This window comes from Streptomyces sp. NPDC015130 (assembly GCF_043080005.1).
Lineage (GTDB): Bacteria > Actinomycetota > Actinomycetes > Streptomycetales > Streptomycetaceae > Streptomyces.
Genome location: NZ_JBIBVC010000020.1, coordinates 56,519 through 169,770 on the forward strand (window position 1 = coordinate 56,519; position 113,252 = coordinate 169,770).

General features: G+C 73.0%; 103 protein-coding genes and 1 tRNA gene (1 of these 104 cut by a window edge). 55 read left to right on the plus strand and 49 right to left on the minus strand.

Annotated elements, in window-relative coordinates:
• Positions 1-4: 4 nt before the first annotated feature.
• Positions 5-820: a phosphatase PAP2 family protein gene (locus tag ACF08F_RS32085; RefSeq protein WP_392302032.1), complete on the minus strand. Its 816-nt coding sequence runs from the start codon at positions 818-820 to the stop codon at positions 5-7.
• Positions 821-1,293: 473 nt separating this feature from the next.
• Between ACF08F_RS32085 and ACF08F_RS32090 the strand changes: the two genes are divergently transcribed.
• The gene (locus ACF08F_RS32090) at positions 1,294-3,087 is read left to right on the plus strand and encodes an MFS transporter (protein WP_392302033.1); all 1,794 of its coding nucleotides are present in this window, start codon (positions 1,294-1,296) and stop codon (positions 3,085-3,087) included.
• 42 nt (positions 3,088-3,129) lie between these two features.
• Here the strand turns inward: ACF08F_RS32090 and ACF08F_RS32095 are convergent, their stop codons facing one another.
• Positions 3,130-3,564: a cell division protein SepF gene (locus ACF08F_RS32095; protein WP_392302034.1), complete on the minus strand. Its 435-nt coding sequence runs from the start codon at positions 3,562-3,564 to the stop codon at positions 3,130-3,132.
• Between the two features lie 311 nt (positions 3,565-3,875).
• On the opposite strand from ACF08F_RS32095, the gene ACF08F_RS32100 reads away from it, so the two are divergent.
• The gene (locus tag ACF08F_RS32100; RefSeq protein WP_392302035.1) at positions 3,876-5,147 is read left to right on the plus strand and encodes a DUF5685 family protein; all 1,272 of its coding nucleotides are present in this window, start codon (positions 3,876-3,878) and stop codon (positions 5,145-5,147) included.
• A 40-nt stretch (positions 5,148-5,187) separates the two neighbouring features.
• Here the strand turns inward: ACF08F_RS32100 and ACF08F_RS32105 are convergent, their stop codons facing one another.
• Positions 5,188-6,165, minus strand: coding sequence for an ABC transporter substrate-binding protein (locus tag ACF08F_RS32105; protein WP_392302036.1), 978 nt, complete (start codon positions 6,163-6,165; stop codon positions 5,188-5,190).
• Positions 6,162-6,641 (minus strand): GNAT family N-acetyltransferase, encoded by a 480-nt coding sequence (locus tag ACF08F_RS32110; RefSeq protein ID WP_392302037.1) that lies wholly within the window; start codon positions 6,639-6,641, stop codon positions 6,162-6,164. Before ACF08F_RS32110 ends, ACF08F_RS32105 begins: the two co-directional genes overlap by 4 nt.
• 404 nt (positions 6,642-7,045) lie before the next feature.
• Here ACF08F_RS32110 and ACF08F_RS32115 point away from each other — a divergent pair, with 404 nt between their 5' ends.
• From ACF08F_RS32115 to ACF08F_RS32150, 8 genes are all read left to right on the plus strand, one after another.
• Positions 7,046-7,894, plus strand: coding sequence for an amino acid ABC transporter permease (locus ACF08F_RS32115; protein WP_392302038.1), 849 nt, complete (start codon positions 7,046-7,048; stop codon positions 7,892-7,894).
• Positions 7,891-9,729 carry an FAD/NAD(P)-binding protein gene (locus tag ACF08F_RS32120; RefSeq protein WP_392302039.1) on the plus strand — a complete coding sequence of 613 codons (1,839 nt, stop codon included), beginning with the start codon at positions 7,891-7,893 and terminating at the stop codon, positions 9,727-9,729. Before ACF08F_RS32115 ends, ACF08F_RS32120 begins: the two co-directional genes overlap by 4 nt.
• 122 nt (positions 9,730-9,851) lie before the next feature.
• Positions 9,852-10,775 carry an amino acid ABC transporter permease gene (locus tag ACF08F_RS32125; RefSeq protein ID WP_392302040.1) on the plus strand — a complete coding sequence of 308 codons (924 nt, stop codon included), beginning with the start codon at positions 9,852-9,854 and terminating at the stop codon, positions 10,773-10,775.
• Positions 10,772-11,593 carry an amino acid ABC transporter ATP-binding protein gene (locus ACF08F_RS32130; protein WP_392302041.1) on the plus strand — a complete coding sequence of 274 codons (822 nt, stop codon included), beginning with the start codon at positions 10,772-10,774 and terminating at the stop codon, positions 11,591-11,593. Before ACF08F_RS32125 ends, ACF08F_RS32130 begins: the two co-directional genes overlap by 4 nt.
• A 62-nt stretch (positions 11,594-11,655) precedes the next feature.
• Positions 11,656-12,630 (plus strand): ABC transporter substrate-binding protein, encoded by a 975-nt coding sequence (locus ACF08F_RS32135; RefSeq protein ID WP_392302042.1) that lies wholly within the window; start codon positions 11,656-11,658, stop codon positions 12,628-12,630.
• Positions 12,631-12,680: 50 nt separating this feature from the next.
• Positions 12,681-13,469, plus strand: coding sequence for a DUF1684 domain-containing protein (locus ACF08F_RS32140; RefSeq protein ID WP_392302043.1), 789 nt, complete (start codon positions 12,681-12,683; stop codon positions 13,467-13,469).
• Between the two features lie 208 nt (positions 13,470-13,677).
• A complete protein-coding gene (locus ACF08F_RS32145) occupies positions 13,678-14,580 on the plus strand; it encodes a S1 family peptidase (RefSeq protein ID WP_392302044.1) in 903 nt (300 codons plus the stop codon).
• A 147-nt stretch (positions 14,581-14,727) separates the two neighbouring features.
• Positions 14,728-15,648 carry a S1 family peptidase gene (locus ACF08F_RS32150; RefSeq protein WP_392302045.1) on the plus strand — a complete coding sequence of 307 codons (921 nt, stop codon included), beginning with the start codon at positions 14,728-14,730 and terminating at the stop codon, positions 15,646-15,648.
• A gap of 93 nt (positions 15,649-15,741) precedes the next feature.
• On the opposite strand, the gene ACF08F_RS32155 is transcribed toward ACF08F_RS32150, so the two are convergent.
• Both ACF08F_RS32155 and ACF08F_RS32160 read right to left on the minus strand, forming a co-directional pair.
• Positions 15,742-16,683, minus strand: coding sequence for a GNAT family N-acetyltransferase (locus tag ACF08F_RS32155; protein WP_392302046.1), 942 nt, complete (start codon positions 16,681-16,683; stop codon positions 15,742-15,744).
• A gap of 94 nt (positions 16,684-16,777) precedes the next feature.
• Positions 16,778-17,827 carry a DUF3533 domain-containing protein gene (locus ACF08F_RS32160; RefSeq protein ID WP_392302047.1) on the minus strand — a complete coding sequence of 350 codons (1,050 nt, stop codon included), beginning with the start codon at positions 17,825-17,827 and terminating at the stop codon, positions 16,778-16,780.
• A 149-nt stretch (positions 17,828-17,976) separates the two neighbouring features.
• Between ACF08F_RS32160 and ACF08F_RS32165 the strand changes: the two genes are divergently transcribed.
• The 4 genes from ACF08F_RS32165 (at position 17,977) to ACF08F_RS32180 (ending at position 24,658) form a co-directional block, all read left to right on the plus strand.
• A complete protein-coding gene (locus ACF08F_RS32165; RefSeq protein ID WP_392302048.1) occupies positions 17,977-21,537 on the plus strand; it encodes a DNA polymerase III subunit alpha in 3,561 nt (1,186 codons plus the stop codon).
• Positions 21,534-22,523, plus strand: a complete 990-nt coding sequence (locus ACF08F_RS32170; RefSeq protein WP_392302049.1) for a hypothetical protein — start codon at positions 21,534-21,536, stop codon at positions 22,521-22,523. The genes ACF08F_RS32165 and ACF08F_RS32170 overlap by 4 nt, the downstream gene beginning before the upstream one ends.
• 180 nt (positions 22,524-22,703) lie before the next feature.
• A complete protein-coding gene (locus tag ACF08F_RS32175) occupies positions 22,704-23,597 on the plus strand; it encodes an esterase/lipase family protein (RefSeq protein ID WP_392302050.1) in 894 nt (297 codons plus the stop codon).
• Between the two features lie 308 nt (positions 23,598-23,905).
• The gene (locus ACF08F_RS32180; protein WP_392302051.1) at positions 23,906-24,658 is read left to right on the plus strand and encodes a D-Ala-D-Ala carboxypeptidase family metallohydrolase; all 753 of its coding nucleotides are present in this window, start codon (positions 23,906-23,908) and stop codon (positions 24,656-24,658) included.
• Positions 24,659-24,715: 57 nt separating this feature from the next.
• On the opposite strand, the gene ACF08F_RS32185 is transcribed toward ACF08F_RS32180, so the two are convergent.
• The 3 genes from ACF08F_RS32185 to ACF08F_RS32195 all read right to left on the minus strand — a co-directional run bounded on the left by ACF08F_RS32185 (position 24,716) and on the right by ACF08F_RS32195 (position 27,142).
• On the minus strand, positions 24,716-25,777 hold the full coding sequence (locus ACF08F_RS32185) for a lytic polysaccharide monooxygenase (RefSeq protein WP_392302052.1): 1,062 nt from the start codon (positions 25,775-25,777) through the stop codon (positions 24,716-24,718).
• A gap of 162 nt (positions 25,778-25,939) precedes the next feature.
• Positions 25,940-26,314: a hypothetical protein gene (locus ACF08F_RS32190; RefSeq protein WP_392302053.1), complete on the minus strand. Its 375-nt coding sequence runs from the start codon at positions 26,312-26,314 to the stop codon at positions 25,940-25,942.
• 159 nt (positions 26,315-26,473) lie between these two features.
• The gene (locus ACF08F_RS32195; protein WP_392302054.1) at positions 26,474-27,142 is read right to left on the minus strand and encodes a response regulator; all 669 of its coding nucleotides are present in this window, start codon (positions 27,140-27,142) and stop codon (positions 26,474-26,476) included.
• Between the two features lie 133 nt (positions 27,143-27,275).
• Between ACF08F_RS32195 and ACF08F_RS32200 the strand changes: the two genes are divergently transcribed.
• From ACF08F_RS32200 to ACF08F_RS32220, 5 genes are all read left to right on the plus strand, one after another.
• Positions 27,276-28,259: a Bug family tripartite tricarboxylate transporter substrate binding protein gene (locus tag ACF08F_RS32200; protein WP_392302055.1), complete on the plus strand. Its 984-nt coding sequence runs from the start codon at positions 27,276-27,278 to the stop codon at positions 28,257-28,259.
• Between the two features lie 125 nt (positions 28,260-28,384).
• Positions 28,385-28,912 (plus strand): tripartite tricarboxylate transporter TctB family protein, encoded by a 528-nt coding sequence (locus tag ACF08F_RS32205; RefSeq protein ID WP_392302126.1) that lies wholly within the window; start codon positions 28,385-28,387, stop codon positions 28,910-28,912.
• 3 nt (positions 28,913-28,915) lie between these two features.
• Entirely contained in the window at positions 28,916-30,412 is a 1,497-nt protein-coding gene (locus ACF08F_RS32210; RefSeq protein WP_392302056.1) for a tripartite tricarboxylate transporter permease, read from the plus strand.
• Complete coding sequence (locus tag ACF08F_RS32215; RefSeq protein WP_392302057.1) at positions 30,409-30,873, plus strand: GNAT family N-acetyltransferase; 465 nt, start codon at positions 30,409-30,411, stop codon at positions 30,871-30,873. Before ACF08F_RS32210 ends, ACF08F_RS32215 begins: the two co-directional genes overlap by 4 nt.
• A gap of 80 nt (positions 30,874-30,953) precedes the next feature.
• Positions 30,954-31,364 (plus strand): DUF6299 family protein, encoded by a 411-nt coding sequence (locus tag ACF08F_RS32220; protein ID WP_392302058.1) that lies wholly within the window; start codon positions 30,954-30,956, stop codon positions 31,362-31,364.
• A gap of 7 nt (positions 31,365-31,371) precedes the next feature.
• Here ACF08F_RS32220 and ACF08F_RS32225 read toward each other — a convergent pair whose 3' ends face one another.
• Entirely contained in the window at positions 31,372-31,854 is a 483-nt protein-coding gene (locus ACF08F_RS32225) for a DUF402 domain-containing protein (RefSeq protein ID WP_392302059.1), read from the minus strand.
• A complete protein-coding gene (locus ACF08F_RS32230) occupies positions 31,835-32,758 on the minus strand; it encodes a GNAT family N-acetyltransferase (RefSeq protein WP_392302060.1) in 924 nt (307 codons plus the stop codon). The genes ACF08F_RS32225 and ACF08F_RS32230 overlap by 20 nt, the downstream gene beginning before the upstream one ends.
• 73 nt (positions 32,759-32,831) lie before the next feature.
• Between ACF08F_RS32230 and ACF08F_RS32235 the strand changes: the two genes are divergently transcribed.
• Positions 32,832-33,206: a GntR family transcriptional regulator gene (locus ACF08F_RS32235; RefSeq protein ID WP_359672425.1), complete on the plus strand. Its 375-nt coding sequence runs from the start codon at positions 32,832-32,834 to the stop codon at positions 33,204-33,206.
• Between the two features lie 24 nt (positions 33,207-33,230).
• Here ACF08F_RS32235 and ACF08F_RS32240 read toward each other — a convergent pair whose 3' ends face one another.
• The 4 genes from ACF08F_RS32240 to ACF08F_RS32255 all read right to left on the minus strand — a co-directional run bounded on the left by ACF08F_RS32240 (position 33,231) and on the right by ACF08F_RS32255 (position 37,196).
• The gene (locus tag ACF08F_RS32240; protein WP_392302061.1) at positions 33,231-34,349 is read right to left on the minus strand and encodes a DUF5925 domain-containing protein; all 1,119 of its coding nucleotides are present in this window, start codon (positions 34,347-34,349) and stop codon (positions 33,231-33,233) included.
• Between the two features lie 86 nt (positions 34,350-34,435).
• Positions 34,436-35,200, minus strand: coding sequence for a polysaccharide deacetylase family protein (locus ACF08F_RS32245; RefSeq protein WP_392302127.1), 765 nt, complete (start codon positions 35,198-35,200; stop codon positions 34,436-34,438).
• A gap of 47 nt (positions 35,201-35,247) precedes the next feature.
• Entirely contained in the window at positions 35,248-36,369 is a 1,122-nt protein-coding gene (locus tag ACF08F_RS32250) for a glycosyltransferase family 2 protein (RefSeq protein ID WP_392302062.1), read from the minus strand.
• The gene (locus ACF08F_RS32255; protein ID WP_189509598.1) at positions 36,366-37,196 is read right to left on the minus strand and encodes a glycosyltransferase family 2 protein; all 831 of its coding nucleotides are present in this window, start codon (positions 37,194-37,196) and stop codon (positions 36,366-36,368) included. The genes ACF08F_RS32250 and ACF08F_RS32255 overlap by 4 nt, the downstream gene beginning before the upstream one ends.
• Positions 37,197-37,865: 669 nt before the next feature.
• Between ACF08F_RS32255 and ACF08F_RS32260 the strand changes: the two genes are divergently transcribed.
• Positions 37,866-38,672: an SGNH/GDSL hydrolase family protein gene (locus tag ACF08F_RS32260; protein WP_392302063.1), complete on the plus strand. Its 807-nt coding sequence runs from the start codon at positions 37,866-37,868 to the stop codon at positions 38,670-38,672.
• On the opposite strand, the gene ACF08F_RS32265 is transcribed toward ACF08F_RS32260, so the two are convergent.
• Positions 38,656-39,687: a serine/threonine-protein kinase gene (locus tag ACF08F_RS32265; RefSeq protein ID WP_392302064.1), complete on the minus strand. Its 1,032-nt coding sequence runs from the start codon at positions 39,685-39,687 to the stop codon at positions 38,656-38,658. The two genes, ACF08F_RS32260 and ACF08F_RS32265, sit on opposite strands and share 17 nt — an antisense overlap.
• 324 nt (positions 39,688-40,011) lie before the next feature.
• Between ACF08F_RS32265 and ACF08F_RS32270 the strand changes: the two genes are divergently transcribed.
• Positions 40,012-40,284, plus strand: a complete 273-nt coding sequence (locus ACF08F_RS32270; RefSeq protein WP_079037679.1) for a hypothetical protein — start codon at positions 40,012-40,014, stop codon at positions 40,282-40,284.
• A 181-nt stretch (positions 40,285-40,465) separates the two neighbouring features.
• Here the strand turns inward: ACF08F_RS32270 and ACF08F_RS32275 are convergent, their stop codons facing one another.
• From ACF08F_RS32275 to ACF08F_RS32285, 3 genes are all read right to left on the minus strand, one after another.
• Positions 40,466-41,662 carry a CaiB/BaiF CoA transferase family protein gene (locus tag ACF08F_RS32275; RefSeq protein WP_392302065.1) on the minus strand — a complete coding sequence of 399 codons (1,197 nt, stop codon included), beginning with the start codon at positions 41,660-41,662 and terminating at the stop codon, positions 40,466-40,468.
• An 83-nt stretch (positions 41,663-41,745) separates the two neighbouring features.
• Positions 41,746-42,522, minus strand: coding sequence for an ABC transporter permease (locus ACF08F_RS32280; RefSeq protein WP_392302066.1), 777 nt, complete (start codon positions 42,520-42,522; stop codon positions 41,746-41,748).
• Complete coding sequence (locus tag ACF08F_RS32285) at positions 42,519-43,457, minus strand: ATP-binding cassette domain-containing protein (RefSeq protein WP_392302067.1); 939 nt, start codon at positions 43,455-43,457, stop codon at positions 42,519-42,521. Before ACF08F_RS32285 ends, ACF08F_RS32280 begins: the two co-directional genes overlap by 4 nt.
• Before the next feature lie 62 nt (positions 43,458-43,519).
• On the opposite strand from ACF08F_RS32285, the gene ACF08F_RS32290 reads away from it, so the two are divergent.
• The gene (locus ACF08F_RS32290) at positions 43,520-44,263 is read left to right on the plus strand and encodes a TetR/AcrR family transcriptional regulator (RefSeq protein WP_390556380.1); all 744 of its coding nucleotides are present in this window, start codon (positions 43,520-43,522) and stop codon (positions 44,261-44,263) included.
• Here the strand turns inward: ACF08F_RS32290 and ACF08F_RS32295 are convergent.
• The 4 genes from ACF08F_RS32295 to hmgA form a co-directional block, all read right to left on the minus strand.
• Positions 44,250-45,476, minus strand: coding sequence for a type ISP restriction/modification enzyme (locus ACF08F_RS32295; RefSeq protein ID WP_392302068.1), 1,227 nt, complete (start codon positions 45,474-45,476; stop codon positions 44,250-44,252). The two genes, ACF08F_RS32290 and ACF08F_RS32295, sit on opposite strands and share 14 nt — an antisense overlap.
• Positions 45,477-45,528: 52 nt before the next feature.
• Positions 45,529-46,524: a hypothetical protein gene (locus tag ACF08F_RS32300; protein ID WP_392302069.1), complete on the minus strand. Its 996-nt coding sequence runs from the start codon at positions 46,522-46,524 to the stop codon at positions 45,529-45,531.
• A 120-nt stretch (positions 46,525-46,644) separates the two neighbouring features.
• The gene (locus ACF08F_RS32305; RefSeq protein WP_392302070.1) at positions 46,645-47,394 is read right to left on the minus strand and encodes a GntR family transcriptional regulator; all 750 of its coding nucleotides are present in this window, start codon (positions 47,392-47,394) and stop codon (positions 46,645-46,647) included.
• A gap of 66 nt (positions 47,395-47,460) precedes the next feature.
• Positions 47,461-48,774: a homogentisate 1,2-dioxygenase gene (gene hmgA / locus ACF08F_RS32310; protein WP_392302071.1), complete on the minus strand. Its 1,314-nt coding sequence runs from the start codon at positions 48,772-48,774 to the stop codon at positions 47,461-47,463.
• A gap of 152 nt (positions 48,775-48,926) precedes the next feature.
• Here hmgA and ACF08F_RS32315 point away from each other — a divergent pair, with 152 nt between their 5' ends.
• The 12 genes from ACF08F_RS32315 to ACF08F_RS32370 all read left to right on the plus strand — a co-directional run bounded on the left by ACF08F_RS32315 (position 48,927) and on the right by ACF08F_RS32370 (position 69,491).
• Positions 48,927-51,086, plus strand: coding sequence for a right-handed parallel beta-helix repeat-containing protein (locus ACF08F_RS32315; protein WP_392302072.1), 2,160 nt, complete (start codon positions 48,927-48,929; stop codon positions 51,084-51,086).
• Entirely contained in the window at positions 51,083-51,940 is an 858-nt protein-coding gene (locus tag ACF08F_RS32320) for a hypothetical protein (RefSeq protein ID WP_392302073.1), read from the plus strand. The genes ACF08F_RS32315 and ACF08F_RS32320 overlap by 4 nt, the downstream gene beginning before the upstream one ends.
• Positions 51,937-53,205, plus strand: coding sequence for a hypothetical protein (locus ACF08F_RS32325; protein ID WP_392302074.1), 1,269 nt, complete (start codon positions 51,937-51,939; stop codon positions 53,203-53,205). Before ACF08F_RS32320 ends, ACF08F_RS32325 begins: the two co-directional genes overlap by 4 nt.
• A 315-nt stretch (positions 53,206-53,520) precedes the next feature.
• Positions 53,521-58,431, plus strand: a complete 4,911-nt coding sequence (locus ACF08F_RS32330; protein ID WP_392302128.1) for an RICIN domain-containing protein — start codon at positions 53,521-53,523, stop codon at positions 58,429-58,431.
• Between the two features lie 154 nt (positions 58,432-58,585).
• Positions 58,586-59,908 carry a hypothetical protein gene (locus ACF08F_RS32335; RefSeq protein ID WP_392302075.1) on the plus strand — a complete coding sequence of 441 codons (1,323 nt, stop codon included), beginning with the start codon at positions 58,586-58,588 and terminating at the stop codon, positions 59,906-59,908.
• Between the two features lie 73 nt (positions 59,909-59,981).
• Positions 59,982-60,611, plus strand: coding sequence for a TetR family transcriptional regulator (locus tag ACF08F_RS32340; protein WP_392302076.1), 630 nt, complete (start codon positions 59,982-59,984; stop codon positions 60,609-60,611).
• Positions 60,612-60,903: 292 nt separating this feature from the next.
• Positions 60,904-63,108, plus strand: coding sequence for a molybdopterin-dependent oxidoreductase (locus ACF08F_RS32345; protein WP_392302077.1), 2,205 nt, complete (start codon positions 60,904-60,906; stop codon positions 63,106-63,108).
• A gap of 119 nt (positions 63,109-63,227) precedes the next feature.
• Positions 63,228-64,661 carry a CitMHS family transporter gene (locus ACF08F_RS32350; RefSeq protein WP_392302078.1) on the plus strand — a complete coding sequence of 478 codons (1,434 nt, stop codon included), beginning with the start codon at positions 63,228-63,230 and terminating at the stop codon, positions 64,659-64,661.
• 325 nt (positions 64,662-64,986) lie between these two features.
• Positions 64,987-65,682 carry a hypothetical protein gene (locus ACF08F_RS32355; protein WP_392302079.1) on the plus strand — a complete coding sequence of 232 codons (696 nt, stop codon included), beginning with the start codon at positions 64,987-64,989 and terminating at the stop codon, positions 65,680-65,682.
• A complete protein-coding gene (locus ACF08F_RS32360) occupies positions 65,669-66,445 on the plus strand; it encodes a class F sortase (protein ID WP_392302080.1) in 777 nt (258 codons plus the stop codon). Before ACF08F_RS32355 ends, ACF08F_RS32360 begins: the two co-directional genes overlap by 14 nt.
• 546 nt (positions 66,446-66,991) lie before the next feature.
• On the plus strand, positions 66,992-68,383 hold the full coding sequence (locus ACF08F_RS32365) for an aldehyde dehydrogenase family protein (RefSeq protein WP_392302081.1): 1,392 nt from the start codon (positions 66,992-66,994) through the stop codon (positions 68,381-68,383).
• Between the two features lie 25 nt (positions 68,384-68,408).
• Positions 68,409-69,491, plus strand: coding sequence for a Zn-dependent alcohol dehydrogenase (locus ACF08F_RS32370; protein WP_392302129.1), 1,083 nt, complete (start codon positions 68,409-68,411; stop codon positions 69,489-69,491).
• A gap of 249 nt (positions 69,492-69,740) precedes the next feature.
• On the opposite strand, the gene ACF08F_RS32375 is transcribed toward ACF08F_RS32370, so the two are convergent.
• The 3 genes from ACF08F_RS32375 to ACF08F_RS32385 all read right to left on the minus strand — a co-directional run bounded on the left by ACF08F_RS32375 (position 69,741) and on the right by ACF08F_RS32385 (position 72,212).
• Positions 69,741-70,685 (minus strand): DMT family transporter, encoded by a 945-nt coding sequence (locus tag ACF08F_RS32375; RefSeq protein ID WP_392302082.1) that lies wholly within the window; start codon positions 70,683-70,685, stop codon positions 69,741-69,743.
• 147 nt (positions 70,686-70,832) lie between these two features.
• On the minus strand, positions 70,833-71,528 hold the full coding sequence (locus ACF08F_RS32380; RefSeq protein WP_392302083.1) for an ArsR/SmtB family transcription factor: 696 nt from the start codon (positions 71,526-71,528) through the stop codon (positions 70,833-70,835).
• Between the two features lie 18 nt (positions 71,529-71,546).
• Entirely contained in the window at positions 71,547-72,212 is a 666-nt protein-coding gene (locus tag ACF08F_RS32385; RefSeq protein ID WP_392302084.1) for a TetR/AcrR family transcriptional regulator, read from the minus strand.
• Positions 72,213-72,287: 75 nt separating this feature from the next.
• Between ACF08F_RS32385 and ACF08F_RS32390 the strand changes: the two genes are divergently transcribed.
• The 3 genes from ACF08F_RS32390 (at position 72,288) to ACF08F_RS32400 (ending at position 74,513) form a co-directional block, all read left to right on the plus strand.
• Positions 72,288-73,439 carry an acyl-CoA dehydrogenase family protein gene (locus ACF08F_RS32390; protein ID WP_392302085.1) on the plus strand — a complete coding sequence of 384 codons (1,152 nt, stop codon included), beginning with the start codon at positions 72,288-72,290 and terminating at the stop codon, positions 73,437-73,439.
• Positions 73,440-73,499: 60 nt separating this feature from the next.
• Positions 73,500-73,787 (plus strand): YiaA/YiaB family inner membrane protein, encoded by a 288-nt coding sequence (locus ACF08F_RS32395; protein WP_392302086.1) that lies wholly within the window; start codon positions 73,500-73,502, stop codon positions 73,785-73,787.
• Positions 73,788-73,862: 75 nt separating this feature from the next.
• Positions 73,863-74,513, plus strand: a complete 651-nt coding sequence (locus ACF08F_RS32400) for a TetR/AcrR family transcriptional regulator (protein WP_392302087.1) — start codon at positions 73,863-73,865, stop codon at positions 74,511-74,513.
• Positions 74,514-74,589: 76 nt separating this feature from the next.
• Here the strand turns inward: ACF08F_RS32400 and ACF08F_RS32405 are convergent, their stop codons facing one another.
• Positions 74,590-75,051 carry a MaoC family dehydratase gene (locus tag ACF08F_RS32405; RefSeq protein ID WP_392302088.1) on the minus strand — a complete coding sequence of 154 codons (462 nt, stop codon included), beginning with the start codon at positions 75,049-75,051 and terminating at the stop codon, positions 74,590-74,592.
• Between the two features lie 137 nt (positions 75,052-75,188).
• Between ACF08F_RS32405 and soxR the strand changes: the two genes are divergently transcribed.
• Positions 75,189-75,662 (plus strand): redox-sensitive transcriptional activator SoxR, encoded by a 474-nt coding sequence (soxR, locus tag ACF08F_RS32410; RefSeq protein WP_392302089.1) that lies wholly within the window; start codon positions 75,189-75,191, stop codon positions 75,660-75,662.
• 31 nt (positions 75,663-75,693) lie between these two features.
• On the opposite strand, the gene ACF08F_RS32415 is transcribed toward soxR, so the two are convergent.
• From ACF08F_RS32415 to ACF08F_RS32430, 4 genes are all read right to left on the minus strand, one after another.
• A complete protein-coding gene (locus ACF08F_RS32415) occupies positions 75,694-76,422 on the minus strand; it encodes a 3-keto-5-aminohexanoate cleavage protein (RefSeq protein ID WP_392302130.1) in 729 nt (242 codons plus the stop codon).
• 95 nt (positions 76,423-76,517) lie between these two features.
• On the minus strand, positions 76,518-77,135 hold the full coding sequence (locus tag ACF08F_RS32420; RefSeq protein ID WP_392302090.1) for a hypothetical protein: 618 nt from the start codon (positions 77,133-77,135) through the stop codon (positions 76,518-76,520).
• 146 nt (positions 77,136-77,281) lie between these two features.
• Positions 77,282-78,502, minus strand: coding sequence for a serine-threonine protein kinase (locus ACF08F_RS32425; RefSeq protein WP_392302131.1), 1,221 nt, complete (start codon positions 78,500-78,502; stop codon positions 77,282-77,284).
• A 183-nt stretch (positions 78,503-78,685) separates the two neighbouring features.
• Complete coding sequence (locus tag ACF08F_RS32430; protein ID WP_392302091.1) at positions 78,686-79,942, minus strand: exo-beta-N-acetylmuramidase NamZ domain-containing protein; 1,257 nt, start codon at positions 79,940-79,942, stop codon at positions 78,686-78,688.
• A 193-nt stretch (positions 79,943-80,135) separates the two neighbouring features.
• Here ACF08F_RS32430 and ACF08F_RS32435 point away from each other — a divergent pair, with 193 nt between their 5' ends.
• Positions 80,136-80,918, plus strand: coding sequence for an SDR family oxidoreductase (locus ACF08F_RS32435; RefSeq protein WP_392302092.1), 783 nt, complete (start codon positions 80,136-80,138; stop codon positions 80,916-80,918).
• An 84-nt stretch (positions 80,919-81,002) separates the two neighbouring features.
• Positions 81,003-81,596, plus strand: coding sequence for a TetR/AcrR family transcriptional regulator (locus ACF08F_RS32440; protein WP_392302093.1), 594 nt, complete (start codon positions 81,003-81,005; stop codon positions 81,594-81,596).
• A gap of 6 nt (positions 81,597-81,602) precedes the next feature.
• Here the strand turns inward: ACF08F_RS32440 and ACF08F_RS32445 are convergent, their stop codons facing one another.
• Positions 81,603-82,835 (minus strand): acyl-CoA dehydrogenase family protein, encoded by a 1,233-nt coding sequence (locus tag ACF08F_RS32445; protein ID WP_392302094.1) that lies wholly within the window; start codon positions 82,833-82,835, stop codon positions 81,603-81,605.
• 6 nt (positions 82,836-82,841) lie between these two features.
• Entirely contained in the window at positions 82,842-83,864 is a 1,023-nt protein-coding gene (locus ACF08F_RS32450; protein WP_392302095.1) for a phosphotransferase family protein, read from the minus strand.
• Positions 83,865-83,995: 131 nt separating this feature from the next.
• Between ACF08F_RS32450 and ACF08F_RS32455 the strand changes: the two genes are divergently transcribed.
• Positions 83,996-85,279 (plus strand): enolase C-terminal domain-like protein, encoded by a 1,284-nt coding sequence (locus tag ACF08F_RS32455; protein WP_392302096.1) that lies wholly within the window; start codon positions 83,996-83,998, stop codon positions 85,277-85,279.
• A 45-nt stretch (positions 85,280-85,324) separates the two neighbouring features.
• On the opposite strand, the gene ACF08F_RS32460 is transcribed toward ACF08F_RS32455, so the two are convergent.
• From ACF08F_RS32460 to ACF08F_RS32490, 7 genes are all read right to left on the minus strand, one after another.
• Positions 85,325-86,236 (minus strand): MBL fold metallo-hydrolase, encoded by a 912-nt coding sequence (locus ACF08F_RS32460; RefSeq protein ID WP_392302097.1) that lies wholly within the window; start codon positions 86,234-86,236, stop codon positions 85,325-85,327.
• 96 nt (positions 86,237-86,332) lie between these two features.
• Entirely contained in the window at positions 86,333-86,629 is a 297-nt protein-coding gene (locus ACF08F_RS32465; protein ID WP_392302098.1) for a hypothetical protein, read from the minus strand.
• A gap of 85 nt (positions 86,630-86,714) precedes the next feature.
• Entirely contained in the window at positions 86,715-87,113 is a 399-nt protein-coding gene (locus tag ACF08F_RS32470) for a DUF202 domain-containing protein (protein ID WP_392302099.1), read from the minus strand.
• Between the two features lie 7 nt (positions 87,114-87,120).
• Complete coding sequence (locus ACF08F_RS32475) at positions 87,121-87,513, minus strand: YidH family protein (protein ID WP_392302100.1); 393 nt, start codon at positions 87,511-87,513, stop codon at positions 87,121-87,123.
• A 127-nt stretch (positions 87,514-87,640) separates the two neighbouring features.
• The gene (locus tag ACF08F_RS32480; RefSeq protein ID WP_392302101.1) at positions 87,641-88,150 is read right to left on the minus strand and encodes an NUDIX hydrolase; all 510 of its coding nucleotides are present in this window, start codon (positions 88,148-88,150) and stop codon (positions 87,641-87,643) included.
• A 29-nt stretch (positions 88,151-88,179) separates the two neighbouring features.
• Positions 88,180-88,944 (minus strand): glucose 1-dehydrogenase, encoded by a 765-nt coding sequence (locus ACF08F_RS32485; RefSeq protein ID WP_392302102.1) that lies wholly within the window; start codon positions 88,942-88,944, stop codon positions 88,180-88,182.
• A gap of 32 nt (positions 88,945-88,976) precedes the next feature.
• Positions 88,977-89,606, minus strand: coding sequence for a TetR/AcrR family transcriptional regulator (locus ACF08F_RS32490; protein WP_392302103.1), 630 nt, complete (start codon positions 89,604-89,606; stop codon positions 88,977-88,979).
• Between the two features lie 118 nt (positions 89,607-89,724).
• On the opposite strand from ACF08F_RS32490, the gene ACF08F_RS32495 reads away from it, so the two are divergent.
• The 3 genes from ACF08F_RS32495 to ACF08F_RS32505 are packed head-to-tail and all read left to right on the plus strand — an operon-like array spanning position 89,725 to position 95,176.
• Entirely contained in the window at positions 89,725-91,380 is a 1,656-nt protein-coding gene (locus ACF08F_RS32495; RefSeq protein ID WP_392302104.1) for an FAD-binding dehydrogenase, read from the plus strand.
• Between the two features lie 32 nt (positions 91,381-91,412).
• Positions 91,413-91,841, plus strand: a complete 429-nt coding sequence (locus ACF08F_RS32500; protein WP_392302105.1) for a hypothetical protein — start codon at positions 91,413-91,415, stop codon at positions 91,839-91,841.
• Positions 91,838-95,176, plus strand: coding sequence for a HEAT repeat domain-containing protein (locus ACF08F_RS32505; RefSeq protein ID WP_392302106.1), 3,339 nt, complete (start codon positions 91,838-91,840; stop codon positions 95,174-95,176). Before ACF08F_RS32500 ends, ACF08F_RS32505 begins: the two co-directional genes overlap by 4 nt.
• On the opposite strand, the gene ACF08F_RS32510 is transcribed toward ACF08F_RS32505, so the two are convergent.
• The 3 genes from ACF08F_RS32510 to ACF08F_RS32520 all read right to left on the minus strand — a co-directional run bounded on the left by ACF08F_RS32510 (position 95,161) and on the right by ACF08F_RS32520 (position 97,741).
• On the minus strand, positions 95,161-95,595 hold the full coding sequence (locus ACF08F_RS32510; protein WP_392302107.1) for an ASCH domain-containing protein: 435 nt from the start codon (positions 95,593-95,595) through the stop codon (positions 95,161-95,163). The two genes, ACF08F_RS32505 and ACF08F_RS32510, sit on opposite strands and share 16 nt — an antisense overlap.
• Before the next feature lie 50 nt (positions 95,596-95,645).
• On the minus strand, positions 95,646-97,043 hold the full coding sequence (locus ACF08F_RS32515) for a gluconate:H+ symporter (protein WP_392302108.1): 1,398 nt from the start codon (positions 97,041-97,043) through the stop codon (positions 95,646-95,648).
• Between the two features lie 170 nt (positions 97,044-97,213).
• Complete coding sequence (locus tag ACF08F_RS32520) at positions 97,214-97,741, minus strand: gluconokinase (RefSeq protein ID WP_392302109.1); 528 nt, start codon at positions 97,739-97,741, stop codon at positions 97,214-97,216.
• A gap of 147 nt (positions 97,742-97,888) precedes the next feature.
• Here ACF08F_RS32520 and ACF08F_RS32525 point away from each other — a divergent pair, with 147 nt between their 5' ends.
• From ACF08F_RS32525 to ACF08F_RS32540, 4 genes are all read left to right on the plus strand, one after another.
• Positions 97,889-98,590, plus strand: coding sequence for a FadR/GntR family transcriptional regulator (locus tag ACF08F_RS32525; RefSeq protein WP_392302110.1), 702 nt, complete (start codon positions 97,889-97,891; stop codon positions 98,588-98,590).
• Between the two features lie 153 nt (positions 98,591-98,743).
• Positions 98,744-100,204 carry an amino acid permease gene (locus ACF08F_RS32530; protein WP_392302111.1) on the plus strand — a complete coding sequence of 487 codons (1,461 nt, stop codon included), beginning with the start codon at positions 98,744-98,746 and terminating at the stop codon, positions 100,202-100,204.
• Positions 100,205-100,324: 120 nt separating this feature from the next.
• Positions 100,325-101,410, plus strand: coding sequence for an S-(hydroxymethyl)mycothiol dehydrogenase (locus ACF08F_RS32535; protein WP_392302112.1), 1,086 nt, complete (start codon positions 100,325-100,327; stop codon positions 101,408-101,410).
• Positions 101,410-102,039, plus strand: coding sequence for an MBL fold metallo-hydrolase (locus tag ACF08F_RS32540; RefSeq protein ID WP_392302113.1), 630 nt, complete (start codon positions 101,410-101,412; stop codon positions 102,037-102,039). The genes ACF08F_RS32535 and ACF08F_RS32540 overlap by 1 nt, the downstream gene beginning before the upstream one ends.
• On the opposite strand, the gene ACF08F_RS32545 is transcribed toward ACF08F_RS32540, so the two are convergent.
• Together ACF08F_RS32545 and ACF08F_RS32550 are read right to left on the minus strand one after the other, a co-directional pair.
• Positions 102,023-102,949: a pseudouridine synthase gene (locus tag ACF08F_RS32545; protein WP_392302114.1), complete on the minus strand. Its 927-nt coding sequence runs from the start codon at positions 102,947-102,949 to the stop codon at positions 102,023-102,025. The two genes, ACF08F_RS32540 and ACF08F_RS32545, sit on opposite strands and share 17 nt — an antisense overlap.
• 71 nt (positions 102,950-103,020) lie before the next feature.
• A tRNA-Leu gene (locus tag ACF08F_RS32550) sits at positions 103,021-103,108 on the minus strand.
• A gap of 209 nt (positions 103,109-103,317) precedes the next feature.
• Between ACF08F_RS32550 and ACF08F_RS32555 the strand changes: the two genes are divergently transcribed.
• The 3 genes from ACF08F_RS32555 to ACF08F_RS32565 all read left to right on the plus strand — a co-directional run bounded on the left by ACF08F_RS32555 (position 103,318) and on the right by ACF08F_RS32565 (position 106,048).
• Positions 103,318-104,652, plus strand: coding sequence for a M20/M25/M40 family metallo-hydrolase (locus tag ACF08F_RS32555; RefSeq protein ID WP_392302115.1), 1,335 nt, complete (start codon positions 103,318-103,320; stop codon positions 104,650-104,652).
• A 128-nt stretch (positions 104,653-104,780) separates the two neighbouring features.
• Positions 104,781-105,014: a chaplin ChpH gene (chpH, locus tag ACF08F_RS32560; RefSeq protein ID WP_015032475.1), complete on the plus strand. Its 234-nt coding sequence runs from the start codon at positions 104,781-104,783 to the stop codon at positions 105,012-105,014.
• Between the two features lie 155 nt (positions 105,015-105,169).
• Positions 105,170-106,048, plus strand: coding sequence for a chaplin (locus ACF08F_RS32565; protein ID WP_392302116.1), 879 nt, complete (start codon positions 105,170-105,172; stop codon positions 106,046-106,048).
• 55 nt (positions 106,049-106,103) lie between these two features.
• Here the strand turns inward: ACF08F_RS32565 and ACF08F_RS32570 are convergent, their stop codons facing one another.
• On the minus strand, positions 106,104-106,292 hold the full coding sequence (locus tag ACF08F_RS32570; RefSeq protein ID WP_017241661.1) for a DUF5703 family protein: 189 nt from the start codon (positions 106,290-106,292) through the stop codon (positions 106,104-106,106).
• A 47-nt stretch (positions 106,293-106,339) separates the two neighbouring features.
• Between ACF08F_RS32570 and ACF08F_RS32575 the strand changes: the two genes are divergently transcribed.
• Entirely contained in the window at positions 106,340-107,044 is a 705-nt protein-coding gene (locus tag ACF08F_RS32575; protein WP_392302117.1) for a hypothetical protein, read from the plus strand.
• Positions 107,045-107,118: 74 nt separating this feature from the next.
• Here ACF08F_RS32575 and ACF08F_RS32580 read toward each other — a convergent pair whose 3' ends face one another.
• Positions 107,119-109,422, minus strand: coding sequence for a helix-hairpin-helix domain-containing protein (locus tag ACF08F_RS32580; protein ID WP_392302118.1), 2,304 nt, complete (start codon positions 109,420-109,422; stop codon positions 107,119-107,121).
• Complete coding sequence (locus ACF08F_RS32585) at positions 109,419-110,396, minus strand: aldo/keto reductase (RefSeq protein WP_392302119.1); 978 nt, start codon at positions 110,394-110,396, stop codon at positions 109,419-109,421. Before ACF08F_RS32585 ends, ACF08F_RS32580 begins: the two co-directional genes overlap by 4 nt.
• Positions 110,397-110,525: 129 nt before the next feature.
• Between ACF08F_RS32585 and ACF08F_RS32590 the strand changes: the two genes are divergently transcribed.
• Complete coding sequence (locus tag ACF08F_RS32590) at positions 110,526-111,575, plus strand: LLM class F420-dependent oxidoreductase (protein ID WP_392302120.1); 1,050 nt, start codon at positions 110,526-110,528, stop codon at positions 111,573-111,575.
• 274 nt (positions 111,576-111,849) lie between these two features.
• A complete protein-coding gene (locus ACF08F_RS32595) occupies positions 111,850-112,635 on the plus strand; it encodes a ferritin-like domain-containing protein (RefSeq protein ID WP_392302121.1) in 786 nt (261 codons plus the stop codon).
• A gap of 13 nt (positions 112,636-112,648) precedes the next feature.
• Here ACF08F_RS32595 and corA read toward each other — a convergent pair whose 3' ends face one another.
• Positions 112,649-113,252, minus strand: partial view of a magnesium/cobalt transporter CorA gene (corA, locus tag ACF08F_RS32600; protein ID WP_392302132.1) — the 3' portion only. The gene runs 389 nt beyond the window's last position; the window shows 604 of its 993 coding nt (coding positions 390-993); its start codon lies off the right edge, out of view — the gene reads right to left on this strand; it ends in the stop codon at positions 112,649-112,651.

The window sequence follows — 113,252 nt, forward strand, 5'->3', positions numbered from 1 at the left end:
GCGGTCAGCCGCGGGTCGCCGGAGCACGGCCGCGGGCCACTCCCACGGTCTCGCGGACCGGCTCCTCGGACCCGGTCGGACGCGGCGGGAAGAAGGCAGGGCGCGGGCCTCCGGAGGCCACGGGCAGGGAGGGCACCAGCCGCCGGCGGTCGCGCAGCCGCTCCAGCAGCCGGTCACGCATCGCGAGGATCCAGGACTCCGCCACCGCGAGGAGCGGCTCGCACCACGGCAGGGCGAGCAGGACCAGGAGCCCGGCGGCCCAGCCGAGCACCACGTCGCTCAGCCAGTGCGTGCCCAGGTAGACGGTGGTGAGGCCGACGCCCAGCGCGACCACCGAGGAGATCGCGGACAGATAGCGCCTGGCCCGTGGCGTGGTCGCCAGATAGGCGAGGATGCCCCAGGTCACGACCGCGTTGGCGGTGTGCCCCGAGGGGAATATGTCGCCGCCCGCGAAGAGCTCGGCCGAGCCGATCTGTGTCGCGTAGTGGGGGCCGAGACGGCCGAGCCCGAGCTTGACCGCGCCGACCGAGACGTTGAGCAGCAGCAGGGCGGCGCCGAGACACAGCAGTGGCCGCAGGGTGTGCTGGCGCCAGGAGCGCCAGCCCAGCCATGCGGCCACCATGACGGCCGTGGGGCCGCGCTGACCGAGGACGACGTAGTAGTCGAGGAAGGCGTGCAGCTCGGGCCACTGCTGGTAGGGCCGGAACAGCATGATCTTCCAGTCGAGGGTCACCAGCCAGGTCGACAGCAGGACCGCCACGACAATGGCCAGATAGAACGCCGACGTCCCGCCGAAGAGCGCGAGACGCGTGCGGGTCATCCGAGGGACCTCTATCTTCGGCGGTTCCGGCTCCCGGTCCAGCCGGGCAAAGATGTCGGTACGCACCCAATCGACGTTACAGGGAGTGAGAAGCTGACCCGGTCGTTCCGGTGCCTTCGTGATGACCATGTGATGTGGAGTAGGTCTCAGTCGTCGCTCCATTCGCGACGTCCGTCGGTAAATCCGATGACCTTCAGCCCTATTGGCCGCACGGCCCTTTGCGGAAGGGTGTTTGGGTGCAGGGGAATTGCCTCAAACAGATATACGTACGGAATTCCATGCGACGCGCGGCCCCCGTCAAGTGGCGTACGCCACACCGGGTGCCCCGCCGGGGTGAGAGCTGCGCCACGCGCTCGGGGCTTGAACTCGCGTACGCTGACGGCTCACTCGCCCGTCGATGTCGGGCCGCCCCAGGGGGCAAACGCCCTGGTCGGCGCCTGCCGAGCGCGAGAGCTTCACTGGGAGGTACGTACATGTCGCGGACGATCACGGCCCGAGCGCGAGAGCGTGCCGCCGACGGCGGAACCAACCGCTGGGTCGTCCTGTTCGTCCTCTGCGTCAGCCTTCTCCTGGTCGCCCTCGACGCCACCATCCTCCACGTCGCCGTCCCCTCGCTCACCGAGGACCTGCGCCCCAGCTCCACCGCGCTGCTCTGGATCGTCGACGCCTACCCCCTGATCTGCGCCTCGCTGCTGATCCTCTTCGGCACCCTCGGCGACCGGATCGGCAGACGGCGGGTCCTCCTCCTCGGTTACGCCCTGTTCGGCGTCGCCTCGGCGGTCGCCGCCCTCGCCACCGAGCCATGGGTCCTCATCGCCGCCCGCGCGCTGCTCGGCGTCGGCGGCGCGATGATCATGCCCGCGACGCTCTCGATCCTCCGGACGGTCTTCCCCGACCGGAGGGAGCGCGCCACCGCGATCGGCATCTGGACCGCCACCGCGGCGATCGGCGCCGCCACCGGACCGGTGCTCGGCGGCTTCCTCGTCGAGAACTACTGGTGGGGCTCCGTCTTCCTCATCAACATCCCGCTGATGGCGCTGATCCTTCCCCTCGGCCGCCGGCTGCTCCCCGAGTCCCGCGGCGCCGCCGACGGACCCTGGGACGTCCTCGGCGCCCTCATGGCCGCCGCCGGAGTCCTCGGCTGCGTCCTCGGGGTCAAGCGCGCCGGAGCCGGCGAGCCGCTGCTCGCCCTCCCGACCGCGGGGCCGCTGCTCCTCGGCGCCGGACTCCTCGTCCTCTTCGTCCGTCGGCAGAAGCGGCGCCCGCACCCGCTGATCGACATGGGGCTCTTCTCCCGCGCCGCCTTCACCACCTCGGTCGGCTGCATCGTCATCGGCATGCTGGCCCTGGTCGGCCTGGAGCTCATCGCCGTCCAGTACCTCCAGCTCGTCCTCGGACTGAGCCCCCTGGAGACCGGGCTGCGGCTCCTGCCGCTCACCTTCGCCGCCATGGCGGCCGGTGCCACCGGCTCGTACACCCTGCGCAGGATCGGCCCGCGCCGGATGGTCGGCTGGGGCTTCGTGCTCACCGCCGGCGCGGTGCTGCTGCTCACGTTCATGGGGCAGGACGACCGGCCGCTGCTGCTCACGGTGGGCTTCGTGCTGCTCGGCTTCGGCCTGCAGACCACGCTCTTCTCGGCGTACGAGTCGATGCTCAGCGAGGCGCCGCAGCGCAGCGCGGGCGGCGCGGCCGCGATCGGCGAGACCTCGTACCAGCTCGGCGCGGGCATGGGCATCGCGCTGCTCGGCAGCGTGATGAACGCGGCGTACGCCCCCGGGCTCGCCTCGGTCCCCGGGGTGCCGGCGGAGGCCAGCAGCGCGGCGTCGAACTCCCTCGGCGAGGCCTACAAGGTCGCCGAGCAGCTCGGCGGCACGGCGGGCGACGCCCTGCACCAGGCCGCCCGGCACGCCTTCGTGGACGGTCTGCACATCACGCTCTGCGTGAGCGCCGTGCTGCTGCTCGTCGGCGCCGTGATGGCCCGGCGGCTGCCCCGGGTCATGGAGTGCCCGGTGGACGAGGACGAGTCGTGCGAGGCCTACGAGGGGTGCGAGCCCGCCGGGGTGCGTGAGCCCGTCGCGGCCCGTGAGTCGGCCGGGGTCCGTGAGCCGGTCGCGGCCTGTGAGGCCGCCGGGGTCCGTGAGCCGGTCGCGGCGTGTGAGTCGGCCGGGGTCCGTGAGCCGGTCGCGGCCTGTGAGGCCGCCGAGCCGCGGGTGCCCGCGACCCGGGAAGCGATCGAGCCCGCCGGCTCCGGACGTCCGGCGCACTGACCCGATCCCTCGGGGGGTGTCCGGTCGGGCCGGCGGGCCCGCTCAGCTCTGGTTGAAGAAACCGTCCTGCGGACGCCGACGGGTCTCTCCGCCGACGATCTGGGTGTCGGCGGGGGTGAGCAGGAAGACCCGCGTCGCCACGCGCTCGATCGAGCCGCGCAGGCCGAAGGCGAGACCGGCGGCGAAGTCGACCACGCGCTTGGCGTCGTTCGGCTCCATCGCGGTCAGGTTCACGATCACCGGAACACCGTCCCGGAAGAGCTCTCCGATGCCCCGGGCGTCCCGGAAGCCGTCGGGGGAGACGGTGGCGATGCGGCGGCCCTGCTCCTGGGCGCTGTCCGAGGCCACCCGGACCCGCGGGTCCGTCACCCAGGCGTCGCCGTTCTCGGCACCCTCGGCGTACTCGTCGTCGTAGTAACGCTCGTCGTTGTCCTCGACGAGTCCCAGCCAGGCACTCGCCTTGCGCACCGATCCCATGGACGCCTCCTTTCAGCGCGGTCACTTGTGGTTCCGCAATCCCTATCGTCGTCCATGATGCGGATCGCGCGCCAAGCGGATACACGCCGCGCAGGGGATTCGTGACGGTACTGGTGCAGAACGTGAGCACCGTTTCCTGGCGATACGTCAGGAATCTTGCGGTATGCGGGGTCTGACGGAGGGGCGTGCAACTTAAAATATGAAAGTCGGGCCAGAAGGGTGACGGTGGGCGCGTACGGGTGAACGGCCCGGCTCGCTACGATGCCGCGAAGCCGCTCGACGGCACTTCGCACGGCTCACGGGGGAAGCTCATGTTCGGCATCGTCAGACCCTGCACGCACCGCCTCACCGACGGACTCAAGACCGAGTGGATGGCCCACCTCTGCGGCCTCTGCCTGGCACTTCGCGCCGACCACGGGCAGTTCGCGCGGGTCGTCACCAACTACGACGGGCTCATCGTCTCGGTTCTGACGGAGGCTCAGACCGGGGTCACGGCGGCCGGCCGCCGCACGGCCGGGCCCTGCGCGCTGCGCGCCATGCGGACCGCTCCCGTGGCCCAGGGCGAGGGAGCGCGCCTCGCGGCCGCCGTCTCGCTCGTCCTCGCCTCCGCGAAGGTGCGGGACCACGTCGCCGACCGGGACGGCCTGTTGGCGCGCAGACCGGTCGCCGCCGCGGCCCGCCGGGTCGCCCGCTCCTGGGACAGGGCCGGGGCCAGGACCGGCCGCGCCCTCGGCTTCGACACCGCCGTCCTCGTCGACGCCGTCGACCGGCAGACCGGGATCGAGACCCTCGCGGGGCTCGGCACCCCGCTGCTCACCGTCACCGAGCCGACCGAGACCGCGACCGCGGCCGCCTTCGCGCACACCGCCGTCCTGGCGGGACGCCCGGAGAACGCCGCCCCGCTCGCCGAGGCCGGCCGGCTCTTCGGCCGCCTCGCCCACCTCCTCGACGCGGTCGAGGACCAGCCGGCCGACGCGGAGGCCGGCGCCTGGAACCCGCTCACCGTGACCGGTACCTCGCGGGAGGAGGCCCGCAGGCTCGCCGACGACGCCCTGCACGGGATCCGGCTCGCGCTGCGGGACGCCGCGTTCGCCGACGACAAGCTCGTCCACGTCCTCCTCGCCCATGAGCTCCGGAACTCGGTCGACCGCGCCTTCGGCACGACGAGCTGCTCGCACGGGGCGGGGCAGGGTGCCCCGCACGCGCACGGCCCGGTCCCGGGGAACCCGTATGCCACCCCCGGCAACCCGTACGCTCCGGGACCCGGCGGCCCGGGGGGACCCGGTGGGCCCTACGCCCCCGGTCCCGGCGGCCCCGGAGGTCCCGGCGGGCCGTTCCCGCCCGAACCGCCCAACCGGCGCGGGCTCATAGCCGGATGCGCCCTCTGGGTGGGCCTGGCCTGCACCTGCCAGATGTGCTGCGGCACCTTCGAGGACCCGTGGAGCCGCCAGCGGCGCGAGGGGCTCTGCCAGCAGTGCGACCCCGGCAGCTGCTGCGACTGCTGTGACTGCTGCAGCAACTGCTCCTCCTGCTGCGAGGGCGACGGCTGCTGCGGGGGCTGCGACTGCGGCTGCAACTGCTGACGCCCGGCAGCCGAAGCCGCCGCCCGGCGCGCGGACGTCCCTACTTCGTCGGCACCGGGATCTCCGGCGGGGTGATCTGCGACCGCTCGATGCCCGACTCCGTCACCCCCCACTTCTTCAGGATCCGGTCGTACGTCCCGTCGGCCTTCAGGCCGTTCACCGCCGCCTGGAAGGCGGGGGCGAGCGGGGTGCCCTTCTTGAAGGCGAAGCCGACGTCCAGCCGCCGGTACTCGTTGAGGAACTTCACGTTCTTCTGCTGTGTCACCGCGTACCGCACGCCGTTGATCGTGCTCATCACGACATCGCTGCGGCCCTGCTGGAGCGACATCCAGACCGCCCCGGTCTCGTTGAAGACGTTCACCTCGTACGCCGGCTTCCCGGCCTCCGCGCACCGGCCCTTGTTCTTCTCCAGGGTCTGCTCGAAGGTGGTGCCGGCGCCCGTCGCGACCTTCAGCCCGCACAGCTGCGTGAGGTCCGTGACCGCCTTCAGCGGGCTGTCGGCCCGGGCGGCGAAGCCCTGGCCGTCGTTGACGTACGTCACGAAGTCGATCGTCCTGCGCCGCTCCTCGGTCACCCCGAAGTTCCCGGTGCCGACGTCGTACTTGCCGCTGCCCAGCGCCGGCAGGATCGCCTCGAAGCCGACGACCTCGCGCTTCGGCTCCAGCCCGAGGGCCTTCGCCACGGCGGCCGTGAAGTCGGCGTCCACCCCGGTCACGGTCTTGCCGTCGGGCAGATAGGCCGAGCTGGGCGGGGTCCCGACCGAGGCGGCGACCGTGAAGGAGCCCCGCTGCCGCACCTCGACGGGGAGCAGCTTCGCCGCGGCCTCGTTCTTCTTCACCGCCGACACCACGTCCTCGGTGGGGAGCGTCCCCTTCGCCGCGCCCGGCGCTCCGGAGGCCCCGGCCGGCGCGGTCGCGGGCTCGCCCCCCGAGCAGGCGGTCAGAGCGAGCGCGGCGGCGGTGATCAGCGCGAAGCCGAGGGTCGTGCGGGCGGTTCCGGAACTCGTACGCGTACTCATGGTTTCGGGTTCTCCAGGAACTTCTCGAACGGCAGGGGGCCGAGTGACTCGAGATCGGCGGACACGTCGAAGAGCGGCCGGTAGCCGGTCGCCAGGTAGAGGCCCCTGGCCTCCGGCTGGCGCGCACCGGTCGTCAGGTAGATGCGGGTGTAGCCACGGGCGGCGGCCTCGCGTTCGAGCACGGTGAGGACGCGGCGGGCGAGCCCGCGCCTGCGGTGCGCCGAATGGGTCCAGATCCTCTTCAGCTCGGCGGTGTGCTCGTCGTAGCGGCGGTACGCGCCTCCGGCGACGGGCCGGCCCTGCTCCAGGAGGAGCAGGAAGGTGCCGTGCGGAGGGGCGAAGTCCTCCGCCGGATAGCGGGTCAGGTCCTCGGCGGTGCCGTAGCGGGTCGTGTACTCGTGCGCCAGATCGTCGAGGAGCGGGCGGGCCAGCGGGTCGGTGGTCGTGGTCCGGCGTACGGACAACGTGAAGGTCATGAAGGTCCTTCAGGGCGAAGGAGGGCAAAAGGGCAGGGTGAGGGGAGGGGAGAGCGCAAGCGGCCGCGAGGGGCCGTGTGTGAAGGCGCCGCGGAAGACAACACGCGGGCAGGGCAGAGCGGGGGGTCAGCTCAACAGGAAGAGGACCACACGCGACCGAAGTCGATGTGGGAGCGCGTGACCAGCTGCTGCTGCGGATGCATGGCCCCAGTGGAACAGGCATCCGTTTCCGCGTCAACCAGGATGAGACGCGCGGCTCAGCTTGTGGACACCCTTGACAGCAGGGCGTGTTGACCGCATAGCCTCGAAGGGCGGAATCGGGCTGAGGGGCCCGGATCCGTGCTCTGTGCGTGTGAAGGCGCACCCCGTGTTCGATCCGCCTCTGGCATCCACGGAGCCTTCGCATGTCCGCGACCCTCGTCAAGACCCCTTCCACGGCGCCGCCCACGGGACCGCCGCCACGCGTCGTCCCCACCCGCCGTGCCGGCCAGTGGACCGCCGCGACCGTCGTCCTCGTCCTCCTCGGCCTCGGCCTCGTCTCGGTCGTCCGCAACAAGGCCTTCCAATGGGACGTCGTCGCCCAGTACTTCACCTCCGCGTCCGTCCTGCGCGGCCTCGGCCTCACCCTGTGGCTGACCGCCCTCGTCATGGCCCTGGGCTTCGCCCTCGGTACCCTGCTCGCGGTCTTCCGGCTGTCCGCCAACCCCGTTCTCCGCGCGGTAAGTTGGGGCTACAAGTGGTTCTTCCGGTCCACGCCGATCCTGGTCCAGCTGCTGTTCTGGTTCAACATCGGCGTGCTCTACCCGACCGTCCTCGGCGTGAACACGGTCAACCTCCTCGGCCCGGTCGCCGTCGCCGTCATCGGCCTCACCCTGCACGAGGCCGCGTACGCCGCCGAGGTCGTGCGCGGCGGCATCCTCTCCGTCGACCGCGGCCAGATCGAGGCCGCCCAGTCCCTCGGCCTCGGCCGTCGGCGCCGGCTCACCCGGATCGTGCTGCCCCAGGCGATGCGCTCGATCGTCCCGCCCGCCGGGAACATGCTGATCGGCACCCTCAAGGGCACCTCGATCGTCTCCGTCATCGCCGTCCAGGACCTGCTCTACTCGACCCAGCTCATCTACCACCGCACGTACGAGGTCGTCCCGCTCCTCCTCGTCGCCACCCTCTGGTACGTCGCCGTCACCTCGGTCCTCAGCCTCGGACAGCACTACGTCGAGCGGTACTACGCCCGCGGCACGGGCGGTGCCCGATGAGCACCCGCCCGACGGGCCCCCGCCCCTCGATCGTCGTCGTGGGCGCCGGGCCGCGCGGCACCGGCTTCCTCGAACGGCTCGCCGCCAGCCTGCCCGAGCTGTACGGCGACGAGCCCCTCGACATCCACCTCGTCGACCCGCACCCGCCCGGCCCCGGCCGGATCTGGCGCACCGAACAGTCCCCGCTGCTCTGGATGAACTCCCAGGCCGAGGACGTCACCATGTTCACCGACGAGACCGTGCGGCTCGACGGGCCCGTCCGGCCGGGACCCACCCTCGCCGACTGGGCCGACATCGAGGGCCGCACCTTCCCCACCCGCCCCCAGCAGGGCGCCTACCTGCGCTGGGTGTACGAGCGGGCCCTCGCCGCCCTGCCCGCCTCCGTCACCGTCCACGAGCACCGCACCAGCGCGCTGCGCGTCGGCGGACCCCGCGAGGGACGCCAGCGGGTCTGGCTGGAGGCCGGTACCGAGCCCCTCCTCGCCGACCTCGTCGTCCTCACCGTCGGCCACCTCGGCGCCGAACCCGACCCGGAACAGCGGGAGCTCGCCGCCTTCGCGGCCCGCCACCGGCTCGTCCACCTCCCGCCCGACTTCACCGCGGACACCGATCTCTCCGCGCTGCCCGCGGGCGAGCCCGTCCTGGTCCGCGGCTTCGGCCTCGCCTTCGTCGACCTGATGGTGCTCCTGACCGAGGGCCGCGGCGGACGGTACGAGGGCGAGGGCGACGACCTCGTCTACGTACCCTCCGGCCGGGAGCCCGTGCTGCACGTCGGATCGCGGCGAGGCGTCCCGTACCACTCGAAGATCGGGTACGTCCTCGACGGCGAACGGCCCCCGCTGCCCCGGTTCTTCGGGGAGGAGCAGACCGACGCCCTGCTCGCCCGGACCGGGCCGCTCGACTTCCGGCGCGACGTGTGGCCGCTCGTCGACAAGGAGCTCGGCTGGGCCCACTACCACCGCCTCTTCTCCACCCACCCCGAACGGACCGCCCTCGCCTGGAGCGACTTCGAGCGCGCCTACGCGGCCGCCCCGCCGCGCGGGGCCGAGATCGCCGCGCTCGTCGCCGCCGCCGTGCCCGACCCCGCCGACCGGCTCGACCTCGACGGCCTCGACCACCCCCTCGACGGGGTCCGCTTCGGCTCGGCCGAGGAGCTCCAGGACGGTCTGCGCGCCTACGTCACCGAGGACCTGGCCCGCCGCCACGACGCCGCCCGCAGCCCCGACGCCGCCGTCTTCGCCGGGCTGCTCTCCGTCTACGCACAGCTCCTCAGGCTCGGCGAGCGCGTCGACACCGGCGGCTGGTGGCACGGCTTCTTCAGCTACCTCGCCTCCGGCCCGCCCGGCCCCCGGCTGCGGCAGCTCCTCGCGCTCTCCCGCACCGGCGTGGTCCGGTTCCTCGGCCCTCAGGTGACCGTCGAGACCGACGAGGAGCGCGGGGTCTTCCGGGCCGCGTCCGCCGCGGTGCCGGGGGAGTGGACCGAGGCGCGCGCCCTCGTCGAGGCCCGGCTGCCCGACCCCACCCTGGAACTCACCGACAGCCCGCTGCTGCGCGCCCTGTACGAGGACGGGGCCCGGGCCACCGCCAGCGGCCTGCTCGTCGTCGACCCCGCCGACGCCAGGATCCTGGAGCACGACGGACGCCCGCACCCGCGCCGCTTCGCGCTCGGCCCGCACACCACCGCCCGGGCCGGCGGGGCCTTCACCCGGCCCCGTACCGGCGGGATCGCCTTCGGGCAGAACGACGTCGCAGCACGGGCCGCCCTGACCTTCCTGCGGGACGAGGGCGACCGGGCCGACCGGAGCTGTCGCCACCCCGCCTCGCTGAGCGCCTGAACGCGCTTCCCCGCCGCAGCCGGGCTCCCGCCGCCGCTTCCGGCCCGGCCTCCGCTGCCGGCCCCGGCCCCCGACCGCCTGCTCCCGCTCCTCGTCTCCCGACCCGTTCCCGAGGTACCGCCATGGCTCTCACCAGCGATCCGCCCTCCGCCGTCCCCCTCACCGAAGAACCGGAAGCCGCCACCGCCACCCCGTCCGCCGCCGCGAGCTCCTCGGCATCCGCCGGCCTCGTGGTCGTCCCCGTCCGCCACCCCTGGCGCTGGGTGGCCGTGGCCGCCACCGCCGTCCTGCTCGTGCAGTTCGCCCACGGGCTCGTCACCAACCCCGGCTGGGAGTGGGACGTCTTCGTCGCGTTCTTCAGCACCGAGACGATCCTGCGGGCCGTCTGGGTCACCCTCCAGCTCACCTTCTACGGCACGGCACTCGGCTTCGCGATCGGCATCGTGCTGGCCTTCATGCGCCTCTCGGCCAACCCGTTCCTGCGGTCGGTCGCCTTCTCCTACATCTGGGCCTTCCGCTCCATCCCGCTCATCGTCCAGCTGCTCTTCTGGTTCAACCTCGCCTATCTCTACAAGGAGTTGAGCATCGGCATCCCCTTCGGGCCGAGCTTCTTCTCCTTCGACACGATGGGCCTCGTCGGTGAGATGAGCGCCGCCGTCCTCGGCCTCGCCCTGCACCAGGCGGCCTATGCCGCGGAGATCGTCCGGGGCGGCGTACTCGCCGTGGACGAGGGCCAGTCGGAGGCGGCGGCCTCCCTCGGCATCCCGCGGCTCCGGCAGCTGCGGCGGATCGTGCTGCCGCAGGCGATGCGCTCGATCCTGCCCAACGCCGCCAACGAGATCATCTCGCTCTTCAAGGGCACCTCGATCGTCTCGGTCATGGCGATCGGCGAACTCTTCTACCAGGTGCAGGTCGTCTACGGCCGCAACGGACGGGTCGTCCCGCTCCTGATGGTCGCCACCGCCTGGTACGTCCTGCTCACCACCGCGCTCTCCGTCGTCCAGCACTACGTCGAACGCCACTACGCGAAGGGGAGCGCCCGATGAGCTCCGCCAGCACCGTCTCCGACCCCGCCACCGACCCCGCAACCGGCCCCGAGGCGGCCACCGCCAAGGTCGAGATCCGTTCCGTCCACAAGAACTTCGGCCCGCTCCAGGTCCTGCGCGGCATCGACCTCGACGTCCGGGCCGGCGAGGTCACCGTCGTCCTCGGCCCCTCGGGCTCCGGCAAGTCGACCCTCCTGCGGACCATCAACCACCTGGAGAAGGTCGACAGCGGCACGGTCAGCGTCGACGGCACCCTCGTCGGCTACCGCCGCTCCGGGAACAAGCTCTACGAGCTGCGGGAGCGCGACATCCTCAAGCAGCGCACCCGGATCGGCTTCGTCTTCCAGAACTTCCACCTCTTCCCGCACCTGACCGTCCTGGAGAACATCGTCGAGGCGCCCGTCTCGGCCCTGAAGCGCCCCCGCAAGGACGCCGAAGCCGCCGCCCGGAAGCTCCTCGACCGCGTCGGACTCGCCGACAAGGCGGAGGCGTACCCCAAGCAGCTCTCCGGCGGACAGCAGCAGCGGGTCGCCATCGCCCGCGCACTCGCCCTGGAGCCGGGGCTGCTGCTCTTCGACGAACCGACCTCCGCGCTCGACCCCGAGCTGGTCGGCGAGGTCCTCGACGTCATCAAGGACCTGGCCGCCTCCGGCACCACCATGATCGTCGTCACCCACGAGATCGGCTTCGCCCGCGAGGTCGCCGACACCGTGGTCTTCATGGACGAGGGCCGGATCGTCGAGCAGGGCCCGCCGGGCGAGGTGCTGGACGCCCCGCGCCACGAGCGCACCCGCGCCTTCCTCTCCAAGGTCCTCTGACCCCCCCCCGCACCCCCGCGCAAGCCCGTACATCCGCACACCCACACGCACAGGAGCACGTCATGAAGTCCCGCCGCACCGTCCTCGCCGCCCTCGCCTCGCTCACCGCCCTCGGGCTCCTCACCGCCTGCGGCTCGGGGGAGGCCGCCACCACCGAGATCAAGCCCGAGGGGCAGAAGGGGAACGGCATCAACATCGGCCCCGACCAGAAGCGCGTCCACACGGCCAAGGTCGACGCCATCGCCGCGCAGCTGCCCGAGGCCGTCCGCAAGAGAGGCACCCTCGTCATCGGCGTCTCGGCGAACAGCAGCCCGCCGCTCGCCTTCCGCGCCACGGACGACAAGACGCTGATCGGGGCCGAGCTCGACCTCGCGACCCTGGTCGCCGACACCCTCGGTCTGAAGCCCGAGTTCGACCCGGTCTCCTGGGAGAACCTCTTCGTCGGCCTCGACAGCGGCAAGTACGACGCCGTCTTCTCCAACGTCACCGTGACCGAGGAGCGCAAGGACAAGTACGACTTCGCCACCTACCGCCTCGACGACCTGGCCTTCGAGGCGAAGAAGGGCTCCGGCTGGACGGTGAAGGGCCCCGAGGACGTGGCGGGGAAGAAGATCGCCGTCGGCTCCGGCACCAACCAGGAGAAGATCCTCGTCGAGTGGTCGGCGCTGAACGAGAAGGCGGGCCGCAAGGGCGTCGACATCACGTACTTCCAGAACACCAGCGACTACTACCTGGCCCTCCAGTCCGGCCGGATCGACGGCTACCTCGGCCCCAACCCCGTCGTCGCCTACCACGTGGCCTCGGCCGGGGAGACCGAGGTCGCGGGGAAGTTCTCCGGCGCGGGCGCCGATCTCCAGGGCAAGATCGCGGCCACCACGAAGAAGGGCAGCGGCCTCGTCGCCGCCTACGCGGCGGCCGTCGACCACATCGTCCAGAACGGCACCTACGCCGAGGTGCTGAAGCGCTGGGGGCTGGGCAGCGAGGCGGTGCAGAAGTCGGAGATCAACCCGCCGGGCCTGCCCCGCACCAAGAACTGACCCACGGCGCGCCACGGGCTTCGTGAGCCCGTATGGAAAGGTGGAACACCATGAGCACGGATCCCCAGCAGGACTGGCAGCACTGGCACGAGCAGCGCGAGGCGGCGGTCTCCTCCTCGTACGGCCCGCTCTCCCTCACGGGCACGCACTGGCTCGCGGATCACCCGGAGGGTCGAATTCCGGCCGTTCCCGGTGTGTGGCGGGAGGACGGCGACGAGGTGGTCCTGACGGCGGACGCGGAGGACGCGGTCACCGTCGACGGGAAGCCCTTCGTCGGCACCGTGCGGCTCACCGCCGACCACCCGCCGATCCACGAGTCCCGGGTCGAGTCGGACGGCCGGCGGCTCGTGGTCCTGCGGCGCGAAGGGCTCTGGGCCGTACGGGACTTCGACCCCGGTTCGGGGGCGCGCGCAGCCTTCGCGGGCATCGAGGCCACCCCGTACGACGAGCGCTGGGTGGTGCCCGGCGTCTTCCGTCCGTACGAGGAGACGCGCAGCGTGCGGGTCGAGAACGCCGACGGGCGGGAGCGCGGTCTCGGGCTCGCCGGGGAGCTGGCCTTCGACCTGCACGGCGGCGAGCACACCCTCCAGGTGGCCGTCGAGGACGACGGCTCGCTGTGGGCGGTCTTCGCCGACGCCACCAGCGGCCGGGACAGCTACCGCTTCCGCTTCCTGCGGCCCGAGGCGCCGGCGGCGGACGGTTCGGTGACGGTGGACTTCAACCGGGCGCTCCTGCCGCCGTGCGCCTTCGCCGACCACTTCATCTGCCCGTTCCCGCCGCCGGGCAACACGCTCGACACCGCGGTACCGGCGGGGGAGCGGCGGCTGAACCCCTCCTGACCCTCCTGACCAGGTCATTCCGCGCGAAGTGCGGTGAGCGGGCGCCCCCGGCCACGACGGCCGGGGGCGCTCCGTGCGTTCCGCGGTCTTGTGCGTCCGCTCCGCGCGCGTCACCATCGCTCACGGTGCATGTCAGGAACACGTCACCTGACGGCGCCTCACGGGCCCGCCATCCACGGGCCCCTCCGCTTTTCCCAGAAGGAGAACTGTGAGGAGCACTGTGAGGAACACCCGCACCCGCACCGACGCCCGCACCCGTACCGGCGTCCGCACCCGGCTGGTCGCCCTCGTCGCCGGCATCGGCGCCGTGACGGCCCTGGGGCTTCCCGGCGCCCAGGCCGCCCCCGCCCCCGGCCCGGCCGGAGCCGCCCAGCTCGCCCGTGCCGACGCGGCCGTCGACGCCGCCGGGGTCGGCGGCACCGCCTGGTACGTGGACAGAGCCTCGGGCCGGGTCGTCGTCACCGCCGACTCCACCGTCACCGAGGCGGGGATCGCGAAGATCCGCGCGGCGGCCGGCGCCGACGCCGGGGCCCTCCGCGTCCAGCGCACCTCCGGCGTCTTCACGCCCCTGCTCGGCGCGGGCGACGCCATCTACGGCAGCGGCTACCGCTGTTCGCTCGGCTTCAACGTGCGCAGCGGCAGCACGTACTACCTCCTCACCGCCGGCCACTGCGGCAACGTCGTGAACACCTGGTACACCAACTCGGCGCAGTCCACCCTGATCGGCGCCACCGTGGGCTCCAGCTTCCCCGGCAACGACTACGCGCTGGTCCGCTACGACAACGCCTCGCTCGGCCACACCGGAGGCTTCACCGCCGCCGACGCCTACGTGGGCGAGCCGGTCAAGCGCTCCGGCTCCACCACGGGCACCCGCAGCGGCACGGTCACGGGCCTCGACGCCACCGTCCGCTACTCCGGCGGCGGCACCGTCCGCGGCATGATCCAGACCAACGTCTGCGCCGAGCCCGGAGACTCCGGCGGCGCCCTCTACGACGGCACCAAGGCGCTCGGCATCACCTCCGGCGGCAGCGGCAACTGCTCCACCGGCGGGACGACCTTCTACCAGCCGGTGCCGGAGGCCCTCGCCAAGTACAAGGTCAGCCTCTACTGAGCCCGTTGAGGTCCGTACGGCCGAAAGGCGCCCTTGCGGCGTGAAGTCGTACGGTCCGAAACTCCCCCACAGCGCAGGCCCCTGGCCGCGCCTCACGGGCCCGGCACCCCACGGCGGGCCCCCGATTCCCCTCTGGAGGAACGAGAAGTGAGGACCACGCGCACCACCCCCACCACCCCCGCCACCCCCGCCGCCCCCAAGAGAACCGTCCGGACGCTCGCCGTCGCGGCCGGTCTCGCCGCCGTCGCGGCGCTGGCCGTCCCCACCGCGAGCGCCGGCACGGCCCAGACCTTCGGAGCCGAACGGCTGACGGCGGCGAGCGACGCCGTGCTCGCCGCCGACGTGGCCGGAACCGCCTGGCACGTCGACAGCGCCTCCGGCGCGGTCGTCGTCACCGCCGACTCCACGGTCTCCGCCGCCGAGATCGCGAGGATCAAGCGGCAGGCCGGGGCGAACGCCGGCGCGATCCGCGTCGAGCGGACCCCCGGCAGGTTCACCAAGCTGATCTCCGGCGGCGACGCGACCTACGCCGACGCCGGCTGGCGCTGCTCCCTGGGCTTCAACGTCCGCGACAGCGCGGGCGCGTACTACTTCCTCACCGCCGGTCACTGCACCGACGGCGCGGGCACCTGGTACTCCAACTCCTCGCGGTCGACCGTCCTCGGCTCCACCGCCGGGTCGAGCTTCCCGGTCAACGACTACGGCATCGTCCGCTACACCAACGGCTCGGTCACCAAGTCCGGCACCGTCGGCAGCGTGGACATCACCAGCGCCGCCAACGCGACGGTCGGCATGTCGGTCACCCGCCGGGGCTCCACGACCGGCACCCACAGCGGCTCGGTGACCGGCCTCAACGCCACCGTGAACTACGGCGGCGGGGACATCGTCTACGGCATGATCCGCACGAACGTCTGCGCCGAGCCGGGCGACTCCGGCGGCCCGCTCTACTCCGGCAGCCGGGCGATCGGCCTCACCTCGGGCGGCAGCGGCAACTGCTCCTCGGGCGGGACGACCTTCTTCCAGCCGGTGACGGAGGCACTGAGCGCGTACGGGGTCAGCGTCTACTAGGCAGCGCGCGGGACACACCCCGGAGTCCCTTTGTGCACGTGTCCACAGAGGGACTCCGGCCCGATGGCCGGGGGCGGCCCGGTTCCGTGCGGCTCAGAGTGTGCGGGCGAACTCCAGCCGGTCGGCGAAGTTCACGTACCCGGCCCGCTCGAAGGCCCTGGCCATCGCCACGTTCGCGGCGTCGCAGTCCCCGCGGATCTCCGTGGCCCCGGCGGCGGTCAGGACGCGCGTGCCCCGGACCACGACGGAGGTGGCGTACCCCTTGCCGCGGTGGGCGGGCGCGACGCCGACGAAACCGATCACCGGAACGCTCGGGTTCTCGGCGGGGAGGCTGATCACGGCGGCGGTGCCGTCCGCGTCGTAGCCGAGCTCCCACCACTCGGGCTCGTGCTTCAGCTCGGCCGTCTCCTCGAAGAGCAGCTCGGCCGCGCGGCGGGCGCCGTGCCGCTGTACGTCGGCCGCGAGCCGGGCGTCGGCGGTGTCGGCGAGCAGCTCGGCGAGGACCGCGACGAAGGGCTCGGGGCCGAGCTCGGCCAGCGAGCGGAAGGTCAGCCGGGGGTCCTCGGCGGGCAGCCCGTCCGGGGTGCCGGGAGTGCGGAGGCCGAAGCGGCGGCCGTCGCGGATGACGCCGAAACCGGACGCCCGCAGCAGCTCGCCCCGGCGCTCCGGGTTCCGCTGGTACTGGGGGGCCTGGGCGGGGGAGTCGACGACGTGTTCGAGCTCCGTCGCGCCCAGCTCCCGGGCCGCGGCGGCCGCCGCGTCGAGCAGGGCGGCCCCGGTCTCCGGCGAGTCCTCCGGCGCCTCGAACAGCACGAAGGCGAGCGGTACCTCGTGCTCCGGTACGGTCCACAGCACCACGCTGCCGGTGAGCCGTCCGTCGCCGTCCTCGGCGACCAGACACCACTCGGGCCGGGTGCACGTGCTGTCGAGGAGCTGGGTGAGGTACGCGCGGGTGGCGGCGTTGCGCTCCGGGTCGTCGGGGTGTTCGACCAGGGCGGGGAGTTCGTCGGGGCGGGCGGGGCGGACGAATGTCACGGAGAACCTTGTCGTTCGGGGACCGGTCGGTGATGCCCCGTGAAGGTAATGGTTCGACGGGCCGGTGGACCAAGGGTTTTGGGCCGCCCGCGGCTCAGCGGGCCCCGGCCCCGCCCGCGGTGTCGAGCTCCGTGGCGATCGGCTCCCCCTCCGGCTCGCGCTTCAGCGAGGACATCACCAGGGTGACGACGGAGCCGACGACCGCCCAGGCCGCGAGGACCAGCATGGAGACGGTCATGTCGTTGCCCTTGAAGTACGCGATCGAGCGCGCCGCCCAGGTGCCCGCGCCCGGCGGCAGCCACGGGCCGATCGCCTGCCAGAACGGCGGCAGCATCGGCAGCGGGAAGGCGCCGCCCGCGCTCGGGTTGCCCGCGACCACGATGAGGAGGATCGCCAGGCCGATGCCGACGATCCCGAAGACGGACTGCAGGGCGAGCGTGGCGGCGCCGACGGCGAAGACGACCAGGGTGCCCAGGCCCCACAGGGCCGCGACGCTGCCGGGCAGCGCGCCCAGGACCGGGCCGACGATGATCGCGCCGCCCAGCCCGCCGAGGGCCGCGTAGAGCGCGAGGACGCCGAGCCGGATGATCGCCCGTTCCCGGTTGGCCGGGCGTGAACCGGCGCTGATCGCCAGGATCGCGGCGCAGATGTAGCCGCCGACGCACCAGCCGATGACCAGGTAGAAGGCGGAGAGTCCGTTGAAGTCCTGGGAGGAGGAGGGGGCCACGTCGACGGTGCGCACGAGACGCTGGTTGTCCGCCTCCAGCTCCGTGATCATCGCCTGCAGGGTCGCGGAGAGCACCTTGCCGCCGCCGGAGGCGACGAGCAGGGTGTCGGTGCGGCCGCGCGGGTCGACGAGGAGGGCCCCGTCGACGTCCCGGTTCATGATCTGGTCCCGCGCCTCGGCCTCGTCCGGGAGCGCACGGGGGTCGAGGGGGTCGCCCGGCAGCTTCTCCAGCCGGTCCGTGAGGACGGTCGCGGCCTGCCCGGGGGCGACCACGCCGAAGGGGACGTCCGTGGGCCTCGGGTTGTGCAGGGCCCCGACGTACGAGGTGATGAACAGCAGCTGGAGGGCGAAGACACCGACGACGAGCAGGGCGGCTCGGGGGGTGACGGCGCTTTTCAGTTCATCGACGAGGCTCATGCCCCCCAGGCTCCGGGGGAGGCGGTGTTTCCGCAGGTGGGGCAGGTCTGAACGAGTTATCGTACGGATGTTCGAAAGTAGGCTACGCTGGGGTTCAGGGGGTGGGAACGTACGTACGAATTCGATGCGGGAAGTGCGGGAGGTGCGCCATGCCGGGATTCACGCACCTGCACGCCGCGTCGGGCTACTCCCTGCGCTACGGTGCCTCGCACCCCGAACGGCTGGCCGCGCGCGCTGCCGAGCGGGGCATGGACGCCCTCGCCCTGACCGACCGCGACACCCTCTCCGGCGCGGTCCGCTTCGCGAAGGCGTGCGCCAAGGAGGGCGTCCGCCCCCTGTTCGGCGTGGACCTCGCCCATGAGGCGCCGGAGCCGGCGGCACACGACACGGGGCAGGGCTCCGCCCGCCGGGTGCCCGTGCGCGGCGGCGCCTTCGTCGACGAGTCCGCCCCCCGCGCCCTCTTCCTCGCCCGCTCCCGCGCCGGCTGGGCCTCCCTCTGCGCCATGATCACCGCCGCCCACGCGGGGAGTGGCGCGGGTGGTGCGGGCGTGGCGAGTGGGAGTGGCGTGGGTGCGGGCGTGACGGGTGGGCAGCCCCTGCTGCCCTGGGCCGCCGGGCACGACGAGGGGCTGTTCGTGCTCCTCGGCCCCGCGTCCGACGTCGGACGCGCCCTCGCCGCGGGCCGCCCCGACCGGGCCGCCCGGCTCCTCGCCCCCTGGCGCGAACGGTACGGCGACGCGCTGCGCCTGGAGGTCGTCCACCACGGCCGCACCGGCACCGGCCCCGGCTCCCTGCGGCTCGCCGCCCGTACCGTCGGCTTCGCCGCCGAACAGGGCGTCCCGCCCGTCCTCACCAACGCCGTCCGCTACGCGGACCCCGGCCTCGGGCCCGTCGCCGACGTCCTCGACTCCGCCCGCCGCCTCGTCCCCGTCGACCCCCGCAAGGAGCTCGACAGCGGAGAGGCCTGGCTCAAGGGCACCGAGGGCACCGGCGGCATGCCGGCCGCCGCCGAGCTGGTCGTCGAGGCGGCCGGCTTCCGCCGGGACGCCGCCCACCGGCTGCTCGACCGGACGGCGGAGGTCGCCGCCGACTGCCTGGTCGACCCCGAGGACGACCTCGGCATCGGCTCCGCGCACTTCCCGGAGCCGTACCTCGTCGGCGCCGAGCACCGCACGGCCCAGCGCGTCCTCGCCTCCCGGGCCGCCGCCGGCATGGTCCTCAAGGGGTACGAGAAGCGCCGCGCCTACTGGGACCGGATGCACCGCGAGCTGGACGTCATCGCCCACCACGGCTTCGCCACCTACTTCCTGACGGTCGCCCAGGTCGTCGACGACGTCCGGGGCATGGGGATCCGGGTCGCCGCCCGAGGCTCCGGCGCCGGCTCCCTCGTCAACCACCTCCTCGGCATCGCCCACGCCGACCCGGTCGAGCACGGCCTGCTCATGGAGCGCTTCCTGTCCAAGCGCCGCACCGTCCTGCCCGACATCGACGTCGACGTCGAGTCCGCCCGCCGTCTGGAGGTCTACCGGGCGATCATCGGCCGCTTCGGCACCGAGCGGGTCGCCACCGTCTCCATGCCCGAGACCTACCGGGTCCGGCACGCGGTACGGGACGTCGGCGCGGCCCTCTCCCTCGATCCGGCCGAGACCGACCGGATCGCCAAGGCCTTCCCGCACATCCGAGCCCGGGACGCGCTCGCCGCCCTCGACGAACTGCCCGAGCTGCGCGAACTCGCGGGGGAGCGCGACAGGTTCGGCAGGCTCTGGGAGCTGGTCGAGGCGCTCGACGCACTGCCGCGCGGCATCGCCATGCACCCCTGCGGGGTACTGCTCTCGGATGCCTCGCTGCTCAGCCGCACCCCCGTGGTGCCGACGAGCGGCGAGGGGTTCCCCATGTCGCAGTTCGACAAGGAGGACGTGGAGGACCTCGGGCTGCTCAAGCTCGACGTCCTCGGTGTGCGCATGCAGTCCGCGATGGCCCACGCCGTCGCCGAGGTCGAGCGCGCCACGGGCGCCCGCCCGGACATCGACGCGATCCCGGAGGGCGACCCCGAGACGTACCGGCTCATCCGCTCCACCGAGACCCTCGGCTGCTTCCAGATCGAGTCCCCGGGCCAGCGCGACCTCGTCGGCCGGCTCCAGCCCGCCACCTTCCACGACCTCGTCGTCGACATCTCGCTCTTCCGCCCCGGGCCGGTCGCCGCCGACATGGTCCGCCCCTTCATCGAGGCCCGGCACGGCCGCGCCCCCGTCCGCTACCCGCATCCCGACCTGGAGGGACCGCTGAAGGAGACGTACGGCGTGGTCGTCTTCCACGAGCAGATCATCGAGATCGTCCGGATCATGACCGGCTGCCGCCGCGACGAGGCCGACCAGGTGCGGCGCGGGCTCTCGGACCCCGGCTCGCAGGGCCGGATCAAGGCCTGGTTCGCCCGGGAGGCCTCGGCGCGCGGATACGAGGACGAGGTCGTCGCCCGTACCTGGGAGATCGTGGAGGCCTTCGGCTCGTACGGCTTCTGCAAGGCGCACGCGGTGGCCTTCGCCGTGCCGACGTACCAGTCGGCCTGGCTCAAGGCGCACCACCCGGCGGCCTTCTACGCGGGGCTGCTCACCCACGACCCCGGCATGTACCCCAAGCGGCTGCTGCTCGCGGACGCGCGGCGGCGCGGGGTTCCGGTGCTGCCGCTGGACGTGAACCGCTCGGCGGTCGCCCACTGTATCGAACTGGTGTCCGAAGACCCGGTGGTGTGGGGCCTCCGGCTCGGACTCGCCGACGTCCACGGCATCGGCGAGACCGAGAGCGCCCGCATCGAGGCCGGACAGCCCTACGCCTCCCTGCTCGACTTCTGGGAGCGGGCCCGACCGCGCACCCCCGTCGCCGAACGCCTCGCCCAGGTCGGCGCGTTGGACGCCTTCGGCGCCAACCGCCGCGACCTGCTGCTCCATCTGACCGAACTCCGGCGCATCCACCGGGGAGCCGCCTCCCACGGCGGCCAGCTCCCGCTCGCCCAGGGCGGGAGGACCGCCCCCGTCGGCCTCCCCGACCTCGACGACACCGAACGCCTCAGCGCCGAGCTCGGCATCCTCGGCATGGACACCTCCCGCCACCTCATGGACGACCACCACGCCTTCCTCCGCGAACTCGGCGTCGTCTCCGCCCAGCGCCTGCGCGACACCCCCCACGGCCGGACCGTCCTGGTCGCGGGCGCCAAGGCCGCCACCCAGACCCCGCCCATCCGCTCCGGGAAACGGGTCATCTTCAGCACGCTCGACGACGGTACGGGCCTGGTCGACCTCGCCTTCTTCGACGACGCCCACGAGCGCTGCGCCCACACCGTCTTCCACTCCTGGCTGCTCCTCGTCCGGGGCGTCGTGCAGCGGCGCGGCCCGCGCAGCCTCAGCGTGGTCGGCTCGGCCGCCTGGAACCTCGCCGAACTCGTCGAACTGCGGGCGTCCGGCGGCCTGGACGCGGTGGGGGCACGGCTCGCCGAACCGGGACCGAACGGCGGGGCCGGCGGAAACGGCGGGAGCGGCGGCAACGGTGGCAACGGCGACTCCGCGCCCGCCGGGGGCCGCGGCGACTCCGGCCGCCGCATCACGATGCCCACCGGCTACGAGATGAACCCCTGGGCCGACCTCCGGCCCGCCGGGGAGGGCGTCGTCGCACCGGCGCGCAAACTCTGGCACAGCAGCCCGGGGAGCGCCGGATGATCCTCTGCGTACGCTTCCGCCTCGAATCGATGGGGGAAGCCCTGCTCCCGCAACTGGTCGAACTCCTCGGCGAGTTCACCCCGACCGTCGAGGCCGCCCCGCCCGCCGAGCTGCTCGCCGACGTGCGCGGCGCGCTGCGCTACTTCGGCTGGAGCCCCGCCGAACTCGCCTCGGTGATCCGGGTCAGGGCGCTCGCCCTGTACGGCGTCGACTGCGTCATCGGCGCCGGGCCCAACCCCATGCTGGCCCGGACGGCGGCCCGCGAGGCCCGCCCCGGCGTCACCCTCGTCGTCGAGGACCCGGCCGCCTTCCTGCGCGACCGGCCGGTCGTCACGCTCGACGGCGTCGGCCGCGCCACCGCCCGTACCCTCTGCGGCTACGGACTCGACTCCGTCGGCCGGGTCGCCGACGCACCGCTCGGCGTGCTCCAGCGGCTCGTCGGCGCGAAGACCGGCCGTGAGCTGTGGGAACGGGCCCGGGGCATCGACCGCACCCCCGTCGTCCCGAACGCGGTCTCCCTCCCCCACAGCTCAACGCGTGGGGGGACCCCCATGGCTGCCGCCGAACGCTCCTTCCCGCACGACGAGATCGACCGTACGGAACACCGCAAGGCCCTCCTCTCGCTCGCCACCGAGCTCGGCGCCCGGCTCCGCGCGGAACGGCAGGTGTGCCGCTCGCTCGCGGTCACCGTGCGGTACGCCGACCGCAGCACCACGACCCGGAGCCGTACCCTGCCCGAACCGACCGCCCACTCGGCGGCGCTCACCGCCCTCGCGTACGCCGTCCACGACTCCTTCGGCCTCCAGCGGGCCAGGGTCCGGGGGATCGCGCTGCGCGCCGAGGGCCTGACGGACGCCGAGGGAGCCGCCCACCAGCTGTCCCTCGACCCGACGGACGAGAAGACCCGGCGGATCGAGGCGGTGGCGGACCGGGCACGGGCGAAGTTCGGCCCGAGAGCGGTGCTGCCGGGCTCACTCGCGGCCTGATCACCCTTTCGTGCGCACTCCTTGACGACACCTCACTTTTTACCGACGCGTAACTTCCCAGTCGAGGCTACCGATGCGTAGCTTGGCTGAAGCGCATCCCCACCGCGCATCCCCACTTGTGGTCCGGGCCGCAGGGCACAGCACCCCCACTTTCCCCTTGAGCCGCAAGGAGAACGCCCGATGCTGCCCTGGAAAACCCGCACGTCGACGCCCTGGAAGCACGCCGTCAGAGCGCTGTCCGTCCTGCTCCTGGCCGCCACCGCCACCCTCGCGCCGACCGCCACCGCCTCGGCCCGGAGCGAGACCGCCACCACCAGCCGTGGCTGGAACGACTACTCCTGCAAGCCCTCCGCCGCCCACCCGCGCCCGGTCGTCCTCGTCCACGGCACCTTCGGGAACTCCGTCGACAACTGGCTCGTCCTCGCGCCCTACCTGGTGAACCGCGGCTACTGCGTCTTCTCGCTCGACTACGGCCAGCTGCCGAACGTGCCGTTCTTCCACGGCCTCGGCCCCATCGCGAAGTCCGCCGAGCAGCTCGACGCGTACGTCGACCGGGTCCTCGCCGCGACCGGCGCCCCCGAGGTGGACCTCGTCGGGCACTCGCAGGGCGGCATGATGCCCCGCTGGTACCTCAAGTTCCTCGGCGGGGCCGAGAAGGTGAACGCGCTTGTCGGGATCGCCCCCGACAACCACGGCACCACCCTCCTCGGCCTCACCAAGCTCCTGCCGTACTTCCCCGGCGCCGAGGACCTGATCAAGGCCAACACCCCGGGCCTCGCCGACCAGATCGCCGGCTCGCCGTTCATCACCCAGCTCAACGAGGGCGGCGACACCGTGCCCGGCGTCCGCTACCACGTCATCGCGACCCGGTACGACGAGGTCGTCACGCCGTACCGCTCGCAGTTCCTGAGCGGCCCGAACGTCACCAACGTCCTGATCCAGGACAAGTGTGCGCTCGACCTGTCCGAGCACGTGGCGATCGGCACGGTGGACCGGGTCACCTTCCACGAGGTCGCCAACGCCCTCGACCCGGCTCGCGCGACCCCGACCACCTGCCTGTCCGTCATCGGCTAGGGCGTGTTGCGAAAGTAGCGCCGGCCGCCCGAAGGGCGGGCCCGACGGCGTCTGGTGCGTGCGATCGCAAGGCGGAGGGTCACCCCGATACTGGATGTATCGGGGTGATCCCGACAACGCGGCGAGCGTGCGTGCCGGGCGCCGTCGGGCAGGCGGGACTTTCGCAACACGCCCTAGCGCAGGTCCCGTCATTGGGCCGACAAATGACGCTCGTCGGATGTGGTTGACGCGCGTCGACGCGGCGGCCAGTCTCGGGGGTGGCCCGACATCACGGGTCACCCCCGGTCCTGTGAGGCAATGGAGGCTCGATGCCCCGACGCACCGCACGCTCCCCGTTCGTCCGCCTTCTTCTCTCGATTGTCATGCTCATGGCTTCCGTGGTGGGCGGGGTGCTGGCCACCGCCGGCACCGCCCACGCGGACGGCTGCTACACCTGGTCGCGCACCCTCTCCGAGGGATCCTCCGGCTCCGATGTGACGGAGCTGCAGATCCGCGTGGCCGGCTACCCCGGTTACGGCGGGGTCCTCGCGATCGACGGAGCCTACGGCCCCGGGACCGCCGCGGCCGTCAAGCGCTTCCAGGCCGCCTACGGACTGGCCGCCGACGGCGTCGCGGGCCCCGCGACCTTCAGCAAGATCTACAGCCTCCAGGACGACGACTGCACGCCGATCCACTTCTCCTACGCCGAGCTGAACGACTGCAACACCACCTGGGCGGGCGGCGCCGTGAGCGCGACCACCGCCAAGGCCAACGCGCTGCGCACCATGTGGAAGCTGGAGGCCCTCCGCCACGCGCTCGGCGACCAGTCGATCCGGGTCACCAGCGGGTTCCGCAGCCAGGCCTGCAACGACGCGGTCGGCGGAGCCTCGTCCAGCCGGCACCTGTACGGCGACGCCGCCGACCTCGGCTCAGGACCCCACTCGCTGTGCCGCCTCGCCCAGCAGGCCCGCAACCACGGCTTCAACGGCATCCTCGGGCCCGGCTATCCCGGACACGGCGACCACACCCACGTCGACCACCGCGCCGGCCGCTTCTGGTCCGCGTCCAGCTGCGGCATCTGACACGACCGGCGCCGGCGCCCGGCCCCGGACCCTGGGCCCTGCGCCGGCGCCCGGCTCCTACCCCTGGGTCCGGCGTCGGCGGGCGGCCCCGAAGAGCACGGACGCGCCGAGCGCGAGCACGGCGGCGCCACCGATCGCGAGGTACGGGGTGGTGGCGTCACCGCCGGTCTCGGCCAGCTCCACCCCCGAACCCGAACCGGCGTCGGGAGCCGGCGCGTTGGGCTCGGTGCTCTCGCCGGCCGGCTTCGTGGCCGCGGCGGTCCCGGCCGGCGCGGCGGCCTCCGTCTCCTCGGCGGCCTCCGTCGGCTCGGCGGCCGGCGCCGTGGTCGGGGCGGCCGTCGCGGGCGCGGGCGCCGTCGCCCCGGCCCCGGTCGACGCGTCGTGGTCCCCGTGCCCGCCGTGCTCGACGGACGACTCGTCCTTGCCGTCCTCGATCTGGTCGTCGGTCGGAGCGGAGGCGGTCGGCGCCGGGGTCGTACCGCCGCCGCTGTCCGCCCCGAACACCACGTCCGAGCAGGTGTAGAACGCCTCGGGGGAGTCGGAACGCTGCCAGATCGAGTAGATCAGATGACGGCCGGACTTCTTCGGCACCGTCCCCTGGAAGACGTAGTCGCCGCTCTCCATCCGCGGGTCGGTCACCGTCGCGAACGGCTTCGCCTCCAGGTCCGCCCAGGTCAGCGGCTTCGACGGGTCGTACCCGTCCTTCGTCACGTACAGCTCGAACGAGCCCCGGTGCGGCGCCGTCCCCTTGTAGCGGAACGTGTGCGCCCCGGACTCCAGCTTGCTCGCGGGCCAGTCGCTCCGCGCCAGGTCGAGCCCCCGGTACTTGTCGTTGCCCGCGCTGCACAGCTTGCCGTCCGGGATCAGCTCCCGGTGCTTCCCGGCGGCGTTGGCGATGTTCACCGCGTTCCAGTCGTAGAACGCCTGCGTCCCGCTCGCCGCCACCGCCGCCTTGCACGCCGCCGACCGGGGCGACTCGGGCCCCTCCGCGTAACAGGCCGACACCCGGCTCACCGGATCCGTCATCGACCCGTGCGCGAACGCGGACCCGGAGGCCAGCCCGGAGAGTGCCAGCACAGCGGAGGCGGCCACGGCCGCGGTCGTACGGCGAGAGGTCATGGGGGGACAGCTCCTTCACGAGGGTGTGGGGGGTCGGCTAGGAAACTAGCCCCCCGGAACCGCGAAAAAGCCCGTGGAGAGCGGCAGATGACGATCCTTAGGATCGCTTTAAGGCAGGCGTAAGAGGCGGCTGAGGAACCGCCCCCGGTTGCGCGCCGGGGCTCAGAGGGTTCCTGCCACGTCGCAGCTCGTCCAGTCGCCCGACTGGCTCGGGGGCACGTAGCACTGCGCGGCCCGGGTCACGTACGTGCGGCTGGGGGTGTCGTACTGGACGCCGTAGATGACGACGGTCCCCTTCCACCACCAACCACCCACGGAGGTCCAGTAGTTGGGGCTGTTGATCAAATCGGTGCAGACCCAGGAGTCGCCCTGGTTGTAGCCGCACACCCTGATCTGGTCGGAATAGCGCGTCGAAACGGAGACCTGCTGGCCGTTGGTGCCGGCGGCGGCGGGTCCGGCGGCGGTGATCAGTGCGGCTCCGGACAGAACCGCGGCGGCGGCGACGGTTCCGGCGCGGCCGACGAGCGTCTTCAGCATGGAGTGAACGGCCTTTCGTGACAGGGGCGCCGGGGCTGGTCCGCGACCGGCAGTCGGAACCCTAGGGGGGATGGCCGCCGCGCGGCCGTCCCAGCCCTCCCAGGGACGTCCCGTCCGTGTCCCGACACCTCCTGCCTCCGAAATCTCTGACTCAGGCCACTACGGCAGCCGTCGGTAGCGCCGCTCCGGGCGGCCCGTCCCCCCGTAGCGCAGGGTGATCTCCGCGCGGCCCGTCTGGGCGAAGTACTCCAGGTAGCGGCGGGCGCTCACCCGGGACAGGGCGCCGGCCTCCGCGCATTCCGTCGCCGAGAGGCCGTCCGGGTGGGCGCGGAGGATCGAGTCGACCAGGTCGGCCGTGTGGGCGGCGAGGCCCTTCGGGAGTTCGCGGGAGCCCCGGGGGCGGGTGCCGAAGATCTGGTCCACGTCCTCCTGGCGGGCCTCGTCGAGGTCGTCGAGGCGGGTCCGCAGCGAGGCCACGTGGCGGAGCTGCTCGTGCAGGGCCGCCTGGCTGAACGGCTTGATCAGGTAGTGCAGCGCACCGGCGCGGAGCGCCGAGCGGATCGTGCCGACGTCCCGGGCGGCGGTGATGAAGAGCGCGTCCATGCCCAGCCCCGCCGCCCGCAGCTCCCGCAGCACGCGGATGCCGTCCATGTCCGGCAGGAAGACGTCGAGGAGCACGAGGTCGGGGCGGAGCCGCTCGGCCGCGCGCAGCGCCTCGGCGCCGCTGTGCGCGACCCCGGACACGGTGAAGCCCTCCACCGCCGACACATAGCGGCAGTGCAGCTTGGCGACCATGAAGTCGTCGTCCACCACCAGCACATTCGTCACGCCGACACGCTAGGTCGCGACCACAACGACCACAACGTCCATTGATTGCGGAAGAGAGACAGCTTCTTCACGTACGTGCAACATGTGGGCCACCTCACACCCCCATTTCCCTCCTACCTGAGAGGCGGCACACGTGCGTCTGCGCACCCCCCTCGCTCTCCTCGGGTCTGCGCTGCTGGTCCTCGTGGGTCCGCCGCTGCTCACCACGGGCAGCGGCTCCGACACCGGCACGCAGATACCGGGACTGCGCTTCATGGTCCCCAACACCCCGGGCGGCGGATACGACATCACCGCCCGCACCGCCGCGAAGAACGCCGAGGAAGCCGGCCTCACCGGCGACATCGAGGTCTTCAACCTGCCCGGCGCGGGCGGCACCGTCGGCCTCACCCGGCTCGTCGGCGAACGCGGCAACGGCCGCCTCGCCATGTCCATGGGTCTCGGCGTCGTCGGCGCCGTCCACACCAACAAGACCCCGCGGACCCTCGCCGACACCACCCCGATCGCCCGGCTCACCGAGGAGCAGGACATCGTGGTGGTCGGCAAGGACTCCCCGTACAAGACCATCCAGGAGCTGCTCACCGCCTGGAAGAAGGACCCCGGCAAGCTCCCCGTGGGCGGTGGCTCCTCGCCCGGCGGGCCCGACCACCTCGCCCCGATGCTCATGGCCCAGGCCGCCGGGATCGCGCCCAAGGACGTCAACTACGTCCCCTTCGACGGCGGCGGCGAACTCCTCGCCTCCATCCTCGGAAACAAGGTCGGCTTCGGCGTCTCCGGCGTCGGCGAGTACCTCGACCAGATCAAGGCGGGCGAGCTGCGCCTCCTCGCCGTCACCGGCCCGAAGCGGGTCCCCGGTCTCGACGCCCCCACGCTCCGCGAGGCCGGCCTCGACACCGAGTTCACCAACTGGCGCGGCATCGTCGCCCCGCCCGGCCTCTCCGACGCCGAGCGCGAGAAGCTCGTCGGGCTCGTGACGAGGCTCCACGACTCGCCGCAGTGGCGCGAGTCCCTGAAGACCCACGGCTGGAACGACGCCTTCCTGCCCGGCGAGGAGTTCGGCGCCTTCCTGAACGCGCAGGACGAGCGGGTCGGCACCGTCCTCAAGGAGCTCGGCCTGTGAACGCGAACCCGAACCCGAACCCGAAGCCGGACACGAACCCGAAGCCGGACACGAACCCGAAGCCGGATGCGGAGCCGGCGGCGGACCCGAAGGCCGATGTGAAGACGGCGTCCGCCCCGAGGCCGGTGGTGAAGCCGACGTCCGACCCGAAGCCGTCCGTGCGGAGCTGGCTGCGCGAGCGCTCCGAGCTCGGCGTCGGCGTCCTCCTCTTCCTCCTCGGCGTCCTCGTCCTCACCGACGCCCTCACCCTCGACACCGACGTCACCGGCCGCGGCCCCGTCGGCCCCGCCACCGTCCCCCTCGTCGTCGGCTGCGGCCTGCTCGTCGTCGCCGTCCTCCTCACCGTCGACGTCCTGCGCGGCGGCCGAGGCGAGGCCGAGGGCGGCGAGGACGTCGACCTGACCGAGCCCGCCGACTGGCGGACGGTCCTGCTCCTCGCCGGGGTCTTCCTCTCCTTCGCCGTGCTCATCGGCCCCCTCGGCTTCCCCGTCGCCGGCGCCCTCCTCTTCTGGGGAGCGGCCTACGCCCTCGGCAGCCGCCACCTCCACCGCGACCCGCTGATCGCGGCCGCCCTCTCCCTGTTCACCTACGCGGTCTTCGACAAGCTGCTCGGCGTCCCGCTGCCCGGCGGCCCGCTGATGGGAGTGATCTGAACCATGGATTCCCTGTACTCCCTCATCGACGGTTTCGGGACCGCCCTCACCCCGATGAACCTGCTGTGGGCCGCCGTCGGCGTGCTCCTCGGCACCGCCATCGGCGTCCTGCCCGGCATCGGCCCCGCCATGGCCGTCGCCCTGCTGCTCCCGGTGACGTACGGACTCGAACCGACCGGCGCCTTCATCATGTTCGCCGGCATCTACTACGGCGCCATGTTCGGCGGCTCCACGACCTCGATCCTGCTCAACACCCCCGGCGAGAGCGCCGCCGTCGTCGCCGCCATCGAAGGCAACCCGATGGCCAAGACCGGCCGGGGCGCGCAGGCGCTCGCCGCCGCCGCCATCGGCCACTTCGCCGGCGGCATGATCGGCACGGTCCTCCTCGTCGTCCTCGCCCCGACCGTCGCCGCGCTCGCCGTCGACATCGGCGCCCCGGACTACTTCGCGCTCATGGTCCTCGCCTTCATCGCGGTGACCTCCGTCCTGGGCTCCTCCCGCATCCGCGGCCTCGCCTCCCTCCTCATCGGCCTCACGATCGGCCTCGTCGGGCTCGACCAGATGACCGGCCAGCAGCGCCTCACCTTCGGCTCGCTCCAGCTCGCCGACGGCGTCGACGTCGTCATCGTCGCGGTCGGCCTCTTCGCGATCGGCGAGGCCCTGTGGGTCGCCGCGCACCTGCGCCGCACGACGGGCGAGGCCATCCCCGTGGGCCGGCCCTGGCTCGGCCGGGACGATGTGCGCCGGACCTGGAAGTCCTGGCTGCGCGGTCCGTTCATCGGCTTCCCGTTCGGCGCGATCCCGGCCGGCGGCGCCGAGATCCCGACCTTCCTCTCGTACGTCACGGAGAAGCGGCTCTCGAAGCACAGGGAGCAGTTCGGCAAGGGGGCCATCGAAGGCGTCGCCGGACCCGAGTCGGCGGCCTCCGCCTCCGCGGCGGGCACGCTGGTCTCGATGCTCACCCTGGGCCTGCCCACGACCGCCGTCGCCGCCGTGATGCTCGCCGCCTTCCAGCAGTACGGCATCCAGCCCGGCCCGCTGCTCTTCGAGCGGGAGCCCGACCTGGTCTGGGGCCTGATCGCCTCGCTCTTCGTCGGCATGGTGCTGCTGCTCGCCCTCAACCTGCCGCTCGCGCCCGTCTGGGCCAAGCTGCTGCGGATCCCGCGCCCGTACCTCTACGCCGGCATCCTCTTCTTCGCCGCCGTCGGCGCGTACGCGGTGGGCGGCGAGGCGCTCGACCTGGTCATCCTGCTCGTCGTCGGCCTCATCGGCCTCGGCATGCGGCGCTACGGACTGCCCGTGCTCCCGGCCGTGATCGGTGTCATCCTCGGCCCGGCCGCCGAACAGCAGCTCCGCCGCGCCCTCCAGATCAGCGACGGCTCACTGACGGGCCTGGTGAACACCCCGTTCTCGGTCACCGTCTACACGGTCGTCGTGATCCTGCTCGCCTGGCCCCTGTTGAAGAAGGTGATCATCCGCCGCCGTAACGTGTCGGCATGATCCACGAGACACCCCGCCCCGCAGTCCCCTCCGACGTGCCCGCGGTGAAGGCCGTGACCGATGCGGCCTTCCACCACTACATCGAGCGGATCGGCCTCGTACCGGCGCCGATGGAGAGCGACCACGCCGCGAACGTGGCCGCGGGGCTGGTGTTCGTCGTCGGCGACCCGGTGGTCGGCCTCGTCGTGGTGATCCCCGAGGCCGACCACCTCTACCTGGACGAGGTCGCCGTCCACCCCGAAGCCCAGGGCACGGGCCTCGGGCGCGTCCTCATGGAGTGGGTGGAGCAGCGGGCGCGGCAGCTCGGGCTGCCCGAGGTGCGGCTGCTGACCAACGCGATGATGTGGGAGAACCAGAAGCTGTACGAGCGGTACGGCTACGAGGTCGTCGAGCGGCGCGTGGACGGACCGTACGATCGTATCCACTACCGAAAAGTGCTCAACTCGCCCCTGATGGGGTGAGTTTCGGACATGGAACGGCTTGATCCGGTATCCCTGGCGGGCAGCACCACTCACCCCCCACCCCCGAAGGGACCCCGCTCATGCGCGTCCGTACCGCCCTCGCCGCAGGCGCCCTGATCGCCGTCGCCGTCGCCCCTCTCGCCCAAGCGCGAGGGGCCGACGGCGTGTCCGTCCACGGGCACGGCACCGTCGCCGAGGACAGCACCGTCACCCTCTCCGGCACCTACCGCTGCACCGACGACACCGCCGGGCCCGTCTTCGTCAGCGCCACCCTCCGTCAGGGGAACCGTTCCGCCGGGATCGGCGGCACCCGGGCGATCTGTGACGGCCACCTCCGCGAGTGGGTCAACACCTCCGTCGTGAAGGACCCCGCCTACCGCCCAGGCGCCGCCCACGTCGAGGCCCGCCTCGTGCAGCTCACGACCGGTGGGACGGGCCTGCCGACGCCCGGCTTCCTCGCGACGGCGGAGTCGGACGTCGAGCTGCACTGACCGCCGGTCAGCGACCCAGCAGGTCGATCAGGCCCTCACGGCCGAGCAGTTCGAGCTCGTCGAGGGCCACGACGGCGCGGGCCGCCGCCTCCGGGTCGGAGGCGGCGAGGCCGCTCGCCTCGAACTCGTCCTCGTCGAGCCGCAGCACCTCGCTGCCGTCCGCCGACACCCACAGGTCCAGGTCCAGGTCCTCGATCACGACCCCCGAGCCGTCGATCTCGGCCGGCCGGGTGATGTCGCAGTACCAGCCCTTGAGGGTGCCGTCCCCGGACCACACCTCCTTGACCGTGTACCAGCGGTCCCGCCAGTAGTGCTCCACGAAGACGTCGCCCGGCTCGAACCGGACGAAGCCGAAGTCCCGTACCCCTTCGGCGGCCCACGGGGCGCGGACCGAGAGCCGGCCGCCCTCCTCCGTGAGGACCTCCGCCGGGTAGCGGATCTTCGTCCGCCCCGCCTTCACCAGGGTGATCTCAAGCGACCGTCCGGACATGCCGTACCTCCACCGCGCCGATCTCGTAGCCGAACCACTTGTTGATCGCCAGCATCGGTCCGTTGCCGGCGTCGTTCCCCGTGAACGCCTCCACGCAGCCCGCGGCCCGGGCCCGGTGCAGGGAGTCGTTCTTGACGAGCTTCGCGAGACCGCGGCCCCGGAAGGCGGGCGCCGTGCCGGTCATCCCCGTGGCGTACCGGCCCCGTCCGTCCGTCCGCGCCGCGCTGAACGCGGCGGGCACCCCGTCCACCACCGCGACCGTCGTCAGCACCCGGTCGAAGAGGGGATGGTTCCAGGTCGTCTCCAGCCAGTGCGCGTAGTCGTCCAGCTCCGCACCCACGTCACCCGGCTCGTCGGCGGTCGTCACCGCGTCCAGCTCGAAGAGCACCCGAGGATCGGAAGCGAAGTCCTCGGCCGTCCGCAGCTCGACACCGGTCGGCGGCGCCTGCAGCGGCGGCAGCTCGGCCGCGGCCAGGTCCAGGCGGAGGAAGTACGCGGAACGGCTCGGCGCGTAGCCCCGCCGCTCGGCCCACGCGCGGTTCCGCGGCTCGTCCATGGCCCAGCTGTACAGGGTGTGCGCGCCGCGCTCCGTGAGGTGCTCCTCGGCGGCGCGCAGCAGCAGCGTGCCGGCGCCGAGCCCCGTGTGCGCCGGGTCCACGTACACGTTGGCGTAGCCGATGCCGGGCTCCGGCGCGTCGTGCGCGATCCCGACCTGGGCCGTCCCGATGACCGTGCCGTCCCCCGTCACGGCGACCAGCGGACGGTAGTGGCCGTCGGGGTGCGCGTGCGCCCAGTCGAAGACGAGCTGCTCGGCGGTGGCCAGCATGAAGGGAACCGCTGCGCGGCGCACGCGGGCGAAGCCCTCGGCGTCCTCGGTTCGTACGTCACGGACGATCACAGTCATGTGGCCGCACGCTACGTGTGGATGGTGGCCTCCGCCTCCCATTTTCCCGTGGGGTGAGGGCAGAATCGGAGGGGTGACACTCACCATCGCCGTGGACCACGAATCCACCACCGCTCCGTACGAACAGCTGCGTGCCCAGATCTCGGAGCGAGCCCGCTCGGGCAGACTGCCGGTCGGGTACAAGCTGCCGACGGTACGCGGGCTCGCGGAGCAGCTCGGCCTCGCCGCGAACACGGTCGCCAAGGCGTACAAGGCACTGGAGTCGGACGGGGTGATCGAGACCCGTGGCCGTCACGGGACCTTCGTCGCGGCGGCCGGCGACGCGGCGACCCGCCGCGCCGCCACCGCCGCCGCCCAGTACGCCGAAGAGGCCCATCGCCTCGGCCTCAGCCGCGCGGCAGCGGAGGCCGCCGTGAGCGAGGCCCTGCGCGCGGCGTACGACAGCTGACCGGCCCCTGACCGCCGTTCGGCTCTACAGGTAGAGCCCCGCCCCCGCCGTACGGGGCTCGGGGAGGTCCGCCGGGGGCGTGCCGCGGCGGAGCGCGAACAGCTCCGCCAGCGTCGCGCCCTCGCGTGGCACGCCCTCCTCGCGTCCGAGCCAGGAGACCGACTCCGCCCTGGTCATCGGCCCGACCTCGATCCGGGCCAGACAGCGGCCGGGCCGTACGACCGCGGGGTGGAGCCGCTCCAGGTCCTCGTTCGTGGTGACCCCGACCAGGACGTTGCGCCCCTGCCCGAGCAGCCCGTCCGTGAGGTTGAGCAGCCGCGACAGGGCCTGCCCCGCCGTGTGCTTCGCCTCGCCGCGGATCAGCTCGTCGCAGTCCTCCAGGAGCAGCAGCCGCCAGCGGCCCTTCGCCGTCCCCTCGTCCTCACCGATGGCGATGTCCATCAGATAGCCGACGTCGTTGAACAGCCGCTCCGGGTCCAGGACGCAGTCCACCTGGCACCAGTCCCGCCAGGACCGGGCCAGGGTCCGCAGCGCGGAGGTCTTTCCCGTGCCCGGCGGACCGTGCAGCAGCAGGAGCCGGCCCGCGATCGACTCGGGGGTCACCTTCATCAGCCGGTCCATGGACTCGGCCACCGGCGCCGAGTAGTTGGGCCGGACCTCGTCCCAGGTCCCGGCGCTGATCTGCCGGGTCGTGCGGTGCGGGCCGCGCCGGGGCGACACGTACCAGAAGCCCATGGTCACGTTCTCCGGCTGCGGCTCCGGCTCGTCCTTCGCCCCGTCGGTCGCCTCCTTCAGGACGCGCTCCGCGAGCTCCGCGTCCGCCGCCGTGACGGTGACGTCCGCGCCCCGGTTCCAGCGGGAGACGAGCAGCGTCCAGCCCTCGCCCTCGGCGAGCACGGCGCTGCGGTCGTCGTCCTTCGCGGCCCGCAGCACCCGGGCGCCCGCCGGGAGCAGCGTCGCCTCCGGCTTGACCCGGTCCACGGTGGTGCTGTGCGAGTGCGGCTGCTCGCCGGTCGCGAAGCGGCCGAGGAAGAGCGCGTCGACGACGTCCGACGGCGAGTCGCTGTCGTCGAGGTTGAGTCTGATGGGCAGCGACCGCTGCGGCTCGGACGGTACCGGTGGGGTGTCAGCCATGGCGCCCATGATCCGGCAACCGGGCATTCCGTGCACCGTGTTTTGAACGGGACGTTACCCCCGGTCGCCGGTCCTTCCGCCGGTCCGGCGGTACGTCAGATCCAATGGCCCCGCGTGGCGCCCCGGGCGCGTCGCACGAGCGCGTACCCCTTCGTCATGGCCCGGTCCGCCGCGAAGTTCCAGCTGATCGCCCGGCCTTCCACGAGCCGGACGAACTCCTTGAGGTCCGTCGACCGTCGCACGGTGACCCGCTCCAGGGCGTACGGCCCCTGGGATCGGCAGGCCAGCGCGTTCCCGACGGCGAGCGCCTGGGTGAACCCGGCCTCCCGGACCGTGTGCCGGACCCGCCTGCTGGAGTATCCGTACGGGTACGCGAAGGAGGCCGGGGCGCTCCCGAGCTCCTCGCCGACGATCTCCCGGCAGCGCAGTGTCTCGAAGCGCAGACTTCGCGCGTCGAGCTGGTCGAGCTGCGGATGGGTGTGGCTGTGGCCGCCGATCTCCGTGCCGGCGTCGGCCAGTTCGCGGACCTGCGCCCAGTCGAGCATGGTGTCGAGCGCGCCGCCCTCCTCGTGCTTGCCGCGCAGCCAGCCGGTGGAGACGAAGACGGTGCTCGCGAAGGAGTGCCGGGCGAGCTCCGGGAGGGCGTGCCGGTGGACGCCCTCGTAGCCGTCGTCGAAGGTGATGAGGAGCGGCCGGTCGGGCAGCGGTCCGCCGGTGCGCCAGGCGGCGGCGAGCGCGGCGGTCGTCAGCGGGGTGAACCCGCGCTCGGCGACCACCTCCATCTGCGCGGCGAAGGCCTCGGGGGTGACGGAGAGCCCCAGGGTGGCCGGAGCGGGATCGCGGTCGACGGCGTGGTACATGAGGACGGGCACGCCCCGGGTGTACGGGGTCCCGCACCCGGCGGCGCTCACGAGGCGCCCTCGTCGACGAGGGCGGCCCCGGCCGAACCGGCCTCCACCGCGCCGTCCTCGGCAGCCGTGCCCTTGACCGTACGGTCGTGGGCCGTGCGACCGTCGGCCGCGCCGTCCTCGGCGCGCTCGATCGGCCCCCAGGAGAAGGTCGGTCCGCCGCGCCGGTTCCGCAGCGTGCCGAGGGCGTAGCCGCCGGCCGCGACCGTCACCCCGGTCACGATCGCCCCGGCGCGGCCCGCACCGCCGGACCGGCCGCGCAGCGCGTCACGCACCCCGCGCAGCACGCCTGCCGGCAACACCCGTGTGGTGTAGCGCCGTTCGGACTCCAGGCCCTTCTGTGCGCCGACGCTCCGCGCGACGAGCGCCTTGGAGAGCCCCTCGGCGTACACCCGGGTGCGGAAGTAGCCGAAGCGCTCGCGGGCCGCGGGCACCTTGTGGTGGATGACCGCGCGGTCGTCGATCAGCAGGATCGCCCTGGGCATCGCCTTGGCGAGCCGGATGCACAGCTCGGTCTCCTCGCAGCCGAGGGGCCGTCGGTCGCCGTCCCGGCCGATGCCGGTGGCGAAGCCGCCGGCCGCGTCGAAGGCGGTGCGGCGGAAGGAGGCGTTTCCGCCGAGGACGTTGCGCACGCGGGCCCGGCCCGGGGGCAGGCCCCGGTAGGTACAGCCGACGACCCAGTCGAACTCCTCGGGGAACCAGGCCGGGCGGCGGCCGGAGGCCCAGGCGGGCAGGGTCCGGCCGCCGACGGCCATGACCTCGGGCCCGTCGTAGGCGGCGGCGAAGTGGTGGAGCCAGTCCGGTTCGGCGACGGCGTCGTCGTCGAGGAAGGCCACGAACTCGCCGCGGGCGGCGGCGATTCCGGTGTTGCGGCCGGAGGAGAGGCCGCGGGGGCCCGCGTTGGCGAGCACCCGCACCTCCTCGTGGAGCCGCTCGTCCGCGTACTCCTCGGTGAGCCGTTCCCGGAGCCGCTCGTTGTGGTCGACGACGAGCAGGATCTCCAGCGGCGGAAGGGACTGCTTCCGTACGGAGTCGACGGCGGCGAGGATGTCCTCCCACCGCTCCTCCGTGTAGACGCAGATCACCACCGAGAAGCCGTGCGGGGACGTGCGGTCGCTCAAGACGCCTCTCCCCGGGGAACGTTGACGGAGAACGCGGCGGGGCGGCGGCGGGCGGCCTTCCGGACGCCCTTCTCCTTGAGGATGACCTTGAGGACCCGGATCCCGTCGCGCACGGCGTTGAGGTTGCTGACGCCGTGGATGCGCAGGTACTCGTGGCTGGGGACTTCCTGGACCTTGAGGCCGGCCTTGACGACCCGGATGTTGATGAGGGTCTCGATCTCGAATCCGGTGCAGTCCAGCGTGACCTTGTCGAGGCAGTGCCGCCAGAAGGCGTTGTAGCCGTAGCAGAGGTCGGTGTAGCGGGCGCCGAACTTGCGGTTGACGAGTGTGCAGAGTGCCCAGTTGCCGAGGCGGCGAATGGTCGTCATGTCGTCGGTGCCGCCGCCGTTGGCGAATCGCGAGCCCTTGGCGAAATCCGCACCGCCGACGAGGGCGGAGACGTAGGAGACGATCTCCTGGCCGTCGGCCGAGCCGTCGGCGTCGACCATGACGATGATGTCGCCGGTGCAGGCGGCGAAGCCGCTGATCAGGGCGTCGCCCTTGCCCTTGCCGACCTGCTTGACCACCTTGACGTCCGGCCGGAGTTCACGGGCGACGTTCACGGTGTCGTCGGTGGAATTTCCGTCGACGAGGACGACTTCGTGGATCCATTCCGGCAGCGTCTTGAAGACGTACGGAAGATTTTCGGCCTCGTTCATCGCGGGAATGACGACGCTCACCGGCGGAGTGATCGCCAAATGCGAGGTGATGGCGCGGTACTGGGCCGCTATTCGACTCGGCTCGGTCATTTCTTGGCCCGTAGTGGCCGGGCGCAGGAACGAGCTCATGGGTCCTGATTCCCTCTCGTCCGGTGGGCCGCCCACCCCTTGGGCGGTCCGATGGTGTGTCCGGTTCGAAAGGGGGGTGCTCGCTTCGCCCGCGCGGGATCGACACATGGTCGATCGCCTGTGCGGGATCGGCGAGTTGGCATGACTGGCCGCGCGGTACCCGCGACCCGGCGCACGTTCGAACACCGAGCACGGCACCCCCCTACCGCGCCCCGCACCGGAGCCATCGCGACGCTAGAGCCCTCCCCTGAGCCGCTTTGCTTGATGGTCCTGTGCGGGTGAGATGTACGACGGTATTGATGAATGGGACTGTATGGCAAGTCCCGGATCGGTGGCCCGCTTTTCCGCAGTTTGGTGAAGCTTCGTTGCTCAGATGTGCGACTGTCCCGGTCGGATTCGGTCAATCCGTTTGCATGCAGGGAACAGTGATGCGCGATCACATCTCTGTGCTTTGTTGTACGGATGTGTCGCGAAAGTTTCGCGGTCGCGCTCGATCAATTTTTGGGAGCGGAAGTTCCGCTTCCTGTATGGCCGGATCTCGACTGTCCTCACTGGAGGTTCGCCTGAGAGGCACTGGAGGTCGGTCCCAGTTTTGACATGAACACTTCCGGTCGGCCGGATCCGATGCTACTACCTGGTAGCGCAGAGATCCTGCTACAGGGAGGTTCCATGAGACTGTCCCGCTTCGCGGCCCTTTCGTCCTCGCTCCTGCTCGGCGCCGTCCTCGCCCTCACCGGGGCGAGCGCGGCTCAGGCGGCCGAAACCGCCGCCCTCGACTACGTGGCACTGGGAGACTCGTACTCCTCCGGCGTCGGCGCCGGCAGCTACGACAGCGCCAGTGGCGACTGCAAGCGCTCCACGAAGGCGTTTCCGGTGCTCTGGAAGAACGCCAACGCCCCCTCGTCCTTTGCCTTCACCGCCTGCTCGGGCGCCCGAACGGGTGATGTGACCGCCAATCAGCTCGGTCCCCTCTCGGCCGCCACGGACCTGGTCTCCATCACGATCGGGGGAAATGACGCCGGTTTCGCCGACGTTATGACGACCTGTGTGCTGCAGTCCGAGTCCACCTGTATCAACCGCGTGAATCAGGCCAAGGCCTACGTGGACTCCACGCTGCCCGGCAAGCTCGACTCCGTCTACACGGCCATCCGCAACAAGGCGCCCGCCGCCGAGGTCGTCGTCCTCGGCTACCCGCGCTTCTACAAGCTGAGCGGCAGCTGTGTCGCCGGTCTGAGCGAGGGCGAGCGCAGCGCGATCAACGGTGCGTCGGACTACCTCAACGCCGCCGTCGCCAAGCGCGCGGCCGACCACGGCTACACCTTCGCGAGCGTCGTCCCCGCCTTCACCGGCCACGAGATCTGCTCCGGCTCCGCGTGGCTGCACAGCGTCAACTGGCTCAACATCGGGGAGTCCTACCACCCGACCGCGTCCGGACAGTCCGGCGGCTACCTGCCGTCCTTCAACGGGGCGGTGTAGCGGATCCGTCCCCCGTACCCGTCGGGCCGGGACCGGCCGGAGCGGTGCTCGTGACCCCGCCCGGACCGGGACCGGTGCCCGGTTCCCCGTCCCGTACGAGGTGGTACGTCAACGCCCCGGCGATCAGCAGGGCCCCGATCAGCCCGGCCGCCAGGACCGGGCCGCGGCGGGGCCGTGCCGGTCGCCGGGGCGGCCGCGCTCCGGCCGGCGCCGGCGCGGGTGCCGGGCCCCCGCCGCGCGGCCCCTCGTGACCACCACCCCCACTCTTCGGGCGGGCAGGGGCGCCGGACCCCGCGCGCGCGGATGCCCCGGCTGCCCGGGGCGTGCCTCCCGGGGCCGCCCGCCGCAGCTCCCGCTCGGCCTGATCCGTCGTCAGGGCCGCCCCGGCCTGCTCGTCGAGGAGCCGTCCGATCACCGAGGCCAGCGCTCCCCGCCGACCTCCCACCGCCGCGTCGAGAAGCGTGCCGACGGTCCGGAGCTCCGCCGCCTCGTCCGGCCGGCCTTCCCCCGGAGTCACGGCCCCCGCGCCGAAGCCCGTCCCGGCCCCCGTGCCGAAGCCGGTGACCACGACCCGGCCGTCATTGGCGAGCAGGACGTGCCCCGGGTCCACGCCCGCGTGGGGCACGCCCGCCCCGCGCGCCGCCCGGAGCGCGGAGAGGACCTCCGCTCCGACGCGCGCGGCCTCCGGGGGCGGCAGCGGGCCACCGGCCTCCAGCGTCTCGGCGAGGCTGAGGCCGCGGACCAGCTCCATCACGACCCACGGCCGGCCGTCCTCGGTGGCGACGCCGTGCACCCGTACCACCGAGGGGTGGGAGATCCGGGCGGCCGCCCGCGCCCCGCGCTCCAGGCGCGCGTACAGCAGGGGAGCCTCGTCGGCCGGGAGTCCGGCCGGGGCGCGGAGCTCCTTGAGGGCCACCTCGTGGGCGAGCGTCTCGTCGAGGGCGCGCCAGACCGTGCCCGTCGCCCCTTCCGCGAGGACGTCCAGCAGCCGGTAACGACCCGCGATCACCGTCATGGCTCCACGGTAACCGAGCGGTGACCTTCCGACTCCGGTCCGTACGGGACCGCGTGGGCCGGCCGCAGGGGAACGATCTTGGTGGCGGAGATCACACCCGGCCACGTGGCCGGAGAGCGCCGCCCTCGGTGCAGGATGGTTCGTGACGGTTCGACAGGTGTTCGAGGCCTGTCCAACTCACCCTGGAATCAGATGGATTCGCACAGTGACCGTCAACCCTCGTACGGGGGCGGTGAATCCCGTCGGCGGGATACACGGGTGTGACGGTGGAGCGATAGGGTTAACCTGCCCGGGCCGGGTGCCCTTGTACGGGTGGGGAGTGACATGGAACAGATAGCAATGCGCAGCAGGCCGCGAGTGCCTGCCATCACCTGCGGGAGCAGCGCGACGAGTTCGCGCCTCGACCGCCATCTCGCGGTGCTCGGCGGCCCCGCCGTGCCCCAGCGTGAGGTGGCGGAGGCGACGCTGCTGATGCGGGAACTGACGTCGCGTATGCCGGAGGCGCCGGTGCACAGCCACCGTGGCCGCAGCGCGCGCGTCTCGCTCTTCGCCCCGCTCCGCCGCCTGCGCCGCTCGCTCTTCGGCGCGCGCCACTAGGAGGCCCGGAGGCCGGGCCGCGTACCCCGAGGTCGCCCGCCCGCTTCCGCCCGGTCTCCCGTACGACCCCGCTCGCGACAACGCCGGACGCGTCCCCGCCCGTCCGGCGTTTCGTCGTGTCCGGGCCGGTCCGCCGCCCGGGAGTGTCGGGCGGCAGCCTCCGCCCGCGCGCCGGCAGCTTTCAGGCGATCACGCCCGCGCTCCTGAGCTCCTTCCGCTCCGTCTCGGACACCCCGAGTTCCCCGAGGACCCCGTCCGTGTCCTGGCCGAGTGCGGGGATCCGGTCCATGCGCGGCTCCGGCCCGTCCGGGAAGACGATCGGCGGCAGCAGCGAACGCAGCGGCCCGACCGGGGACTCCACCGGCCGCCAGCGGTCCCGGGCCGTCAGCTGGGGATGGTCCGCGAGCTCCGCGACCGAGTTGAGCCGGGCGCAGGCGACGCCCGCCGCGTCGAGCCGCGCCAGCGCCTCCGGGGCCGTGAGCGGGGCCAGCGCCGCCGCCACCACCGCGTCCGTCGCCGCGCGCCCGGCGACCCGCGCCGTGTTCGTCGCGAAGGCCGGGTCCTCGGCGAGCTCCGGGCGGCCGACGACCTGCTCGGCGAGCCGCCGCCACTCGCGGTCGTTCTGCACGGAGAGCAGCACCAGGCCCCCGTCGGCCGTCGGATAGGCGTCGTACGGGGCGATCACCGCGTGCGCGAGCCCCGTTCGCGCCGGGCTCGTGCCTCCGTGCGACCCGTGGTGCAGCGGATGCCCCATCCACTCGGCCAGCGAGTCGAGCAGGGAGACCTCCACCGGGCCGCCGCGCCCGGTCGTGCCGCGCCGGACGAGCGCGGCGAGGACGCCCGAGAACGCGTACATCCCGGCGGCGATGTCGGCCGCCGGGATCCCCGACTTGACCGGCTGCTCAGGGGTGCCGGTCACCGAGACGAGCCCCGCCTCGCACTGCACGAGCATGTCGTACGCCCGCTTGTGCGCGTACGGACCCGCCGCCCCGTACCCCGAGACGTCCACGGCGATCAGCCGCGGGTGCGCGGCGCACAGCGTCGCGGCGTCGAGGCCGAGCCGGGCCGCGGCGCCCTGCGCCAGGTTCTGCACGAAGACGTCGGCGCCGGCCACCAGGCGCCGGGCGAGCGCCAGGCCCCGGGGGTCCTTGAGGTCGACCGCCACCGACTCCTTGCCGCGGTTGCACCACACGAAGTGCGAGGCGAGGCCGCGGGCGGCCGTGTCGTACCCCCGGGCGAAGTCCCCGCCGTCGGGGCGCTCGATCTTGACGACCCGGGCGCCGAGGTCCGCGAGCTGCCGGGTGGCGAAGGGGGCGGCGACGGCCTGCTCGACGGCGACGACCGTGATCCCTTCGAGGGGGAGTGGCTGAGTGCTCATGACAGCCCTGCCTACCCTGCCGGGGCGCCCCTGTCATCAGGGGATGCGTCACCCCGGGGGCACCCACCCCCGCATCAGGGAGGTCAGCGGCGGGCGTAGCGGCGGACCGCGAGCGGGGCGAAGACCGCGATCAGGACGAGCGACCAGAGCAGCGCCCCGGCCACCGGGTGCGCCACCGGCCAGGCCGCGTCCGCCGGCACGGGCGCGTTGCCGAAGAGCTTCCGTACCGCCGTCGTGACCGCCGAGATCGGGTTCCACTCGGCTACCGTCCGCAGCCAGCCGGGCATGCCGTCCGTCGGGATGTACGCGTTGGAGAGCAGCGGCAGCATGAAGGTGGCGCTGCCCAGCTGGCCGGCCGCCTCCTCGCTCTGCGAGGCCAGGCCGAGCAGGATGCCGATCCAGGTCGTCGCGAAGCGGAAGAGGAGCAGCAGACCGAAGGCGCCCAGGGCCTCCAGGGCGGTGCCCTCGATCCGCCAGCCCATGGCGAGTCCGACGAGGATCAGCGGGACGGTGCCGACCGCGCTCGCCAGCAGATCGGCGAGGGCCTGTCCGAGGGGGACGGCGGCCCGGCTCACGGGCAGGGTCCGGAAGCGGTCCATGACGCCTCGGTGGGAGTCCTGCGCGGCCTGGAACATGCCGGTCATCAGGCCGCCGGACGCGGTCGCCACGAGGATGCCGGGGACCAGGAACGCCCGGTACTCGGCGCCCGGCACGGCGAGCGCGCTGCCGAAGACGTACCCGAAGAAGAGGAGGAAGACGATCGGCATCGTCTGGGTCATGACGGTGAGGGCGGGGGCGTGCCGGATCCGCTGGAGATGGCGGCCGAGGACGGCGGTCCCGTCGTGCACGAGCGCGCTCACGCGGCGGGCTCCTTCCGGGCGGTGAGGCGCAGGAACACCTCGTCGAGGGTGGGCGGACGCAGGGAGGCGTCGACGATGTGGACCCCGGCGGCGTCGACCTCGCGGACGAGCCGGGGGAGGGTGAGGGTGGTGTCCGGGGTCACCACGCCGACCGTGCGCCGCTCGGCGTCCAGGACCGGGGCCGCGCCGGTGAGCCGGTCGAGGACGGCCGCGGCCGCCTCCAGGAGCGCGGGGTCGGCGACGACGACCTCGGCGTGGTGGCCGATGAGCGCCTTGAGTTCGGCGGGTGTGCCGCGCTGGGCGACCCGTCCCTCGTCGATCAGGACGATGTCGTCGGCGAGCTGGTCGGCCTCCTCCAGGTACTGGGTGGTCAGCAGGACGGTGGTGCCCTCGGCCGCCAGGTCCCGTACGGCGTCCCAGATGCCGTTCCGGCTGTGCGGGTCGAGGCCGGTCGTCGGCTCGTCGAGGAAGAGGACCTCGGGGCGGACGAGGAGGCTCGCGGCCAGGTCGAGGCGGCGCCGCATCCCGCCCGAGTAGGTGCGCGCGGGCCGGTCGGCCGCGGCGGTCAGGTCGAACCGCTCCAGGAGCTCGGCGGCGCGGGAGCGCGGGGCGCGCAGCAGCCGGGCGAAGAGCCGGAGGTTCTCCGCGCCGGTCAGGTCGCCGTCGACGGAGGCGTGCTGGCCGGTGACAGCGATCTTGCCGCGGACGCCCGCCGGGTCGCGCACCACGTCGTGCCCGGCGACCCGCGCGCTGCCCGCGTCGGGCGCGACCAGGGTCGTCAGGACCCGGACGGCGGTGGTCTTGCCGGCGCCGTTGGGTCCGAGGACGCCGCAGACCGTGCCCGCGGGGACGGCCAGGTCGAGCCCGCGCAGGGCGTGGACCTCGCCGTAGCGCTTCCGCAGACCCTCACTAAGTACAGCGTACGTAGTCGTCATGGCGCGACCCTACCTCACTACGTACGGTGTACGTAACTACGATGGGGGCGAGGTGATGATCCATGGCGGGCCGAGCGGCCGAACCGGAAGTGATCTGGGCACGGCCCGAGCGCACGGGCCGCGGCCCGAAGCCGGCGTACAGCCGGCGGGACGTCGTGGACGCGGCCGTCCGCATCGCCGACGCCGACGGCATCGACGGGGTCTCCATGCGCCGCGTCGCCGCCGAACTCGGCTGCGGCACCATGTCGCTCTACAACTACGTCCCCCGGAAGGAGGACCTGTACGAGCTGATGGTCGACGCGGTCAGCGGCGAGTACGAGCTCCCCGAGGAGCCCAGCGGCGACTGGCGCGCCGACATGACCGCGATCGCCCACCAGAGCCGCGCGATCATGTACCGGCACCCCTGGCTGCCGCGCGTGATGACCACCGCCTACGGCTTCAGTCCCAACGCCCTGCGCTTCCTGGAGTGGTGCCTCGGCTGCCTCACGCCCCTGGACGCCCCCGCCGGGCTCAAGATGCAGCTGATCGCCATGGTCAACGGCACGGTCATGGCGACCGTCGCCAACGAGCAGGCCATCGCCGAACGTGCCCGCGGACTTCCCTGGTCCGAGGCGGAGGAGCAGGCCGTCCGCGGCGCCTACCTCATGGGACAGGTGGCGAGCGGACGCTACCCGCACCTTGCCGGACTGCTCGCCGAGGCCCCCGCCGCGCCCGTCGACCCCGACGAGATCTTCGCGATGACCATCGCCCGCCTCCTCGACTCGTTCGCGCCCCCGGCCGCGGGAACGAGCGTCACAGGAGCATGAACTGCCCCTCCGGACCCTCCTCCTGGTGGTCGAGGACGGACGCCGGGCGGCGCGCCCGGTCCGGCGGCGGCAGCACTCCCGCAGCCCGCAGGTCCGCCCCGCCGAGACCCTCGGCGGCGAACGCGGCCCGCTCCGGCTCGCGCGCGCCGAGCAACGCCAGCACGGTGATCAGGTCGAGCAGCTCCGAGGTCCACTCCTGCGGCCAGTCGCCCGGCCCCATGGCCTCCAGGGACCCCGGCTCCGCCGGCGCGGTCCGGTGCGCGAACCACTGTTCGAGCACCCGCACCCCGCCGACCCGGTACTCCCACGCCTCCACCGGCACGGGAGAGATCCGGCCCCCGCCGAGACTCAGCACCTCGTCCCCGGCGTCGTACGCGATCGCCGTCGGCCGCGCCGGCACCGCCGCCCGCACATAGGGCCGGCGCCCGCCCGGCAGCCGCGGCTTCGTCCCGCTCAACGCGCCGCGCGCCTGCACGTCCACGAGCTCCCGGCCGAGCGCCACGCCCGCCGCCCACACCTCCCGGTCCCCGGGCAGCGGCACCCGGCACCCGGCGGGGGACGGGAGCGCCGCCGCCACGGTCCACGCCAGCCACTCCCGGGCGTCGACCTCGCGCCCGTACCGCTCCCCGAGGAAGTCGAGCAGACCGGGGGCGAGGTTCGGCTCCAGCCCCCCGGGGCGCCGGAACAGCGGCCGGATACGGCCCGGGCGGCCCGCCGGGGAACGCCCCTCGGGGAGCGCGGCGGTCACCAGGAGCGCCGGACCCCGCGTCCCCGGCACGTACCCCTGCTCCACGGCGAAGAGCTGCGGCCTCCCGGCCACCCGCCACAGCTCCGGGCGCGCTGTGTCGATCAGGCGGTGGTCGGGGAGCAGCCACTGCTCGTCGAACGGCCCGTGCGCCACCCGCACCGGCGCCGGGCACGGCCCCGGCTCGCGCGCGAACCGCGCCGTCCCGGTCCGTTGACCCGGCAACGCCGCCACCGCGCTCCACGGCGTACGCGCTCGACTCGGCCGGAACAACGCCTCCCGCTCCGCCTCCTCGGCCGCCGCCAGCCTGTCCCAGCGGGCCCTCAGCGTGCGGGCATCGGGAGCCACGACCCACGCCCGCCCGAACCGCAGCGGCGCCACGGCCCACGGCATCAGCTCGTCGAGGAGGGGCGGCTCGTCGTCGGCGCGGGGGGCTTCCGTCCGGGGGGCTTCCGTCACGCCCGGCATGCTAACGAGCGCCGTCCGTACGGGGCCAGGCCCGCCGCGCCGGGGCGACCCGTCAGCGGCGCCACCGGCGGTGGCGCGGGGGTTTCGGCCGGGCCGCCGGTTCGAGCGGGGCGAGGTCCTCCAGGAGGCGGCGGTACGCCTCGGGGGCCTGCTCGAAGTCCGCCCCGGCCGCGAGGGCGGCCCGGTCGCCGTCCTGTCCCCGGAGCAGGTCGACCGAGGTCTGTACGAACCGCTCCCGCCGGCCGTCCCGTTCCGCGTCGGCCAGCAGCCGACGCAGTTCGGCGACTGCGGCCGCGGCGTCTGCGCGGGCAGCCGGTCCTGCTTGGAGTCTGTTGCCCAGCCCGGCGGCGGGGGCCGCCTTCTCCAGCAGCGGGCGCAGCCGGTCCGCAAGCTCCCGGGCGGTCGCCGCCGCCGCGCGCGCCTGCGGTCCGGCCTCCCGCAGCACCCACAGGGCGCGGACCAGTTCGGGGTCGGGCACCGCGCCGAGATCCCCCCGCCGCCCGGCGTCCCGCACCGCGTCCACCGCCCGCGCGTAGTCCTCGGACGCCCACCCGGCGGCCTCGGCCAGCCGGATCGCGCGGCGCACGAGCCGCGCCTCCACGCCGAGGACCCGGGGGAGGGCCCGGAGGTTCCCCCCGACCAGTCCGGTCATGATGAGCAGCACCCCCGGCAGCAGGAGGGCGTCCGCGGTGGAGAGGTCCTCCTCCGCGTCGGCTGCGACGTCGTACAGGTCCCCCCGGTCCGGTCCTTCCGTGAGCATGAACCCGGACTCCCAGCCGTAGCCCCGGCTGTCTCCGTAGTTCGGCGCCTTGAGGCTGTCGCTCCGGCCGGCGTCGCAGTGGTACGGCCCCTCACGCGTCTTGTTCGCGTACGGATCGCTCCACCGGACCCGGCAGGTGCCGTCGGCCTTCTCGTGGACCACCGCCAGGTCGATCTGGCGCGACGCGGGCAGCCCCGCGTCCGGCTCGATCGTGTACAACCCGACCGAACACGCGAAGAGCGTGAAGCCGGCCGTCAGAACCCAGCGGAAGAAAGGTACGTGCCTCATGTGGTCAACCCCCCCGCCGTCAGCCTGGCACGGTGCGGACAGGAGGGCGAGAGGCCGGTTCCGGCAGCGTGTCGCCGCCGCCTCTGCCAGGGTCCGGCAGGCGCCGCCGCCCCGCAGCCGTCAGTGCGCCTCCACCGTGACGGTGAAGGAGAAGCGGTCGCCGCGGTAGCGGATGCGGGCCACGTCGACGACCCTGCCGTCCTCGTCGTAGGTCACACCCGTGTAGTGGAGGATCGGCGAGAGCAGCGGGACCTGGAGCAGGCCCGCCGTCTCCGGGTCGGCGAGGCGGGCCTCGACCGTGTCCGTGATGCGGCTGATCCGCACCCCGACCACGTCCCGCAGCACCTTCGTCATCGGCCAGCGCTCCAGGTCGGCCGGGTCGATCGCGGCGGCGAGCTCGGGCCGTACCGCGTTCTCCGCCCAGTTCGTCGGCTCGCCGCTCTCCCCGTCGCGGCGCAGCCGCCGGTACGCCACGACCTCCGGCACGTCGGGGAAGTACTCGGCGAGCTCGCCCGGCACCGGCTCCGCCCCGTGGCCGAGTACCGTCGTCCGCTCGCCCGACTGCTGGGCCACGATCGCGTCGATCGAGCCGAGCAGCCGGCGCGGGGTGGAGCGGCGGGCGCCCGGCTCGATGAAGGTGCCGCGCCGCCGGTGCCGGCTGATCAGGCCCTCCTCCTCCAGCTCCTTGAGGGCCTGGCGCATGGTCAGCACGCTCACGCCGTAGTGGGCGGCGAGCTGCTCCTCGGTGGGCAGCCGCAGCGAGGCGTCGGGCGTACGGCCCAGTATCGAGGCGCGCAACGACTGCGAGACCTGATACCAGAGCGGCAGCTTGCGGTTCAGGACCAGCGAGTCGGGGGCGAAGGCGGTCACGTGTTCTCCGTACGACGGCTGGGGCCTGCTCGGCGGATCAGGCCCCAAGGGCTTACGGCCGGGACACTACGGCCGGAAGTGGCGCTCCAGACCCTGCCATACGTCGTCGTACCCCTTCTGCAGATGGTCGGCGTTCGCGGCCTGCGCGGTCGCGGTCACCGGCCAGCGGGTCTCGAACATGAAGGCGAGGCCGTCGTCGATCCTCTGCGGCTTCAGCTCGGCGGCGCTGGCCTTGTCGAAGGTCTCCCGGTCGGGGCCGTGCGCGGACATCATGTTGTGCAGCGAGCCGCCGCCCGGCACGAAGCCCTCGGCCTTGGCGTCGTAGGCGCCCTCGATCAGGCCCATGTACTCGCTCATCACGTTCCGGTGGAAGTACGGCGGCCGGAAGGTGTCCTCGCCGACGAGCCAGCGCGGGGCGAAGACGACGAAGTCGACGCCCGCGAGCCCCGGGGTGTCCGAGGGAGCGGTGAGGACCGTGAAGATCGACGGGTCGGGGTGGTCGTAGGAGATCGTCCCGATGACGTTGAAGCGGTGCAGGTCGTAGACGTACGGGGTGTGGTTGCCGTGCCAGGCGACGACGTCCAGCGGGGAGTGGCCGTAGGTCGCCGACCAGAGGTGGCCGCAGTACTTGTTGACCACCTCGACCGGTCCCTCGACGTCCTCGTAGGCGGCGACGGGGGCGCGGAAGTCGCGGGCGTTTGCCAGGCCGTTGGCGCCGATCGGGCCGAGGTCGGGGAGCTGGAAGGGCGCCCCGTAGTTCTCGCAGACATAACCCCGGGCGGTCTCGTCCAGCAGCTCGACGCGGAAACGGACGCCCCGGGGGATCAGCGCGACCTCGCCGGGGTGGGCGGCGAGCAGGCCCAGCTCCGTGCGGAGCAGGAGGCCGCCGCGCTCCGGGACGATCAGCAGCTCGCCGTCGGAGTCGCCGAAGACCCGCTCCATGGAGGCGTTGGCGTGGTAGAGGTGCACGGCCATGCCGGTGCGCTGGGTCACGTCGCCGTTCCCGCCGAGGGTCCACAGGCCGGCCAGCCAGTCGGTGCCGGGAGCCGGCTCGGGCAGCGGGTTCCAGCGGAGCCGGTTGGGGTCGGGCACGGTCTCGGTGAAGGGGGCCCCGCGCAGCGTGCCGTCGTCGATCCGGGTGAACGGCGGGTGCGCGGCCGAGGGGCGGATCCGGTAGAGCCAGGAGCGGCGGTTGTGCGCCCGCGGCTCGGTGAAGGCGCTGCCGCTGAGCTGCTCGGCGTAGAGGCCGAGGGGTGCGCGCTGCGGCGAGTTGCGGCCGTGCGGCAGTGCGCCGGGGACCGCCTCCGAGCTGTGCTCGTTGCCGAAACCAGTGCTGTAGGTGAGCGCCTCGGCCGTCTTCCTGGCCTGCTCCGTGGTCATCGCCCGCTCCTGTCCTGAGCCCGCAAGGGAATCCTATGGATGACCGTAGGATTCCGCGGCGCTCCCGTCAACGGGGGTGTGGCGGGAGCTGTTCCGGATTGGTGCCGTACGAGGGGGTCAGAAAAGATGAACAATGCTCTACTCTCACGCGCATGTCCTGGACCCGAAGACTCGTCCTCGTCCTCTCGGTCGTGCTCGCGGCCCTCGCCGGAGCCCTGCTCGCCGCCCCCGGGGCCCAGGCCCACGAGGAGCGGCCCGTCACCTTCCCCGACGGCTCCGGCACCGTCCCGCAGCCCCGCTCGGGCGAACCCGACCTCCTCGTCTGCAAGACCGACCGCGCCGACTTCGCGCGCCGGACAGCCGCCTTCCCCGCCCCGCTCAAGGCCCGCAACCTCGCGCTCCTCGACCGCTGCGCGCGCGAGGGGTACCGCCACCTCCAGGAGGCCGTCGACGCCGTCGACCGGCCCGGGATGACCATCGCGGTCCTCCCCGGCCTGTACGAGGAGGAGCCCTCGCTGCCCAAGCCCACCGGCGCGTGCGCCGCGCTCAAGGCCCCGAAGTCCTCGTTCGGCTACCAGATCCTCAGCTTCGAGCAGCAGCGGCAGTGCCCGCACAACCAGAACCTGGTCGCGATCCTCGGCAAGAAGAACCTCCAGATCGAGGGCACCGGCGCCTCCCGCCTCGACGTCGTCTTCGACGCCAAGTACCAGAAGCTCAACGCCATCCGGGCCGACCGGTCCGACGGCGTCTACTTCCGCAACTTCACCGCCCAGCGCACCACCTTCAACTCGCTGTACGTGCTCGCCGCCGACGGCTTCGTCATCGACGACGTCCTCACCCGCTGGAACGACGAGTACGGCTTCCTCACGTTCGCCTCCGACCACGGCCTCTACAAGAACTGCGAGTCCTACGGAAACGGCGACTCCGGCATCTACCCCGGCTCGGCCTCGAACATCAACGACGGCCGCGGCTACGACGTGCCCCGCTACTCCATCGAGATCACCGGCTGCCGCAGCCACCACAACATGGTCGGCTACTCCGGCACCGCCGGGGACTCCGTCTGGGTCCACGACAACGAGTTCGACCACAACATGGGCGGCGCCTCCATGGACTCCGCCTTCCCCGGCCACCCCGGACTTCCCCAGAACCACGCCCGCTTCGAGCGCAACCTGATCCACGACAACAACCAGAACTACTACCGGTACGTCGCCGACGGCACCTGCGCCAAGCCGCCCGTCGACCGCGGCTACGAACAGGGCGTCGTCTGCCCCCAGATCTCCATGCCCCCCGGTACCGGCATCATCACCGCCGGCGGCAACTGGAACCTCTACGAGAACAACTGGGTGTACGGCCACCAGCGCACCGCCTTCTACCTCAACGCCGTGCCCGCCTTCATCCGCGGCGAGTCCGCCTGGGCCAAGCAGTTCGACACCTCCCACCACAACCGCTACGCCGGCAACCACCTCGGCGTCGACAAGGCCGGCAACCCCCGCCCCAACCGCACCGACGTCTGGTGGGACGGCCAGGGCAGCGGCAACTGCTGGCAGGGCGACGCCGACGCCGCCAGCCCCGGCGCCCTGCCCGACTGCGGAGAACGCCGCGGCGACGTCTCCGGAGACACCGACCGCCTCGTCGGCGAACCCGTCAAGCTCGCCCAGCTCCTCGTCTGCGCCGACTACAACGTCCAGGCCCGCCGCCTCCCGGCCGGCTGCGACTGGTACGGCGCCCGCGGCCTCCAGCGCGTCGAGACCCAACTCGCCCTCGGCAGTGCCCTCGTCCTCGCCCTGACCGGCACCGCCCTGTGGTGGCGCCGCCTGCGCGGCAACCGGCTCGCGGGCGTGGCCACCCTCACCGGCCTCCTGGGCCTGGCCCTGGACGTGGCCGGCTCGACCCTCGCCCTCACCCCGACCGTGCTCCCCGCCCTCGCGCTGCTCCTCATGGGCGCGTGGTGGACCCTCGTCGGCCTCGCCCTGCGGCCCACCCGCCCCGTCTTCGCCTGGACCACGGTCGCCCTCGGGGCCCTCACCCTGCTCGACGCCTTCGACAAGGCGGTCCTGATGGTCCCGGGCATCCCCCTCAGCCCCGCCTGGTTCCGGCTGCTCCTCGGCGTCGTCTGGGTCCTCTGGGCGGTGATCGCGGCGGGCACCCGCACCCCGCCGACCACCCCCGCCCCCGAGCCCGACGGCTCCACCCCCACCCCCACCCCCATCCCCACCCCCGGCGCCGACTCCGACACCGCCCCCGAGCCGGCACCGGACACCGCCCCCGCCCCGGCCGGCGAGCCCCGGCCCCGCCAGGAGGGGACGGCGTGACGCACCCGCGCGGGGCGGCGACGCCCCTCCTCTCCCTGGTGCTGTCCCTGGCCGCCGCGGTGTCCCTCGCGGGCTGCGGCGGCCCGGCCACCACACACCACAAGCCCGGCACCACCCACGAGGAGGCCTCCGGGAGCAGCGGCACCCTCCTCCCCGCCCGCGACGAGACCGGCCACCGGCTGCGGGAGGTCCCCGCGGCGACCGCGCCCACCGTCCGGGTCGAGGCCAGGCCCGACACGGAGGGCGGCTGGAACGTCCACCTCACGGTGGAGAGGTTCCGCTTCACCCCGGACAGCACCGGCGGAGCCGCCCTCCCCGGCCGCGGCCACGCCCGCCTCCTGACCGACGGCAAGGAGACCGCCCGGCTGTACGGCGCCTGGGGACACGTACCGCCCGGAGCCCGCACCCTGACCGTCCGCCTCCACGCGGACGACCACACGGTCTGGGCCGTCGACGGCGCCCCCGTCCAGGCCACCGTCCGCCTGGACGCCGCCCCCGCCGCCCCGACCCCACCGAGCCCCCGCCCCTCCGGCACGGCCACGGCGCCCGCCACCGCCCCCGCCGCGCCGCCGAGCCCCTGGCCGACCGAGACCGGCCGGACCGTCACCCTCACCATCACGGGCAGGACCGTCGAACCACCCCCTTCCCGCATCGAGCTGAAGAAGGGCGAACGCCTCACCCTCCGCGTCACCGGCGACCGCGCCGACACCGTCCACGTACACGGCTACGACCGCGAAGCCGCCCTCTCGCCCGGCGTCCCCGCCACCCTCACCCTCACCGTCGACCGCACCGGTCTCTTCGAGGTCGAGACCCACGGGTCCGGACTCCTCCTGACCCAACTCGTCGTCCGGTGACCGGCGTCCCGCTGGCCCACGGCGTCGGCTCCCGGCACGACCTCCCCCTCTCGCCCTTCTACGCCTACGCCGGCGCCTTCAGCGCGCTCCTCGTCTCCTTCCTCGCCCTCGGGCTGCTCTGGTCCACCTCCCGCTTCCGCGGCGAGCAGGCCGGGCGCCCCCTCCCCGCCGCCGTCCAGCGGGTGGCCGACGCACCGGCCACCCGCACCACCCTCCGGCTCCTGGGCGCCGCCCTCGCCCTGCTGTTCCTCGGCCACCTCCTCCTCGGCCCCGACGACCCGGACCACAACCCCGCGCCCGGCGCCCTCTACGTCCTCCTCTGGGTCGGACTCGTCCCCGCCTCCCTCCTCCTCGGCCCCGTCTGGCGCCTCCTCAACCCGCTCCGCACCCTCCACGCCCTCCGGCCGCCACGGGACCCGCGCCCGGTACCCGCCGCCGTCGGCATCCGCCCCGCCGCCGTCGGACTCCTCCTCTTCACCTGGCTCGAACTCGTCGCCCCCGACAACACCTCCACCACCACCCTCCTCGTCGCCCTCGCCGTCCACACCGTCGTCCAACTCCTCGGCGCCGCCCGCCACGGCCACCACTGGTTCGCCCACGCCGACCCCTTCGAGGTCTACTCCTCCCTCCTCGCCCGCCTCTCACCGCTCGGCCGCCGCGCCGACGGCCGACTGGTCCTGCGCTCCCCCTTCCACGGCCTCGACTCCACCCCGCAGACCCCCGGTCTCGTCGCCACCGTCTGCGTCCTCCTCGGCTCCACCGCCTACGACGGCCTCTCCGACAACCCCCGCTGGATCACCACCCTCCAGACCTCCTCCCTCGGCCCCACCGTCACCGCCTCCCTCGGCCTCCTCGCCGCCGTCGCCCTCGCCGCCGCCTGCTACGGACTCTGCGCCGGCGCCCTCCGCCTCATGGACCGGTCCCTCACCACGCCCCTCACCTCCTTCGCCCACTCGCTCCTGCCCATCGCCCTCGGCTACCTCGTCGCCCACTACTTCTCACTTCTCGTCACCGAAGGGCCACGCACAGTCATCATGGCAGCAGGCACTGACAACGCCCTCGCGCCCGATCCGCCCCTGGGTCCCGGCGGCCTCGCGACCCTCCAGGTCGCCGCGATCGTCACCGGTCACGTCCTCGGTGTCGTCGCCGCCCACGACCGCTCCGTCCGGCTGTTCCCGCCCGCCCGGGCCGTCGCGGGCCAACTGCCGCTGTTCCTGCTGATGATCGCGTACACCCTCGGCGGCATCGGACTGCTCATCGCCTGACCCTCCGACGTCGAAGAACCGTCAGTAACCCTCTTGAACAAGGGGGTTGGGCTGAGGTTATGGTGATCCCCGCGCGCCCGGCGGAGCCTGACCACTCCACGACGGCGCGCACATCACCGGCGGCCGGGGGGACAGTGCCGCCACGGGGAGGAACGGACCCGCCGTGCCGCGACACCGGCTCGTCGTACCCGGATCACCGGGACGCCGATCCGTCGCGCCCGCCTGATCCGCGCGCAGAGTTCCGGACTCTCCTGAAGGACGTCCCTGCCGTCCTCGTTCCACACGAAGGATCCACTCTTGCGTTTCAGACCAGGAATGCTCATACCCGGATCACGGTTGTCCGCGATCCTCACTCCGCTCACCACCTCCGTCGTCGGGCTCGCCGTGCTCGGCGGCATGGCCGTCCAGCCCGGCTCCGTCGCCCCGCGCATGGCCACGGTCGGCAACGACTACGACTGGTACGACGACACCGCGGCCGAGCAACTGCGCCAGGACCAGTGCCTGATGGCCGAGGTCCTGCGCATGGGCGGACCCGCCATGGGGGCCGTCGCCAAGGGCGGGCTCGATCTGCCGCCCGAGGGCCTCCACACCGCGGCCGACCGCAAGTACTGGCAGGACACGCCGCTCGCCACAGCGTTCGAGAAGGACAAGGCCGCCGCCGACAAGGAGCTGGCGGACATCTACGCCCTCCGCGAGAGTTGGAAGAAGCCCGTGTACGGGCTGACCACTCCGGCGGGCATCAACGACGCCACCTTCCACTGGCCGCCCGGCATCAGCGAGGGCGAGGACTTCCACACCCAGACCGGCCTGACCAAGTGGATCGCCGACCGGTACTGGAAGGACGAGGGCGACTTCTACGTCGATCCCACGCCGAAGGCCGACGAGAAGACCCGCAAGGCCGTCACCGACCTCGGCACCCCTCTCTACGGCACCCCTCCCGACCCGCAGACCAGCACCGACTGGTACCGCGACGGAGCCGAGCACGAGGGCTTCAAGTGGCTGAAGGAAGCCACCTTCGAGCCCACCGGCGCCGACAACGCCCGGCTCTTCCTCGCCGCCGGAGGCTTCCCGCGCAAGGCCCCCACCCCGGGGACCGCGGAGTTCCGCATCGCCGTCGAGGACATGAAGACCCGCTACTCGACCTGCGCCTGGCGCGACGCGATCGACCCGAACAAGGTCCTCGGCCCCGTCGCCGAGACGGCCGCCGCCGAGTGGCAGCAGGAGATCACCGCCCAGGCCGCCCAACGGAACAAGGTCGTCAGCGCGAGCGTGAGCGCCACCAAGGCGCTCGCCACCGGCTCCCGGGCACTCGGCCAGATGCTCGGCCACTCGTGGGTCGCCGACCACCTCACCCGCTGGCAGGACTACTGGTCCGCGGGTGGCGTCGGCTGGATCGGTGACGCCGAGTCGACGATCGAGCTCAAGGCCGCACCGGGCAAGTGCCTGGAGTCCCAGGGCGGCGGAACCGCCAACGGCACCCCCGTCCAGGTCTACACCTGCAACGGCGGGGCCGGGCAGAAGTGGCGGATGGAGGGCGACGACCACGGCCTGCACCTGCGCAACGTCAAGTCCATGACCTGCCTCGACGTCGCGGGCGGCGGCACGGCCGTCGGCACGAAGATCCAGCTCTACACCTGCAACAGCTCCCCGGCGCAGACCTGGGCCTACACCCCCCGCGCCACCACCGCGCTGAAGGGCGTCGGCTCGGGCAAGTGCCTGAACTTCCCGACGTACGACCTCGGCAAGGACGCGCTCCTCGCCACCTGCAACAGCACCGGCCCGCAGCAGCTCACCGTCAAGCCCTCCGGCAACAAGGGCGAGGTGCAACCCAAGGCCCACTTCGACCAGGCCACGAAGGGCATCACGGACGCCCGGGCGGGCGCGAAGGCCCAGCTGCTCGTCATCAAGCAGCAGGCCGCGGCCGTGGCGGCGGCCGTGGCCGCCTCCGACGCCGCCGAGCAGGCCGCGTACGACATCGCCGACACCCAGGGCGTTCCGCGCGGCCGCGGCATGCTGGTGGGTCTGCAGAAGGCCCAGGTCACCAAGGGCATCTCCGCCGCGCTCAACGCGATGGTGAAGGCCGGCGAGACCGCCGAGGCCGCCACCAGGGCCGCCGCCGCGGACAGCGAGACCATCGCACAGCGCGCGCTCGCCCAGGCCTCCCTGTCGAAGGCCGAGTTCCGCAAGGAGGCGGCCCGCGCCGCCGAGCTCCAGGCCAAGGCCGCCGCGGACGGGGCCAAGCTCCAGCGCGACACGGCCAAGAAGGAGAAGGAGACCGCCGAGGCCAAGCTCGCCGTCGCCCTGAAGGCGGAGGCCGACGCGAAGGCCGCAGCGGCCGACGCCCACGCCCGCAGGCTGTCGGCGGAGGCGGAGGAGAAGACCGCCGAGAAGGAGAAGCTGACCGCCGTCGCCAAACAGGGCGAGGCGGCCCAGCACCGTAAGAACGCCGAGGCGGAGGCGGTGAAGGCGCGGGACGCCAAGACCCTCGCCGAGTCCGCCGAGGGCACCGCGGTCGAGAAGAAGAACGCCGCGGTGAAGGCCAAGGACAAGGCCCGCGAGCTGCGGGACGACGCCTGGGCCGCCGAGCAGCGGGCCGACGCCGCCCGCGCCAAGGCCGACGCCAAGGAGGCCTACGCCCAGGCGCACAAGGCCGACGAGCACGCCCAGGCGTCCCGCGAGGCCGCCGACACCGCGGACACCCACGCCGACGCCGCCGAGGCGGCGGCGGGCCGGGCCCGCGGCGAGGCCGACGCCGCGACGGATGCCGCCGCCGAGGCGGACGCCGCCGCCACCCGTGCCGAGGCCGCCGCGAGCCGGGCCCGCGCCGACGCGGACGCGGCCCAGGCCGCCAAGCTCCGGTCCGAGGCCGCCGTGGCCACCGCGACCAGCGCCGTGGCCGACGCCCTGGAGGCCTCGAAGCGTGCCGCCGACGCGGCGAAGACCGCGCTGCAGCTCGCCGACGAGGCGGAGGCCAAGGCCAAGGAGGCCAAGACCCACGCGGACGAGGCGAACAAGGAGGCCGGCAAGGCCCTGGCAGCAGCCGCCGAGGCCGCCGGCTTCGCCCACGTCACGGCCCAGGCCGCGGTCGACGCGGGGAACTCCGCCGCGCAGGTCGCCCAGCCCGCCAACGACGCGATCCAGCTCGGTTCCCCGTACGTCACGACCGACGCGGCCGCCGGCCTCGTCGTCTTGACCGGCCAGGCGACGAAGACCATCGCCGAGCAGCAGAAGGCCGTCGCCGACGCCCACGCCGCGAACGCGAAGGACGAGGCCGCCGCCGCCAAGGCCATCGCGGACGCGGCCACCGGCGAGGCCAAGCAGGCCTACGTGCACGCCGCCGACGCCGCCGCCCACGCGGCCGACGCGCGCACCTACGCCAAGGAGGCCCTCGGCTACGCGGCCGACGCCGCCCGGGCCGCGGCCAAGGCGGCCGAGTCCCTGACCCGTACGGTCGAGTGGGACCGCCAGGCCGGCGTGGACGCCGAGGCCGCCGACAAGGCGGCCGGACGCGCCGAGGGGCACGCCAAGTCCGCCCGCGAGTCCGCCGACCAGGCCGCACTGGACGCCGAGGGCGCCCGCGCCGCCGCGACCGCGGCGGAGCAGGCGGCCACGGACGCCCGAGCGGCGGCCCAGCGGGCCGATGCCGCCGCGACCCAGGCCGAGGAAGCGGCCAAGGACGCGCTGCGGTACGCCAAGGAGGCACAGCAGGCGGCCGACTCCGCCGCCCGGAAGCAGGCCAACCAGCAGATCGCGGACGGCGCGGGCACGGGTGGGGTCGGCGGCACGTTCTTCGTCGTCGACGAGAGCACCCTCACTGTGACCGACTCCAAGCAGCAGGCCCCCTGCGTCCTGGAGCCCGGCTGGATCGGCTGCACCGTCACCTTCGACGTGACGTTCGACGTCGAGGTCGACTTCTTCATGTGCACCAACCCGAACGTGCCGGCCACGGCCGCGGGTTGCCCCTCCGAGGACACCCTGCCGCTCAACCGGCAGGCGTTCAAGGGACTGAAGAAGGAGGTCACCCGCTACTTCAGCAAGTGGGACCTCATCCAGGAGACGATCGTCTACAAGGTCCTCAAGGCCGCCCTGCTGCAGGACTTCATCGACTGCTGGAAGCGCAGTGCCAGCGGCTGTGCCTGGGCCGCGAGCAACTTCATCCCCGGCAAGGCGTTCACCAAGGTCGGCGAGGCGATCACCGCCCTCCACGCCGCGCTGAACACCGGCATCGGTGTCCGGGACGCGTTCAACACGCTCAAGGCGCTCGACGGGCTGGACCCGGCGACCCTCGCGCGGCTCGAGAACACGGTCAACCTCTACGAGGACCTGCTGACGTCCTGCAAGCTCAACAGCTTCCCGGGAACCACCCGGGTGCTGATGGCGGACGGCAGCCACAAGCCGATCGCCGACGTGCGCGTCGGCGACCGCGTCCTCGCGGCGGACCCGGACAGCGGTGAGCGACGCTCCCAGACGGTCTCCGCGACCTACGCGCACGACACCGACCGGCTCGTCGACATCACCTTCGCCGACGGTTCCGTCCTGACGAGCACCGCCGGACACCGGGTGTACGTCGAGGGACGCGACTGGAGGCTCGTCTCCGAGCTGCGCACGGGCGACGCCCTGCGCGCGCCCGACGGCTCCCTGCTCGCCGTCACCGGGCTGCGGGACCGCACGGGCCTCGCTCCGCGCGAGGTCCACGACCTGACGGTCGAGGGCCTGCACACGTTCTACGTGCGCGCCGAGGGGCAGCGGGCGAAGGACCTCCTGGTCCACAACTGCGCGAAGCTCACGGACGAGCTGGACTTCCCCAACAGTGGGGCGCACACGCTCAGCCGCCACGTCGACCCGACGCCCGCGGAGGCCAAGGCCCTCGCGATCCAGAACCGGGAGAAGGGCCTGGCGCCGGTCAGCAGCGTCTGGACCAGCCAGGACGTCGCGCAGGACGCGGTCGACGCCGTCATCCAGTACTACTTCTTCCCGCGAGGCCAAAGGCGGGACGCCAGCTTCACGGCCTTCGACAACTTCCTGCACAAGCGGGGTCAGTGGCGGAACAAGGACGAGTTCCCCATCTTCGGCAGGTACGACGGACACTCGGGCCCGCTCGGGAAGGTGTACGACGACCAGGGCGGTTGGACCGAGGCCAGCAACCAGGTCAAGGTGGTGCTGAAGAGGTTCCCGAAGCAGGACGGCCACGAGGGGTTCATCGTCTTCACGGCGCATCCGCTCTGACGGGTCCCCTCGGCGCTGGCAGGCCGAGGGCCGAGGCCGGTGACCTGATCACGGGAACCACCGGCCGAGCATGACGACGGGCCCGCTCCGGTCACGGAGCGGGCCCGTACGGCGTGGAACGCCGAGGCGAGAGGAAACGAGAGGAAGGCTGGGCATGGCAGGACAACGCGAGGCGTACGGAGCCTTCTACGAGGGGGACTTCGGCCTCAGCGCGCTCGCCGCGCGCCTCCACGCCTCCTCCGGGCCCGTCGACCCCCCGACGGCGCTCGGCCTCGCCGCGGACGTGGCCGGGCTCGGCGCGGGGGAGGGTGCCGTCGAACTCGGGAGGGACGTACGGCTCCTGCTGGACTCCGCCGTCCCCGACGAGGCGCTGCGCACGGTGTGGCGGGCGGCCACGGGCGGGCGCTTCGACCCGGCCGAGCACGGCACGGACGTCCGCGGCTGGCTGCGCCTCCTCGCGGAGCGGTACCCGGCGCGCGTACGGGAGGCGGCGCCCCGGCACTGGTCCCTCCTGCCACCGCCCGTGATCGACGAGGCGGAGCTGCGTGCGGACGTCGCCGCCGAGATCCGGGCCTCGGCCGCCGAGGGGGGCGCCTTCACGGACCCGCCGTTCGCCGGCCTTCCGGGCGCGCTGGAGACGATCGCCGTCGAAGCCGACGCGGACCTCGCCCTCCGGCTGTACCTCCGGGTCCTCAAGACCCGGCGCGTCACCGTCGGCAAGCCGCAGTTCGACCGGCTGGCGGCGCTCGACGAGCGCCTCGCCTACCCCGGTCCGCTCCTGTACGAGGACCTCGCCGTGCGGTGGCCGCCCGTGGACCCCGCCCGCCGGGACGCCGAGGGCGACTTCGGCCTCACCGAGCTCGCCTCCCGCTTCGCCGGGCCGTGGCACGAGTACGTGCCGCGCCAGGTCCTGGAGCGGGCCGTCGCCGCCGACGAGGCCGGACAGACCCCGGGCTCCGCCGCGGCCGCACTCCTCCAGGACGCCCTCCGGCTCCTGGAGTCCCCGGTGCCCTCCGGCACGATCGCCACGGTGTGGGGCGCCGCGTCGGAACAGGGGTACGACATCGAGCGGGCGGGGCTCGACGGGAGGACGTGGCTCCGGGCGGTCGCCGCGGCCTGCCGAGACCACCTCGCCCTGGTCGCCCCCGGCTACGAGCCCCGTACGGTCCCGGTCAGGGCCGAACTCGCCGAAGCCGTCCTGGACGCACTGCGGGAGTCGGAGCCCGGGCTCGCGGGCCGGACCGTGAGCCCGCACGCACACCCGCTGCACGGTCCGGTCGTGGCCGAGGCCGTCGCCCGGGTCGTCACCGAGGCCGACCCGGACCTGGGCTTCCGGCTGCTCGTCCGCCTCCTCGCGGTCCTCGCCGTGCCGCTCACCGAGGAGCGGTACGCCCGCCTCCGCGCCCTCGCCGAGCGCTTCGGCCACAGCACCTGGCACGTCTCCGAAGCCCTGGAGCTCCTCGTACGGCAGGAATGAGCGCACCGTCCGGGACGCCCGGGACCCGGTCCGGGCCGCCCGGGCCGGTCCCTCCCGTCCGATGGGCGGCATCATGGACCCCGTGCCCCAGACCCATGCCCACACCCCGTCCACGCTCCGCCGCACGCCCGTGCAGCAGCGGAGCGCCGAGCGGCTCGCCCGGATCCTCGACACCTGCGCCGAACTCCTCGACGAGACCGGCTACGAGCAGCTCAGCACCCGTGCCGTCGCCGCCCGCGCGGGCGTCCCCATCGGCTCCGTCTACCGCTTCTTCGACAACAAGCGGGCCATGGTCTCCGCGCTCGCCCACCGCAATCTCGACCGGTACGCCGAGCGGATCGCCGCCCACCTCGACGCCATCGACGACCCGGACCCGCACGCCGCCATCGACGGCGTCCTCGACGCGTTCATCGCCATGAAGCGGACCGTCCCCGGCTTCGCGCTCGTGGACTTCGGGGTGCCCTCCGCCGAGGAGACCGGCGAGGACCCCAACGCCGTCGTCGCGGAGCGGATCTGCGACCTGCTCGCCACCCACCTCGGGCGCCCCGCCGACGAATCGCTGCGCCGCAAGGTCCGTGTCGGTGTCGAGACCGCCGACACCCTGGTCCGGCTCGCCTTCCGCACCGACCCCGAGGGCGATCCCGCCGTCATCGACGAGACCCGGCAACTCCTGCACGCCTATCTCGCGCCGTCCCTGTCGTAACACCCCGCCGCAGCCGCCTCCCGTCGCGGCCCCGCTGCCCCGACCTCCCGTCGCGGCGCCCCCTGCCCCGACCTCCCGTCGCGGCCCTTCCTGTCGCGAAATCCCCGCCGCGGCCGCCTTCCCGTCAGGCATTCCTCCTGCCGCAACAGCTCCCCGCAGCGGCCGCCTTCCCGCCAGGGCTCCCTCCTGCCGCAACAGCTCCCCGCCGCGACCTTCCCGGCATGCCTACCGGTCGGTATGCTCGCGGGCGGGTCGACGCCCGGCCCCGACCGCCGGCCTCCCGGGAGACGCCATGTCCACCGCCCCGCGCATCTGCCCCCTCTGCGAAGCGACCTGCGGACTGACCCTGACGCTCGACGGAACCCGGATCACCGGCGCCCGCGGCGACCGGGACGACGTCTTCAGCCAGGGGTTCATCTGCCCCAAGGGCGCCGCCTTCCCGGAGGTCGACGCTGATCCGGACCGGCTGCGCGGACCCCTGGTGCGCAGGGACGGTGTGCTCCAGGAGGCCACCTGGGAGGAGGCGTTCGACACGATCGCCGCCCGGATGCGGCCGCTCGTCGAGGAGTACGGGCCGGACTCCGTGGGTATCGTCCTGGGCAACCCCAACGTGCACACCGTCGCCGGCGCCCTCTACCCACCCCTCCTCATCGGCGCCCTGCGCACGCGGAACCTCTTCACCGCGTCGACGCTCGACCAGATGCCCAAGCACGTCTCCAGCGGCCTGCTGTTCGGCGACCCCTTCGCCGTGCCCGTCCCCGACCTGGACCGCACCCACCACCTGCTGATCCTCGGCGCCAACCCGCTGGACTCCAACGGAAGCCTGTGCACCGCCCCCGACTTCCCCGGCCGGCTCAAGGCGCTCCGGCGGCGCGGCGGCACCCTCACCGTCGTCGACCCCCGCCGCACCCGCACCGCACGTCTCGCCGACCGACACGTCGCCGTCCGCCCCGGCACCGACGCGCTCCTCCTCGCCGCCCTCGTCCACACCCTCTTCGAGGAGGACCTCACCGACCTCGGCCCGCTCGCCGCGCACGTCGAGGGCGTCGAGGAGGTACGGGCCGCGGTCGCGGAGTTCAGACCCGAGGCCGTCGCCGCCGCCTGCGACGTGGACGCCGCCACCCTCCGCACCCTCGCCCGCGAACTGGCCGCCGCCCCCTCGGCCGCCGTCTACGGACGGATGGGCAGCTCCACCGTCGAGTACGGCACCCTCGGCAACTGGCTCGTCGACGTCCTCAACGTCCTCACCGGCAACCTCGACCGGCCCGGCGGCGCGCTCTTCCCGCTCTCCGCCACCGCACCCGCCCCCCGCCCGGCGGGCCCTGGCAGGGGCTTCGCCCTCGGCCGGCGCCACAGCCGGGTCTCGCACCACCCCGAGGTCAAGGGGGAGTTGCCGCTGGTCGCGCTCGCCGAGGAGATCGAGACCCCCGGCGACGGGCGCATCCGGGCGGTGATCACCATCGCCGCCAACCCCGTCCTCTCCGCCCCCGACGGGAACCGCCTCGACGCGGCCCTCGGCTCCCTCGACCTCATGGTCGCGGTCGACCCGTACCTCAACGAGACGACCCGTCACGCCGACGTCCTCCTGCCCCCGCCGCCGCCCTCCCGGAGCGCCCACTTCGACTTCGCCTTCAACGGCTTCGCCGTCCGCGACCAGGCCCGCTACACCCCGGCGGCCGTCCCGCTCGAAGCGGGCAGCATGGACGAGTGCGAGATCCACGCCCGGCTGATCCTCGCCGTCTCCGGCATGCACGGCGCCCCGCCCTCCGCCGTCGACGAGCTCGCCGTCGAGACCACCCTCGCCAAGGCCGTCACCCAGGAACACTCACCCGCCTACGGCGCGGACCCCAAGGAGTTCGCGGGCCGGCTCACCGGGACCACCGGACCCGAGCGGCGGCTCGACCTCATGCTCCGCCTCGGCCCGTACGGACTCACCCTCGACGAGCTCCGGGCGCACCCGCACGGCATCGACCTCGGCCCGCTCAAGCCGCGCCTCGGCCAGGTCCTCAGGACCCGCAGCGGCCGGATCGAACTCCTTCCCGCGCCCCTCGCCGCCGACCTGCCCCGGCTGCGCGCCGCGCTGCACGTTGTACCGGCCCCGGGCACCCTCCAGCTCGTCGGCCGCAGGCACCTGCGCTCGAACAACAGCTGGCTGCACAACACCCCCGCCCTGGGCGGCGGCTCCAACCGCTGCACCCTCCAGGTGCACCCCGAGGACGCGGCCCGGCTGCGGCTCGCCGACGGCGCCCTCGCCAGGGTCACCGGCGAGGGCGGCGCCCTCGACGTGCCCGTGGAGGTCACCGACGGGGTGCGCCCCGGTGTCGTGAGCCTCCCGCACGGCTGGGGCCACGACCGGCCCGGCACCCGGCTCGGGGTGGCCGCCGCCCGCCCCGGCGTCAACGTCAACCAGCTCCTCGACGGCTCCCGGATCGATCCCCTCTCCGGCACCGCCGTCCTCAACGGCTTCCCCGTCGATGTGGCACCCACCCCGTCGTGACCTGGGGTTTTGCTCGTATTGCTCACGCGTCAACGTCTTGTTAACGGCAGAAGAGGACACCTACGGTCATCCGGACCGCCGCTCGGCGGCAGTTCAAGGGTGAACGTGAGGTGTCCTCCATGCTGACCGTCCTCGGCTTCGCCATGATCGCGACCTTCCTGGTCCTGATCATGATGAAGAAGATGTCGCCGATCGCGGCGCTCGTGCTGATCCCCGCGCTCTTCTGCGTCGCGGTGGGGCAGGGGGCCCAGCTCGGCGACTACGTCATCGAGGGGGTCGGCAAGCTGGCGCCGACCGCCGCGATGCTGATGTTCGCGATCGTCTACTTCGGCGTCATGATCGACGTCGGCCTCTTCGACCCGATCGTCCGGGGCATCCTGCGCTTCTGCAAGGCCGATCCGGTGCGCGTCGTCGTGGGCACGGCGGTGCTCGCCGCCATCGTCTCCCTGGACGGCGACGGCTCCACCACCTTCATGATCACCGTCTCGGCGATGTATCCGCTCTACAAGCGGCTCGGCATGAGCCTGGTCGTCTTGACCGGAGTCGCCGCCACCGCGAACGGCGTCATGAACACCCTGCCCTGGGGCGGCCCCACGGCCCGCGCCGCGACCGCCCTGAAGCTGGACGCCGCCGACATCTTCGTACCGATGATCCCCGCGCTCGGGGTGGGCCTGCTCTTCGTCTTCGCCCTCGCCTACGTCCTCGGGCGCCGCGAGCGCAAGCGCATCGGCTACCTCACGCTCGACGAGGCCCTGGCGCCGGAGACCGAGACCGTGCTGGTCGCGGCGGGCGGCGCCGGTACGGACTCGCCGAAGAAGGCGGCCGGCGGCTCCGCCGAGAGCACGGACGGCGTGGGTACGGGTACGGGCGCCGCCGGCGGCGAGGACGCCGGTGCGGCGGGCGACGAGGGCTTCCAGGGACTGGACCCGAACCGCCCGACCCTCCGCCCCGGGCTGTACTGGTTCAACGCCGGCCTCACGATCGTGCTGCTCACCGCGATGATCCTCGAACTGCTGCCGATCCCGGTCCTGTTCCTCCTCGGCGCCGCGCTCGCGCTCACCGTGAACTACCCGAACATGGCCGAGCAGAAGGCCCGGATCGCCGCCCACGCGGAGAACGTCCTCAACGTCTCGGGCATGGTCTTCGCCGCCGCCGTCTTCACGGGCGTCCTCACCGGTACGGGCATGGTCAAGCACATGGCCGACTGGCTCGTCGGCGCCATCCCCGAGGGCATGGGCCCGCACATGGCCGTGGTCACCGGCGTGCTGAGCCTCCCGCTCACCTACTTCATGTCGAACGACGGCTTCTACTTCGGCGTGCTGCCGGTCCTCGCGGAGGCCGGGGCGGCCCACGGCGTGTCGCCCCTGGAGATCGCCCGGGCGTCGCTGGTCGGCCAGGCGCTGCACATGTCCAGCCCGCTGGTCCCCGCCGTGTACGTCCTCGTCGGCATGGCGAAGGTGGAGTTCGGCGACCACACCCGGTTCACGGTGAAGTGGGCGGCGCTGACCTCGCTGGTCGTGCTGGCGGCGGGGATCCTCTTCGGGATCATCTGAGCCGGGTGGGCCGGGCCGAGCCGATGTGAGCCGAGCCGGGCCGCGCCGATGTGAGCCGGGCCGAGCCGATGTGAGCCGGGCCGAGCCGATGTGAGCCGAGCCGGGCCGATGTGAGCCGAGCCGGGCCGAGCCGATGTGAGCCGAGTCGAGCCACCCCGGCCTCGGCCCGGCCTCGGTCCCGTGGGGTGACGGGGAGTGGGCCGGACGGGTGGAGACGGAGATCGGTGCGGTCGAGTCGACACCCTCTGTGTCCCCTTCGTGACAGATAGTCGGATTATCGCACTACTCGTCCACTGTGCTCACCCCCGACTGGAGGACCTCCCCCATGACGACTCCCCCCACCCGCACTCTGCTCCGCGCGGCGCTCGCCACCCTGGCACTCGGCGGTGTGACCCTCGCCGGCGCCCCGGCGGCCTTCGCGGCGCCCGGCGACAACGGTGACGTCAAGGTCCACCGACAGAACACCCCCGACACCAGCGAGGTCAACGAGCCCCAGGTCGGATGCACCTTCCGCTTCGCGGCCTTCAACTTCGACGGACTGCAGAGCATTCAGTGGGACATCTATGAGCAGCCCGGCCAGCCAGGCAACCAGGACCCGTCGCTGAAGAACGGCAGCATCGCGGTCGACAGCAACGGGAACGGACACACGGACGACATCACCGGCCTGTCGTCCGGCATGTACAAGGTCGAATGGACGTGGGTGGGTCAGAACGGCGCGGCGAAGTCGAAGGTCTTCCGGGTCAACTGCCCCATCATCACCAACCCGACGCCGACGCCGACGTCCACCAACGGTAACGGGGGCCCCGGCGGCGGCCCCGGCGGGAACGGCGACAACGGCGGCAACGGCCACCACAAGCCCCCGCACGGCCCGGTCGGCGCGGGCGGCGGCGGCGCCGCACCGATCGCCGCCGAGGACTCCTCGGCCTTCGGTATCGGGGCGGCCGTCGCGGCGGGCCTCGCCGGCACGGCCGGGCTGGTCCTGATCCGTCGCTCGCGCCGCCGCGACAATGGCGCCGCGTAGGTCCCGCCCCACGCGCCGACCCCGCCTCACCCGCCGGCAACGGCGACTCGTCCGGCTCACCAGGACCGTCACGGTGACGTGCGTCCTGGTGGCCGGGGGCGCCTGGTGGGCCGGGGACGGGGAACCGGCCGACCCGCCGCTCGCCGCGAGCCCGGCCGCACCCGGCCCGGCCGCGGCGGGAGCGGCCGCGGCCGGAGCGGCGGCGGGCGCCCCGGCCGCCCTCGACCACAAGGCGAAGCCCAGGGCGCTCCCCAAGACCACGCCCCCGCCCCGGCCGGCGCCGCCCCCGGCGCCGCTGGCCCGCTCGCGCCCCACGGCGCTCGCCGTCCCGGCCATCACCATCGAGGCCCCGGTCATCGACCTCGGGATCGACAGGGCCGGACGGCTCGACACCCCACCCGTCGACAACCCCCGGGTCGTCGGCTGGTACGCGAAGGGCGTCACCCCGGGCGAGAAGGGCACCGCCGTCGTCGTCGGCCACCGCGACACCCGCAGCGGGCCCGCGGTCTTCCTCAACCTCGACTCGCTCAGCCCGGGCAACACCGTCCGGGTCGCCCGCGCCGACGGCAAGGTGGCCGTCTTCACGGTCGACCGCGTCAAGACGTACGCCAAGGCCGACTTCCCCGACAAGGAGGTGTACGGGCCCACGGGACGGCCCGAACTCCGGCTGCTCACCTGCGGCGGAGCGTTCGACAAGGGCACGGGCTACGAGGCGAACATCGTCGTCTTCGCCCACCTCACCGACATCGCCCGGACGATCTGACACCGAGCCGAAAGACCTGAGCGACGGACCCCAGCCGCGTCCGTCGCTCCGTTCTTTCCCGTATGCCCGCCGCCCGTCCGCCCGCCGCCATGCCGCCCATACACCCGCGGCCCGTACACCCGCGGCCCGTACGCCTGCCGCCCGTACACCTGCGGCCCGTAGACCCACCGCCCGTACGTACTCGTCCGCAGCCGTACGCACCCGGCCGCCGCCGTCCCCGCTCGGTCGCACTCCCGCCACCCGGCGGCCTCCCGTCACCCCGCGGGCGCCCGCCGGGTGCGGTCGTTTCTCCGCGGGGGCGGCCGTGGCCTCCGCCTCCGGCCTCGTCGGCCCGCGGGCCTTCGGGGCCCCGCCGCAAGGAGGCTTCCGCCGTGACGGGAGACGTACGGCTGTGCGGGAGGCCGTGGACAGGGCCCGCGCGGGGGCGGCACGATCGGCGGGGAACTGAGACCGGAGGCACTCCGATCGACCCTGGCGCCGGAAAACTAACAGCGCTAGTTTGGGTGCGGCCGGAAGCGCCCGGCCGGCGACCTGAGGAGAGAGCGGATGAAGGCCCACGACGCGATGTACATCGGCGGGGAGTGGCGCCCCGCCTCCTCGACGGAGACCTTCCCGGTGGTCGACCCGGCGGACGAGCAGGTCATCGCCCACGTCCCGGCGGGCACCGCCGAGGACGTCGACGCCGCCGTCCGCGCCGCCCGCGCCGCGCTTTCCGGCTGGGCCGCCACCCCGCCCGCCGAACGCGCCGCCCGCATCGCCGCCCTGCGCGACGCGCTCGCCGCCCGCGCGGAGGAGATCGCCGCCACCGTCACCGCCGAGCTCGGCGCCCCGCCGCAGCTCGCCGCCGCCGTCCACGCGGGCCTGCCGATCGCGGTCGCCGGCTCGTACGCCGAGCTGGCCGCCACGCACTCCTTCGAGGAGAAGGTCGGCAACTCCACCGTCTACGCCGAGCCGGTCGGCGTCGTCGCCGCGATCACCCCCTGGAACTACCCGCTCCACCAGATCGTCGCCAAGGTCGCCCCCGCGCTCGCCGCGGGCTGCACGACCGTCCTCAAGCCCGCCGAGGACACCCCGCTCACCGCCCAGCTGTTCGCCGAGGCCGCGCACGAGGCGGGCCTGCCCGCCGGCGTCTTCAACCTGGTCACCGGCCTCGGCCCGGTCGCCGGACAGGCCCTCGCCGAACACCCGGACGTGGACCTCGTCTCCTTCACCGGCTCCACCGCCGTCGGCCGCCGCATCGGCGCCCTCGCGGGCGGCGCCGTCAAGCGGGTCGCCCTCGAACTGGGCGGCAAGTCCGCCAACGTGATCCTCCCGAGCGCCGACCTCCCCAAGGCCGTCGCCGTCGGCATCGCCAACGTCATGTCCAACTCCGGCCAGACGTGCAGTGCCTGGACCCGGATGCTCGTCCCCGCCGAGCGGTACGAGGAGGCGGTGGCGCTCGCCGCCGAGGCCGTCGCCAAGTACGTCCCCGGCGAGCGCGTCGGCCCGCTCGTCAGCGCCAGGCAGCGGGACCGCGTCCGCGGCTACATCGAGAAGGGCGTCGAGGAGGGCGCCCGGCTCGTCGCCGGCGGCCCCGAGGCCCCGCGCGAGACCGGCTACTACGTCTCCCCGACCGTCTTCGCCGACGTCACCCCCGACATGACCATCGCCCAGGAGGAGATCTTCGGCCCGGTCGTCTCGATCATCCGGTACGAGGACGAGGCCGACGCCCTGGCCATCGCCAACGGCACCGAGTACGGCCTCGCGGGAGCCGTCTGGGGCGAGCCCGAGGCGGCCGTCGCCTTCGCGCGCCGCATGGAGACCGGCCAGGTCGACATCAACGGCGGCCGGTTCAACCCGCTGGCCCCCTTCGGCGGATGGAAGCAGTCCGGCGTCGGCCGCGAGCTCGGCGCACACGGCCTCGCCGAGTACCTCCAGACCAAGTCCCTCCAGTTCTGAGTCACGAGGAGCACCGCACGTGAGTCTGATCCGCGCCGCCGTCCTGCCCGCCGTCGGCTCCCCCCTGGAGATCACCGGCATCGAACTGCCCGAGCCCGGCCCCGGCCAGGTCCGGGTCCGGCTCGCCGCCGCCGGGGTCTGCCACTCGGACCTGTCCCTCTCCAACGGCACCATGCGCGTGCCGGTCCCCGCCGTCCTCGGCCACGAGGGCGCCGGCACCGTCGTCTCCGTCGGCGAGGGCGTCACGCACGTCGCCCCCGGTGACGGCGTCGTCCTCAACTGGGCGCCGTCCTGCGGTCACTGCCACCCCTGTTCGCTCGGCGAGGTCTGGCTCTGCGCCAACGCCCTCACCGGCTCCGCGAACGTCCACGCCCGCACCGAGGACGGCACCGAGCTCCACCCCGGACTCAACGTCGCCGCCTTCGCCGAGGAGACGGTCGTCGCCGCGAACTGCGTCCTGCCCGCCCCCGAGGGCGTACCGCTCACCGACGCGGCCCTGCTCGGCTGCGCCGTCCTCACCGGCTGGGGCGCCGTCCACCACTCCGCCCGGGTCCGGGCGGGCGAGACGGTCGCGGTGTTCGGCGTCGGCGGCGTCGGCCTCGCCACCCTCCAGGCCGCCCGGATCGCGGGCGCGTCCACGATCGTCGCGGTCGACGTCTCCCCGGAGAAGGAGGCCCTGGCGCGGGCGGCGGGCGCCACCGAGTACGTCGTCGCCTCCGGGACGACGGCGAAGGACATCCGGAAGCTGACGGGCGGCCACGGCGTCGACGTGGCCGTCGAGTGCGTCGGCCGCGCCGTCACCATCCGCACCGCCTGGGACTCCACGCGCCGCGGCGGCCGCACCACGGTCGTCGGCATCGGCGGCAAGGACCAGCAGGTCACCTTCCACGCCCTGGAGCTCTTCCACTGGGGCCGCACCCTGGCCGGCTGTGTCTACGGCGACTCGAACCCGGCCGTCGACCTGCCGGTCCTCGCCGAGCACATCAGGGCCGGCCGGTTCGACCTGGGCGCCCTCGTCACCGAGCGGATCACGCTGGAGGGCATCCCGGCGGCCTTCGACAACATGCTCGCGGGCAAGGGGGGCCGGGCCCTCGTGGTCTTCCCCTGACCCGAGCCCTCCGGCACAGGCCGGGCCCCCGTCGAACGAGGGCGCACCGAGCGGCCCGGCACCAAACGGTCCAGCACCGAGCGGCCCGGCACCAAACGGTCCAGCACCGAACCGCCCCGCGCCGCGCGTCACGCGCGGCGCGGGGCCGTGTCCGTCACTCGGTGGCGGCCCGCAGCAGCCTTCGCCCGCCACCTGCTGCGCTCCGGGTAAGAGGACTGATGGTGCGACGGGCCGCGGCGCCGCGTGCCGTCAGGAGGATCCGGCCGTTCCGGGAGCGGCGGCGGCCGCCCGCGGGCGTGAACGGGACACGGCCACGCCCGCCAGGCAGAGCGCGCCCCCGGCGAGCGTGAGCGGACCCGGCAGCTCGCCGAGGAAGAGCCAGGCGAGGAGGACGACGAGGGCGGGCACGGCGTACGTCGTCGCGCCCATCCGGCCGGCGGTCGTACGGGCCAGGGCGTACGCCCAGGTCGTGAACGCGAGTGCGGTCGGGAACACCCCCAGGTAGAGCATGTTCAGGGTCGCCGACAGCGGGGCGCGGCCCGCCTCCTCGACCAGCTGCCCGGCGAACGGCAGGCAGGCCACCGCGCCCACCAGGCAGCCGAAGGTCGTCACCTGGAGGGCGCTGCCGTGCGCGAGCGCCGGCTTCTGGGCGACGACCCCGCCCGCGTACGCCGCCGCCGCGACCAGGCAGAGCACCACCCCGAGCACCGAGGCGTGCGCGCCGGACGACCCGCCGGAGCCCTCGGACCCGCCGGAGCCGGCGGACATGGAGAGGCCCACGGCCACCGCGCCCGCGAAGGAGACCAGCAGGCCCGCGACCAGCCGGGGCGGCAGCGACTCCTTCAGGAACCTCGCGCCGAGCAGCGCGATCAGGATCGGCCCGACGTTCACCACCATCGCCGCCGTCCCCGCGTCGACCTCCTGCTCGCCCCAGTTGAGGACGACCATGTAGACGCCGAACCAGAGCAGCCCCGAGACCAGGATGCCCCGCCAGGCCGCCCGGGGAGGCAGCCCCTCGCGCCGGACCAGGAGGACGCAGCCGAGGACCAGGGCCCCGGCGAGCAGCCGCCCGAGGGCGAGGGCGCCGGGGGAGTAGGCCTCCCCGGCGCTGCGGATGGAGACGAAGGCCGAGGCCCACAGGACGACGGTGACACCGGCGGCGCCGAGAGCGAGGCGCGAGGTTCGCTTCTGCATGACCCGACCGTAGGGCGCGGACGGTTCGGCGCTCGCCGCAATATCGGCGGCCGACCGACCGGCGGCCCGGTGACCGGCGGCCGACCGACCGGCGCCCCGCTGGCCGCCGACCCGGTGACCGGGGACTGCCGACCGCCGCCGGTCCGCTCAGCGCAGCGAGTCCGCTTCGATGCCCAGCGTCCCGTACAGCGCGCCCTCACCCTCCGTCGTGACCTTCACGGCCCGTTCGGTCCCGATCCGCACGCACCACCCGCTGTCCAGCGCGTGGCGGCAGAGCGCGGCGCCCGCGATCCCCGCGAGGTGCGGTCTGCGCTCGGTCCGGTCGAGGCAGCCGCGCGCGACGGGCCGCCGCCCCGCCCGTACGAGGGGGACGCCCAGCTCCTCGAACCACGCCACGCCGCGGTCCGTGAGGGCGAACCCGGTGTCCTGGCGCAGCAGTCCGCGCACCGTCATCGCCTCGGTGATCGTGGTCCCGAGCCGCCCGGCGAGGTGGTCGTAGCAGGTGCGCCCCCGGGTCATCGCCCGGCCGACGCTCGCGGCGCGCAGCGAGCGGGGCGGGGTGGCCGGGCCCGGCTCCGAGCGGGCGGCCAGGTCCTCGACGAGGTGCGCGATCCCCGGGTCGGCCAGCCGCACGTACCGGTGCCTGCCCTGCCGCTCCTCCGAGAGGACCCCGCCCGCGACGAGCTTTCCCAGGTGCTCGCTGGCGGTGGACGGCGCCAGGCCCGCATGGCGCGCGAGCTCCCCGGCGGTCCAGGCCCGCCCGTCGAGCAGGGCGAGCAGGAACGTGGCGCGGCTCTCGTCCGCGAAGAGCGCCGCGAGCGCGGCGAGATCACTGGCTGCCATGCCCCCAGGGTCCCGCACTCACCGTTCGGCGGGCGCCGAACCGTCGGCCGTCGAGCTCTCGTACTGGATCAGCAGTCCGTCGAGCAGCGCCCGCAGGCCCGTGTCGAAGGCCCGCTCGTCGACCTTCTGGCGGTGCTCGGCGAGGAGGTGGGCCTGGCCGAGATGGGGGTAGTCCGCCGGGTCGTAGGCGTTCTCGTCGTCGACGAAGCCGCGGGCGAAGGAGCCGAGGGCGGAGCCGGTGACGAAGTACCGCATCAGCGCGCCGATGGAGGTGGCCTGGGCGGGCGGCCAGCCCGCCCGGACCATCGCCCCGAAGACCGCGTCGGCGACCCGCAGGCCCGCCGGACGGCGGCCGGGGCCCTGGGCGAGGACGGGGACGATGTGCGGGTGGTCGGCGAGGGCCGCGCGGTAGGAGACCGCCCAGTCGTGCAGGGCCGTGCGCCAGTCGCGGCCGTCGGCCTCCGCGAACATCGACAGGTCGATCTTCGCGCTCACCGCGTCCGCGACGGCGTCGAGGATCTCGTCCTTGGTGCGGAAGTGGTTGTAGAGCGAGGGGCCGCTCACCCCGAGTTCGGCCGCGAGCCGCCGGGTGGAGAGCGCGGCGAGCCCCTCCGCGTCCACGAGCGCACCCGCCGTCTCCACGATGCGGTCTCGGCTGAGCAGGGGCTTGCGCGGTCGGGCCATGGCGCACATAGTAGGCCTGCACAGAAAAACTAGCAGTGGTAATTAAATGGTCGGCGAGACGGGTGGGGTGGCACGGTGGATCTGGCGCTGAGTGAGGAGCAGGAAGCCGTGCGGCGGCTCGCCGAGGACTTCGTCGCCCGCGAGGTCACCCCGCACGCCACCGCGTGGGACCGCGCCGAGGAGGTGGACCGGGCGATCGTGAAGAAGCTCGGCGCCGTCGGCTTCCTCGGGCTCACGATCCCGGAGGAGTACGGGGGTTCGGGCGGCGACCACCTCGCGTACTGCCTCGTCACCGAGGAGCTCGGCCGGGGCGACTCCTCCGTCCGCGGCATCGTCTCGGTCTCCCTCGGTCTGGTCGCCAAGACGCTCGCCGCCTGGGGCACCGAGGAGCAGAAGCGGACCTGGCTGCCCCGGCTCGCCTCCGGCGAGGCCCTCGGCTGCTTCGGCCTCACCGAGCCCGGCACCGGCTCCGACGCCGGGAACCTGACCACCCGCGCGGTGCGCGACGGCGACGACTACGTCGTGAGCGGCACCAAGATGTTCATCACCAACGGCACCTGGGCCGACCTGGTCCTGCTCTTCGCCCGGACCGGAGACGCCCCGGGTCACCGCGGCGTCTCCGCCTTCCTCGTCCCGGCGGACACCCCCGGCCTCACCCGCCGCGCGGTCCACGGCAAGCTCGGTCTGCGCGGCCAGGCCACGGCCGAACTGGTCCTGGAGGACGTCCGCGTCCCGGCCGCCGCCATGCTCGGCCCCGAGGGCAAGGGCTTCACCGTCGCCATGTCCGCCCTCGCCAAGGGCCGCATGTCCGTCGCCGCGGGCTGTGTCGGCATCGCCCAGGCCGCGCTCGACGCCGCCGTGCGCCACGCGGGGGAACGCGAGCAGTTCGGGAAGCCCATCGCCTCGTACCAGCTCGTGCAGGAGCTGATCAGCGACATCGCCGTCGACGTGGACGCCGCCCGGCTCCTCACCTGGCGGGTCGCCGACCTGATCGACCGCGGCCAGGACTTCGCCACCGCCGCCTCCAAGGCCAAGCTGTACGCCTCCGAGGCCGCCGTCCGCGCCGCGAACAACGCCCTCCAGGTCTTCGGCGGTTACGGCTACATCGACGAGTACCCCGTCGGCAAGCTGGTCCGGGACGCGCGCGTCATGACCCTGTACGAGGGCACCAGCCAGATCCAGAAGCTCATCATCGGACGAGCGCTGACAGGGATCTCGGCCTTCTGAGTACGTCGCTGAGTACCTGGACGGATGTGGCGCCGGCCACATCCGTCCGATGCTGTTCTCATGAGCGACACACCGGTCAAGCAGCAGAACACCGCCGCCTACTACATGCAGGCCGTCATCTCCTTCGGGGTCGCCGGCGCGGCCGTGGCCATCGGCGTCTACCAGCTGGAGGCCAGCGCCTGGGTGCGTGCCTTCCTCGCCGTCTCGGTCCTGTACCTCGTCACCTCGGCCTTCACCCTCGCCAAGGTCATCCGCGACCGCCAGGAGGCCGGGCAGATCCACAGCCGGGTCGACCAGGCCCGACTCGAGAAGATCCTCGCCGAGCACGACCCCTTCCAGAAGCTCTGACCCTCCGATCTCTAAGCGCTTGCTCACCCTCGTTGTATGGTGTTCGTCCTGACGGGGTCCGAGAAGGAGTGTGGGATGAGCGCGGCGGAGGAGACGCCCGGGGGCGAGGACATGCCCTGGGGCGAGGTCACGCCCGAGGCGGCCCGGCGGCTGCTGGTGGCCGCCGTCGAGGCGTTCGCCGAGCGCGGCTACCACGCCACCACCACCCGGGACATCGCCGGCCGCGCCGGCATGAGCCCGGCCGCGCTCTACATCCACTACAAGACCAAGGAAGAGCTGCTCCACCGGATCAGCCGCATCGGTCACGACAAGGCCCTGGAGATCCTCCGGGCCGCCGCCGACCGCGAGGGCACGGCCGCCGAGCGCCTCGCCGACGCCGTGCACTCCTTCGTCCGCTGGCACGCCGAGCGCCACACCACCGCGCGCGTCGTCCAGTACGAGCTCGACGCCCTGGGCCCCGAGCACCGCGCCGAGATCGTGGAACTGCGCAAGCAGTCCGACGGGGCGGTGCGCCGGATCATCGACGAGGGTGTCGCGGCGGGCGAGTTCGTGGTGCCGGACGTGCCCGGCACCACGGTCGCGGTGCTCTCCCTCTGCATCGACGTCTCGCGCTGGTTCAACACGCAGGGCCGCCGGTCGCCCGACGAGGTCGGCGCGCTCTACGCCGACCTCGTGCTGAGGATGGTCGGCGTCCAGAAGCAGGGCCCAGGAACAGGGGCCCAGTAGAAGGGGCCCTGGAACAGGGGCTCGGTAGAAGGGGCCCTGGAACAGGGTCTCAGTGGCAGGGGCCCGCGAACAGGGCTCAGAAGTAGTAGCGGGAGACCGACTCGGCGAAGCACGCCGGCTTGTCGGAGCCCTCGCGCTCCACGGTCACCGCCGCCGTCACCTGCACGCCGCCGCCCGCCTCCTCGACCTTCGTCAGGACCGCCGTGGCGCGCAGCCGTGAGCCGACGGGCACGGGGGAGGGGAACCGCACCTTCTCCGTACCGTAGTTGAGGCCCATCTTCATGCCCTCGACCCGCAGCACCTGCGGGACGAACAGCGGCAGCAGCGACAGCGTCAGGTAGCCGTGCGCGATCGTCGCGCCGAAGGGGCCGTCGGCGGCGCGCTCCGGGTCGACGTGGATCCACTGGTGGTCACCCGTGGCCTCGGCGAAGAGGTCGATGCGCTTCTGGTCGATCTCCAGCCAGTCGCTGTACCCCAGCTGCTCGCCGACCCCCGCGCGCAGCTCCTCGGCGGAGGTGAAGATCCTCGGCTCGGCCATGTTCCTCGTCCCTTCTCGTACGGCACGCCGACGGTACGCCGGCGACATACCGCTCGGTATCTAAGCGCTTGCTCAGCATGTGGGGTACGAGGGCCGCTGTCAACGGCCCTCCCTGACGCACCAGTAGGGTTCGTGGAGTGCCGCAGATTCCAGAGAAGATCCACGAGCTCACCGTCGGCCAGCTCTCCGCCCGTAGCGGTGCCGCCGTCTCCGCCCTGCACTTCTACGAGGCGAAGGGGCTCATCAGCAGCCGTCGCACGGCGGGCAACCAGCGCCGCTACGGCCGTGACGCCCTGCGCCGGGTCGCCTTCGTCCGCGCCGCGCAGCGCGTCGGCATCCCGCTCGCCACGATCCGCGACGCGCTCGCCCGGCTCCCCGAGGAGCGCACGCCCACGAACGAGGACTGGGCACTGCTCTCGGCGGCCTGGCGCACGGAGCTCGACGAGCGCATCAAGCAACTGGGCCGTCTGCGCGACCACCTGACGGACTGCATCGGCTGCGGCTGCCTGTCCCTGGAGACCTGTGTCCTCTCCAACCCCGACGACGTCTTCGGCGAGCGGATGTCCGGCTCCCGCCTGATGCCGGTCCGCCGGACCTCCGCGGAGGACTGACGGGCGCTGAGGTACGGGGGGCCCACGGGCGTCACGAGGGGTACGCGAGGGCCGCCGCGACCAGCTCGGCGCTGGAGCGGGCCCGGGTGCCGTCCGGCAGGAGCAGGGTGTCGGCGAGGCCCGTCCGGGCGCCGAGCCCGAGCCGGCGGGCGAGGCGCAGCACCGGCCAGGCGCCGCCGTCCACACCGTGCAGCAGGACCGGCACCCCGTCCGGGACGTCGAGGCTCCCGAGCAGCGCCCGGGCCGAGCCGCCCGCCGTCACCGGGTCCGGGTCCGCGACCTCCGCGCGGACCCGCAGCACACGGGACGCCAGCGGCGAGCGCGCGAACCGCGCCGGACCGTCCGTGCCCGACCGCAGCCCGGCCTCGACACCGATCCCGAGCTCCAGGAGCGCCGCCGCGACCTCCTCCGCGCCCGGCTCGTGCCAGTCGACCGCGGCGTGGTCCGGAAGGCCCGGCCCGCCCAGGAGGGCGGCCCAGGACCGCACCCGTTCCACCCGGTGCCCGGGGCCGGACTCGGCGGGCGTGCCGGCCGGCACCCCCACCGGTACGGCGACGGCGGCCCTGACCGCCGCCAGGACCGGGCCGATCACCCGCGGCGAGAGCGACTCGCCGCCGCAGGGCGTGCGCGGATGGACGCGCACCTCCCGCGCACCGGCCGCGACCGCGAGGGCCGCGGCCCCGGCGATCGACCCCGGCGACATCGGCACCGCCGCGGAGTCCCCGGGCCCTCGCGCCCCGTTGAGACACACCTGGAGCACCGCAGGCACGGGCGGCGCCGACGGGGCCACCACCGCAGGCACCGACGGCACCGGTGCCGCCGCCGGGACCGCGGCCGCGCCGGACGTCTCGTGTCTCACGCCGCCGGCGCCAGCGGCCGGCGCGCGTCCCCCCGGGCGCGGGCCAGCGCGCCCGACGTGAGCACCGCGCGCGGGACGCCCACACCGCAGTCCCCGCACACCGGGCCGAGCCACGGCTCGTACGCCTCCCCCGCCCCCGACCGCCACTCGATGCGGGGCCCCGCGCACACCGGACACCGCTCGCCCGGGCCGTCCTCCAGGGCGGTGATCAGCCGGCGCAGCACCTCCGGCAGCGGGTCCGACGGGTGCACGGCCGGATCGCCGCACCGCACCACCCCGTTGCCACCCCAGACGCGCCGGTGCCAGTCGTCGACCGCGCCGAGCCCGCGCAGGCCGTCGTGCTTCTCGCGCCTGCGCCGCGCGGCGAACTGCTCCTCGTACGCGAGCCACACCGCCCGCGCCTCCTCCAGCTCGTCGAGGGCGGCCACCAGCCGCCCCGGATCGAGCTCCCGGTCCTCGGGACCGAACCTGTGCCGTCGGCACAGATGGTCCCAGGTCGCCCTGTGTCCGTACGGCGCGAACCGCTCCAGGCACTTGCGCAGCGAGTACCTGCGCAGCGCCGTGTCGCACCCGGGATCACGCACCTGTCTCGCGAGACTCCGGAATCCGGCCATCTCTCGCCACCTCCGTCGCTGGTCCTACCGCGGTATCAGAGGGACGAACGAGTGGCCCGTCGTGTTCCATCGAAATCCGGATGGCAGCCATCAACGGGGCGGGAGAGATCACCGGAGCACAGCGGAACCCAAGCGTCCGATGGGGTTCAGGGGCGGCCCGCCCGGGCCGCCGACACCACCACCCGGGCCAGCTCGGGACGGCGTATGTCGCTGTGGGAGCGGACCACCTCCGCCGTGTCCACGTTCACGCACCCCGAGCCCGGCACGCCCTCGCGCGGCACGTCCGCCACGGTCCGCGCCGCCGTCCCCGGCACCCCCTGGACGCCGTCGTGCCCCACCGCGCCCCAGCGCGGGTCCCCGGTGCCGGGCAGGGCGGTCAGCGAGGCGGAGTCGCCCGCGAGCCGGGACGCCAGCGGGTACATCACCCCGAGCGCCGTGTCGTGCCGCGAGTAGCAGGCCACCACCGGCCCGCGCACCCGGCGCTGCAGGTCCCGCAGCGCGCCGGACCGCCGCGGGTCGTGCGGCAGCCGGGCGGCGAAGGCGTAGTGCGAGAAGGCCCCCTGGAGAAGGGTCACGGACGCCACCGGCCTGGCTCCGTCCGGCAGGCCGCGCAGTGCGTACGCGACGAGCCGGGCGCCCATGCTGTGCCCCACGAGATGGACCCGCAGCCCCGGGGCCGTCCGGGCCACCTCGCCGAGCAGCGGCCCGAGCCCGGACTCGCCGACCCGCCCGGCCCGCCGCTTCATCACGTAGTACGTGGCCTGCCGCAGCGCCTCCCTGGCCCCCTTCCAGTACCGCTTGAGCCCCTCCCCGAACTCCGCGGCCCCGACGGACCCCGCGTCCCCGACCGCCGGACCGCCCGCCAGGGCCGCCGTGAACAGGGCGCACACCGCCACCGGATCCGCGACCAGGAACTCCGGCACGGGCTCCGGGAAGCCGGCGGCCCCCGCCACGTCCCCGGGTATGTCGGCCAGCTCCCTCAGGAGCGCGCCGAACTCCGCGAACGCGGCCTCGTGCGGCGGCGCCAGCGCCAGCAGCTCCGCGAGCCGCCCGAGGACCGGCTCCTTCTCCGGCAGGACCGTCACCAGCGCCCGGTAGTCGGGCACCGGCTCGTCCGTGAACATCATCGAGGGCCAGATCAGCCCCGCGTACCCGGCCTCGACCCCTGGCCCGAACAGCCCGGGGAAGGGTGCGAAGAAGTCCGAGCAGAGGCGGGTGGCACCGGACGGGGAGCTGTTCCATCCGTGGGCGAGCAGCACGAGGTCCGTCACCCCCTGCCGGGCCAGTGCCGCGAGGGCCGCGGACTGTCCCGCCGGCCCGTCGCCGTCCTTGTCGAAGGTGATCTCCCGGTACGGTTCCACGCTCATCCCGGTCACGGCCCGACCGTCCCTCCACGTCGAGGTGGCCGCCGCGCCGAGGGCGCGCGGGTGCGCGGGCAGCGGCTCCACGGCCAGCATGCCCGCGCGCGGCCCGGTCCAGACGTGGCGCGACCGCCCACCTGGGGGGTGTCCTGCCGGTCAGGCCGGACCCGGACCCGGGGCCAACCCCCGTCAACGGTAGAGCAGATGCTCCCTCCGCACCGCCCGGAAGGCCGCCAGGTCCGCCTCCCACGCCCCGACGACCTCGTCGGTGTCCGCGCCCGCGTCGATCAGGGTCCGCACCCGGGCCGAACCGGTCAGCTTGTCGATCCAGTGGTCCGCCCGCCAGGCGAAGCCGGACCACGAGCGCCGGGCGGTGACCAGGAGCCCGACCCCGGTGCGTACCGGGTCGAAGGCCTCGCGGTCGTCGACGTGCAGCTGCACCCCGCCCACGGTCTTCCCCTGGTACTTGGAGAAGGTCGGGGCGAAGTAGGCCTCGCGGAAGCGGACTCCGGGCAGGCCGAGCGCGTTCGCCGCCTCGGCCCACCGCCGGTCGACCCCCTCGGCGCCGAGCAGTTCGAAGGGGCGGGTCGTGCCCCGGCCCTCGGAGAGGTTCGTCCCCTCGAAGAGGCAGGTGCCGGAGTAGACGAGCGCGGTGTCGGGCGTCGGCATGTTCGGGCTCGGCGGGACCCACGGCAGCCCGGTCGCGTCGAAGAAGTCGGTGCGCCGCCACCCCGTCATGCGGACGGTCTCCAGCGCCACGGGCGCGGTCAGGAACTCCGCGTTGAAGAGCAGGGCGAGCTCGGCCACCGTCATGCCGTGCGCCTGCGCGATCGGCTCGCGCCCGACGAAGGTCGCGAAGGCCCGGTCGAGGACGGGCCCGAGCGCCGCCCGTCCGGTCACCGGGTTCGGCCGGTCGAGGACGACGAACCGCTTCCCGGCGAGCGCGGCGGCCGCCATGCAGTCGTACAGCGTCCAGATGTACGTGTAGAAGCGCGCGCCGACGTCCTGGATGTCGAAGACGACGGTGTCCACCCCGGAGGCCGTGAAGACGTCCGCCAGCGGCTGCCCGCTCTTCAGGTACGTGTCGTAGACGGGCAGCCCGGTCGCCGGGTCGTCGTACCGCCCCTCGGAGCCGCCCGCCTGGGCGGTGCCCCGGAAGCCGTGCTCGGGGCCGAAGACGGCCACCAGGTCGACCCGTTCGTCCGCGTGCATCACGTCCACGAGGTGCCGGGCGTCGGCGGTGACCCCGGTCGGGTTGGTGACGACCCCGACCCGCTCGCCGGCCAGGAGGGCGTACCCGTCCGCCGCGAGCCGCTCGAAGCCGGTACGGACGCGGTGGCGCCCGGCGTCGGGGGCGGCCGAGGCGGCGGGCACGACGGCCGCGCCCGCACCCACCGCGCCCAGGGCACCCCCGGCCGCCAGCAGACTCCGTCGCGACAGGCTCATGCGGAAACCTCCTCGATCGCCGTCCCCGGGCGGGAGCCGGGGTCGCGTGACATGGGCACGCACGCTAGCGCTCCTGACGGCCCCGGGGAACGAGGCGTGCGGGCCGACTCTTCCCTCGCTACATACCGACCGGTTAGTCTGCCGGTACAACGGCATCACGGTGCCGGCAGACTGCGGAGAGGCGGGTCCATCCATGAGCGCGGACACGAGTGGCCTTCAGGGCGCCGGCGTGGTCGTCACCGGCGCGGGCGGCGGGATCGGTGCCGCGCTCGCCCGCCGCTTCGCCGCCGAAGGGGCCCGGGTCGTCGTCAACGACCTCGACCCCGTCCGCACCAAGGCCGTCGCCGAGGAGATCGGCGCCGTCGCCGTCCCGGGCGACGCCTCCGCCGTCGTCGACGAGGCCCGCGAGGCCCTCGGCGGCCCCGGCTCCGTCGACATCTGGTGCGCCAACGCCGGACTCTCCTCGCCCGGCGACGCCTTCGCCGACGAGGACGTCTGGGCCGCCGCCTGGGACGTCAACGTCATGGCCCACGTCCGCGCGGCCCGCTCCCTGCTCCCGGAGTGGCTGGAGCGGGGCAGCGGCCGCTTCGTCTCCACCGTCTCCGCGGCCGGACTGCTCACCATGATCGGCGCGGCCCCGTACAGCGTGTCGAAGCACGGCGCGTACGCGTTCTCCGAGTGGCTCTCCCTCACCTACCGCCACCGCGGCCTCAAGGTCCACGCGATCTGCCCGCAGGGCGTCCGTACGGACATGCTCACCGCCGCCGGGACGGCCGGTGACCTGGTCCTCGCCCCCACCGCCATCGAGCCCGAGGACGTCGCCGACGCCCTCCTCGACGCCATCGCCGCGGACCGCTTCCTCGTGCTGCCCCACCCCGAGGTCGCCGGCTACTACCGCAACCGCGCCACCGACCCGGAGCGCTGGCTCGGCACCATGAACCACGTCCAGCGCACCTGGGAGACGGGCACCCGGTAGCAGGCGCCCCGGCGGATGGGAAGATCTACGGACGGGAACGGCGTTCCCCCCACCAGGAACGATCACGAGGGAAGGCGGCGGAGCATGGCCAGGACGACGGACGAGAGCGGGGCACCGGTCCCCCAGAGGCTCCTCGCCGCCGCCACCCGGCTCTTCGCGGAGCAGGGCTACGACCGCACCTCCGTCCAGGAGATCGTCGAGGCCGCCGGGGTCACCAAGGGTGCCCTCTACCACTACTTCGGCTCCAAGGAGGACCTCCTCCAGGAGGTCTACGCCCGGGTCCTGCGCCTCCAGCAGGAGCGGCTCGACGCCTACGCGGAGGCCGACGCGCCCGTCGAGGACCGGCTGCGCGGCGCCGCCGCCGACGTCGTCGTCACCACCATCGAGAACCTCGACGACGCCGCCATCTTCTTCCGCTCCATGCACCACCTGAGCCCCGAGAAGAACAAGCAGGTCAGGGGGGAGCGGCGGCGCTACCACGAGCGGTTCAGGGCGCTCATCGAGGAGGGCCAGCGGTCCGGCGTCTTCTCCGCGGCGACCCCCGCCGACCTGGTCGTCGACTACCACTTCGGCTCGGTGCACCACCTGTCGACGTGGTACCGCCCGGACGGCCCGCTCACCCCGCAGCAGGTGGCCGACCACCTGGCCGACCTCCTGCTGCGGGCCCTGCGCCCGTAGCGGGGCTCAGAGGTACCGCTTCAGCTCCCGTCGCGCCAGCGACCGCTGGTGCACCTCGTCCGGCCCGTCCGCGAGCTTCAGCGTCCGCGCCGCCGCCCACAGTTCGGCCAGCGGGAAGTCCTGCGAGACCCCGCCCGCCCCGTGCGCCTGCACGGCCTTGTCGATGATGTCGACCACCGCGCGCGGGGTCGCGATCTTGATGGCCTGGATCTCGGTGTGCGCGCCCCGGTTGCCGACGGTGTCCATGAGCCAGGCCGTCTTCAGGACGAGCAGCCGCAGCTGCTCGATCGTCACGCGGGCGTCCGCGATCCAGTTCTGGACGACGCCCTGCTGGGCGAGCGGCTTGCCGAAGGCGGTACGGGAGACCGCGCGCCGGCACATCAGCTCCACGGCCCGCTCGGCCATGCCGATGAGCCGCATGCAGTGGTGGATCCGGCCGGGCCCGAGCCGGGCCTGCGCGATGGCGAAGCCGCCGCCCTCCTCGCCGACCAGGTTCGCGGCCGGGACACGGACGCCGTCGAACACCACCTCGGCGTGCCCGCCGTGGGAGTGGTCCTCGTAGCCGTACACCTGCATCGCGCGCCGCACCTCGACGCCGGGGGTGTCGCGCGGCACGAGGATCATCGACTGCTGGCGGCGGAGGTCGGCCCCGTCGGGGTCGGTCTTGCCCATGACGATGAAGACCTTGCAGTCGGGGTTCATCGCCCCGGAGATGTACCACTTGCGGCCGTCGACGACGTACGAGTCGCCGTCCCGCCGGATCCGGGTCTCGATGTTCGTCGCGTCGGAGGACGCGACCTCGGGCTCGGTCATCGCGAAGGCCGAGCGGATCTCGCCCGCGAGGAGCGGCTCCAGCCACTGCTTCTTCTGCGCCTCGTCGCCGAACTGGGCGAGCAGCTCCATGTTCCCGGTGTCCGGGGCCGCGCAGTTGAGGGCGGTCGGGGCCAGGTGCGGGCTGCGGCCGGTGATCTCGGCGAGCGGCGCGTACTGGAGGTTGGTGAGCCCGGCCCCGTACTCCGCGTCCGGAAGGCTGTGCCGGTCCACGAGGAACAGGTTCCACAGGCCCTGCCGCCTGGCCTCGGCCTTGAGCTCCTCGACGACCGCCGGGGTGTCCCAGGGGGAGGCGAGCCGGGCCCGCTGCTCCTCGGCGACGGCCTCGGCCGGGTACACGTGCTCGTCCATGAAGGCGAGGAGCCTGGCCCGCAGTTCCTCGGTGCGGGCGTCGTACGCGAAGTCCATGGCGGATCAGCCTTCCTGGAGGGTGGTGAGACCGTGCTCGATGAAGACGGGGACCAGTTCGCCGATGCGGTCGAAGCCGGCGCCGACGGTCTGGCCGAGCGTCCAGCGGTAGTGGATGCCCTCCAGGATCACGGCGAGCTTGAACCAGGCGAAGGCCGTGTACCAGGCGAGGGCGGAGGTGTCGCGGCCCGAGCGGGCCGCGTAGCGCTCGACCAGCTCGGCGGCGCTCGGGTGCCCGGGGGCCGTGGCCGTCGTCGAGATGGGGGAGTCCGGCAGGTCGAGCGGCGTGCTGTACATGACGAGCAGGCCGAGGTCGGTGAGCGGGTCGCCGAGGGTGGACATCTCCCAGTCGAGGACGGCGCGGATGCGGTCGTCGCCGTCGACGAGGACGTTGTCGAGCCGGTAGTCGCCGTGGATCACGGTGGGTGGCGGCGAGTCGGGCAGCGTGCGGCCGAGCGCGGCGTGCAGCTCGTCGATCCCCGCGAGGTCCCGGCCGCGGGAGGCGGCGAGCTGCTTGCCCCAGCGGCGCAGCTGCCGGTCGAGGAAGCCCTCGGGGCGGCCGAAGTCGCCGAGCCCGACGGCCGCCGGGTCGACGGCGTGCAGGTCGACGAGCGTGTCGACCAGGCCGAGGACGGCGGCGCGGGTGCGCTGGGGGCCGAGCGGCGCGAGCTCCTGGGCCGAGCGGTACGGCGTCCCCTCGACGAACTCCATGACGTAGAAGGGCGCGCCGAGCACCGACTCGTCCTCGCAGAGGAGCACGGTCCGGGGGACGGGCACGCCGGTCCCGGCCAGGGCGCTGATGACGCGGTGCTCGCGCCGCATGTCGTGGGCGGTGGCGAGGACGTGGCCGAGCGGCGGCCGGCGGACGACCCAGCGGCCGGTGCCGTCGGTGACGACGTACGTCAGGTTCGACCGGCCGCCCTCGATCAGCCGGGCTTCGAGGGGGCCGGACACCAGGCCGGGCCGCTCACGGTCGAGGAACCGGCGCAGGTCCTCGGGGTCGAGGCCTGGTGGCGGGGCGGAACTCATGGCGCGTACCTCCGGATCGGCTTCGGTCGTCGCTCATGATGACCGACCAGTCGGTATGTCGTCCAGGGGCGGGCCGGGAAACCCCGTGCCGCACTCTGGCCCTGGATCTCATCCCTGAATAGGGTTCACATATGGATGCACTGATGCTGCTCGTCGACGAAGTCCGGCTGACCCCGATCCTCATCTCCGACCCGCCCCTCCTCAACGTCCAGGGCGTGCACCAGCCCTACACCCCGCGACTCGTGGTCGAGGTGATCACCAGGGGCGGGGTGAGCGGCCTCGGGGAGACGTACGGCGACGGCGTCTACCTGGACCTGGCCCGGCCGCTGGCCGAGGCCCTGCCCGGCCACTCGGTCACGGATGTGAATGCGCTCTTCACTCTGGCCGCCACCGCCGGACCCGCCCTGCCGGTGGTGGCGGAAGGCGTCGACGCGGCGGGCCTGCGCGGCGTCAGGACCGCCGACAAGCTCCGCCTCTCCGTCGTCTCCGCCTTCGAGACCGCCTGCCTCGACGCCCTCGGCAGGACCCTCGGCCTGCCCGTCCACGCCCTCCTCGGCGGCAGGGTCCGCGACACCGTCGAGTACAGCGCCTACCTCTTCCACCGCTGGGCCGCCCACCCCGGCGCCGGCCCCACGGACGACTGGGGCGAGGCCCTCGACCCCGCAGGGATCGTCGCCCAGGCCCGCCGCTTCGACCGCCTCCACGGCTTCCGCTCCTTCAAGCTGAAGGGCGGGGTGTTCGAGCCCGAGCGGGAGATCGCCGCGATCCGCGCGCTCGCCGAGGCCTTCCCCGGCCGCCCGCTCCGCCTCGACCCCAACGGCGCCTGGACGGTGGAGACCTCGCTGGCCGTCGCGCGCGAACTGAAGGACGTGCTGGAGTACCTGGAGGACCCGGCGAGCGGCACCGACGCCATGGCCGAGATCGCCGCCCGCACGGACGTGCCGCTCGCGACCAACATGTGTGTGACCACCTTCGAGGAGGTCCCGGAGGCCTTCGCGAAGGGGGCGGTACGGATCGTCCTCTGCGACCACCACTACTGGGGCGGCCTCCACCGCACCCGCGAACTGGCCGCGCTCTGCCGCACGTACGGCGTCGGGCTCTCCATGCACTCCAACACCCACCTGGGCATCAGCCTCGCCGCCATGACCCAGGTCGCCGCCACCCTGCCCGGGCTCCACCACGCCTGCGACACCCACTACCCCTGGCAGACCGAGGACGTCGTCACCACCCGCCCCGTCTTCCGCGCCGGCCGCCTCGCCGTCTCCGACGCCCCCGGCCTCGGCGTCGAACTCGACCGCCCCGCACTCGCCGCCCTCCACCGCCGCTGGCTGGACGACGACGGCAGCCACCGCGACCGCGACGACGCGGCGGCGATGCGCGCGGCGGACCCGGGATGGCGCCCGCGCACCTGGTAGCACCACCGCGCGCCTGCGCCACCCCGGGTCCGCCCCGGGCGGCGGCTACGCGTGACAGGCCACCGGCACCCCGCCGTTCATGGCCGCCATGTCACCGAAGACCGCCGCCGGGTCCAGCGGCGACCCCTCCGGCAGGCCGGCCAGCTCCGCGTACGCCCGGTGCAGGTTCGCGACGAGCCGCTCGCTCTCCCGCCACGCGGCGAACTCCCCGAGCTCCGCGCCCCGCGCCGTCTCCAGCGGCATCGCCCCCTTCGCGTACCCTGCGGCGGCCAGCTCCCGCACCCACAACAGGTACCGCTCCGTCGCGTCGTACGCCGAGGGGTCGGTCACCCGCCCGTGTCCCGGCACCACCGTCGGCGCGTCGAGCGAGCGCAGCAGGTCGAGCGCGCGCAGCGACCCCGCGAGCGACCCCATCGGCAGGAAGGGCGTGCCGCCGTGGAAGACGAGGTCGCCCGTGAAGACCACGCCCTGCTCGGGGAGGTGCACGATCGAGTCGCCGGTGGTGTGCGCGGGGCCCGGGTGGATCACCCGTACCTCGATGTCGCCGACGTACAGCGTGAGCCGCTCGCGGTAGGTGAGGGACGGCGGCAGGATGTCGACCCGCCCGAAGTCGGTCTGCGGCCACAGCAGATGGAGCTGGTGCCCGGCGGCGAGCTGCTCGGTCCGGCAGTTCTCGTGGCCGACGATCCGCGCCTCCGGCAGGAACACCCCGTTGCCGTAGGTGTGGTCGCCGTGGTGGTGCGTGGACACGACGGTCCGGGGGAGCGGCAGCCCCTCCGCGAGGACCGCCTCGCGCAGCAGCAGGGCCCGCCGCTCGGTGGCCGCGGTGTCGACGAGGAGGGACTCGCCCGCGTCGCCGAGGAAGCCGGCGTTGTTCAGGCACCAGCCGCCGTCGGGCTGGACGAAGGCGTGGACGTTCGGCGCGAGCGTGACCACATAGGGATCGGTGGCAGACAAGAGGGTTCCCCCGGCTGTGAGCTCAACTGGACAGGGGAAGAGTGCCAGTTGGCCGCAGCGGGGGGAAACCGGAACGGAAAGGACCGGGGTCGGGCGTCAGTGGTCGTCCCAGTGGTTGCCGTGCGCCGCGTGCCGGTGCCCGTCGTGCGCGTAGTCGAGGTGGTCGCCGTGCTCGACGGCGGTGTGCCCGCACTCCGGTCCGTGCGTGTGGTCCGGGTGGGTGTGCGCGACGTGCGCGGTGGTCTCGCACTCGTCCCAGTGCCCGGCGTGCTCGCGGTGCAGATGCCCGTTGTGGGCGTAGTCGACGTGGTCCCCGTGCGGGACGGAGGTGTGCCCGCAGGCGGGGCTGTGGGAGTGCGCGTGGGTGGCGTGCTCGTGGTGGAGGACGGTCATGACGTGGCCTCTGGGGAAGGAACGGCTGACCCTTCCAGGCTAGTCCCGTACGCCCTTTTCCTCCTGGTTCACGCCGTCGCCCCGGTCACCAGATCATGGCCGCCCCGAAGGCGGCCAGGGCGATCGTGCAGCCGGTGGCGAGCAGCGCGCCCCGGTGGGAGAGCGGGCGCGGCCGGGCGGTGCTCAGGGAGCGGATCCGCCGGTGGGCGACGGCCAGGAAGCCGACCCAGACGAGCGCCGAGAGCGCGAGCGCGGTCAGCCCCCTCGCCGTGGTGTCGTCGTGCAGGGCCAGCTTGACCGCGAGGACGGCCACCACCGTCCACGACAGGGTCGTCCGCCGCCACGCGAGCCGGGTCCGCTCCGGCTGGAGCCCGGGGTCGCGGACCTCCGGATCGGGGGCCCCGGATCCGTGCCCCGCCGCGCCGTGGCCCTCTGCGCCGCCGGCCCCCGTGCTGCCACCCCCCGCGCCGCCGGCCTCCGTCACCGCCCGGTCACCCCGTCCAGCCGAAGACCACGACCACCACCATCGCGAGCGCCACCACGGCCACCACGAGGCTCAGCACCGCGGGGAACCGCGACGCCGGCAGGTCCTCGCCGCGCCGCATCGCCCGCTCGCAGCGCATCCAGTGGTTGACCGCCCGCAGCGCGCACAGCACCCCGGCCGCGAGCAGGGCGAGAGCGAGCCCGACGCGGACGCCCCAGCGCAGGTCCGGCAGGAACTGGTCGACGGCGAAACCGCCGCCGACCAGGGCGAGAGAGGTCCGGATCCAGGCCAGGAAGGTCCGCTCGTTGGCGAGGGAGAAGCGGTAGTCCGGCGTCTCCCCCTCGTCCCGGATCCGCTGCGGCGCGAACCACAGCCGCAGGCTCTGCACGAAATCGCTCACACGTGCAGACTAACGGTCGGATGATCGGCCTGCCCGGTGCTCGCCACCGGCTCCCGTCGGCCCTCACCGACCTCCCCACGGCCTCACGGCAGCCCCACGTCCGCCCGTGACCGTCCCCGTCCGGCCCTCACCCGCCCCCGTGCTCCCGCAGCCGCTCGTACGCGGCCATGCCGTCGGGCACCCACTCCCAGCCGCCGAGCCGCTCGGTCAGCTCCTCGTCCGTCAGGAAGGCGTGCCAGGCGACCTCCTCCACCTGCGGGTCGACCGGCAGGTCCCAGCGGACCTCGTAGACCGCCGACCACCACTTCCCCTCCGCGCCCCCGTCGAACAGGAACGTCAGGACCGGCTCGGGCCGGGGCAGTCCGGAGACCCCGAGCTCCTCCTCGGCCTCGCGCAGCGCGGCCTCGTCGTAGGACTCGCCCGCGCCGACGACGCCACCGACGAACATGTCGTACAGGGAGGGGTACGAGAGCTTCGTCGCCGTCCTGCGGTGGACGAAGGTCCGCCCCTCGGCGTCCCGGACCCGGATGAAGACGCAGCGATGGATCAGGCCCCGCGCGTACACCTCACCGCGCGGGGCCTGCCCGATCACCCGGTCGTTCTCGTCGACGACGTCAAGGATCTCTTCAGCGCTCATGCGCCCATGAAATCACCGCCGTACGGGCCTCACTGCCCCATGACGTACTTGACCGTCGGACCGGTGGTCCAGCCGCCGTCCACCGCGAGCTCCGCGCCCGTCACGTACGAGGCGGCGTCCGAGAGCAGGAAGACGACCGCGCCCGCGATCTCGTCGGCCTCGCCGACCCGGCCCATCGGCGTGTTCGGGTACCTGCCCTCACCGCGCTCGATGCCGACCGAGGCCGTCATCGGGGTGTACGTCATGCCCGGGTGGACGGAGTTGACCCGGATCTTCGCCGTGCCGAGCTCCACCGCACCGATCTTCGTCAGCCCGCGCACGCCCCACTTGGAGGCGCCGTAGCCCGCGGTCAGGGCCAGGCCCATCAGGCCGGCGGCCGAGGAGATGTTGACGATCGAGCCGCCGCCGGCCTCCTTCATCGCCGGGATCGCGGCCTTCATGCCGATGAAGACACCGGTCAGGTTGATGTCGAGGACCTTGCGGAAGTGCTCGACGGACTCCGTCTCCAGGAAGGCGCCGGTCGATATGCCCGCGTTGTTGACCAGGCCGTGCAGCCCGCCGAACTCCGCCACGGCGTACGCGACGGCGTCCGCCCAGCCCTCCTCGGAGGTCACGTCGTGGTGGAGGAAGCGCGCCCGCTCGCCGAGCGCCTCGGCGGTCGCCTTGCCGTCCTCGTCCAGGACGTCGGTGACGACGACGTTGGCGCCGGCCGCCACGGCCTGCCGGGCGGCCTCGGCACCCAGGCCGCGGGCGCCGCCGGTGATGAGCACGGTCTTGCCGGTGAGGTCGTTCATGAAGGGTCCCTTCGCGGTGATGCCGGGTGGATTCAGACGCTCCGGGGCTGTGCGGCCCGGAGAAGCGCGGTGGTCGTCTCGACCAGGTCGGCGAGGAAGAGCGCCTCGCCGGTGAGCGGCTCGGTGCCGTCGAGGTACTGCCGGGCCCGGTCCGCCAGGGCCGCGCCCACCACGGTCAGCGCCAGGTCGAGGCGCTCCAGGAGCAGGGCCTCGGGCAGCCCGGAGGCGGCGAGCCGGTCGGCCATCCGCTCGATGAGGTCCCAGTAGACGGTGCCGTCGAGCGTGGGGTGCGGGGTGCGGGTGCGGATCCCGCTCTCATGGCTGAGCTGGGCGGAGATCCGCAGGCAGCGGCGGCCCCGGTCGGTGCGCAGCTCGCTGGCCTCGGCCGTGACGAGGGCGGCGACGAGCTCCTTCAGGTCCTCGCCGGCGGCGTCGAGCAGCGGTGCGAGCACCTGGCGCGTACGGGCCTGGCGCCCGGCCATGACCGCGTCGAGGAGCCCGGCGCGCGAGCCGAAGTGGTACTGCACGGCGGAGGGGTTCGCCTGTCCGGCCAGGGCCACGACGTCCCGCAGCTGGGCGCCGTCGACCCCCCGGTCGGCGAAGAGCTCCTCCGCCGCGCGGATCAGTTTCTCCCGGGTCTCGGGTCCCGATGTTCTCGCCATACGAACATATTAATGCTCGGCATTAGAAAACGGGAGGGTCGAGGGCGGGAGAGAGAAGCGGCAGCGGAGACGGACGAAACAGTTGACTCGATACATCCGTGTATCCAAGATGCGATCCATGTCCTACGACGCTGATGTGATCGTGATCGGGGCCGGCCTCGCCGGCCTCGTCGCCACCGCCGAGCTGGTCGAAGCCGGCCGCACCGTGATCCTCCTCGACCAGGAACCCGAGCAGTCCCTCGGCGGCCAGGCCCACTGGTCCTTCGGCGGCCTCTTCCTCGTCGACTCGCCCGAGCAGCGCAGGATGCGCGTCAAGGACAGCCACGCCCTCGCCCTCCAGGACTGGTACGGCACGGCCGGCTTCGACCGGACCGAGGACCGCTGGCCGCGGAAATGGGCCGAGGCGTACGTCGACTTCGCCGCCGGCGAGAAGCGCTCCTGGCTCCACGCGCGCGGGGTGCGGTTCTTCCCCGTCGTCGGCTGGGCCGAGCGCGGCGGCTACGACGCCAACGGCCACGGCAACTCCGTACCCCGCTTCCACATCACCTGGGGTACGGGCCCCGGCCTCGTCGCCCCCTTCGAACGCAAGGTCCGCGAAGGCGCCGCCCGCGGCCTCGTCGACCTCCGCTTCCGGCACCGCGTCACCGGCCTCGGCCGCACGGCCGGCACCGTCGACACCGTCACCGGCGAGATCCTGGAACCCTCCTCCGCCGCCCGCGGCGAGGCCAGCACCCGCACGCCCACCGGCACCTTCGAGCTCCGCGCCCAGGCCGTGATCGTCACCTCCGGAGGCATCGGCGGCAACCACGACCTCGTCCGCGAGCAGTGGCCCGCCCGGCTGGGCACCCCGCCCGCGAAGCTGCTCTCCGGCGTCCCCGCCCACGTCGACGGCCTCATGCTCGGCATCGCCGAGAAGGCCGGTGCCAGCCACATCAACCGCGACCGGATGTGGCACTACACCGAGGGCATCGAGAACTGGAACCCCATCTGGGCCAAGCACGGCATCCGCATCCTCCCCGGCCCGTCCTCGCTCTGGCTGGACGCGACCGGCAAGCGGCTCCCCGTCCCGCTCTTCCCCGGCTTCGACACCCTCGGCACCCTCGAACACATCATGCGGACCGGCCACGACCACACCTGGTTCGTCCTCGACAAGCGGATCATCGGCAAGGAGTTCGCCCTCTCCGGCTCGGAGCAGAACCCCGACCTGACCGGCAAGTCGATCCGCGACGTCATCGGCCGGGCCCGCGCCGACGTCCCCGGCCCCGTCCAGGCGTTCATGGACAAGGGCGTCGACTTCGTCGTCGAGGACGACCTCGCGGCCCTCGTCCGCGGCATGAACCGGATCACCGGCGAGGACCTGATCGACGAGACGGCCCTGCGCCGCGAGATCACCGCCCGCGACCGCGAGATCGCCAACCCCTTCACCAAGGACCTCCAGGTCACGGCGATCCACGGCGCCCGCAAGTACCTCGGCGACAAGCTCATCCGCACGGCCGCCCCGCACCGCATCCTCGACCCGAAGGCGGGCCCGCTGATCGCCGTCCGCCTCAACATCCTCACCCGCAAGTCCCTGGGCGGCCTGGAGACCGACCTGTCCTCCCGCGTCCTCACGGAGACCGGCGAACCCCTGCCGGGCGTGTACGCGGCGGGCGAGGCCGCCGGCTTCGGAGGCGGCGGGGTCCACGGCTACCGCTCGCTCGAAGGCACGTTCCTCGGCGGCTGCATCTTCTCGGGCCGGGCGGCGGGCCGGGCGGCGGCTCAGGCGGTGAGCTGACGGGGGCCCGGCGGCCGGGGCAAGATGACGGAGTGACAAAACGTGTGGTCTTCATGTCCGTTGGCGCGCTCCTGGCCCTGGGAGGCCTGGCGGCCTTCCTCGTCCTCCAGGGCCTGGACGCGGCGGACAAGTGGAGCAGTGTCCTGAGCCTGTTCTTCACGGTGGCGGGCTTCGCCCTGGCCGTGGCGGGGTTCGTCGCCCGAGGCACCACCCAGTCGGCGGACCGGACCGTCACGGGTGGATCGCTGCACCAGATCAGAAACGTCACGGGCGACGTCGTCATCACCGCCGGCGGCGGCAGCGGCACGGCCACCCCCGCCCCGCCCGCCACTCCGGCCGAGGGCCAGGGCGGCGGCGGTACGCAGTCGGCACACGGCGCGCGGACGGCGGGGGACCTGCACCAGATCGACGGGGTGGGCGGCTCGGTCCGCATCGAGCCGCCGACGTCCTCGACGCCATGAGGGGATTCTTCAAGCGCAGGAAGGCGGCGCAGACCGCGGACGGAAACACCGTCCAGGGCCCCCTCACGCAGATCAGCGGCGTGGAGGGCGACGTCTACCTCACCCTCGGAGCCGTGCCGGACCAGCCCGGCCCGCCGGAGCTGGAATCGGCCCGCGAGGCCTACGCCACCCGCGTCCGCCAGCGCTACGGCCGCCTGGACCTGGAGGTCCTCACCCCGCTCCGGGAACAGGACGAGCACCCGGCACTGCAGTTGAGGGACGTCTTCGTTCCCCAGTCCGTACGGGCCGACCCGCCGCCCGTCGAACTGCCCCAGGAGTTCCTGCGCCGTCTCAAGGGCCCGGCCGAGGCCGAGCTCCACGACCTGCCGCCCGGCATCGACCGCGATACGGTCGACCGCGTCCGCCGCGCCTACCAGGAGCGGCCACCGCTCCCCGTACTCGACGTCCTGACGACGCCCGAGCACGACCGTGTGGTCCTGCTCGGCCACCCGGGCTCCGGCAAGTCCAGCCTGGCCCGCTATCTGGCGCTCGTCCTCACGTCTCCCGAGCCCCCTCGGTCTCTCGACGCACTGCACGACAGCCTCCCGCTGATCGTCGAGCTCCGGGAGTACGCGCAACCCGCCTGGCGCGAGCGGACCTTCGAGGACTTCCTGGCCCACCAGTACGTGGCGGAGGGCCTCGGACTGCCGCCCGAGACGATGACCGGGCTTCTGGCGGGGGAGAGCCCGTACAAGGCCCTCGTGATCTTCGACGGCCTGGACGAGCTCTTCGAGAAGGACGTCCGGGACGCGGTCACGCGCCGCATCGCGGGCTTCGCGGCCCGCCACGCCCGGGCCAGGATCGTCGTCACCTCACGCGACTACGGCTATCAGCGGGCCGTCCTGGACGGTGCGGGCTTCACCAACTTCATGCTCCAGGACCTCGACCGGGAGCAGGTCGGCGCGTTCGCGAGGCAGTGGTTCGCGCTGGCGTGCCCGGACGACCCGGACCAGGCCCGGAAACTGACCGAACGCGTCACGACGGCCGTCGACGCGTCCGCCTCGGTCCGCGAACTCGCCGGCAATCCCCTGATCCTCACGATCCTGGCGATCATCGGCCGCCGCCGCGAACTCCCGCGCGACCGGCGCACGGTGTACGAGCACGCCGTCGACGTCCTCGTGGAGCACTGGGACCCCAGCAAGTACCTCAAGGACAGCCGTGTCGAGGAGCACCTTCCCTATCTGGCCGCCGAGGACAAGCGCGAACTCCTGCGCTTGATCGCGCGCCAGATGCAGGAGGGCCACGGAGGTATCGCAGGCAACCACATCGCGGGCCCGGACCTCCTGAAGAGCTTCGAGGAGTACCTCAGGGACCGCTACGCCCTCCCACCGGACCGCGCGGCGACGGCGGCCCGCGTGATGCTGGACCAGTTCCGTCACCGCAACTTCATCCTCAGCCGCTACGGCGGCGAGATCTACGGCTTCGTCCACCGCACGTTCCTGGAGTACCTGGCGGCGACGGACCTTGCCCACCGCTTCAACCGCGAACGGAGCCTTTCGGAGGAGGACCTCCAAGAGCTCTTCGCGGTCAAGGTCCACGACCCGACGTGGCACGAGATCCTGCTGTTGCTGGCGGGGTTGCTCGACGAGCGGTTCGTGGCGGGGGTGATCGACCGGTTGCTGGCACCGCGCGCGATCGCGGTGCCCGTGGGAGGGAAGGGCGACCGCGCATTCGCCGAAGCGGCCTTCGCGGCCCGCTGCCTTGCCGAGGTACGTCGACTGGGGGCACTGGCCCCGCAGACCGCGGCCCTTGTGGAGACGATCACCCGTCTGTTCGGTGTGGCCCGTGCGCTGGGCACCAGCTTCTTCTACCCCTGCCGGCACGTCGAGTCCCTGGGGCCGTCCCTGGCGGCTCTGGGACGCCACTGGGCAGGCAGGGAGACCTATCTGCGCTGGTACGAGCGGTGGACCCTCGACGACGTGGGCAGCGACCACATGTCGGTGAACACGACGGAGCAGCTCACCGCGGACGTCTTCCTCGCTTTGCGAGGCGAAGACGACGCACCCGATGAAGCGCACCTCATGGAGACGGCCCTGAGCAGTGACAGTTCCGTCGCGAGAGTCGCCGCCGTCCGATTGCTGGTGCGCAGGGCGGGCGATGAGTCGGGGACGCGGGACCTGGTGGAGCGGTGCCTGCGGGAGGAATCGAACGGCGAGGTGCGGGCCGTACTCCTCTCCCACCTCGCGTACGACGACGGGGGTGACCCGGCCTGGGTGGCTCGGCTCGCCGTCGAGCGGCTGAGCGAGGACCCGCACTGGGACGTGCGATACGTGGCGATCGAGTGTCTGCGACGCTTCCGGATCGACACCCCTGACGCACGGGCCGCAGTTCACCGAGCTCTCGGCGATCCCCACGTTCGCCGGTACGCCATGGACCTCGTCGTCGCCCATGCCGAGAACGGGGCGCAAGCGGCGGAGCTGTTGCGGGAGGAACTGGAGGACGACAACCCCAGAGTCCGCGCGGCGGCATTGACCACCGTCGTGGCGCGCACGCGCGACGAACCCGTGGTCCGCGCGCTCGTCCAGCGGTGCCTGAACAGAGACGAGGTCCCCGTTCTCCTGGCCGCCGCGATCGAGGCCGTCCGGGAGATCGGCTCCGACGACCCGGGCACGGCCGGCCTCCTGCGCGAGTTTCTGGATCACCCCGTCGCCGAGATCCGAGGCGCCGCCCTCCGTTGTCTGGCCGAGGTCGGCACACCGGTCGGCACGCTGTCGGAGCTGCTGTCGCACCGGCTGGTTCATGATGAGGACGGTGGGGTCCGGGCTTCCGCTCTCCACCTGGTCGTGGAACACGTGGGCGACGAATCGGTCGTGTGGGACGCCCTTCTCGACCGGGCGCGGAACGACCCGAGCAAGTGGGTCCAGGAGGAGGCCCTGCAAGGCCTCATGAAGCTCGATGCCGAGGCAGCGCGGGACGTGGTCGTCGAACTCGCCCACCTTGAGACATGGGTCTATTCCCACCTGCTCACCACGTACCGGCACGACACGGAGGCGATACGACTCGTCTTCGATCACGCCCTGGACGACGAGAGCACCGACAGACGGTGCACCGCCCTCCTCCGTCTGCTCCAACACCGCAGCGGCCCCGAACTGGCTGCTCTCGCGCAGGACCGCTTCGACAACGACCACGCCCCGGAGGTCAGGCGAACCGCCTTTCGCGTTCTCGCCGACCTCCGCCGCGATACCCAGGAGCTGCTTCCACTCCTTCGCCGAGCAGCTGAGACCGACGACATCCGGGAGATCCGCGACGCCGCCGCCGCCCTCCTCACCGTCCTCGCCCCTCAACCCCCCACCTGAATCACCTCAACCACCCGGAACCGCTCCGCCACCACCATCGTCGAGTCGTCCACCACGAAGTGCGGGTCGCCCAGCGCCTCCCGCATCTCCTCGCCGTGCCAGAAGCGCTCGTGGGCCGAGCGCCACTCGGCCACCGACGTGTACCCCTCGCCCTCGTCCAGCGCGTGCCGGAGGCCCACCTCGCCCAGCGGCAGGACCCGGACCTCCGTCACCTCCAGGACCGCGACCTCGCGGCCGTCCGAGTCGACGAGGGCCGAGCGCTCGCCGACCTCGGGGAGTTCCTCGTTCTCGATCTGCCACTCCACGAGGAGCCCCGTCGTGGAGACCTTCTCGCCGGCGAGCACCGCCGCGACGAGCTGGTCCCGCAGGGGTCCGGGGAAGGCGAGGAGGTAGGGCTTGAGCGCGTCAGGGCCGGTCATGGCCGACAGTCTGTCAGCCACGACCGGCCCTCAGCGCCGATTCCGCCGCGCTACAACACCAGCGACAGCAGCAGCACGAACCCGATGCCCACGACGGAGATGATCGTCTCCATCACGGACCAGGTCTTGACCGTCTGGCCCACGGTCATCCCGAAGTACTCCTTCACCAGCCAGAACCCGGCGTCGTTGACGTGGCTGAAGAAGAGCGAGCCCGCACCGATCGCGAGCACGAGCAGCGCCGTCTCGGTCGAGGACATGCCCTCCGCGAGCGGAGCCACGAGCCCCGCCGCCGAGATCGTCGCCACCGTCGCGGACCCGGTCGCGAGCCGGATCGCGACGGCGATCAGCCAGGCGAGCAGCAGCACCGGGATGGACCAGCTCTCGGAGAACTCCAGGATCATCTGGCCGACGCCGATGTCGATCAGGGTCTGCTTGAAGCCGCCGCCCGCGCCGACGATCAGGAGGACGCCCGCGATCGGGGCGAGGGACTTCTCGACGGTCGAGGACAGCCGCTCCTTGGTGAAGCCGGCGGCCCGGCCCAGGGTGAACATGCCGACTATGACGGCGGCGAGCAGCGCGATGAGCGGCGAGCCGATGACGTCGGTGACCTTCTGCAGGCCGTTGTCCGGGTTGTCGACGACGATGTCGACGAGCGCCTTGACCAGCATCAGGACGACGGGCAGCAGTACCGTCGCGACGGTGGCGCCGAAGCCGGGGCGCTTGTCCAGGTCCTCGGAGGGCCGCGTGGGGATCATGTTCTCGGGTGCCGGGATGTCCACCCAGCGGGCGGCGTACCGGGAGAACAGCGGTCCGGCGATGATCACGGTCGGGATGGCGACGACCAGACCGAGCGCGAGCGTGACGCCCAGGTTGGCGCCGAGCGCGTCGATGGCGACGAGCGGCCCCGGGTGCGGCGGGATCAGGCCGTGCATCACGGAGAGGCCGGCGAGGGCCGGGATGCCGATCCGCATCAGGGAGTAGTTGCCGCGCTTGGCGACGAGCAGCACGACCGGGATCAGCAGCACGATGCCGACCTCGAAGAAGAGCGGAAGACCGATCACGGAGGCGATGAGGACCATCGCCCAGGGCATGGCCCGGCCGCTCGCCCTGGCCAGGATCGTGTCGACGATCTGGTCGGCGCCGCCCGAGTCGGCGAGGAGCTTGCCGAGGATCGCGCCGAGCGCGATCAGCACACCGACGCCCGCGACGGTGTTGCCGAGGCCGGTGGTGAAGGACTTGATGGTGTCGGCGAGCGGCGCACCCGCGAACGCGCCGAGCGCGAGCGACCCGATGGTCAGCGCCAGGAACGCGTGCAGCTTGAACTTGGTGATGAGCAGGACGATGAGGGCGATGCCGGCGAGCACGGCGATACCGAGCTGGGCGTTGCCTGCCGAGGTGATGGGTTCGGCGGCATCCGCTGCCAGGATCTCGACACTGAGACTGGTCACGGGGGTGTCCTTCGTACGAACGGGGGGACGGGGCGGGGAACGGGGGCGGAGCGGGGAACGGGCCACGGGCCGGGAGAGCCGGCGACGGGGAGGGGAACGGGAGCCGGGAGGTAGCCGGCGAAGGCAAGGGGGCCGGGAGGTGAGCCGGCGAAGGCAACGGGACCCGGAGGTCAGCCGTCGAGGCCGCGCAGCGCGGTGACGGCCCGGGCGGCGATCTCCTCGGGGGTGCCCGAGACGTCGACGGCGACGCCGGCCTCGTCCTCCTCCAGCGGCTGGAGGGTGGCGAACTGGGAGTCGAGGAGCGCGGTGGGCATGAAGTGGCCCTTGCGTGCGGCCATCCGCCCCTCGATCAGCTCCCGGTCACCGGTCAGATGGAGGAAGACCACGCCGGGGGCCGCGGCGCGCAGCCGGTCCCGGTAGGCCCGCTTCAGCGCGGAGCTGCTCACCACACCGCCGAGCCCGGCCCGGTCGTGCGCCCACGCCCCGATGGCGTCGAGCCAGGGCGCGCGGTCGGTGTCGTCCAGGGGGACGCCGGCCGACATCTTGGCCACGTTCGCCGGGGGGTGGAAGTCGTCGCCCTCCGCGTAGGGGAGGGCCATGGCCTCGGCGACCAGCGGTCCGATGGTGGTCTTGCCGGTACCGGCGACGCCCATCACGACGACGACCGTCGTCGCCTCGGGCTGGGGGGTGGTGCTCATGGGTGGTGCCTCGCTGTCTTCTTCGACATCGATCCGTCGCGCCCATGAAACCCATTGGGTACGACGTATTCAAGAGGCTGTGACGTAAAAGTAGTACTTTTAATTCCCGAGGTGATCATCCACGCGCGCCCGCATAGGCTTGCGACCATGACGACACCGGCTCAGGGGCTTCATTCGCACGTCCTCGCCACCCTGGGTCTCGCGATCACCGCGGGGGAGTACCCGCCGGGCACGGTCCTGCGCACCGACGAGCTCGCCCAGCGCTTCGACGTCTCCCGGACCGTGGTCCGCGAGGTCGTGCGCGTCCTGGAGTCCATGCACCTCGTCGAGTCCCGCCGCCGCGTCGGCGTGACCGTGCTCCCCACCACGAGCTGGAACGTGTACGACCCCCAGGTCATCCGCTGGCGCCTCGCCGGCGCCGACCGCCCCCGCCAGCTCCGCTCCCTCACCGTGCTCCGCTCGGCCGTCGAACCCGTCGCCGCGGGCCTCGCCGCCACGCACGCCACCCCCGAGCAGTGCCGCGAGCTCACCGAGCAGGCACTCGGCATGGTCGCCACCTCCCGCGGCCGGCGCCTGGAGGAGTACCTCGTCCACGACATCGCCTTCCACCGGGTCGTCCTCAACGCCTCGGGGAACGAGATGTTCGCCCGCCTCGGCGACGTCGTCGCCGAGGTCCTCACCGGCCGCACCCACCACCACGTGATGTTCGAGGACCCCGACCCCGCCGCCGTCACCCTCCACGTCCAGGTCGCCGAGGCCGTACGGGAACGGGACGCGGCCCGGGCCGAGGAGCTCACCCGCCAGATCGCGATCGGCGCCCTCCAGGAACTGGACGTACTGGCTCCGTAAGCTCTGAACTAGCTCAAATATGGGCGTTCAGTGACATGCGCCACAGTCATCCGCCCCTCCTGACGTGAGGATGTGCGCTGGCCGTGCCGGGGACACCCCCCTACGAGGCACGGCCGGGTACCGCACGACCCCCTCACGAAGGCGAACAACTCCATGACTGACCGCGTCATCGCGGCCGAGCCGCTGTCCGCCGCTCCGGCGAGCCCGGCCGCAACCCCCCACGTCGACGCAGGCGACGCCGGTTACCGCAAGGACCTCAAGTCCCGGCACATCAACATGATCGCCATCGGCGGCGCCATCGGCACCGGCCTCTTCCTCGGCGCCGGCGGCCGGATGTCCCAGGCGGGACCCTCCCTCTTCATCGCCTACGCCGTCTGCGGCGTCTTCGCCTTCTTCGTGGTGCGGGCCCTCGGCGAGCTCGTGCTCTACCGCCCCTCGTCCGGCGCCTTCGTCTCCTACGCCCGTGAGTTCATGGGCGAGAAGGGCGCGTACACGGCCGGCTGGCTGTACTTCCTCAACTGGTCGACCACCGCCGTCGCCGACATCACCGCGGCCGCGACCTACGCCCACTTCTGGTCGATGTTCAGCGACGTCCCGCAGTGGATCCTCGCCCTGATCGCCCTCGCGGTCGTCCTCGCCGCCAACCTCATCTCCGTGAAGTACTTCGGCGAGATGGAGTTCTGGTTCGCGATCATCAAGGTCGGCGCCCTCGTCGCCTTCATGCTGATCGGCATCTTCCTCGTCGTGACCTCGCACGACGTCGGCGGCCACACCCCCGGCCTCGGCAACATCACCGACAACGGCGGCATCTTCCCCAACGGCATGATGCCGATGCTGCTGCTCATCCAGGGCGTCGTCTTCGCCTACGCCTCCGTCGAGCTGTGCGGCGTCGCCGCCGGCGAGACCGAGAACCCAGAGAAGATCATGCCGAAGGCGATCAACTCGATCATGTGGCGCGTGGGCCTCTTCTACGTCGGCTCCGTCGTCCTGCTCGCGCTGATCCTCCCGTACACCGCGTACTCGGGCGACCAGAGCCCCTTCGTCACCGTCTTCGACAAGCTGGGCATCCCCGGCGCCGCCGGCGTGATGAACCTCGTCGTCCTCACCGCCGCCCTCTCCAGCCTCAACTCGGGCCTCTACTCCACCGGCCGCATCCTGCGCTCCATGTCGCTCTCCGGCTCCGCGCCGAAGTTCACCGGCGTCATGAACAAGGGCGGCGTCCCCTACGGCGGCATCCTCCTCACGGCCGCCTTCGGCGTCATGGGCGTCGGCCTCAACTACGTCATGCCCGGCGAGGCCTTCGAGCTCGTCCTCAACTTCGCCTCGATCGGCATCATCGGCACCTGGGCCATGATCATGGTCTGCTCGCTGCTCTTCTGGCGCAGCGCCAAGGAGGGCAAGCTGACCCGCCCCGGCTACAACCTGCCCTGGGCCCCGTACACCCAGATCGTGACGCTCGTCTTCCTCGGCTCCGTCCTCGTCCTCATGTGGATGGACGGCGGGATCAGCCGCACCACCGTGAACTGTCTGCCGCTCATCGCGGCGGCCCTCGTCGGCGGCTGGTTCCTGGTCCGCGGCCGGGTCCGCGCGACCGCCGGTACGCAGCAGAGCTGACCGTCCCCACGGGAACGGCGGGACCCTCGCAGGCACGGCCTGCGGGGGTCTCGCCTTTTGTCAGGAGATAGTGGTACGCAGGAGCCTTACAAGATCCGTTCGGAGAAAAGGAAGTTCGCGATGCCGCAGCACGTCCAGGGAGTCATCGCCCCCGGCAGGAACGAACCGGTACGGGTCGAGACCATCGTCATCCCCGACCCCGGCCCCGGCGAGGCCGTCGTGAAGATCCAGGCCTGCGGCGTCTGCCACACCGATCTCCACTACAAGCAGGGCGCGATCAACGACGAGTTCCCCTTCCTGCTCGGCCACGAGGCCGCCGGGATCGTGGAGTCGGTCGGCGAGGGCGTCACCGACGTGACCCCCGGCGACTTCGTCGTCCTCAACTGGCGCGCCGTCTGCGGCGCCTGTCGCGCCTGCGAGCGCGGCCGCCCCTGGTACTGCTTCGCCACGCACAACGCCAAGCAGAAGATGACCCTCCTCGACGGCACGGAGCTCTCCCCGGCCCTCGGCATCGGCGCCTTCGCCGAGAAGACCCTCGTCGCCGCCGGCCAGTGCACCAAGGTCGACCCCGCCGTCGCCCCCGAGGTCGCGGGCCTCCTCGGCTGCGGCGTCATGGCCGGCATCGGCGCCGCCATCAACACCGGGAACGTCGGCCGCGGCGACTCCGTCGCCGTCATCGGCTGCGGCGGCGTCGGCGACGCGGCGATCGTCGGCTCCCGCCTCGCCGGAGCCGCGAAGATCATCGCCGTCGACATCGACGACCGCAAGCTGGACAAGGCCCGCGAGATGGGCGCCACCCACACGGTCAACTCCCGCACCGCCGACGCGGTCGAGGCGATCCGCGAGCTCACCGGCGGCTTCGGCGCCGACGTCGTCATCGAGGCCGTCGGCCGCCCCGAGACGTACGAGCAGGCCTTCTACGCCCGCGACCTCGCCGGCACCGTCGTCCTCGTCGGCGTCCCCAGCCCCGAGATGAAGCTCGAACTCCCCCTCCTCGACGTCTTCGGCCGCGGCGGCGCCCTCAAGTCGTCCTGGTACGGGGACTGCCTGCCCTCCCGCGACTTCCCGATGCTGATCGACCTGCACCAGCAGGGCCGCATCGACCTCGCCGCCTTCGTCACCGAGACCGTCGGCCTCGGCGACGTCGAGAAGGCCTTCGCCCGCATGCACGAGGGCGACGTCCTCCGCTCGGTGGTGGTGCTGTGATGACCGCCCGCGTGGACCACCTCGTCACCTCCGGCACCTTCAGCCTCGACGGCGGCACCTGGGACGTCGACAACAACGTCTGGATCGTCGGCGACGACACCGAGGCCATCGTCATCGACGCCGCCCACGACGCCGAGGCGATCCTCGCCGCCCTCGACGGCCGTGCCCTGCGCGCCATCGTCTGCACCCACGCCCACAACGACCACGTCGACGCTGCCCCCGCGCTCGCGGCCGCCACCGGCGCCCGCGTCCTGCTCCACCCCGCCGACCAGCCGCTGTGGAAGCTGACCCACCCCGATCACACCCCGGACGGCGAACTGGCCGACGGCCAGGTCCTCACGATCGCCGGCACCGACCTCGTGGTCCTCCACACCCCGGGCCACGCCCCCGGCGCGGTCTCCCTGTACGCCCCCGACCTGGGCACGGTCTTCACCGGCGACACCCTCTTCCAGGGCGGCCCCGGCGCCACGGGCCGGTCCTTCTCGGACTTCCCGACGATCGTCGACTCGATCCGCGAGAAGCTCCTCGCCCTGCCCCCGGAGACGGTCGTCCGCACCGGCCACGGTGACCCGACGACCATCGGCGCCGAGGCCCCGCACCTCCAGGAATGGATCAACCGCGGCCACTGAGCGCCAGCCGGCTCTCCCACCGCACCGCGCGACCCGTGAACGGGTCGGTGAACTCCAGCGTCCGCGCCAGCAGTTGCAGCGGACGCGAGAAGTCCTCCGGCCCGTCCTCGCGCACCACCGGATAGACCGGGTCGTGCAGGATCGGCAGCCCCAGCGCGTTCATGTGCACCCGCAGCTGATGCGTCCGCCCGGTGACGGGCACGAGCCGGTACCACCCGAGACCGCCCGCGTGCCGGAGCAGCTCGATCCGGCTCTCGCTGTTCGGCTCGCCCGGCACCTCCCGGGCGGCCATCACCCCGCGCTCCTTCTCGATCCGGCTCCGCACGGTCACCGGCAGCTCCACCGCCGGGTCGTACGGCGCCACCGCCTCGTACTCCTTGCGCACCAGCCGGTCCCGGAACAGCGTCTGGTACGCCCCCCGGTCCTCCTCCCGTACGACGAAGAGCACGAGCCCCGCCGTCAGCCGGTCCAGCCGGTGCGCGGGCTGGAGCCGCGGCAGCCCGAGGTCCCGCCGCAGCCGCGCCGTCGCGGTCTCCGTGACGTGCCGCCCGCGGGGCATGGTCGCCAGGAAGTGCGGCTTGTCCACGACCAGGATCCGCTCGTCCCGGTGGACGATCCCGATGTCGAAGGGGACCGGCACCTCGGCGGGGAAGTCCCGGTGGAACCACAGGTACCGCCCGACGGCGTACGGCTCGTCCCCGGTCACCGGCCCGTCGACCCCGACGAACCGTCCCTGCCGCAGCATCTCCTCGACCCGCCCGACCCCGACGGCCGCCCCGTACCGGTCGAGCAGATGCTCCCGCACGGTCGCCCACTCCCCGCCCGGATCCTCCGGCAGCCGCACCCGCACCGGGTCGATCCCGTCCCGCTGGGGGAGCGGCGCGGCCGGCGCCTTCGCTCTCCGTCTCACCGCTCCGCCTCGTGCCGCGCGTACTCAACGCAAGAAGTCCCGGTCGAGATGATCTCGACCGGGACTCCGTGTGGTGTCCGAGGGGGGACTTGAACCCCCACGCCCGATAAAGGGCACTAGCACCTCAAGCTAGCGCGTCTGCCATTCCGCCACCCGGACAAGGTGTTTTGTCTTCCGGGCCGCTCGGCCCTTCCGACGTGGAAAACAATAGCAAACATTCGAGGGGGTCGATCACCACCCTCCCGGGGCCCCAGTCGTGTGACGGGCACATGTCGGCCGACGGGCGCCCTTGGGTGGCGAGGGGGCCGCGCGGGAGGATGGGGGAGACCACCAGCAACCACGTGGGGCACGTAGTGGGAGGAAGCAGAGTGAGCGAGTCGAACACGGCGCGGGGCAACACCGGCGGGACCGGGGAGAACGAAGTCGTCGACCTCTGTCGTGACCTCATCCGCATCGACACCAGCAACTACGGCGACCACTCCGGCCCGGGCGAGCGGGCGGCGGCCGAGTACGTCGCCGAGAAGCTCGCGGAGGTCGGACTCGAGCCGAAGATCATCGAGTCGCACAAGGGCCGGGCCTCGACCGTCGCCCGGATCGAGGGCGAGGACCCGTCCCGCCCGGCGCTGCTCATCCACGGCCACACCGACGTCGTCCCGGCCAACGCCGAGGACTGGACCCACCACCCCTTCTCGGGCGAGATCGCCGACGGCTGCGTCTGGGGCCGCGGCGCCGTCGACATGAAGGACATGGACGCGATGACCCTCGCGGTCGTCCGCGACCGGATGCGCAGCGGCCGCAAGCCCCCGCGCGACGTCGTCCTCGCGTTCCTGGCCGACGAGGAGGCCGGCGGCACGTACGGCGCCCGGCACCTGGTCGACAAGCACCGGGACCTCTTCGACGGGGTCACGGAGGCGATCGGCGAGGTCGGCGGCTTCTCCTTCACCGTCAACGAGAACCTGCGGCTCTACCTCGTCGAGACGGCCCAGAAGGGCATGCACTGGATGCGGCTCACCGTCGAGGGCACGGCCGGCCACGGCTCGATGACGAACAACGACAACGCCATCACGGAGCTCTGCGAGGCCGTGGGCCGTCTCGGCCGCCACGAGTGGCCGGTGAGGGTCACCAAGACCGTACGGAGCTTCCTCGACGAGCTCTCGGACGCGCTGGGCACCCCGCTCGACCCCGAGGACATGGAGGGCACCCTCGCCAAGCTGGGCGGCATCGCCAAGATGGTCGGCGCCACCCTCCGCAACTCGGCCGCCCCGACCATGCTCGGCGCCGGCTACAAGGTGAACGTGATCCCCGGCCAGGCCACGGCGCACGTCGACGGCCGCTTCCTGCCCGGGTACGAGCAGGAGTTCCTGGCCGACCTGGACCGGATCCTCGGACCCAAGGTGAAGCGCGAGGACGTGCACGGCGACAAGGCCCTGGAGACGAGCTTCGACGGCGCCCTGGTCGACGCCATGCAGCTGGCCCTGCGCGCCGAGGACCCGATCGCCCGCGCCGTGCCGTACATGCTGTCCGGCGGCACCGACGCGAAGTCCTTCGACGACCTCGGCATCCGCTGCTTCGGCTTCGCGCCGCTCCAGCTGCCGCCGGAGCTCGACTTCGCGGGCATGTTCCACGGCGTCGACGAGCGTGTGCCGGTCGACGGCCTGAAGTTCGGCGTCCGTGTCCTGGACCGTTTCCTCGACGCCTGCTGAATTCGACCGCCCTTTCGTATGTGACCGGAAAGAGTGAATGAACTCGGGGGCTCGTAGCCCCCTCCATTCCCCCTCGTTACAGGTGGTGCGGTCCGCGGCTGGGATCGCATTGGCAACTAGGAGGAATAATGATCAAGAAGGTCGTCGCTGCTGCGGCTGCCACTGGCGGTCTCGTTCTCGCGGGTGCGGGCATGGCCGTTGCCGACGCGGGTGCTCAGGGTGCCGCCATCGGTTCCCCCGGCGTGCTCTCGGGCAACGTCGTCCAGGTTCCCGTTCACGTCCCGGTGAACGTGTGCGGCAACACGGTCTCCGTGATCGGCCTGCTGAACCCCGCCTTCGGCAACACCTGCGTCAACGCCTGACGTTGTGCCTCGCCCCGTGAGGGTGTGAGCCGGTCCGGCCCCGGAGTGCGTGCCATGCACTCCGGGGCCGGTGGCCATTTCCGCCCCGGGTTCTCCACCCGGTGGCGCTCTTTCGAAGCCGAGAAGGCGAGAGCCGAAAAGGCAGGGAACAAGCTATGCGACAGGTCACGCGCAAAGGTCTCATCACCGTAGCGGCCGCGGGCGGCGTCTTCGCCGCTGTCGGTGGCGGTTACGCTCACGCCGATTCCGGTGCGGCCGGTACGGCGAAGAATTCCCCGGGCGTCGCGTCCGGAAACACCGTCCAGGTGCCGGTACACGTACCGGTGAACGCCTGCGGCAACACCGTCAACGTCGTCGGACTGCTGAATCCGGCGATGGGCAACAAGTGCGCCAACACCTCCAAGCCCGGCAAGCCGGGCGGCGGCTCCTCCGCCGGCGGGCACACGAGCGACTCTCCCGGCGTGGGCTCGGGCAACACGGTGCAGGTGCCGGTCGACGCCCCGGTGAACGTGTGCGGCAACAGCGTCACGGGCATCGGCCTGGGCAACGCCGCGGCGGGCAACGGCTGCGGCAACGGCATCGAGCCTACGCACCCGGGCAACCCCGGGAATCCGGGTAACCCGGGCAACCCCGGTAACCCGGGCAACCCGGGTAACCCTGGGAATCCTGGTAACCCCGGCAACCCGGGTAACCCCGGCAACCCTGGGAATCCGGGCAACCCCGGTAACCCGGGCAACCCCGGCAACCCTGGGAATCCGGGCAACCCCGGTAACCCGGGCACGCCCGGTAACCCCGGCAACCCGGGCACGCCCGGGAACCCCGGTACTCCGGGCACGCCCGGGAACCCGGGTGACGGGGGTGGCTCGCACACTCCCGGTGCGAACACGCCCGACACCCACGGCCTCACGCAGCCGGGGGCCGTCGAGGAACTCGCCGAGACCGGGTCCGGCCCGCTCGGCGCGGTCATCCCCGCCGGCGCCGGTCTGCTGCTCGCCGGCGCGCTGATCTACCGTCGCGCCCGCAGCGCGGCCTGATCGGACCGCACCACGCACGGGGGCCCCGCACACGGCGGGGCCCCTTCTCGTTCTCCTACCAGGTCGCCCGGATCTGGCGGATGATCCTCCGCTTCAACCGCACTCTGCGGCTCCCGTCCCGGTGCAGGCTCAGACGGTCCAACTCCCAGTGTCCGTACTCGGCATGGTCGGTCAGCAGCCGCGTCGCCTCCTTGCGGGAGACACCGCGGGGCACGTACACGTCGACAAATTCGTATTCCGGCATCGCATCTATTGTGCGGGCACCGGCCCGCTACGGATAGCGTGCGTCCCATGTCTGATGCTGCGCAGCCCACCGCTGCCGAGGTACGCGCCGCCGCCGAGGCGGTGAAAGCCGCACTGGACCGTCACCTCGCGGCGGTCGAACGCCGCACGGGGGACGACGACAAGGCCGTCTACGAGGCCTTCAACGCCCTCGCGGCGGCGGCCGAGGAGTACGACGAACTGCTCTACGACCGCTACGACGAGGTCACCCCCTTCGAGATCCCCGGAGCGGACGGCGCGCTGCCGCCCTACGCCGGACCTGACGAACCTCACGCCCTCAGCCTGCTGATTCGGCGCGATTACGCCGTGGCGGAACCGCAGCGTCTGTTCGCCCAGGCGCGGCGCGTGGCCGAGCTCGACGGGGAGGGCGACCCGACCGGGACGGCGGGCAGGGCCGGCGTCTCTCCGCTCGCCGCGCTCGGGGTGCTCTTCGGCGAGTACGAACCCGACGAGATCGCCTCCCGGCACAAGGAGTTCGGCCTGGAGGAGGGCGACTCCACGCTCTGGGTCACCGCGGCCGAGGAGCTCCCGGAACCGGGGGAGTGGCTCAACGCCCCCTTCGAGCACGCCGATCCCGAGCGGATCGTCTGCCGCTTCGACGTCAGCTCCGTCTTCGACGAGCACGAGGACGACGACGAGGACGATCACGCGGGCGAACGCGACGGGAACCGGTTCGGGGTGGGCGCGCCCGCGGCGGCGGCCGACGGCTCCTGAGGAGACGGGGGGGGGGGGGGGGGCCCCCCGCGGGGGGGGCCCCCCCCCCCCGCCGTCTCCGGAGCCGCCTCCGGCTACTCCTCGGGCGTGGCGAGGAGCGCTTCCAGGAGCGGACGCAGCCGCGTCGTGCGCTCCGGGGCGATCCCCTCGGCCACCGCGCGGGCCAGCGCCTGGTCCACGCCGTGCACGACCGACAGATGGCGCTGCGCCCTGCCGAAGGCCGTGTACACCCACGCGCGGCTCAGGCCCCCGGCCGCGTCACCGGGCAGCACCGCGACCACCGCGGGCCAGCGCGTCCCGGCCGCCTGGTGCGCGGTGAGCGCCCAGCCGTGCCGCAACGCGGACTCCACCCGGTCCCTCGGTACGAGGACGTCCTCGTCCCCGCAGCGCAGCCGCAGGCCCTCGGCGTCGGCCGAGACGACCGTCCCCGTCACCGTCCGGCCCGGGACCGGCGCGTACGCCACGCGGTCGCCGGGGTCGTAGCCCCCGAAGCGGCCGGGACCCGGGTTGAGCCGCTGCTTGAGGGCCGCGTTCAGCGCGCGCGTGCCCGCGGAGCCGCCGTGTCCGACCGTGACGACCTGGGTCTGCTCCGACGGCACCCCGATGGCCCGGGGCACCGAGTCCGCCACCAGCTGGACCGTCCGGTGCACGGCCTCGCCGGCGTCCCGCACGGGGACGATCACGACCTCCTTGCCCGGGGCCTCGACCTGGTTCAGCTCGCCGACGCCGATGCCCGACACGAGCTCGCCCAACGGCCCCGGATCGGGCACGCGCGACGCGACCCTCGGGCAGACCCGGGCGGCGAGCGCGTCGGTGAAGACCCGGCCCGCGCCCGGGGCCCCCAGGACCTCGGGGTCACCGCTCAGCACCAGGCGGCAGCCGTCCGGCAGGAACTCCACGAGCATCGCGGCCGTCTCCACGTCGAGCTGCGGGGCGTCGAGGACGGCCAGCAGGTCCAGGGCGAAGGCGCCCTCCTCGTCACGGGCGGGACCGGCGGCGCCGGAGAGCAGCCCCGCCACTGTCACCGCCTCCGCCCCGGCGGCGGCGAGCGCCCGTCGTCCGTCCTCAGAGTGGACCGCGACCAGGGCGCGCAGGCCCCGCTCACGGGCCGCCGCGACGAGCGCGACAGGTTCGGCGCGGGCCGCCTCGCCGCCCGTGTGCAGGACGAGTCCGTGCTCACCGGCGGCGCGGTCGAGCTCGGAGCCCTCCCAGGTGTCGGCGGTGGCCGTCCTGACGAGCCGGGCGAGACCGTCCGCGAGGCTCTCCTCCGCGAGCGCGTACCGGTCGAGACCCAGCAGCACGGGCGCGGCCGGCGCCTCGGCTGCCTCGGCCGGCGCTTCCTCGTCGGTGTCGGGCTCCTCCGCCGTCTCCTCCGACTCCTCCTGGAAGACGAGCACCGCCCCCTCGGAGACGGCGACCTCGACGGCCTTGTCCGGATCGGCCACCGTGTGCCGGGCGAGAGCGGCGCGCAGCGCCTGGAGCTCCAGGGCGGTGTGGCCCTGGAGCGCGGCCTGCTCAAGGAGCCAGACGGTCAGGGCGACGGTCCGGCGGGGGTCGTCGGGCACGCACGCGGCACCGAGCAGCGCCCGCGCGAAACCGTCGGCCTGCTCCGGCCGCACCCCGGGCACGGCGAGGAGCTGCCAGGGGTCCTCGCCCAGCACCCCGGCGGCGCCCTCGCCGAGCACGGCGGCGACCTGTCCGGCGAGCGCCTCGGGCGCACCGCCGCGGGCCAGGACCTCGCGGACGGCCGCCGTGGTACCCGGGTCCGGGACCGGCGCCGCGGTCGGGACGGGGGGGCGCACGGTCACGGCCGGGGCGGCCTCGGGGGCGGGGCGCCGGGGCGCGGGCTCCGGTGCCTCGTAGAACGTGCTGCCGGTCGCCTTGCCGCCCTCGACGGCCCGGACCGCGGCGAGGAGGTCGGCCGCCGTGCCGCTCAGCTTGCCGCCGCTCGCCACGGGTCCCTCCTTCTCGGCCTTCCGCGCCTCGATCCGGGCCCGCAGCTCGCGCTGCGCGGCGAGCTCGGCCTGAGCGTCGCTCAGCTCGGGCGTGTCGGACGCCGAGGAGGCCCCGCCCCCCGCGCCCGTCCCGGCCTCGGGCGTGTCCGCCGCGGGCGTCTCGGCCTCGGGCGCGTCCGTCGCGGGCGTCTCCGCTTCGGGCGCGTCCGTCGCGGGCGTCTCCGGCTCGGCGGTCCCGGCGGTCTCGTCGGCCTCAGCAGTCTCGTCGGCCTCCGCCGGTCCGGTGGCCTCCGCGGGTCCGGTGGCCTCGGCTCCCTCTCGTACGTCCTCGGCGGGCTCCGCGACGGGCTCCCCGGCGGGCTCGTCGAGGGGGGTCACGGCCTCGGGTGCCTCGGGCGCGGTCTCCCCGGCGGGCTCGGTCACAGGGTGCTCCAGTCGTGATCCGGATAGCGGTGCACGGGCGCCGACACATCGTCCAGCGCCCGGCAGATCTCGTCAGGAAGACTAAGGCTCTCCACCGACAACGCGGCCGTGAGCTGCCGCGCCGTGCGCGCGCCGACGATCGGCGCGGTCACTCCCGGCCGGTCGCGGACCCAGGCGAGCGCCACCTCCAGCGGGGTCGTGGCGAGCCCGTCGGCAGCGGTCGCGACCGCGTCCACGATCCGGCTCGCCGCCTCGTCCAGATACGGCTCCACGAAGGGCGCCATGGTCTCCGAGGCGCCTCGCGAGTCCGTCGGGGTCCCGCTGCGGTACTTGCCCGTCAGGACCCCGCGGCCGAGGGGCGAGGAGGGCAGCAGGCCTATCCCGAGGTCGAGGGCGGCCGGCAGCACCTCGCGCTCGACGCCCCGCTGGAGCAGCGAGTACTCCAGCTGCGCGCCCGCGAGCCGGGTCCGGTCCCCGCCGAGCTGCCAGGTGCCCGCCTTGGCCAGCTGCCAGCCGCAGAAGTTCGCCACGCCCGCGTACCGCGCGCGCCCGCTCCGCACGGCGATGTCGAGGGCCTGGAGGGACTCCTCAAGGGGCGTGTGGGGGTCGAAGGCGTGCAGCTGCCACAGGTCGACGTGGTCCGTGCCGAGCCGGTCGAGCGAGGCGTCGAGGGCCGCGAGCAGGTGCCCGCGCGAGCCGTCGGTGCGCCGGTCGGGGTCCGGCACACTGCCCGCCTTGGTCGACAGGACGAGGTCCTGCCGGGGCACGAGCCGCTCCATCAGTCTCCCGAGCAGGTACTCGGCCTCGCCCCCGCCGTACACGTCGGCGGTGTCCACGAGCGTGCCGCCCGCGTCCCAGAACGCCTTCAGCTGTTCGGCGGCGTCGTGCTCGTCGGTGTCCCGCCCCCAGGTGAGCGTGCCGAGTCCGATGCGCGACACGCGCAGGCCGGTACGTCCGAGATGCCTCTGCTCCATGGGCGCGAGATTACTGGCCAGGGCACCACGCGGAGAGAGCCTGTGGACAACCGGCCCCTGACGGATGGCGGAGCCGCGCGCTAGAGTCCGGCCCACAGGGACGTTACCGATGGGTAAGGGGTGTGTGGAATGCGGCTCGGCATCAACCTCGGCTACTGGGGCGCCGGCATGGACGGCGACAACCTCGCCGTCGCCCAGGAGGCGGACCGCCTCGGCTACGACGTGTGCTGGGCGGCCGAGGCCTACGGCTCCGACGCCCCCACGGTCCTGGCCTGGGTCGCGGCGAAGACGGAGCGGATCGACGTCGGCTCCGCGATCATGCAGATCCCGGCGCGCCAGCCCGCGATGACGGCGATGACCGCCGCCACGCTCGACTCGCTCAGCGGCGGCCGGTTCCGCCTCGGCCTCGGCGTCTCCGGCCCCCAGGTCTCCGAGGGCTGGTACGGCGTCAAGTTCGACAAGCCGCTCGCCAGGACCCGCGAGTACGTCGAGATCGTCCGCAAGGCCATGACGCGCGAGCGCCTCAGCTACGAGGGCGAGCACTGGACCCTGCCGCTGCCGGACGGCCCCGGCAAGCCCATCAAGCTCACCGTCCACCCGGAGCGCGAGCACATCCCGCTCTACATCGCCGCGATCGGCCCCAAGAACCTGGAGCAGACGGGCGAGATCGCCGACGGCGCCCTGCTGATCTTCCCCTCCGCCGAGCACCTGGAGGACACCGCGCTCCGGCACCTGCGCGCGGGCCGCGAGAAGGCCGGGCTGACGATGGACGGCTTCGACGTCTGTCCGACGCTGCCGCTCGCCCTCGGCGAGGACGTGAACGCGCTCGCCGACGTCTTCCGGCCGTACACCGCGCTGTACGTCGGCGGCATGGGGAGCCGCAAGCAGAACTTCTACAACCAGCTCGCGCAGCGCATGGGCTACGAGAAGGAGGCCGCCGAGATCCAGGACAAGTACCTGGCCGGCGACAAGACGGGGGCCGCGGCCGCCGTACCCCAGAGCCTGATCGACCAGACGGCCCTGCTCGGTTCCGTCGAGCGGATCGCCGAGCGGATGACCGCCTACGCGGAGGCCGGCGTCACCACGCTGACCCTCGCCCCGGCCGGGTTCACGCTGGACGAGCGGCTGGCGGCCCTGCGGGCGGGCGTCGAGGCGATGGAGCACGCGGGCCTCGCGTAACCCCGGGTGGGGCGCCGCCCCGACCTCGTACAGAAAAGAAGGCCCGCGGGACGGATCCCGCGGGCCGAGCCTGCGGCCGTGGTGGGGGCTCGGGGGTCTTCCCCGCCACGGCCGTCACCCAGCACAACGGCTCCACGGCGTCCGTGGTTACGCCTCCGGGTCTCACTCTTTCGGCCGAGCCGTCCGGCCCTCCTGTTGCCGCCCGCCGCGGACCGCACTTGACTCGGTGTTCCGGGGGCTGACGAAGTGCGGACACGCGCACGGAGGTGCGGCGATGCTCACGGCCAAGAGCCTGTTCCAGGAAATCATCGACGACGACGAGTCCTTCCGGCTCTTCTGTTCCATCGCCGCCAGCGGCGAGTCCCAGGGCGGCTGGGAGAACGCGCGGATCGCGGCCCTCGTCGCCCCGGGCATGCGCGAACTCGCGCCCAAGATCGTCCGGCACGGCGCCGACGAGGACAAGCACGGCAGGATCTTCAACGCCCTGCTCAAGAAGCGCGGCCTCGAACCCGTCCCCGTACCGCCCGAGACCGACTACACGATGCTGCTCGAACAGCGCGGGATCGGCCTTGCCCACGACAAGCTGCGCCGCGAGGAGCCGCTGACCGAAGCGGACATCGTCGTCTACCTCGCCCACAGCCGGGTCACGGAGCAGCGGGCGGCGGACCAGATGGACATGCTCGTCACGTACTTCGGGGACCACCCCGAGCTGGGCCGCGCCATCCACATGATCGACAACGACGAGGCGAACCACCTCGCCTACTGCCACGAGGAGCTGCTCCGGCTGGCCCGCGCCGGCCACGGCCGCCTCATCCAGCGCACCCTGCGCGAGTCCGCGCTCGCGGAGATCCAGGTCTACCGCGACGTCAGCCTCGCCGTCATGGGCCACATGGGCCGCATCCTGCGCTGGCCCAAGGCCAAGGCCGCCGTCCTCGTCGCCGGGATCCACGGGATGTACGCCTACGAGCGCCTCGCCGGCTGGCACAGGATGGTCGACCTCAGGATGCCCGAGCGGCGCGACGCCCTCGGAGGACCGGTGACCCCCGCCCCCGCCTTCTGAGGGCGGCGCCGGCTCACAGCCAGCCGCGCCGCTTGAACAGCCGGTACAGCCCGGTGACGATCCCCGCCATCAGCACGATCAGCGCCGGGTACGACCAGGCCCAGTGCAGCTCGGGCATGTGGTCGAAGTTCATGCCGTAGATCCCCGCGATCATCGTGGGGACCGCGGCCATGGCCGCCCACGCCGAGATCTTCCGCATGTCGTCGTTCTGCCGCACGCCCATCTGCGCGAGATGGGCCGAGAGGACGTCGGACAGCAGCCGGTCGAGCCCCTCCACCTGTTCGTTCGAGCGCAGCAGATGGTCGTTGACGTCACGGAAGAAGGGCTGGGCGTGCTCGTTCACGAAGGGCACCGAGCCGGTCGCGAGCCGGGCGAGCGGCCCCGCCAGCGGGCCACTCGCCCGCCGGAACTCCAGGACCTGCCGCTTGGCCGTGTAGATCCGCTCCGCGGTGTTCGACGGATTGCCGCCGGTCGGCGCGAACACGTCCGCCTCCAGCTCCTCCAGGTCGACCTGGAGCTCGCCGGCCACGTCGAGGTAGTGGTCCACGACGGCGTCGCTCACCGCGTACAGCACCGCCGTCGGCCCGTGCCGCAGCACGGCAGGCTCCGCCTCCAGG

Coding starts and splice junctions, on each gene's coding strand:
- ACF08F_RS32085 (WP_392302032.1), bottom strand. CDS start 820: ATGACCCGCACGCGTCTCGCGCTCTTCGGCGGGACGTCGGCGTTCTAT.
- ACF08F_RS32090 (WP_392302033.1), top strand. CDS start 1,294: ATGTCGCGGACGATCACGGCCCGAGCGCGAGAGCGTGCCGCCGACGGC.
- ACF08F_RS32095 (WP_392302034.1), bottom strand. CDS start 3,564: ATGGGATCGGTGCGCAAGGCGAGTGCCTGGCTGGGACTCGTCGAGGAC.
- ACF08F_RS32100 (WP_392302035.1), top strand. CDS start 3,876: ATGTTCGGCATCGTCAGACCCTGCACGCACCGCCTCACCGACGGACTC.
- ACF08F_RS32105 (WP_392302036.1), bottom strand. CDS start 6,165: ATGAGTACGCGTACGAGTTCCGGAACCGCCCGCACGACCCTCGGCTTC.
- ACF08F_RS32110 (WP_392302037.1), bottom strand. CDS start 6,641: ATGACCTTCACGTTGTCCGTACGCCGGACCACGACCACCGACCCGCTG.
- ACF08F_RS32115 (WP_392302038.1), top strand. CDS start 7,046: ATGTCCGCGACCCTCGTCAAGACCCCTTCCACGGCGCCGCCCACGGGA.
- ACF08F_RS32120 (WP_392302039.1), top strand. CDS start 7,891: ATGAGCACCCGCCCGACGGGCCCCCGCCCCTCGATCGTCGTCGTGGGC.
- ACF08F_RS32125 (WP_392302040.1), top strand. CDS start 9,852: ATGGCTCTCACCAGCGATCCGCCCTCCGCCGTCCCCCTCACCGAAGAA.
- ACF08F_RS32130 (WP_392302041.1), top strand. CDS start 10,772: ATGAGCTCCGCCAGCACCGTCTCCGACCCCGCCACCGACCCCGCAACC.
- ACF08F_RS32135 (WP_392302042.1), top strand. CDS start 11,656: ATGAAGTCCCGCCGCACCGTCCTCGCCGCCCTCGCCTCGCTCACCGCC.
- ACF08F_RS32140 (WP_392302043.1), top strand. CDS start 12,681: ATGAGCACGGATCCCCAGCAGGACTGGCAGCACTGGCACGAGCAGCGC.
- ACF08F_RS32160 (WP_392302047.1), bottom strand. CDS start 17,827: ATGAGCCTCGTCGATGAACTGAAAAGCGCCGTCACCCCCCGAGCCGCC.
- ACF08F_RS32165 (WP_392302048.1), top strand. CDS start 17,977: ATGCCGGGATTCACGCACCTGCACGCCGCGTCGGGCTACTCCCTGCGC.
- ACF08F_RS32170 (WP_392302049.1), top strand. CDS start 21,534: ATGATCCTCTGCGTACGCTTCCGCCTCGAATCGATGGGGGAAGCCCTG.
- ACF08F_RS32175 (WP_392302050.1), top strand. CDS start 22,704: ATGCTGCCCTGGAAAACCCGCACGTCGACGCCCTGGAAGCACGCCGTC.
- ACF08F_RS32180 (WP_392302051.1), top strand. CDS start 23,906: ATGCCCCGACGCACCGCACGCTCCCCGTTCGTCCGCCTTCTTCTCTCG.
- ACF08F_RS32185 (WP_392302052.1), bottom strand. CDS start 25,777: ATGACCTCTCGCCGTACGACCGCGGCCGTGGCCGCCTCCGCTGTGCTG.
- ACF08F_RS32190 (WP_392302053.1), bottom strand. CDS start 26,314: ATGCTGAAGACGCTCGTCGGCCGCGCCGGAACCGTCGCCGCCGCCGCG.
- ACF08F_RS32210 (WP_392302056.1), top strand. CDS start 28,916: ATGGATTCCCTGTACTCCCTCATCGACGGTTTCGGGACCGCCCTCACC.
- ACF08F_RS32215 (WP_392302057.1), top strand. CDS start 30,409: ATGATCCACGAGACACCCCGCCCCGCAGTCCCCTCCGACGTGCCCGCG.
- ACF08F_RS32220 (WP_392302058.1), top strand. CDS start 30,954: ATGCGCGTCCGTACCGCCCTCGCCGCAGGCGCCCTGATCGCCGTCGCC.
- ACF08F_RS32225 (WP_392302059.1), bottom strand. CDS start 31,854: ATGTCCGGACGGTCGCTTGAGATCACCCTGGTGAAGGCGGGGCGGACG.
- ACF08F_RS32230 (WP_392302060.1), bottom strand. CDS start 32,758: ATGACTGTGATCGTCCGTGACGTACGAACCGAGGACGCCGAGGGCTTC.
- ACF08F_RS32240 (WP_392302061.1), bottom strand. CDS start 34,349: ATGGGCGCCATGGCTGACACCCCACCGGTACCGTCCGAGCCGCAGCGG.
- ACF08F_RS32245 (WP_392302127.1), bottom strand. CDS start 35,200: ATGTACCACGCCGTCGACCGCGATCCCGCTCCGGCCACCCTGGGGCTC.
- ACF08F_RS32255 (WP_189509598.1), bottom strand. CDS start 37,196: ATGAGCTCGTTCCTGCGCCCGGCCACTACGGGCCAAGAAATGACCGAG.
- ACF08F_RS32260 (WP_392302063.1), top strand. CDS start 37,866: ATGAGACTGTCCCGCTTCGCGGCCCTTTCGTCCTCGCTCCTGCTCGGC.
- ACF08F_RS32265 (WP_392302064.1), bottom strand. CDS start 39,687: ATGACGGTGATCGCGGGTCGTTACCGGCTGCTGGACGTCCTCGCGGAA.
- ACF08F_RS32270 (WP_079037679.1), top strand. CDS start 40,012: ATGGAACAGATAGCAATGCGCAGCAGGCCGCGAGTGCCTGCCATCACC.
- ACF08F_RS32275 (WP_392302065.1), bottom strand. CDS start 41,662: ATGAGCACTCAGCCACTCCCCCTCGAAGGGATCACGGTCGTCGCCGTC.
- ACF08F_RS32285 (WP_392302067.1), bottom strand. CDS start 43,457: ATGACGACTACGTACGCTGTACTTAGTGAGGGTCTGCGGAAGCGCTAC.
- ACF08F_RS32290 (WP_390556380.1), top strand. CDS start 43,520: ATGGCGGGCCGAGCGGCCGAACCGGAAGTGATCTGGGCACGGCCCGAG.
- ACF08F_RS32295 (WP_392302068.1), bottom strand. CDS start 45,476: ATGCCGGGCGTGACGGAAGCCCCCCGGACGGAAGCCCCCCGCGCCGAC.
- ACF08F_RS32300 (WP_392302069.1), bottom strand. CDS start 46,524: ATGAGGCACGTACCTTTCTTCCGCTGGGTTCTGACGGCCGGCTTCACG.
- hmgA (WP_392302071.1), bottom strand. CDS start 48,774: ATGACCACGGAGCAGGCCAGGAAGACGGCCGAGGCGCTCACCTACAGC.
- ACF08F_RS32315 (WP_392302072.1), top strand. CDS start 48,927: ATGTCCTGGACCCGAAGACTCGTCCTCGTCCTCTCGGTCGTGCTCGCG.
- ACF08F_RS32330 (WP_392302128.1), top strand. CDS start 53,521: ATGCTCATACCCGGATCACGGTTGTCCGCGATCCTCACTCCGCTCACC.
- ACF08F_RS32335 (WP_392302075.1), top strand. CDS start 58,586: ATGGCAGGACAACGCGAGGCGTACGGAGCCTTCTACGAGGGGGACTTC.
- ACF08F_RS32340 (WP_392302076.1), top strand. CDS start 59,982: ATGGACCCCGTGCCCCAGACCCATGCCCACACCCCGTCCACGCTCCGC.
- ACF08F_RS32345 (WP_392302077.1), top strand. CDS start 60,904: ATGTCCACCGCCCCGCGCATCTGCCCCCTCTGCGAAGCGACCTGCGGA.
- ACF08F_RS32350 (WP_392302078.1), top strand. CDS start 63,228: ATGCTGACCGTCCTCGGCTTCGCCATGATCGCGACCTTCCTGGTCCTG.
- ACF08F_RS32355 (WP_392302079.1), top strand. CDS start 64,987: ATGACGACTCCCCCCACCCGCACTCTGCTCCGCGCGGCGCTCGCCACC.
- ACF08F_RS32360 (WP_392302080.1), top strand. CDS start 65,669: ATGGCGCCGCGTAGGTCCCGCCCCACGCGCCGACCCCGCCTCACCCGC.
- ACF08F_RS32365 (WP_392302081.1), top strand. CDS start 66,992: ATGAAGGCCCACGACGCGATGTACATCGGCGGGGAGTGGCGCCCCGCC.
- ACF08F_RS32375 (WP_392302082.1), bottom strand. CDS start 70,685: ATGCAGAAGCGAACCTCGCGCCTCGCTCTCGGCGCCGCCGGTGTCACC.
- ACF08F_RS32380 (WP_392302083.1), bottom strand. CDS start 71,528: ATGGCAGCCAGTGATCTCGCCGCGCTCGCGGCGCTCTTCGCGGACGAG.
- ACF08F_RS32385 (WP_392302084.1), bottom strand. CDS start 72,212: ATGGCCCGACCGCGCAAGCCCCTGCTCAGCCGAGACCGCATCGTGGAG.
- ACF08F_RS32395 (WP_392302086.1), top strand. CDS start 73,500: ATGAGCGACACACCGGTCAAGCAGCAGAACACCGCCGCCTACTACATG.
- ACF08F_RS32400 (WP_392302087.1), top strand. CDS start 73,863: ATGAGCGCGGCGGAGGAGACGCCCGGGGGCGAGGACATGCCCTGGGGC.
- ACF08F_RS32405 (WP_392302088.1), bottom strand. CDS start 75,051: ATGGCCGAGCCGAGGATCTTCACCTCCGCCGAGGAGCTGCGCGCGGGG.
- ACF08F_RS32420 (WP_392302090.1), bottom strand. CDS start 77,135: ATGGCCGGATTCCGGAGTCTCGCGAGACAGGTGCGTGATCCCGGGTGC.
- ACF08F_RS32425 (WP_392302131.1), bottom strand. CDS start 78,502: ATGAGCGTGGAACCGTACCGGGAGATCACCTTCGACAAGGACGGCGAC.
- ACF08F_RS32430 (WP_392302091.1), bottom strand. CDS start 79,942: ATGAGCCTGTCGCGACGGAGTCTGCTGGCGGCCGGGGGTGCCCTGGGC.
- ACF08F_RS32435 (WP_392302092.1), top strand. CDS start 80,136: ATGAGCGCGGACACGAGTGGCCTTCAGGGCGCCGGCGTGGTCGTCACC.
- ACF08F_RS32440 (WP_392302093.1), top strand. CDS start 81,003: ATGGCCAGGACGACGGACGAGAGCGGGGCACCGGTCCCCCAGAGGCTC.
- ACF08F_RS32445 (WP_392302094.1), bottom strand. CDS start 82,835: ATGGACTTCGCGTACGACGCCCGCACCGAGGAACTGCGGGCCAGGCTC.
- ACF08F_RS32450 (WP_392302095.1), bottom strand. CDS start 83,864: ATGAGTTCCGCCCCGCCACCAGGCCTCGACCCCGAGGACCTGCGCCGG.
- ACF08F_RS32455 (WP_392302096.1), top strand. CDS start 83,996: ATGGATGCACTGATGCTGCTCGTCGACGAAGTCCGGCTGACCCCGATC.
- ACF08F_RS32465 (WP_392302098.1), bottom strand. CDS start 86,629: ATGACCGTCCTCCACCACGAGCACGCCACCCACGCGCACTCCCACAGC.
- ACF08F_RS32480 (WP_392302101.1), bottom strand. CDS start 88,150: ATGAGCGCTGAAGAGATCCTTGACGTCGTCGACGAGAACGACCGGGTG.
- ACF08F_RS32485 (WP_392302102.1), bottom strand. CDS start 88,944: ATGAACGACCTCACCGGCAAGACCGTGCTCATCACCGGCGGCGCCCGC.
- ACF08F_RS32490 (WP_392302103.1), bottom strand. CDS start 89,606: ATGGCGAGAACATCGGGACCCGAGACCCGGGAGAAACTGATCCGCGCG.
- ACF08F_RS32495 (WP_392302104.1), top strand. CDS start 89,725: ATGTCCTACGACGCTGATGTGATCGTGATCGGGGCCGGCCTCGCCGGC.
- ACF08F_RS32505 (WP_392302106.1), top strand. CDS start 91,838: ATGAGGGGATTCTTCAAGCGCAGGAAGGCGGCGCAGACCGCGGACGGA.
- ACF08F_RS32510 (WP_392302107.1), bottom strand. CDS start 95,595: ATGACCGGCCCTGACGCGCTCAAGCCCTACCTCCTCGCCTTCCCCGGA.
- ACF08F_RS32520 (WP_392302109.1), bottom strand. CDS start 97,741: ATGAGCACCACCCCCCAGCCCGAGGCGACGACGGTCGTCGTCGTGATG.
- ACF08F_RS32525 (WP_392302110.1), top strand. CDS start 97,889: ATGACGACACCGGCTCAGGGGCTTCATTCGCACGTCCTCGCCACCCTG.
- ACF08F_RS32530 (WP_392302111.1), top strand. CDS start 98,744: ATGACTGACCGCGTCATCGCGGCCGAGCCGCTGTCCGCCGCTCCGGCG.
- ACF08F_RS32535 (WP_392302112.1), top strand. CDS start 100,325: ATGCCGCAGCACGTCCAGGGAGTCATCGCCCCCGGCAGGAACGAACCG.
- ACF08F_RS32540 (WP_392302113.1), top strand. CDS start 101,410: ATGACCGCCCGCGTGGACCACCTCGTCACCTCCGGCACCTTCAGCCTC.
- chpH (WP_015032475.1), top strand. CDS start 104,781: ATGATCAAGAAGGTCGTCGCTGCTGCGGCTGCCACTGGCGGTCTCGTT.
- ACF08F_RS32565 (WP_392302116.1), top strand. CDS start 105,170: ATGCGACAGGTCACGCGCAAAGGTCTCATCACCGTAGCGGCCGCGGGC.
- ACF08F_RS32570 (WP_017241661.1), bottom strand. CDS start 106,292: ATGCCGGAATACGAATTTGTCGACGTGTACGTGCCCCGCGGTGTCTCC.
- ACF08F_RS32575 (WP_392302117.1), top strand. CDS start 106,340: ATGTCTGATGCTGCGCAGCCCACCGCTGCCGAGGTACGCGCCGCCGCC.
- ACF08F_RS32585 (WP_392302119.1), bottom strand. CDS start 110,396: ATGGAGCAGAGGCATCTCGGACGTACCGGCCTGCGCGTGTCGCGCATC.
- ACF08F_RS32590 (WP_392302120.1), top strand. CDS start 110,526: ATGCGGCTCGGCATCAACCTCGGCTACTGGGGCGCCGGCATGGACGGC.
- ACF08F_RS32595 (WP_392302121.1), top strand. CDS start 111,850: ATGCTCACGGCCAAGAGCCTGTTCCAGGAAATCATCGACGACGACGAG.